Below are 113,322 nucleotides of genomic sequence, written 5' to 3'. Positions count from 1 at the left end.
TGAACCTCGCCTACTATCAGGAGCTGATGGCGGGCCTGCGCGCCGCGATCGCGGAAGGGCGGCTGGCCGATTTCGTCGCGCAGACCAAGGAAGGCTGGGCGCGGGGCGAGTCGGCTTGAGCATGGGCCTCGCCCTGCTGCCACTCAAGATGGGGCTGGCGGCCTTCGTGGTCGTGGTCTGCTCGCTTCTGGCCGAGCGCTCCGGGCCGCTGGTCGCGGCGATGATCGCGACCCTGCCGATCTCGCTCGGGCCGGTCCTCGTCTTCCTGGCGCTCGATCATGATGCCGCCTTCATAGCCGGCAGCGCGCTCGGCACGATGAACGCCAACCTGACCCATGCCGGCTTCGTGCTGAGCTATGTGCTGCTCGCCCAGCGGCACGGCGTGCTCCTCTCGCTCGGCGGCGCTTTCGCCATCTGGATCGTGCTGCTGCTCGCCATCCGCAGCCTCGGCCTCACGGCCGTCCCGCTGGCGCTGCTGACCGTGCTCGCCTTCCTGATCGTGCACCGGCTGGTGCGGCCCTATCTCGCGGTGCGGGCGAAGCCTCCGTCAGGGATTTCGCGCTCCGCCATTCCGGTCCGCGCGGCCTGCGTCGCGGCGCTGGTCGGGATCGTCAGCGGCGCCAGCGGCAGCATCGGCCCGCAATGGTCCGGCATCCTCGCCGGACTCCCGATCATCCTGTCCAGCCTCATCATCATCCTGCACAGGCGCGCCGGCGGTCCTGCCGCGGCGGCCGTCATCGGCAGCAGCGCGCTCGGCCTGCTGGGAGCCGGGCTGGGACTGGCCGCGGTGAACCTGACGGCCGTGCCCTGGGGATCATGGACGGCGCTCGGGCTCGGCCTCGCCATCGCGGTCCTGTGGAACCTGATCCTGCTTGGGCTGTCGCGCCGGGCGGCGCCATGACGCGACGAACAGCCCGGAGATGATGAGCGCGATGCCGATCCACTGGATCGGCCCCGGCCACTCCCCCAGGACGGGGATCGCCAGCGCCGTACCGGTCACCGGGATCAGCGGCGGAAAGCGGCCGACGACCGCCGCCCCCAGCACATGCGCCGCCCGGCCCCACAGCCAGAGCGCAACGATCATGTTGAGCACGCCCTGATACACCGCCTGCACGGCGAAGGCCTGCCAGGGCGCGATCTCGAAGCCCCGGAAGAAGAAGGCGAAATAGAGCGGCAGATAGACCAGCGACAGCACCGAGACGATGGCTGCCGCGTGCAGCCCGTCGATCCGCCAGCGCTGGATCATCAGCGGGTAGAAGCCCCAGAGCAGTCCGCAGCAGAAGAACAGCAGGTCGCCCGTCACCGTGGCGTGCCCGCCCGCCGAGCCGGCGATGGCGAGGCAGGCGAGGCCCGCCAGCATGCCGAGCGTGCCGATGACGAGGTTGCGCGAGATCGCCGCGCCGAACATCGTGACGCTGCCGACGATCCCGATCATGGTGACGGTGCCGGGCGTGATCGTCGCGCCATGGGCCGCCGGCGCCATGCTGAGCCCGGTGAGCATGAGGAAGCTCATCGGAAAGCCGCTGGAGACCAGCAGGAAGAGGCCGCGCCCCCAGCCCACCCCGCTGCAGTTGGCCAGGCCCCGGCGCAGGACGAGCGGCAGCAGCAGCAGGCCGGCCGTGCCGAAGCGCACCGCCATGATGTCGTAGACGCTCATGCCGTGCAGGACGGCGTGGCGGCTGATGACGAAATTCGAGCCGAACAGCAGCACGGCGAAGACCATGCCTGCCGCGGCAAGCCGACGACGCCGCAGCTCCGCTGCCGCGCGCAGGTCGGTTTCGACGATGGGATCCATCGTGCTTGCATAGCGCAATCGGCCGGACGCCCGATAAGGCGATTGCGCATGAGCCCAGCGCATGAATGGGCAGATGGCGCCGGGGCGCCTCGCCGTTGCGGCGGTCCGTTTCTCGCCCGATTTCGGCCCTTCTGCCGCCCGGACGAACCCATTCATTGCGTCGGTCGCGAGCCTCAGGAGGCCAAGCATGGACAACGCAATGAACTCGATCCCGAGCCCGGCAGCCCTGCTCGGCCGCATGGGCAGTCATCTGGCACTTTCGCTGGGCATCGCCCTGGCCATTGCCGGAGCGCTCAGCCTGCCCAAGGGTATCGGCTCGGGGCTGGGCTCGATGATGCGGGGCGGCTCCTCCAGCGTTGCGGAGCTGGTTGCCGTGCCGGCGGTCGAGGGCAAGTTCGTCGACCGGCTGAGCCTCGCGGCCGGCGAGGACCGTCTGGGCCAGCGTCCCTTCACGCCGGCCACGCTCGCCATGCCCATGGTTGCGGCCTGGCCCGAATCCGAACCTCGTCTCGTTCCGGCTCAGGCGACGGCTGCGCCGATCAAGCTGCGGACGGCCGCCGCGTACCTCGCGCCCTTGCCGCCGCGCCGCGACCCCGATCTCGCCGATGGCAGGGCCGCCGCCATCGCGTCGCCGCTGCTTGCCGCCGTGGACATGCCCCTGCCGGCCGAGGCGCAGGAGGATAGCGGCTGGAGCCGGATCGTCACCGCGCCGGCGGAAAAGGTCGCGAACGTGGTCGCCGGCACGGCCGGAATGGCCCAGGCCGCCGGCTCCTGGACATGGTCGCAGGCCTCGGGATTGCTGCCGCGCTGGTGAGGCGCGGCAGAGGTTTGGCTCAGGCCAGCGCCTTCAGCGCGGAGCGGCCGGCATAGATCGCCTGATCGCCCAGTTCCTCCTCGATGCGCAGGAGCTGGTTGTACTTCGCCGTCCGGTCGGAACGGGCGAGCGAGCCGGTCTTGATCTGCCCGCAATTGGTCGCGACCGCGAGGTCGGCGATGGTCGAATCCTCGGTCTCGCCCGAGCGGTGGGACATCACGGCAGTGTAGCCGGCGCGCTGCGCCATCTCGACGGCGGCGAGCGTCTCGGTCAGCGAGCCGATCTGGTTGACCTTGACCAGGATCGAGTTCGCCGTCTTGCCCTTGATGCCCTGCGACAGGCGGGTGACATTGGTGACGAAGAGATCGTCGCCGACGAGCTGGCATTTGGCGCCGATGAGGTCGGTCAGCGCCTTCCAGCCCTCCCAGTCATCCTCGGACATGCCGTCCTCGATCGAGACGATCGGGTAGTTGCCGACCAGCTTGGCGAGGTACTTGGCCTGCGCCTTCGGGTCGCGGGTCTTGCGCTCGCCCTCGTAGACATAGGCGCCGTCCTTGAAGAACTCGGTCGCGGCGCAGTCGAGCGCCAGCGCGACATCCTCGCCCGGCTTGTAGCCGGCGGCCTCGATCGCGCTCATGACGAAGTCCAGCGCGGCCTCGGCCGACTTGATGTTGGGGGCGAAACCGCCCTCGTCGCCGACATTGGTGTTGTGGCCGGCGTCGTGCAGCTTCTTCTTCAGCGTGTGGAAGATCTCCGAGCCCATGCGCAGGCCTTCCGCGAAGGATTCGGCGCCGATCGGCATCACCATGAATTCCTGGAAGTCGATCGGGTTGTCGGCATGGGCGCCCCCATTGACGATGTTCATCATCGGCACGGGCAGGACGCGGGCCGAGGTGCCGCCGACATAGCGATAGAGCGCCAGGCCGGACGCCTCGGCGGCCGCCTTGGCGACGGCGAGCGAGACGCCGAGGATGGCGTTGGCGCCGAGCTTGCTCTTGTTGGGCGTGCCGTCGAGATCGATCATCGCCTGGTCGATCGCGGTCTGGTCCTCGGCATCCATCGCCACGATCGCCTCGGCGATATCGACATTGACCGCATTCACCGCCTTGAGCACGCCCTTGCCGAGATAGCGGCTCTTGTCGCCGTCGCGCAGCTCGACCGCCTCATGGGCGCCGGTGGAGGCGCCGGACGGGACGGCGGCGCGGCCCATCGAGCCGTCTTCCAGCACCACATCCACCTCGACCGTCGGGTTGCCGCGGGAATCGAGAATCTGGCGTCCGATGATGTCGATGATCGCGGTCATGGCAGGCTCCGGTCTAAGGGAGGGAAGTCTGCCGCGCTTCTAGAGCATCGGTCCGGAAAGTGGAAACCGGTTTTCGGGGATGCCGGCGTCGGAAGACGGCTGCTCGCGCGGAGCCGGCGGGCCATTGCGAGGCGGCAGAGCGGGCCGTCGCCGGGTCACACAGGTCAGCGCCACATTCCGGTCTTCGGCCTCTTGTGCATTGCAGCAAAACAAGGCTGCGACTACAGCTCTGCCGAGTGCCGTCCGGAGGATTCATGCGCAGCCGGAACAATCCTTTAAAGGGCGCGAACGGTCGCGAAGGCCGGTGGCGCAGCGCTTGCGGATGGGAAGGCGAGTTCAACCCGCCGTCCCACCAGGAAGCAAGCATGTTCCAGAACAGCCCAGTCCGCCGCCGCCCGCCTCTGTCGCTCGTCCTGGCCTGCTCCGCTGTCACCGTCGTCTGGTGGGCGGGCCTGTGCGCCTATTCCGGCCGCGCGATCTGGTTCTGGTGATCATTCGTCGTCGGCAGGATTCGGCGTCGCCAGGTAGGCCCCCAGCAGAAAGCCGCTCTGCAGGGCGAACAGGTAGCCGATCCAGACGAAGACGATGAAGAAGCCGAACTCGCCGCGGATGATCCAGACCGTGAAGAGAAGGATCGACACAGCGAGGCTTGCGGACAGAATCGCGGGATATCCGTAAGACAGGCCGATCAGAAGACCGAGCAGAAACAGGATCGCCGCAATTATCATTCGATCATCGGAGCTCGGTCAGGCGGAAGACACAGATCGATTACGGTTTCGTCGGTTTTGGACGCAAGGCTGATCATCCAAGACCGTTAAATAATGGGTCGCATTCTCGACGAATTTGAATCAAATCCTGTCTTGTCCCGCAGTTGCGGGGGCGCCCATCTCCGGGCTCCACCGGCTCTCCTCCAGGCAAACTCCTGAGCCGCGGATTCGATGCATTCTTCTGCCGCTGGTCCGGCCGCGGACGTTTCCAAGGGTCCAGCGCCCCGGACCCATCGTCCGAGGTTCCCTTCGAGGCGGGCGATGCTCTAGAAGGCCGCGAACACAGGAGCACCCCATGTCTCTCGACGCCTCGACCCTTCAGCTCGGCCAGGCGAGCGCGATGCCGGCCTCTCCCGAGGAGGCCAGGCTCGACCGCGTGCCCAACCCGCATGTCGGCACGGCCTATCTGGCGCGTTTCACCTGTCCGGAGTTCACCTCGATCTGTCCCGTCACGGGACAGCCGGATTTCGGCATCCTCGTCATCGATTATCTGCCCGGTCAGTGGCTGGTCGAATCCAAGTCGCTGAAGCTCTATCTCGCCTCGTTCCGCAACCACGGCGCCTTCCACGAGGACTGCACCGTCGGCATCGGCAGGCGGCTGGTCGATCTGCTGGAGCCGGAGTGGTTCCGCATCGGCGGCTATTGGTATCCGCGCGGCGGCATCCCGATCGACGTGTTCTGGCAGACCGGCGAGCCGCCCAAGGGCCTCTGGCTGCCGGACCAGGGCGTCGCGCCTTATCGCGGGCGTTGAGGCGGCGGCCCGTGAGGTGTCATTCCCGGGCTTGACCCGGGAAGCTCGCGCCGGAACAGGTCCCGCCGCCTTTCTGTCCAGAGATGCTCGGGTCAAGCCCGAGCATGACGGGTGTGAAAGGCGGCTTTCAGGTCCGCGAGCCGAGCGGTGGCAGCAGCTTCGGCGAAAGCAGCCCCAGCAGGCCGATCCCGACACCGGCGACAGCCAGGGCGCCAGAGGTGCCGAGCCACTGCAGCAGCGCGCCCATCGCCAGCGGCCCCGTGGCGTGGCCCATGAAGAAGAAGCAGGCGAACAGCGCCATCGCCGAGCCGCGCGCCGTTGGGGCAAGTTCCGTCGCCTGCGCCTGGAACGTGCCGTGGATCAGGAAGAAGCCGAAGCCTATCAGCATGAAGATGCCGATCGCTGTCCACCACGGGCCGGTGGCGATGAAGGCGAAATAGCCGAGCGCGACGGCCAGCCCCCCGAACCGCATCATCTGGCGCGGCCCGACGCGCTGCACCAGGAGGCGCGTCAGCAGCCCGTAGACGAGCCCGCCCAGGCCCATGGCCCCGATCGCGAGCCCCGCCTCGGAGGGGCCGACGCCGGAGCGCTCGTGCAGGATGGCGGCGACGAAGGGCGGCAGCCCGAAGATCAGCGCTCCTTCCAGCAACACGAGCACATAGAGCTTGTTGCTGCGGGGGTTGGCGAAGACGGCGCGATAGCTCGTGATCGCGCCGCCGAGGCTGAGCGGAGGCCGCGCGGCATCGGGGCGCGGCTTCAGCACGAGCCGGACCAGAAGGGCGCCGCCCAGCGCCAGGACAGCCGCTGTGCCCAGTACGGCGCGCCAGCCGATATGGGCCGCGACGAGCCCCGAAAAGGACGCGCCGGCCATCTGGCCGACGATCATGATGACGAGGAAGCGCCCGAGCATGATCTGCCGCTCGGCCATCGGCGCACGGTCTCCGATCGCCGCCATCGCTGCCGGGATGACTCCGCCGGCCATGACGCCGGCGGCGGCGCGCAAGGCGAACAGCATCCAGTAGCTGGTGGCGAAGGCCGCCAGCGCCGAGAACATGCAGAGCAGGATGAGGCAGGCGGCGATGCTGCGCAGCTTGCCGACCGAGTCGGCGATCGGCCCGAGGAACGGCTGGCCCAGAGCGTAGCAGCCCGAGAAGGCCGTCACCAGGAAGGCGATCTGGTGCACGCTCTGCCCGAATTCGAGCGCCAGCGTCGGCACCAGCGGATCGACCAGCCGCATCGTGAAGGTCGAGGCGAAGCCACAAAGCCCGAGGACGGGGATCAGCGGGCCGAGAGCGTCTCCTGCCTTCGGCTCGTCCCGCTCAGACATAGGCGACGGCCGGCGAGGGACCGCCCTTCGCCAGCCTGTCGAACGCCTGGAGCCGGGCGATCAGGTCCTTGAACTCGGAGAGCGGCACCATGTTGGGACCGTCCGAGGGCGCCTTGTCCGGGTCGGGATGGGTCTCGATGAAGACGCCGGCGACGCCGACGGCGACCGCTGCGCGCGCCAGCACGGGCACGAACTCGCGCTGGCCGCCGCTCGACGAGCCCCGCCCGCCCGGCTGCTGCACCGAATGCGTCGCGTCGAAGATCACCGGCGCGCCGGTCTCGGCCATGATCGGCAGGGCGCGCATGTCGGTGACGAGCGTGTTGTAGCCGAAGGAGGCGCCGCGCTCGGTCAGCATGACATTGGCGTTGCCGCTTTCGGTGATTTTCGCGGCGACGTTGACCATGTCCCAGGGGGCGAGGAACTGACCCTTCTTGACGTTGACGGCCCGGCCTGTCCGGGCTGCGGCGACGAGCAGGTCGGTCTGCCGGCAGAGGAAGGCCGGGATCTGCAGCACATCGACGACCTCCGCGACCCGCGCGCATTGGCCGGCCTCGTGAACGTCGGTCAGGACGGGCAGGCCGGTGCGTTCGCGGATTTCGGCGAAGACCGGGAGTGCGGCGTCCAGCCCCATGCCGCGCTCGCCGCGCACGCTCGTCCGGTTGGCCTTGTCGAAGGAGGTCTTGAAGACGAGCCCGATGCCGAGGGCGGCCGCGATTTCCTGCAGGGCCGTGGCGCATTCCATCGCATGGTCGCGGCTTTCCATCTGGCAGGGGCCGGCGATCAGGGCGAGCGGCAGGCTGTTGCCGAAGCGCACGGGCCGGGCGAGGTCCTCGCCGATCGTGACGGTGGCGTTGGGGGTCATGAGGGGTCCTTCGCGGCAAGACCATCGCGGGCCTGTGAGCGGGGCATATGGCGCCCGCGCCGGTGTGGTCAAGCAGCAGGGCTGCGCGGGAAGAGTTGAACACCGGAACTGCGAACGGGCTGGCGAAGCAGGGGAGAGGTCTGTAAATTCCTCGGACGAACACTATCTTGGCAGGCGAGCAGGATCGGATTTGGATACGGCGCGGGCGGACATGGTCGAGGTCAATCGAGGCCGCAGCAGGCAGCACCAGCCTGCGCGGAAGGGAGATGGGTCGCTGCCGCAGCCGCTCGGCATGGCCGACCGTCCGCGCCGCTCCGGTCCGCCGGGCGATGGCGGCAAGGACGGCGCCGGGACAGCCGTGCTGACCCGCACGCGGACGCGCAAGCCCAATCTCTATCGCGTCCTGCTGCTGAACGACGACTACACGCCGATGGAATTCGTCGTGCATGTCCTGGAGCGGTTCTTCCAGAAGGACCGCGCCGAGGCGACGCGGATCATGATGCATGTGCATCAGAACGGCGTCGGCGAGTGTGGCGTCTTCACCTATGAAGTCGCCGAGACCAAGGTTACGCTGGTGATGGATCTGGCGCGCAAGCACATGCATCCGCTGCAGTGCGTGATGGAAAAAAAGTAGCCTCGGGTTTGACCGAAGACATTCGAAACAGATAGGAGCGCGCCCCTTGCCGAGTTTCTCGCGCAGTCTCGAACAGGCGCTTCACCGGGCTCTGGCCCTGGCCAATGAACGCCGCCACGAATACGCCACCCTGGAGCATCTCCTGCTCGCGCTGGTCGACGACCAGGATGCGGCGGCGGTGATGCGCGCCTGCAGCGTCGATCTCGACCTGCTGCGGCGCAACCTCGTCGACTATGTCGACGCCGAGCTGACCAACCTGGTGACCGACGGACGCGACGATTCGAAGCCCACGGCCGGCTTCCAGCGCGTGATCCAGCGGGCTGTCATCCATGTCCAATCCTCCGGCCGCGAGGAGGTGACCGGGGCCAATGTGCTGGTCGCGATGTTCGCCGAGCGCGAGAGCCACGCCGCCTATTTCCTGCAGGAGCAGGACATGACCCGCTACGACGCGGTCAACTACATCAGCCATGGCATCGCCAAGCGCCCCGGCGCGGGCGACGCGCGGCCTGTCCGCGGTGCCGAGGAGGAGGGCGAGCCCCAGCGCTCGGAGCAGCGCTCCGAGCAGGCGCCGGGCGACGACAAGGACAAGAAGAAGAAGGAAAGCGCGCTCGAGGCTTACTGCGTCAACCTCAACCGGAAGGCGAAGGACGGGCGCATCGATCCGCTGATCGGCCGCGAGGCCGAGGTGCAACGCACGATCCAGATCCTCTGCCGCCGCCAGAAGAACAATCCCCTGCTCGTCGGCGACCCCGGAGTCGGCAAGACCGCGATCGCCGAGGGCCTCGCCCTCAAGATCCTGCGCGGCGAGGTGCCGGAGGTGCTGCAGGACGCCACCGTCTTCTCGCTCGACATGGGCACGCTGCTCGCCGGCACGCGCTATCGCGGCGATTTCGAGGAGCGCCTCAAGCAGGTGATGAAGGAGATCGAGCAGCACCCCAAGGCGATCATGTTCATCGACGAGATCCACACGGTGATCGGCGCCGGTGCGACCTCGGGTGGGGCGATGGACGCCTCGAACCTGCTCAAGCCCGCGCTCGCCTCCGGCGGGCTGCGCTGCATCGGCTCGACCACCTACAAGGAATACCGCCAGTATTTCGAGAAGGACCGGGCGCTGGTGCGCCGCTTCCAGAAGATCGACGTGAACGAGCCGTCGATCCCCGACACGATCGAGATCCTCAAGGGGTTGAAGCCCTATTTCGAGGAGTTCCACAAGCTGCGCTACACCAACGACGCCATCAAGGCGGCGGTGGAGCTCTCGGCCCGCTACATCCATGATCGCAAGCTGCCGGACAAGGCGATCGACGTCATCGACGAGACCGGCGCCTCGCAGATGCTGCTGCCCGAGGGCAAGCGCAAGAAGACCATCGGCGTGAAGGAGGTCGAGGTCGCGATCTCGACCATGGCGCGCATCCCGGCCAAGACCGTCTCCAAGGACGACGCCGAGGTGCTGCGCAACCTCGAAACCACCTTGAAGCGCACCGTCTACGGGCAGGAAAAGGCGATCGAGGCGCTGTCCTCGGCGATCAAGCTGGCCCGGGCCGGTCTGCGCGACGGCGAAAAGCCGATCGGCAGCTATCTCTTCGCCGGCCCCACCGGTGTCGGCAAGACCGAGGTCGCCCGCCAGCTCGCGACCTCGCTCGGCGTCGAGCTGATCCGATTCGACATGTCGGAATACATGGAGCGCCACACCGTCTCGCGGCTGATCGGCGCGCCTCCCGGCTATGTCGGCTTCGACCAGGGCGGCCTGCTGACCGACCAGATCGACCAGCATCCGCATTCCGTGCTGCTGCTCGACGAGATCGAGAAGGCCCATCCCGACCTGTTCAACATCCTGTTGCAGGTGATGGACCACGGCAAGCTGACCGACAACAACGGCAAGCAGGTCGATTTCCGGAACGTGATCCTGATCATGACCACCAATGCCGGCGCGGCGGACCTCGCCCGCTCGGCCTATGGCTTCACCCGTGCCAAGCGCGAGGGAGATGATACCGAAGCCATCAACAAGCTCTTCGCGCCGGAATTCCGCAACCGGCTCGATTCGGTGATCTCCTTCGGCCATCTGCCGAAGACGGTCGTCGCCCGCGTCGTCGACAAGTTCGTCCTGCAGCTCGAGGCGCAGCTCGCCGACCGCAACGTCACCATCGAGCTCACCGACGAGGCGCGCGACTGGCTGGTCGAGAACGGCTATGACGAGGCGATGGGCGCACGCCCGATGGCCCGCCTGATCCAGCAGACGATCAAGACGCCGCTTGCCGACGAGGTGCTCTTCGGGCGCCTGAAGAATGGCGGCGCCGTCAAGGTGGTGGTGGTGCAGTCGGAAACCGGCATCAGGGTGCTCGGCCTCGAGTTCCCGGACGGGCCAGTCAGGCCGAAGCCGGAGAAGGATGTCGAGGCGGCCCGCACCCGGCGCGAGCCCAAGCCGGCCAAGGCCTCCGGCGACAAGCCGCCGAAGGCGACGCCTCCACGCCGTGGCCCGAAGGGGGGCGGCGCGCAGGATGGCGGCAGCTCCGGCAGCGGCAGCACGACCAAGGCCTCGGGGCGCGCCGTGCGCACGGTCCCGAAGGTTCCGCTGACAAAGGCCTGAGACCGTGTTGTTCAAGCGCAAGCAGCCGCCCCTCGCGGTCGAGAATGCAGCCTTCGCCGAGGGGAGCGAGGTTGCCGGGCAACCCGCTGCTCGCGCCCGTCCGGCCAGGGAGAAGCTCGGCTGGTTCGAGAAGCGCCAGCGCCGGCGGCGCCGGCGCATCATCTTCGAGGAGGTGCTGGGCTGGATTCTCGTCCCGGCGATCATCTACCTCGTTTTCTGGGCGGTCCAGTCGGTCGGCGGTATTCCGAAGGAACTGACCGACTTCGCCAGCGAGATCTTCGCGGCGGCGATGAAGGGCAAGGGCTGAAGGCGCGGGCCTGCGCTGGCCGCAAGGGCGCCCGGCTCGCAATGCGCTAGGCAGTCGCTGTCTGCATGGGCGATAGCGTCAGGGCCGCTTCTCGCGGCCTTCTCCTTGCCCTGCATCGCGGCCCGATGACCTGATGACCGTTTCCCCCGACTGGAGCTGGCAGCGCGTGGCACTCGCCGGCGCGCGCGATGCGCTGTCGCTGCCGGCCTGGATCGTCGGCTTCGGCCTGGTCGGCATCGGCTCGCTGGCGCATGATGTCGGCTATCCGGTCAGCGTCGCGGTGCTGTCGACGATCGTGGTCTGGGCTGGGCCCTCCCAGGTGCTGTTCTTCGCCTCGATCGCGGCCGGAGCCGCCTGGAGCGCCATCGCCATCGCGGTCGGCTTCGCCTCGCTGCGCTTCCTGCCCATGACGGTGGCGATCCTGCCTCTGCTGCGCCGTCCCGGACAGAGCGTCTGGCTCCAGCTTCTGCTGGCGCATTACGTCGCCGTCACCGCCTGGACGGAGGGGCTGCGGCGGCTGCCGGCGATCCCCGTCCATCAGCGCGTCGCCTATTTCCTCGGCTTCGCCAACACCTGCATGACGGTGAGCGCGGTCGGCACCTTCGTGGGCTACTATCTGCTGGGCGAACTGCCGATCCCCTTCGCGGCCGGGCTGCTCTGCCTCACGCCGATCTTCTTCCTCGTCTCGCTGAGTGCCGGCCTGCGCCACCGCGGCGACGTGGCGGCTCTGGTCCTTGGGCTCGTGCTCGCGCCCATCTGCCAGCGCTTCATCGGTGGAGGATTCGACCTGATCGTGGCGGGTCTGGTCGCCGGCACGATCGCCTTCCTGATCGGCCGCGGGCGCCGGCCGGCATGACCCCGCCGATCGCCGCGCTCGACGGGCCGCTCTGGCCCTATCTCGCTCTGCTGCTCTTCGCGGCACTGCCGACCGAGATCTGGCGCTGGCTCGCGGTTCTGTTCGCACGCGGGCTCGATCCGGATTCGCCGCTGCTCGACTGGGTCCGCGCGGTTGCGACCGCGCTGCTCGCCGGAATCGTCGCCAAGCTGATCGTGGCGCCGCCGGGCGTGCTGGCCCAGGCGCCTCTGCTCGTCCGCATCGCCGCGCTCGCCGCCTCGGTCGCGGTGATGGCGCTCGGCCGCCGGCAGATGATGCTGGCGGTGCTGGCGGGGGAGGCCGTGCTGATCGGCGGCGTCTGGCTGACGGGCGCCGGCTGATCCGCCGGTCAGGCGGACTTCAGCGCCGCGCGGATCTTCTCGGCATTCGAGGCGAGCAGCTCCGACTTTTCCATCGCGCCGGTATGGGGCCTGAGCGCCACGCCGTCATGGCGCGGCATGACATGGACATGCAGGTGGAACACCACCTGCCCGCCGGCCGCCTCGTTGAACTGCTGGATCGTCACGCCATCGGCCGCGAAGGCGGCCTTCACGGCCCGGGCCAGCTTCTGCGTCGTCAGCGCCACGGCTTTCAGCGCCTCGGGCGGCGCGTCCAGGACATTGCGGCAGGCTGCTTTCGGGACGACCAGAACATGCCCGTCGGCGCGCGGCATGATGTCCATGATCGCGATCGTCTCGGCATCCTCGTAGACGGTCTGCGAGGGCAGTTCGCCGCGCAGAATCCTGGCGAAGACGTTGGTCGGGTCGTAGGCGGTCATGGCATGTCCGGCAGGCGAGGCGAAAGGGAAGGGGAAACTGTGGCCGGGCAGCCCCGCCGTCAAGCTTTCCCGCGCGGCAGCGCCTTGGGCTCAATCCTCGCTGCCGCCTTTGCGGAACGGGCTCTCCGCCTCCAGCGCCTCTCGCCCCGCCGCGATCTGCTCCCGTTCCTGCTTGAGATAGGCTGCGACGGGGCGGCGCAGGCCGGGGTCGGCGATCTGGTGCAGAGAGCGGGTGATGACCGGGCGGTAGCCCCGCGCCAGCTTGTGCTCGCCCTGCGCGCCCGCCTCGACCCGGGAGAGGCCATGCGCGATCGCATAGTCGATGGCCTGGTGATAGCAGACCTCGAAATGCAGGAAGGGGTGATCCTCGATGCAGCCCCAGTTGCGCCCGTAAAGCGTGTTGGCGCCGCGGAAATTGATCGCACCGGCGATGTAGCGGCCGGCGCGGCGCGCCATGACCAGCACGATCCGCTCGCCCATCTTTTCCCCGACCGCGGAGAAGAAGGCCCGGTTGAGATAGGGCCGGCCCCATTTGCGCGAGCCGGTATCCTCGTAGAAGGCGTGGAAATCGTCCCAGACAGCCTCGGTCAGGTCGGCTCCTGAGAGAACGTCGATTTCGATCCCGGCCGCCAGAGCCTCGCGCCGCTCGCGCCTCAGCGCCTTGCGCTTGCGGGAGGCCAGCGTGGCGAGAAAGTCGTCATAGGAGCCGAAGCCTTCGTTGCGCCAATGGAACTGCAGGTCGTGGCGCTCGAGATAGCCGGCTTCGGTCAGGGCGCCGACATCCGGCTCCTGCGCGAAGGTGACATGGACGGAGGAGCTCTGCGTCTGCGCGCGGAGCGCCTCCAGCCCGCCGATCAGCGCCGCACGGGCCTCCTCCGCGCGCGGACCACCGGCAACCAGCAGGCGCGGGCCCGTTGCCGGCGTGAACGGCGCCGCGACCTGGAGCTTGGGATAATAGCGCCCGCCCGCCCGCTCATAGGCATCGGCCCAGCTGTGGTCGAAGACGTATTCGCCCTGGCTGTGGCTTTTCAGGAAGCTCGGCGCGGCTGCGAGCAGCTCGCCCGCCGCATCCTCGACCACAAGATAGGCCGGGGACCAGCCGCTGCGGCCACCGACGCAATGGCTGTCCTCGAGCGCACTGAGGAAGGCGTGGCTGACGAAGGGGTTGTCCCGATCGATGCCGCCGGCGAGATCATGCTCGGCAGAGCCGTCGAGCACGCCCGAGAGCGCCTGCGGGTTGGCGCAGGCGTTCCAGGCGCCGGCAGGCACCGCCTTGAGCGAGGTCGCGACGCGGACGGCCAGGCCTGCACCGTCCGCCTCGCTCAAGGATGAAAGCCCTCGAAGACCATCTGGTCGGCGAGCCGCGCGGCCGTGTCCCGCTGCTCCGGGGTGCGGACGGTCCAGCTCATCAGCGGCATGCCGACGACGTTGCGGCAGAGATAGGGCGCTGCGCTGTCGAGATCCGTGACCTTCCAGGACAGGAAATCCGGCTGGCTCTCGGTGAAATGCAGCAAATTGGCGAGCGCATGCTTCCGCTCGGCGGAGAGCCCGTCGTAGTCGCCGTAATCATAGGCGTTCATCGCGACGATGCCGCGGGGGACCTGCGGCGCGATCTCGCGCAGCGCCGTCAGGACCGCCGGGTCGAAGGACTTGATGACGATTGGCTGGCCGCCGCGCGCCGCGATGATCTCGGCCGTGCGCCGTGTCAGGGCAAGGTCCCCGTCGAAGCGGCTCTTGATCTCGACGACGAGCGGCACCCGCCCGCCGATCAGATCGAGGAAGGCCGCCAGCGTCAGGACGGAGTCGCCCGAGCCCTTCAGCGTGATTCGCCCGAGTTCGGCCGCCGTTTTCGCCGCGACCGGGCCGGTCTCGGCAGTCAGCCTGTCGAGCACGAAGTCGTGAAAGACCACGGCCTCGCCATCGGCGGTGAGCTGGACGTCGCATTCGATGCCGAAACCGCCCTCGATCGCGGCCCTCGCCGCCGAGCCGCTGTTCTCGATCACGCCGGGCGTGAGCCCATGCAGGCCGCGATGGGCGATCGGGCTCGCGACCAGCCAGCCAAGATCCGGCCGCTCGCCCTTGGCGAGAGCTTCCATCAGGCGATCTCGAACATCGCTTCGACCTCGACGGCGGCATCCGCCGGCAATTCGGCCACGCCGACGGTCGAGCGCGCATGGCGGCCCTTGTCGCCGAGCACCTCGACCATCAGGTCGGAGGCGCCGTTCATGATCGCGGGAAGCGCGGCGAAGGTCGGCGCGGCGTTGATGAAGCCGCCGAGGCGCACGCAGCGGACGATCCGGCCAAGATCGCCGTTCAGCGCCGCCTTGGCCTGGGCGAGCACGTTGATGGCGCAAAGCCGGGCTGCTTCCAGCCCCGCCTCGTTGAAGATCTCGGCGCCGAGCTTGCCCTTGTGCTTGTCGGCCAGCTTGCCGTCGAGCCCGAAGCAGATCTGGCCCGAGATCACCAGCAGCTTGCCGGTGATGACGTAGGGCACGTAGTTCGCGATCGGCGCAGCCGGCGTCGGCAGGGTGATTCCGAGTTCGGCGAGCCTGGTGTCGACGGCGTTCATGAGTGTCCGCTCCGCGATGCGCTGATCCGTGAGGCGCCTTTCATGGCCGATGGCCGGGCCTCCCGCAAGCCATCGGCCGGGCGGTGGGCCATGCCGGCGGGGCAGGGCGGTCCCTGCTCCGGAGACGGCTCTGGTGCCGGCTTTCGCCATGTTTGCGCCATTGCCGCAATGCACCTAGATTTCGCTGACGGGAACCGGACGGACAACAGAATGATCGCTAGACGGTTGGGCCTCGCGGGGCAGGTGTGCGTCGCAGCCATGATGGTCGCCGGGGCGGCGTTGGCGCAGGACAAGCCCAAGGACCAGGACAGGCCCAAGGACAGCGGCCGGATCGTCCTGGTTCCGCACCGGGCGGTCTATGACCTCGTGCTCGACGGCTCCAAGCCCTCCGGGAACATCGAGACGGCGAAGGGCCGCATCGCCTACGAGTTCACCGGCGATGCCTGCGAAGGCTATGCGCTCAACTTCCGGCAGGTGACGCAACTCGGCACCGAGGGCGGCCCCCGTGTCATCGATGCCCGCACCGCGAGTTTCGAATCCGGCGACGGCGCGAGCTACCGCTTCAAGAACGAAAGCGCGGCCGGCGGTGGCAAGCCTGAGACCGTGGACGGCACGGCGCAGAAGAGCGGCGGCGGCTACGAGGTCAAGCTGCGCCAGCCCAAGCCGGAAAGCTACCGCGAGGCGCTCGACGCGCTGTTTCCGAACGCGCAGATGAAGGCGGTGATCGAGGCCGCCCGCGCCGGCAAGACCACCCTCTCGGTCAGGCTCTATGACGGCGCCAGCACCGGCAAGGACGTCTACGACACGCTCTCTGTCATCGGAAAGCGGATCGAGGCAAAGCCCTCCGAGAAGCCGCTGCAGCGCCCCGAATTCGAGTCGATCGCCCGCTGGCCGGTGACGATCTCCTATTTCAAGGCCGGTTCCGGCGAGACGACGCCGTCCTACACCATCGCCTTCGATCTCTACGAGAACGGCGTCACCGGCGCGCTCCGGCTCGACTATGGCAGCTTCGCGCTGCGCGGGACGCTCACGCGTCTGGATCTTCTGCCTCAGGACCCCTGCGCGAAGTAGGCGCCTCGCCGGGCGAGCGCTGGGGCAGGCGCAGGCTCAACCCCCGGCCGATCGCGCCGTCGCCGAAGCGGGTGCGCAGGGCGTCCAGCGCGCCCTCCATCGCCTTGAGCCGCGGTGTCGCGAGATCGGCGAGATCGCCGTGGTCGGCCTCGGAGGGCGGGCTGAAATCGCTGGCGCCGATGCCGATCAGCCGGTAGCGCGCCCCGGTGCATTCGCGCTTCAGCAGGTCCCGCCCCGCGGTGAAGAGGCGCGCGGCAAGCTGCGTCGGCTCCGGCAGGCGGCTGGCGCGGGTGATGCTGTGGAACTCCGACGTTTTCAGCTTCAGCGTGATCGTCCGGCCGGCGAGTTCCTGCTCTTTCAGGCGCCGCGAGGTCTTTTCGCAGAGCCGCCACAGGATCGGCTCCAGCTCGTCGAAGGCTGAGAGGTCGACATCGAGCGTGGTTTCGCTGGAGATGCTCTTGGTCTCGCGGTCGGGCGTGACCTTGCGCGGGTCGATGCCGTTGGCGAGGTTCTTGAGGCGCGGCCCGTCCTTGCCGGCGAGCCGGAACAGCTTTTCGACCGGCGCCTCGCGCAGATCGCCGATCAGCCTGAACCCCGCCTCCGCCAGCCTGGCGACGCCGGCCGGGCCCATGCCCGGAATCATCCCGACCGGCTTGTCCGCCAGGAAGGCGACCGCCTCGCCCCGCCCGATGATCGAAAAGCCGCGCGGCTTGTCGAGGTCCGACGCCACCTTGGCAAGGAACTTCGCATAGGACAGCCCGACCGAGACTGTGATGCCGAGCTCGCTTTCGACCCGCCGGGCGAAGCGCGCCAGCGTCTCGGCCGGGTTGGCATGGTGCAGCCGCTCCGTTCCCGAAAGGTCGAGGAAGGCCTCGTCGATCGAGAGCGGCTCCACCAGCGGAGTGAGGTCCCGCATCATCTGCCGCACCTGCCGGCCGACCGAGACGTATTTCGCCATGTTCGGCTTGACGACGACGGCCTCGGGGCAGGCCTTGAGTGCCTTGAACATCGGCATGGCGGAGCGCACGCCATAGGTGCGGGCGATGTAGCAGCAGGTCGAGACCACGCCGCGCTTGCCGCCGCCGATGATCAGCGGCTTGTCCTGAAGGGAGGGATCGTCCCGCTTCTCGATCGTGGCGTAGAAGGCGTCGCAGTCGATATGGGCGAGGCTCAAGCTGTCTCGCTCGGGATGGCGGATCAGCCGCGGCGAGCCGCAGGCGGGGCAGCGCCGCAGCGGCCCCGGCCCGTCATGGTCGCTCAGGCAGTCGCGGCACAGGCTGCGCATCCGCGCCGCCTGCGCTCAGCCGAAGTCGCCGGGGCCTGGCTCCGGCCCGGCGAGGATGCGGCGTGCCTGCGCCACCATTTCCGGATTCAGCCTTAAATTTCCGGCAAATTCGAGCAGAAGCGAATCGCTCGATCCGATATGCTCCAGCACCGCGGCGAGGAAGCCGGGTTCGGCCGCGGCGGCGCGCAATCCGGCCGGATCGACCCCGGTCGCGGCGAGAAACGGCCCGATGCGCTCGGGTTCGGCGGCAAGGAAGCCGAGCGCCTGGATCGCCAGGCCTTCGGCGTCCTGGATGGTCTGACGCAGTACCATGATGCTCGGATCGGGATTCGATTTGCGTTTCGTCAACTCGTCGCATGCTAGCACAATTCGCGAACGAAGCCGCCAGCGCGAAGGTCCCGTCCAACGCGGATTTTCATGGCGATAGGAAAGGGCGGCCGATGAAGACGGTTCTCATTGTCGAGGACAACGAGCTCAACATGAAGCTCTTCAACGATCTGCTGGAAGCCCATGGCTACGCCACGCTGAAGACGGCGGACGGCATCGAGGCGATCGAGCTCGCCCGCACCCATCGCCCCGACCTGATCCTGATGGACATCCAGCTCCCCGAGGTCTCGGGCCTGGAGGTGACGAAGTGGATCAAGGAGGACGACGACCTCAAGGCGATCCCGGTGGTTGCCGTCACGGCCTTCGCCATGAAGGGCGACGAGGAGCGCATCCGCGAGGGCGGCTGCGAGGCCTATCTCTCGAAGCCGATCTCCGTCGCCAAGTTCCTCGAAACAGTCCGCACCTATGCCGGTGCGGCCTGAGGATCTGAAAGCAGCCCATGTCTGCCCGCGTTCTCGTCGTCGATGACATCCCCGCGAATGTGAAGCTGCTCGAGGCCAAGCTTTCGGCCGAGTATTACGACGTGCTGACCGCGGCCAGCGGCCCCGAGGCGCTGGCCATCTGCGAGCGCGGCGAAACCGACCTCGTGCTGCTCGACGTGATGATGCCCGGCATGAACGGCTTCGAGGTCTGCAGGCGCCTCAAGAGCCAGCCGGCGACGGCCCATATTCCCGTCGTCATGGTGACGACGCTCGACCAGCCGCGCGACCGCCTGCAGGGGCTTGACGCCGGTGCCGACGACTTCCTGACCAAGCCGCTCGACGATACGGCCCTGCTGGCGCGGGTGCGAAGCCTCACGCGCCTCAAGACGATGACCGACGAGCTGCGAAATCGCGCGGTGGCGTCGCGGCGCCTCGGCATTGCCGATCCGCTCGCGCTCGCGAGTGCCGAGACCGGGCTCAACGGCCGCATCCTCCTGGTGGAAGACCGACCGACCGTAACCGAGCGGCTGAAGAGCGCGCTCTCGGCCTTCCACGTCGTGGAGGAGGAGAGCGACGGGCAACAGGCACTGCTGCGAGCCGCCGACGGCGATTTCGACTGCGTGCTCCTGAGCCTGAACCTGGAGGGACAGGACGGTTTGAGGCTGTGCAGCCAGCTGCGGTCGATGGAGCGCACGCGCGACCTGTCCGTCCTCCTGATCGGGGAGGCCGAGGAGCGGCCGCGCGTTCTGCGCGGGCTCGAGATCGGCGCCCATGACTTCATCCTGCGGCCGGTCGACCGCAACGAGCTGCTGGCCCGCGTGCGCACGCAGGTCCGCCGCAAGCGCTTCACCGTGCGCCTGCGCGACAGCCTGCAATCCTCGATGGAAATGGCCGTGCTCGATCAGCTCACCGGGCTGCACAACCGGCGTTTCATGGATACCCGGCTCGCTTCGATGTTCGACGAATCGGTCATGCGCGCCCGGACGCTCTCGCTCCTCGTCCTCGACGTCGACCACTTCAAGTCAGTGAACGACAGCTGGGGCCACGATGCCGGCGATGAGGTCCTGCGCGAATTCGCCGACCGCGTCCGGGCCTGCACCCGCGGCATCGACGTCGTGGCGCGGATGGGCGGCGAGGAGGTCGTCGTCGTCCTGCCGGACACCGCCGACATGGCCGCCCAGGCCGTGGCCGAGCGCATTCGCGAGCGTGTCGAGAACGAGCCCTTCGCCATTCAGGGCGGCGTGCGCCACATCCCCGTCACCGTGTCGATCGGCGTCGCCAGCCGCAGGGCCGGCGACCAGAGCGCCGCGGACGTGATGAAGCGAGCCGATGACGCGCTCTATCAGGCCAAGGCGGGGGGGCGGAACCGGGTCATTGTCGCCAGCGCGGCCTGACGGCGCGCAAGGACGCCCGGCAAAGTCTGTCCAAATGACGCTTTCGCTGTCGGGCTGCTGCGACCGCTGCGGCATGGTCGAAACCGGCGCTGCGGTAAGGTTAATTCTTGCTTAATCACCGCGCGCGGCATGTATCCGTTGAAAAGTGTCGGCGCTCTTGTAGGAGTTGCTTCGACGCAGCGGCATTGACGTTGTGACGCTACGCCCCTCGGGTGCTCGGGTCCGCCGCATCTCCTGGGAAACCGAAGGGCTCGGCCGGTCGGCCGCGGATTTCTGGCCTCCTCAGAGCCGCGCCGGCCGGCCACCTTCCGGGGTTCGCTAGCGCTCGAGAAGCCTGACGATCAGCGCCGGCAGCCAGTAGCCCGCCGCGCCGAAGGCGCCGAGCATTCCGACGATGCCGATCGTCGCGCCGAGCCGCTTGCCGATGAAGCGCGATGAATCCGCCTGCACCAGCATCTGGACGAGCTTGCGGCTGGCGCCGGTCAGCCTGGCCGGGACCGTTTCGTCCTGTTGTTTTGCCACCTGTTTCCTCCACAGCCGGACGGCCGGCGCTGATGCAACGCCCGACGTGAAAGAAGGTTACGCGATCGCGTCAATCGATGGGAGTGCATTGCATCCGCACCCGCGCGCCCGCGTTGGTATCGGTCTGGCAGGACAGCTTGCCCGGAAGCGAACCGGCAGGTGCCGGAGCGGGTCCTCTTTGCATGACCGGCACGATCGGCGCCGATCGCCGGGGGGCCGATGCCCTTGGCGCGCCGCCAGCCCCGTTGCGCGCGATCTCTCGTGGGGCGCGAGGGCGCGTCGAAGCCGATGGTTCGGGCGGTGACGGCAAGGTCGCGACGGCCGCAGGTTCCTCGCTCTGGAGAACGATCGGCTCAGGCTCTGTCCTTGGCTGCCAGGGCGTCCAGCTCGTCAGGCGCACGAAAGCCTCGCGGGTCGGCCTCGTGATGCCCTCCGCGGACGGCATCGACTGCATGCATCCGGACAATGCGAGAGCCGCGCAGCACAGGCCGGCCCGGTTCGTCATCGACAGCATCATCGCCCACTCCGTTGTCGATCGCTCGAGAGCGCGCAAGTGTCGCGCCACGCCGCTACGTCAAGTCAACCCGGACTTGGCGTCGCAGTTCCCAGGGTTGTGGTCGGAGCAACTCCAGGGAGCCCGGCCCGTGGAAAGGGCGCAGCGGCATCACGCCCTCACGAAACCAGGCCTCATTAACGGGGTGATGACGTTGCGTTATGTTTTCTGGAGTTGTAGCGATACAGCGCGGTTCTGCCGTCTGCCCGCTGCCTTCGGCCGCGCATGACACCCTGCGCGGCCGCCAAGCAAGATGAGGGGGGTGAGTCGGTGGGGAACGTGATTCAGATCGCAGCCGCTCAGGCGCGACGAAGCCGCCGGCATGCGGGCGATCTCGTGGCCCGGATCGATTCCCTTCGTGCGGATGCGGAGCGGCGCGGTCTCACCGCTCTGGCCTATTTCCTCGACATCGCCGTGACGGAGGCCATGGTCCAGGCGCGGCGATGTGCCGAAGACGAGCCGGTTTCGCAGCCGGCAGCGACCTCGAGCCATTCCCCCGCTTCGGACTGAACATCTCAGCCAAGCCGGCGGTCCATCAGGTCGTCGATCAGCTCCAGCGTCCTGCGATGCTCGATCAGGAGATGCTCCAGCGGACCCAGCGGCCTGAACGCGGCAAGATCATGCTCCTCCTCGCCGCCGGCGGCCCATTGCGCGATGGCCTCATCGGCCGCGGAGACAAGGGCCTGCGTCAGCTCCGCGCCGGCAGGCTGCCCGGCTTCCTCCGCGAGGCGCGACGCGATCGCCCGGTGCAGCGCGCGTTCTTGCTCCTTCAGCAAATCGAGCGCGTCGGTGTAGCGCGGCAAGGAGAGGGCTCCGCAGTGATCGGGGTCCGGGGCACAGCCAGGATGCCCAAAAAGCAGAAAAGCCGCCCGGAAGGAGCGGCTTTCAGCGAAACATCAAGTCAGGAGGCCAAGGCCTTACTTGATCTTGGTTTCCTTGAACTCGACGTGCTTGCGCGCGACCGGGTCGTACTTCTTCTTCGACATCTTCTCGGTCATCGTGCGCGAGTTCTTCTTCGTCACGTAGAAGAAGCCGGTGTCGGCAGTCGAAAGCAGCTTGATCTTGATCGTCACGGCCTTGGCCATGGGCTTATCCTCGAACCATGCGGGCCAGGGAGGCCCTCAAAAAAGAAAATGGCCGGGGAGGCCCGGCAAACCGTCAGGGCGGGGAATGCCGCAAAGGCCCGGCGAAGTCAAGGAAGAATAGGCTTTCGGAGAACGCGATGCGCTCACAGCTCCTCGCGCACGAAGCTGCCGCGCTTCTCCCAATAGAACGGCACCGGGATCCAGGGCCCGAAGCCCGCCTCGATGCGGCTCTCCACCTCCTGGAGGATGACCTTGGTGATCGTCGGCAGATCCAGTTCCTTGGCCTCGTCGAAATCCACCCAGACGAGATCGACCAGCTCCGAATCGGGGCCGACCACGCCATCGACCTTCTTCGCCATGGCCGAGGCATCGACCGTGAAGAAGCGGGTGTCGAAGCGCTTGGGCCGGCGCGGCGGGGTGATCGCGCGCGCGACGAAGGTGACGGCCGAGAGATCGGGGAAGATGCCATGGCCGGCGAACTCGGCCCAGCTCCCCTCCGGCGCCGCATCCGGCGCTCCGAACTCGTCGGAGCCGAACAGCAGGCCCGTTTCCTCGAAGGTTTCGCGGATGGCGGCGAGCGCCAGCGCGCGGGCCTTGCCGACGCTCGGCCGCAGCGTCCGCTTGAGCAGCCTGTCCTCGCAGATCTGGGGTATGGCGCCGGTCGCGACCATCTGGCGGTCGCCCGCATCGAGCCGCCCGCCGGGGAAGACGTATTTGCCCGGCATGAACTTGTGGCTCGCATGGCGCTTGCCCATCAGCACCTTCGGCCGGGCTCCGTTGCGGTCGATGATCAGCATCGTCGCCGCATCCTTCGGCCGCTGGTTGGCCGTGACGCGCGCGCGCTCGGCCTGCGTCAGCGTGACGGTGTGGTCGCTCATGGCTGGGATCCGCGATGGGGCAGGGGTTGGCGCTCGGGCCGATCCGGCTCGCCGCCGAAGCCGTGCATGCGCAGGGCCCATTGCAGGCCGATGACGCCGCCCTTGACCGGCTGCATCAACGCAAAGGAGAGCGCGACCGTCAGCGTCGGCCACAGCGCCATGTGCCACCACATCGGCCAGTCGCCGTATTTCTCGGCCAACAGCAGCCCGCCGACGATGACATGGCCGACGATGGTGATGACGATATAGGGCGGCAGGTCGTCGGCCCGCTGGTGATGCAGATCCTCGCCGCAGGCCTCGCAGCGGTCGACCGGCTTCAGGAAGCTGCGGAACAGCTTGCCGCGCCCGCAATGCGGGCAGCGGCCCCGGACCCCGCGCGAGACCGCCTCGCGCCAGTCGCGCGTGCTGTCCCGATCCGGCACGGCATGGATGTGAACGCTCATCGCCCTCTGCTCATCAGCGCTTCTTGCCCGGCTTGCGGGCTCCGGCGCCGCGGACGCCGACCTTCGTCTTGCGCCCGAACGGAGCACCGCTGCGCTCGCCATATGGCGCCGGGCCGCGCCGCTTGCCAGCGCGACCCGTCGCCACGGTCCGCCCGGACGACAGCAGCTCGAACCGCAACGCACCCGCGACCGGCGCGGCCTCCACCAGCTTCACATGGACCCGGTCGCCCAGCCGCCAGCTCTCCCCGGTGCGTTCTCCGGTGAGGGCATGGGCGGCCTCGTCATAGCGATAGTAGTCGCCGCCCAGCGTCGAGGCCGGGATGAAGCCATCGGCCCCCGTCCCGTCGAGTTTCACGAACAGCCCGGCCTTGTTCACCCCGCCGATGCGGCCGTCGAAGCTCGAGCCGATCTGGTCGGCGAGGAAATGCGCGATCAGCCGGTCGGTGGTCTCCCGCTCGGCGGCCATGGCGCGCCGCTCGGCCGCCGAGATCCGGGTCGAGACCTCGCGCAGCTCCGCCAGCGAGGTCGATTTCGGCAGGCCGTCCTCGCCGAGTTTCAGCGCCGCGATCAGGGCGCGATGCACGATCAGGTCGGCATAACGGCGGATTGGCGAGGTGAAATGTGCGTAGCGGCGCAGATTGAGACCGAAATGCCCGTAATTCTCGGCGACATATTCCGCCTGCGCCTGCGTGCGCAGAACCACCTCGTTGATCAGCGTCTCGTTCTCCGAGCCCTTGATCGTCGCCAGGATGCGGTTGAACAGCGCCGGCCGCAGCGCGCCATCCTTGGGCAGCTTGATGCCGATGGAGGCCAGCACCTCGCCGAGCGCGCGCATCTTCTCCAGCGAAGGCTCGTCATGGCAGCGATAGATCAGCAGGCTGCCGGCCTTCTCCAGCGTTTCGGCGGCAGCGACGTTGGCGAGGATCATGAACTCCTCGATCAGGCGATGCGCCGCCAGACGTTCCGGCACGACGACACGGTCGACCGAGCCGTCCGCCTTGAGGATCAGCTTGCGCTCGGGCAGGTCCAGCTCCAGCGGCTGGCGCTGGTCGCGGGCCCGGGCCGCGATGCCATAGGCTGCCCAGAGCGGCATCAGGATGCTGTCGCGGATCGGCGCCGTCTTCTCGTCCGGCGAGCCGTCGATCGCCGCTTGAGCCTGCTGGTACGAGAGCTTCGCGGCCGAGCGCATCAGCACGCGGTGGAAGGAGTGGCTCTTCTTCGAGCCGTCGGCCTTCAGCACCAGCCTCACGGCCAGTGCCGGCCGGTCCTCCTGCTCGCGCAGCGAGCAGAGATCGTTCGAGATCCGCTCCGGCAGCATCGGCACGACGCGGTCGGGGAAATAGACCGAATTGCCGCGCTCCAGCGCCTCGCGATCCAGGCTCGAGCCCGGCGTGACATACCCCGCGACATCGGCGATGGCGACGGTGACGACAAAGCCGCCGGGATTGTCCGGGGCCTCGTCCGCCGCCGCATGCACCGCGTCGTCGTGATCCTTCGCATCCGCAGGGTCGATCGTGATGAGCGGCATCGCGCGCCAGTCCTCGCGGCCCTTCAGGCTCGCGAGCGGGGCGGCCGCCGCTTCCTTCAGGGTCGCCGGCTGGAACTCGTTGGGAATGCCGTGGGCGTGGATCGCGATCAGGCTGACGGCGCGTTCGGACTTGATCGAGCCCAGCCGCTCGCGCACCTGCGCCTCCGGCGGGCCGAAGCGCGTCTCGCGCCTGAGGCTCACAGAGACGAGATCGCCGTCCTCCGCGTCGCCGGTCCGGCCCTTCGGGATGATAGCTTCCCGCTCGCGCGCTTTCTTGTCGACGGGAATGAGCCGGCCGGAGCCGTCGGGCAGGGCGCGGAAGATGCCGAGGATGGCGGCCTTGGCCTTGCCCATCACCTTCAGCACATGGCCGGAATAGGTATAGCCCTCGACGCCGCGCAGGCGGGTGAGCTTGAGCAGCGCCTGGTCGCCGACGCCGGGAGCCGCGCTGGCATCCTTGGCCTTGCGACGGCCCTCGCGCCGCGTCTCGATCACGATCCGCGGCGGCGGACCCTGGTCGGTCTCGTTCCATTCGAGCGGCTGGGCCACGAGATCGCCGTCGCGGTCGCGCGTCTTGATCTCGCAGAGCAGGACGGGGGGCAGGGCGTTGCGCGGGTGGACCGGCCGCGCATCGCCGTCGCCGCCGATCTCGCCCTCGCGCTCCATCTCCTTGAGGATCCGCTTCAGCCAGATCTTGCCGCCCTGGTCGAGGCCGAAGGCCCTGGCGATCTCGCGGCGGCCGACCTCGCGCCCTGCGACGCGCTCCTCCTCGATGAAGTCGAGGATCGCCTGACGGCTGGGCTCGGGAGCGTTCACGGCGAGGACTCGCGGGCGGGCAGGCTGGGGCGGGAAACCATTTCACGCCTGTTTGCCACGCTTGGCCGGCGCACGCCAGCTTGGCCGCCTGGGACCGGGCATGTCTGGCCGGCGGGCAGGACGCGGGGAGTGGACAGACGAAAGAAGGGCCGCCCTTGCGGACGGCCCTTCCATTGTCGAACCGCGATCCAGCGAACCGGATCAAAGGTGCGAAAACTCACGCGGACAGAGAACCCCAGCCAAGAGAAGTCCAGGTCCGGCCGCCTTGCACCAGCGGTTGATGACAATGAGACACTGGATCACCTCCTTTCAGTTGTTACCGACGATAGGAGGCTAGGGCGATTCTCGCCCGCTCGTAAATGCCAAAAAAAGCGCGGCGTTTTCCGGCACGACCGCCTGATTTGCCGGCTTGCTCGGGTCGCTCTTTCGCTATGCACAACACGTAATCGGCCTAGTTGCGTAATATTTAAGCAAAAATCGGCCGGGCGGCGCGATTGTGCGCCGGCTGATGCTCGTTTCGCAGGAAATTCGGCGAGCGGGCCTCTCGGGACAGAGGATTGCGTCAGGTTGAGCTGACGCAAGGGAGTTGGCACGGCCCTTGCCAACTCCCGATCCGGGCCGGTGGGGCCTGTCGGCGCCGATCATGCCGCCGCACAACAAAAGTCCGGGAGTCGTCCGTGAACACGAACCGTCGCGAATTTCTCGGCACCGCTCTGGCTGGTGCCGCCTTCCTCGGATCTTCCTATCTGCCGGCGGCGGCGCAGCAGGAGACCATCAAGATCGGCATCCTGCATTCGCTCTCGGGCACGATGGCGATCTCCGAGACGACCCTGAAGGACGTCATGCTCATGCTCATCGAGGAGCAGAACAAGAAGGGTGGCGTGCTCGGCAAGAAGCTCGAGGCCGTGGTCGTCGATCCGGCTTCCAACTGGCCGCTCTTCGCCGAGAAGGCGCGCGAGCTGATCACCAAGGACAAGGTGGTCGCCACCTTCGGCTGCTGGACCTCGGTCTCGCGCAAGTCGGTGCTGCCGGTCTTCAAGGAGCTCAACAACATCCTGTTCTACCCCGTCCAGTACGAGGGCGAGGAGAGCGAGCGCAACGTGTTCTACACCGGCGCCGCCCCGAACCAGCAGGCGATCCCGGCTGTCGACTACCTCGCCAAGGAGGAGAAGGTCGAGCGCTGGGTGCTGGCCGGCACCGACTATGTCTACCCGCGCACGACCAACAAGATTCTCGAGGCGTACCTCAAGTCCAAGGGTGTGAAGCCCGAGGACATCATGATCAACTACACGCCGTTCGGCCATTCCGACTGGCAGACCATCGTCTCCGACATCAAGAAGTTCGGCTCGGCCGGCAAGAAGACCGCCGTGGTCTCGACCATCAACGGCGACGCCAACGTGCCGTTCTACAAGGAACTCGGCAACCAAGGCATCAAGGCCACCGACATCCCGGTCGTCGCCTTCTCCGTTGGCGAGGAGGAGCTTGCCGGCATCGACACCAAGCCGCTGGTCGGCCACCTCGCCGCCTGGAACTACTTCCAGTCGATCAAGACGCCGGAGAACGAGGCCTTCATCAAGCAGTGGCAGGCCTACAAGAAGAATCCCAAGGCCGTCACCAACGACCCGATGGAGGCCCATGTCATCGGCTTCGCCATGTGGGTGAAGGCGGTCGAGAAGGTGAAGTCGACCGATCCCGACAAGGTCATCGACGCCCTTCCGGGCATCGAGGCGCCGAACCTCACCGGCGGCATCTCGAAGATGCTGCCGAACCACCACATCACCAAGCCGGTCTTCATCGGCGAGATCAAGGACAACGGCCAGTTCGACGTGGTCTGGAAGACCGCCGGCCTCGTCCCGGGCGATGCCTGGTCGAAGGAACTGGACGGTTCCAAGGACCTGATCGGCGACTGGGTCGAGAAGAAGTGCGGCAACTTCAACACCAAGACCGGCAAGTGCGGCGGCGCGTGAGGTCATGAGGGGGAGGGGCGGCACGGGAACACCCGGCCGCCCCTCGTTTCACCAAATCCCGCTCCCTTCTTCTCCCAGCGAGCGGCCATCCGGACCGAACCGAAGCGGGTCACCCTGCGGGTGCCCGGGATGACCGCCAGCGGATGCCGATTCTGATGCCCTTCATTCACCGCCTCCTGCATATCGGTGTCATCCTCGTCGCGCTGGTCGCGGCTTCGGTCGCATCCTTCGCGCAAAATGCCGACGAGGCCTTCCGGCGCCTGTCGGCCGACAGCTATTCCGATACGGCGCGCGGCATCGAGCTGCTGATCCAGACGGCCAATCCCAATGCCGCGCTGATCATCGAGGCGCTGAGCGATGGGCGGCTGCTGGCGGGGCCGGGCGGCGTGGTCGTGAAGACGCCTGCGGGGGGCTTCGTCGACGCGAAGACCGGTGCTGCCCTCGCCGCCGCGCCGGCCGACCTCAAGCCGGTGCGACTCAACAACGCCGTGCGTCGCAGCGTTCAGGCTGCGCTCGGGGGGCTCGGCCTGCTCAATCCCGATCCCGCCAAACGTGTGCTGGCCGCGGAAGCCGTGTTCAAGTCGCGCGATGCGAGCCTGCTGCCGGTCGTCGAGGCCGCCATCGGCAGGGAGACCGACGCCCGCGCCCGTGCCGCGCTGCGGCAGGCACAGGCGGCGATCCTGATCGCCAGGCCGGACGTCCAGGCCCTCGACCGGCTCGGCGCCATCGACGTGCTGCGCGAGCGCGGCGACCAGGATGCCCTCGCCACGCTCCGCGCCCTCCCGGCCGATGCCACCCCGGCACTGAAGGAGGCGCAGGCCCGCGCGATATCCGCCATCGAAGGGCGCCTGAAGCTCTGGGCCGCCGCGCAGAACCTCTGGTACGGGCTCTCGCTCGGCTCGGTCCTGCTGCTCGCCGCCATCGGCCTCGCCATCACCTTCGGCGTGATGGGTGTGATCAACATGGCCCATGGCGAGATGGTGATGCTGGGCGCCTACACCACCTTCGTCGTGCAGGAGCTGATCCGCGCCAGGGCGCCCTGGCTGTTCGACTGGTCGCTGGCGATTGCCCTGCCGGCCGCCTTCCTCGTCGCCGGAGCCGTCGGCATCGCGATCGAGCGCGGCATCATCCGCTTCCTCTATGGCCGGCCGCTCGAGACGCTGCTCGCCACCTGGGGCATCAGCCTGATGCTGCAGCAGGCGGTGCGCACCGCCTTCGGCCCGACCAATCGCGAGGTCGGCGCGCCGGCTTTCATGTCCGGCGCCTTCGAACTCGGTGGTTTGGCGATCACCTATAACCGACTCTGGATCATCGTCTTCGCCGGCCTCGTCTTCGCCGCGCTGCTCGCGATCCTGAAGCTGACGCCGATGGGGCTGCAGATGCGCGCCGTAACGCAGAACCGCCGCATGGCCTCGGCCATGGGCATCCGCACCGGCCGCATCGACGCGCTGACCTTCGGGCTGGGCTCCGGCGTGGCGGGGCTGGCCGGCGTCGCGCTCTCGCAGATCGACAATGTCAGCCCCAATCTCGGCCAGAGCTACATCATCGACTCGTTCATGGTCGTGGTCTTCGGCGGGGTCGGCAATCTCTGGGGCACGCTGGTCGCGGCCATGACGCTCGGCGTCGCCAACAAGCTGCTCGAACCCTATGCCGGGGCGGTGCTCGGCAAGATCGCGCTGCTCGTCTTCATCATCCTCTTCATCCAGAAGCGCCCGCGCGGCCTGTTCGCGCTCAAGGGCCGGGCGGTGGAAGCATGATTTTCCGCTTCCTCCTTCAGGACATGGACCGGCGCGGCACGGTCTTCCTCGCCATCATCGCCGGCCTCGCCATCCTGATCCCGGCGCTGAACCTGCTCGTGCCCGCAGGCTCCGCCTTCCATGTGCCGACCTCGACCATGTCGCTCTGGGGCAAATATCTCTGCTACGCGCTGCTGGCGATCTCGCTCGATCTCGTCTGGGGCTATTGCGGCATCCTCTCGCTCGGCCACGGCGCCTTCTTCGCGCTCGGCGGCTATGCGATGGGCATGTATCTGATGCGCCAGATCGGCTCGCGCGGCACCTATGGCAACCCGATCCTGCCGGACTTCATGGTCTTCCTGAACTGGCCGGAGTTGCCCTGGTACTGGTACGGCTTCTCGTCCTTTCCCTTCGCCATGCTGATGGTGCTGGCCGTGCCGGGCCTGCTCGCCTTCGTCTTCGGCTGGTTCGCCTTCCGCTCGCGCGTCACCGGCGTCTATCTCTCGATCATCACCCAGGCGCTGACCTATGCGCTGCTGCTGGCCTTCTTCCGCAACGACATGGGCTTTGGCGGGAATAACGGCCTGACCGATTTCAAGGACATCCTCGGCTTCAACATCCAGGCGCAAGCGACTCGGGCTGCTCTGTTTTCCCTGACTTGCGTGATGCTCGCTGCCGGCTTCCTGATCGCGCGCGGCATCGTCGTCTCGAAGCTCGGCAAGGTGGTCATCGCGATCCGCGACGCGGAATCGCGGACGCGCTTCCTCGGCTACCGGGTCGATCGCTTCAAGCTCTTCGTCTTCACCGTCTCGGCCTGCATGGCTGGGGTTGCGGGCGCGCTCTACGTGCCCCAGGTCGGCATCATCAATCCCAGTGAGTTCGCGCCCGCCAACTCGATCGAGACCGTGATCTGGGTGGCGGTCGGCGGGCGGGGCACGCTGGTTGGCGCGGCGCTGGGGGCCGTGGTGGTGAACTGGGCCAAGACCGTCTTCACCTCCGGCTTCATGGCACCCTACTGGCTCTTCGCGCTGGGCGGCCTCTTCGTCGTGGTGACGCTGTTCCTGCCCAAGGGCATCCTCGGCACCGCCGAGGCTTTGTGGGCGCGCCGGCGCAAGCCGGCCAGCACTCCGGCGCCTGAGCCGGCTCCGGCGGAGTAACGGCGATGAACGCTCCCAACCCCGGCGCTCTTACCTCCTCGCTGCTCTATCTCGACGGCGTCAGCGTCTCCTTCGACGGCTTCAAGGCGATCCGCGGCCTGTCGCTCACCATCGAGCCCGGCGAGATGCGCGCCATCATCGGCCCCAACGGTGCCGGCAAGACCACGATGATGGACATCATCACCGGCAAGACCAAGCCCGATGTCGGCACGGTGATGTTCGGCGGGAGCGTCGATCTCACCAAGCTCGACGAGGCCGCGATCGCCAATCTCGGCATCGGCCGCAAGTTCCAGAAGCCGACGGTGTTCGATTTCCACACCCTCGAGGACAATATCCTGCTGGCGCTGAAATCGAAGCGCAGCGTCGGCCGGACCCTGTTCTGGAAGACCGATCCGTCGCAGCAGAAGCGCATCGACGACATCCTCGGCATCGTGAAGCTGGCCGATAGGCGCGATGCACTCGCCGGTTCGCTCTCGCACGGCCAGAAGCAATGGCTCGAGATCGGCATGCTGCTGGCGCAGGACCCCAAGCTGCTGCTTGTGGACGAGCCCGCCGCCGGCATGACCGACGGCGAGACCGCCGAGACCGCCGCCCTGCTCAAGGAGATCGCCAGGGACCATTCGGTCATCGTCGTCGAGCACGACATGGGCTTCATCCGCGAACTCGGTGTTAAGGTCACGGTGCTGCACGAGGGCTCGGTGCTGGCCGAGGGCCCGCTCGACCAGGTCAGCGCCAATGAGCGCGTCGTCGAAGTCTATCTGGGGCGGTGAGGATGATCGCGACGACCGTTTCGGTTTCCCTCCGTCGTCTTCCCGGACCAGCGGCGCAGCCGCGCCGATCCGGGATCCAGGCCGGGAGGTTTCCGGCAAAGGCTCAGGCATCGATCCCGGGTCTCCGCTCCATTCCGCCCGGGACGACCTGCGTTCGTTCCGGCAGCGTCATGACGGGCCCCCGCTCATGCTGACCGTCGATGCCATCGATCTCCATTACGGTGCCGCCCAGGCGCTGCGGCGGGTCTCGATCACCGCCGAGCCCGGCAAGGTCACCTGCGTGATGGGCCGCAACGGCGTCGGCAAGACCTCGCTGATGCGCGCCATCGTCGGCCACCAGCCGATCTCGGGCGGACAAATCCGCTTCGACGGTCACGACATCTCCGGCCTGCGCAGCGAGGATCGCGCCCGGGCCGGCATCGCCTATGTGCCGCAGGGGCGGGAAATCTTCCCGCTGCTGACGGTGAAGGAGAATCTGGAGACAGGCTTCGCACCGCTGAAGCGGCGTGACCGCCATGTCCCGGATGAGCTCTTCGACCTGTTCCCCGTGCTGAAGTCCATGCTGGGCCGGCGCGGCGGAGACCTCTCGGGAGGCCAGCAACAGCAACTCGCCATCGCGCGGGCGCTGGTGACCCGACCCAAACTGCTGGTGCTCGACGAGCCGACCGAGGGCATCCAGCCCTCGATCATCAAGGATATCGGCCGCGCGATCGATTATCTGCGCTCCAAGGGCGACATGGCGATCGTGCTGGTCGAGCAGTATTTCGATTTCGCCCGCGACCTCGCCGACACGATGTTCGTGATGGATCGCGGCGAGGTCGTGCTCTCGGGCGCCATGAAGGACCTCGACGCCAACCAGGTGCAGCGGTTGATTCAGGTTTGAGCGTCAGCGCGCCGGCCCCCGGTGAGGGCAGCGCCGGCGGCGGCGGATTGATCCAGATCATGGCGACGCCGCGCCGCTTGCAGTGACACTCATCGAATGGGGCCACACGGCCCATCCGAAGGAGATTGATCGTGGCGACCCGTCGACAGCCCGCAGCCGGTGCCGCGCGTCGGCAGCCCCGCCCGGCGCCGAATCCCGCCGAGCCCGCCATGACCGCCGACAGCATCGAGGCCGGCTTGGCCGCGGAACGGACGGAAGCCGTTCAGGAAGCGCAGATCGCCGCCATTTCTTCGGTGTCTGGGGATGCCGATGCGGCGGGAGGAATCGATGCGATCCTCGCGGGCGCGGCTCCCGACGACGCCCGCCGGATGCGCAGCGCGCTCGGCCTGCCGAAGGCGCCGGGGAAGCCGCGCGTAACCAGCGACGAATTGTCGGGCGACTGGCGCCAGGGCGCCTATCCTTATCGCTACAAGATGCTGCGCAAGGACTACGAGCGCGACAAGTTCAGGCTGCAGTCCGAGCTTCTCAAGCTGCAGACCTGGGTGAAGGAGTCGCGCCAGCGCGTCGTCATCCTGTTCGAGGGCCGCGACGCAGCCGGCAAGGGCGGCGCCATCAAGCGCTTCATGGAGCATCTCAATCCGCGCGGCGCCCGCGTGGTCGCGCTGGAGAAGCCCAGCGAGGTCGAGCGCGGCCAGTGGTATTTCCAGCGCTACGTCCAGCATCTGCCGACGACTGGCGAAATCGTCCTCTTCGACCGCAGCTGGTACAATCGCGCCGGTGTCGAGCGCGTCATGGGCTTCTGCTCCGACACCGAATATCGCGAGTTCCTGCGCCAGGCGCCGGAGTTCGAGCGCAACCTCGTGCGCAGCGGCATCCACCTGATCAAGTTCTGGTTCTCGGTCAGCCGCGACGAGCAGCATCGGCGCTTCAAGGAGCGCGAGGCCCACCCGCTGAAGCAGTGGAAGCTCTCGCCCGTCGATCTCGCCAGCCTCGACAAATGGGACGACTACACGGCCGCCAAGGAGGCGATGTTCTTCGCCACCGACACGGCGGACTCGCCCTGGACGGTGGTGAAGTCCGACGACAAGAAGCGGGCGCGGCTCAACGCGTTTCGCTATGTGCTGCGCTCGCTGCCCTATGCCGGCAAGGACGTCGATCGCATCGGCGTCGTTGACACGCTGCTCGTCGGCCGCGCCAATTTCGTCTATGAGCGCGACGAGCAGGTGCCGGGTCAGCCGGGCTGAGGACAGCGCGTGTCCGTCGGCCCCGCCGCGACCTCGCCGACTCGAGGTTGGTGAAAGATCGCGGCGAGGGCGTGCTGTCGGGGCCGATGAAGGAGCGCGACGCCATCAGGTTCAGCGGCTGATCCGGGTGTGACGGCTCGCCCCGCTGGGCAAGATTTTGCGGGCCGAAGCGCGGGCTTCCTCAGGACGCGGGGGGGCGGCTGGCGAAGACCTCCTTCGCTGCGAACAGTCCGTTCAGCGCGGCCGGAAAGCCGGCATAGACCGCCATCTGCATCAGAATCTCGGTGATCTCCTCGCGGGAGAGTCCGACATTCAGACCAGCATCGATATGCACCTTGAGTTGCGGCGCCGCGTTGCCCATCGCCGCCAGCGCAGCGATCGTCGCGATCTCGCGGGCGCGCAGATCGAGGCCAGGCCGCGAATAGATGTCCCCAAACGGGAATTCGAACACGTATTCGGCGAAATCCGGCGCGATGTCGGCAAGCGCCGCGATCACCTTGTTCCCCGCCTCGCCATCGATCTCAGCGAGCGCGCGCCTGCCGCGCTCGAGGCGGCTTGTCGTTGCCTCGGAAGTGTTCTGCGTCATAGTCCAGCGTCCTCTTCTCTGCATCGGCATAGCCGGCGATCTTGGTGTCGAGGACGAGAAGACAGGCGCCGAGTTCGGCAATGCGGGCGCGCACGTGCTCGCGGTGCTTTTCCAGGAGACTACGACGCTCGGCGCCCGTGACGGGTCCCTTTTCCCGCAAGGCCGCGTAGAGCAGCATCTCGCGGATCGGCATGCCCGTGGTCTTGAGCCGGCCGAGGAACTCGATCCAGACGAGGATAGCAGCGTCGTAGTCCCGCTGGTGCGACCGGTCTCTGTCAGCATAGGGCAACAGCCCGATCCGCTCGTAGTAGCGGATCGTGTGGACCGAGAGTCCCGAACGCCTGGCCAGTTCGCCGATCTTCATGGCGCCCTCTTTTCATCACGACGCTTCGGAGGCTACGGGTTCGAGCGCACTCTAAGTCAAGTCCCCACGCGGCTCGCCATGGCTGGCCCCGTCAGAACGCCAGCGGCGCGTTGTCGACGACCTCCTTCATCACGAAGAAGGTCCGCGTCTGCCTGACGCCGGGCAAAGCGAGCAGGGTCTCGGCGTGCAGCTTGTTGAAGTCGGCGAGGTCGCGCACGCGGATTTTCAGGAAGTAGTCGAAATCGCCCGCGACCACATGGCAGTCGAGGACCACGGGCAGCGTCTTCACCGCCGCCTCGAAGGTGCCGAAGCTCTCCGGCGTCGAGCGGTCGAGCACGACGCCGACGATGGCGAGCGTGCCTCTCTCGACCTTCTGCGGAGCGACCTGCGCCCGCACCCCGGTGACGTAACCCTCCGCGAACAGCCGCTGGATGCGGCGGTGGCAGGTCGCGGCGCTGGTGTTCACGCGCTTGGCGATCTCGGCATTGCCCATACGCCCGTCCGCCTGCAGCAGGCGCAGAATCCTGACGTCGGTGCGGTCCAGTCCCTCGGCCATGAAAGGATCTCTCGATGAAGGCGCTCATGACGCATGATCAGCGCCATCATGGCCGTAATCAAGCGCTGAAATCGACGCTTTAGGCCCTTATTACGGAAGGACGTTCCATGTCGAATTTGCTAGATTTCTCCGAGGCTTAACGGAGCAAGCAAGACCCATGCTGGAAAAATTCGAGCGCTACCCCCTGACCTTCGGGCCGAGCCCGATCGAAAAGCTGTCCCGCCTTTCGGCCCATCTCGGCGGCGGCGTCGAACTCTACGCCAAGCGTGAGGACTGCAATTCCGGCCTCGCCTTCGGCGGCAACAAGCTGCGCAAGCTCGAATACATCGTGCCGGACGCGATCGCCTCGGGGGCCGACACGCTGGTCTCGATCGGCGGCGTGCAGTCGAACCACACCCGTATGGTCGCGGCGACCGCCGCCAAGATCGGCATGAAGTGCCGGCTCGTGCAGGAAAGCTGGGTGCCGCATGACGATGCCGTCTATGACCGCGTCGGCAACATCCTGATGTCGCGCGTGATGGGCGCGCATGTCGAGCTGGTCGACGAGGGCTTCGACATCGGCATCCGCGAAAGCTGGGAGAACGCGCTGGCGGATGTGAAGGCCAAGGGCGGCAAGCCTTACGCGATTCCGGCCGGCGCCTCGGTCCACAAGTTCGGCGGCCTCGGCTATGTCGGCTTCGCAGAGGAGGTGAGGGCGCAGGAGGCCGAGCTCGGCTTCACCTTCGACTACATCGTGGTCTGCACCGTCACCGGCTCGACCCATGCCGGCATGGTCGTCGGTTTCGCCAAGGACGGCCGCCAGCGCCAGGTCATCGGCATCGACGCCTCCTTCACGCCGGCCCAGACCAGGGCGCAGGTGCTCGACATCGCGCAGAAGACCTCCGCCCTCGTCGGCGGCAAGGACATCACGGCCGAGGATATCGTCCTGAACGAGGACTACGCCTATCCCGTCTATGGCGTGCCCTCGAAGGAGACGATCGAGGCCATCCGCATGTCGGCGCGGCTCGAAGGCATGATGACGGACCCGGTCTATGAGGGGAAGTCGATGCAGGGCATGATCGATCTCGTCCGCAAGGGCTTCTTCCCGGCGGGGTCGAAGGTGCTCTACGCCCATCTCGGCGGCGTCCCGGCGATCAACGGCTACAGCTACACCTTCCGCAACGGCTGAGCGCGATGGCGGCGATCCTCCTTCTCGAATACGCCGCCGCCGATTCGTCGCGGCGGCGGGAGGTGCGCGAGCGGGTCGCGGCGCTCGCGCTGCTCGACTCGGCGCGGATCGTCTTCGCCGCGATCGATGAGGCGTCCGCCCGCGAGGTGCTGGCGCTCGCTTTTTCCGATGGGCGGAACGCCGAGGACGCGCTCGCGCGCTGGACCGCCGAGGGCGCCGTGCCGGCCGGCTCGACGATGCGCAAGCTGGACTGCATGCCCGTGACGACGGTCGAGGCGCCGATCCTGCTGTTCCCGTGATCCGGCGCTTGCGGCCGGCGCGAGGGCGGGGCAGAACCGAGCATCAAGACCGCCGGCGCCGTTTGTCGGCGCCAGCGGGAGATGCCTGATGCAACTCGGAGTGATCGGCCTCGGCCGGATGGGCGGCAATATCGTGCGCCGCCTGATGCGCGCCGGCCATGACTGCGTGGTCTATGACCGCGACCCCAAGCCGGGTCAGGCGCTCGCGGCCGACGGCGCCGTTCTCGCGAGCGATCTCAAGGACATGGTGGCGAAGCTTCAGGCGCCGCGTGCGATCTGGTTGATGCTGCCGGCCGGCAAGATCACCGAGGGCACGCTGGCCGAGCTCGCCGGCCTCGTCGGCCCCGGCGACACGCTGATCGACGGCGGCAACGCCTTCTGGAAGGACGATGTCCGCCGCGGGCGGGAGCTGGCGGCGAAGGGCATCCACTACATGGATGTCGGAACTTCCGGCGGCGTCCACGGGCTGGAGCGCGGTTATTGCCTGATGATCGGCGGGGCCAGCGAAGCCTTCGACCGGCTGGAGCCGATCTTCAAGGTGCTGGCGCCCGGCAAGGGCGAGATCGAGCCGACAAGGCACCGCGAGGGCCGCAATCCGACGAGCGAGGAAGGCTATCTGCATTGCGGGCCGGTCGGCTCCGGCCATTTCGTCAAGATGGTCCATAACGGCATCGAATACGGCATGATGCAGGCCTTCGCCGAGGGCTTCGACCTGCTGCGCAACGCCTCCGCCAAGGAAGGCCTGCCGCCGGATTACGGCTTCGATTTCGACGTGACCGAGATCGCCGAGGTCTGGCGCCGCGGCTCGGTCGTCACCTCCTGGCTGCTCGACCTGACGGCCGAGGCGCTCGCCGCCGACGAGGAGCTGGCGGCCTACACCGGCAATGTCTCGGATTCCGGCGAGGGGCGCTGGACGGTCGATGCCGCGGTCGAGACCGCGACGCCGGCGGAGGTGCTGACCTCGGCGTTGTTCGCCCGCTTCCGCTCGCGCGTCGATCACACCTTTGGCGAGAAGGTGCTGTCGGCGATGCGCGCCGGCTTCGGGGGCCATGTCGAACCGAAGCCGGGGGTTCCGTCGGCCGGCCCGGTCGCGGTGGCGACCGATGCCACTTCTGTCTCCACCAGCCCACGCCCCAAGGCCTGACCGGTGAGCACGCAGAAGAGCGGGCGGGCCAGGCCCGCCGTGGTCGTCGTCATGGGCGTCGCCAGTTCCGGGAAGACCTCGCTGGGCGAGCGGCTCGCGGCGCGTCTCGGCTGGCCGTTCCGCGACGCCGATTCGTTCCATCCGCCGGAGAACGTCGCCAAGATGGCGGGCGGCACTCCGCTCACAGACGAGGACCGCAAGCCCTGGCTCGCCGCCATCGCCGCCTGGATCGACGATCTCAGGGCACGTGGAGAGCACGGCATCGTCACCTGCTCGGCGCTGAAGCGGGCTTATCGCGACGTGATCGTAGGCGGTCGGCCGGATGTGGCGCTGGTCTATCTGAAGGGCTCGCGCGAGCTGATCGGCCGGCGCATGGCGTCCCGCCAGCACCATTTCATGCCGCCGGCGCTGCTCGACAGCCAGTTCGCCACGCTGGAGGAGCCCGCATCCGATGAGAACCCACTCGTCGTCTCGGTCGAGGACAGCAAGGACGCGATCGTGCAGGACGTGGTCGATCGCCTGGAGCTCGACCGCTAGACGCTCCGTCGCAGCGGCCAGCTGATCGCGCCCGAGCAGAACAGGGCCCACCAGACCAGCACCGGCTGAAACGCCAGTCTCGGCCCGTGATACCACCAGCTCGACGGCAGTCCTGTCACGGCGATTCCGTCGAGCGCATGCTTGACGTTCGCCGGGAGGACGCACAGCGCGTAGAGCGCAAGCCCGGTACCGGCGGCCTTGCGCCAGCGGGGCAAGACGAGGCCGATCGCTCCCGCAAGCTCGGCAAGTCCGGTCGCGATCACGGTCTCCTGGGGAAACGGAACCCAGCCGGGAACGATCGGCAGGAATCCGTGCGGCGCGATGAGATGCAGCATTCCGGCCGCGCCGTAGAAGACGACGAGCAGCCAGCGCAGGATCGGGCGGGCGCTCACGTCACCTCGAACCAGCCCCACAGTCCCAGGTCGAACCGCTCCAGCACGGTCGACGAGACCAGCCAGCGGCCCGGATTGTCGGCGATGAAGGCAATGTGGAGCTTCTTCCCCTCGGGGATCTGCACCGTGTCGAGGAAATAGGCCTCCCAGCCATCGTCGAGCGGGTGCAGCAGCCGGAAGGCGTGGCCGTGGACATGCACCGGCTGGATGAAGGCGGTGCGGTTGTCGATCGCCATCACGATGGGCGTGCCGCGCTTGACGCTGAACAGCGGCTTGCCCTCCTTCGACCCGGTGCCGCCATTGACGCGCCAGGGCTTGGCGAGCTCGATGCCGGAAAAGTCGAGCGTGCGGTCCGGCGTCGGCTTGCCGCCACCCTCGATCAGGAACTCCGGGCGCAGCGCATCCTGCATCCGCACCGCCGCCGGAAGCGCGGGGTTGAGCTTCAGCGCCACCGGTTGGCTCCGTGCCGGCTTGGTGGCGCCATCGGTGACGATCCGCAGCAGCGGCAGCCCCGGTCCGACAAGCGCCGTGATGCCGACGGAGGCGCCGGCCTCCTGCGGCAGGTCGAGGATCACGTCGTAGCGCGTACCGGGCGCGAAGGGCAGCTGCGCATGGACGGGCTCGAAAGGCTCCGTCGGCTGGCTGTCGACCGCGATGACCGAGGCCTTGGTGCCGTCGAAGCGCAGCCGCATGATCCGGGCGTTGCAGGCATTGGCGAGACGAAGCCGGACGCGCGCGCCCGGCGCCAGCTTCACCGGATAGGGCGGAGGCTTGCCGTTGACCGTCAGCCAGCTCCCGAGCCGCCCGGCGGCTGCGGAGGCGGAGCTCTGCAGGGCGAAGGGCTGGATGGCCTGGTCGTCGCCGAGCAGCCAGTCGCTCACCACCAGAGGAAGGTCGAGATCGACGGCGGGCGGCTCGCGCTCCTCCACCACAAGCAGTCCGCTCAAGCCGCGTCCCGCCGGCTCGGACGAGCCGCCGAGCACCAGCGGACGATACAGGATCGTGCCCGCATCCGGCGGCGTGATCCGGATGTCCGCGCTCTCGCCGGGGGCGACCGGCGGCTGGCTGAACCCGCCGACGCCGTCCTGCGCCGCTTCCCCGCGCAGCCCTTGCCAATGGAGCGAAAGCGGCGCGGCCGTCCGGTTCTCCAGCTTCAGCCGCAGCGTCTCGCCCTGCTTGATTCGCAAGGCTGGCCCCGGAGCGGTGCCGTCGAAGGCCCAGATCTCGGTCTCGGCGGCAGGGGACGGGCGCAGCCTGAGCTTGGCCGGCTGCGCCGTCAGCGCCCGCGGCGCCGGCTCGCCCGCCACATTGGCCTGCGAGGGCTGCTGGGCTCGGGCGGGCAGGGCGCCGAGAAGTGCCGCGCTTCCGATCCGCGCGATCAGATCGCGGCGGCGCAGGCGGGCAGGCGGTGGAGAAAGGCTGCTCATGCGTCCCGGCATAATGCGGCACGCCGGCCCTGGCGAGACCCGCCGGCCACGGATGCCGCGCAGCGGCGTTTTGCAGAACCGTCATTTTTTTGCTGCAAGCGCCGGGCGAAATGCGTATAGCACCGCGGCTTGACGATGGCCGCGCTGCGTTTGTTCGCGCGCAAGAGCTATCGAGGCCGGCGGGCGTGGCGGAATTGGTAGACGCACTGGTTTTAGGTACCAGCGGCGAAAGTCGTGGGGGTTCGAGTCCCTCCGCCCGCACCACCGGCCGGACTGTCTGATGTGCCTGGGAGGGCGCGGCATGACGGTCGGATGTGGGAATTTTCGCGAGCGCGGCGGTGGTCGTAGACCGGCGTCGCGCTTTGGACATTGAGACTGAAAACGAGCTGTTGGCGGTACAAAAATGAACGTGACCGAAACCCTGTCCCAGGGCCTCAAGCGCGAATTCCAGGTGGTGCTGAACGCCGCCGACCTGAAGACCAGGCTCGATGGCAGCCTTCAGGACCTCCAGGGCAAGGCCAAGATCAACGGCTTCCGTCCGGGCAAGGTGCCGGTCGCGCATCTGCGCCGGCTCTATGGCCGCTCGGTCATGTCCGACGTGCTGCAGAACGCCGTCAACGAGGCGAACCAGAAGATCGTCGCCGACAACAACCTGAAGCTCGCCTTCGAGCCCCAGATCCGCTTCCCCGAGAACAAGGACGAGATCGAGGCCGCGATGGAGGCCAAGGGCGACCTCGCCTTCACCGTCGCGCTCGAGGTTCTGCCGAAGATCGAGCTCGCTGACATCTCGGACGTCTCGCTGGTGAAGCCCGTCGCCGAGGTGCCGGACGCCGATGTCGACGCCGCGCTGGAGCGCATGGCCGCCGGCAATCGCAGCTACGCCACCAAGGGCGAGAAGGCCAAGGCCGAGACCGGTGACCGCCTGATCATCTCCTTCGTCGGCACGCTCGACGGCGAGAAGTTCGACGGCGGCACGGGCGAGGGCGTCCCGCTGGATCTCGGCGCCGGCCAGTTCATCCCCGGCTTCGAGGAGCAGCTCGAGGGCGCCAAGACCGGCGAGACGCGCACGGTCAAGGTCACCTTCCCCGAGAACTATGCGGCCGAGAACCTCGCCGGCAAGCCGGCCGAGTTCGAGGTCACCGTGACCGACGTCCAGGCGCCGGAAGCCATCAAGATCGACGACGAGCTCGCCAAGGGCTTCGGCATGGAATCGCTCGACAAGCTCAAGGATGCCGTCCGCGAGCAGATCGGCCGGGACTTCTCCGCCCAGTCGCGCCGCAAGCTCAAGAAGGGCCTGCTGGACGCGCTCGACGCCAAGTACTCCTTCGAGCTGCCGCCGACGCTGGTCGACCAGGAGTTCAACAGCGTCTGGAGCCAGGTCGAGGCCGATATGAAGCAGGCCAACAAGACCTTCGCGGACGAGGATACCACCGAGGACGCCGCCCGCGCCGACTACCGCAAGATCGCCGAGCGCCGCGTGCGCCTGGGCCTCGTGCTGGCCGAGATCGGCGAGCAGGCCAAGGTCCAGATCTCGGATGACGAGGTCACCCAGGCCCTGATCGAGCGCGCCCGCCAGTTCCCCGGCCAGGAGAAGCAGGTCTGGGAGTTCTACCGCAAGAACCCGCAGGCCCTCGCCGAGATCCGCGCTCCCATCTTCGAGGAGAAGGTCGTCGACCATCTGCTCGGCCAGGTGAAGGTCGAGGACCAGAGCGTGTCCCGCGAGGCGCTCTACGCGGACGAGGACGGCGACGAGAGCGCCGAGGCCAAGCCGAAGAAGGCGCCGGCCAAGAAGGCCAAGAAGGCCGATGCCAAGGCCGAAGAGAAGGCCGACGACGCCTCCGCCTGAGGCTTGCGGGCAACGGTCGGTCCGGACCTTCCGGCAACCTTAATATCAGCATTTGCGCCGCCGGCCCTCGCGACCGGCGGCGCTTCCCTTTTCAGCCACGTTCGTCGTGCTTATGTGGTGTGCCTTCCGAACACCGCCGATTCGACTTGAGCCTCCGCCGAGCGAGGCACCATCCGAGGACTGATCCATGCTTCGCGACCCGATCGAGACCTACAACAATCTCGTGCCGATGGTGGTCGAGCAGTCGAGCCGCGGCGAGCGCGCCTTCGACATCTATTCGCGCCTGCTGCGCGAGCGCATCATCTTCCTGACCGGCCCCGTCGAGGATCAGTCCGCCTCGCTGATCGTGGCGCAGTTGCTGTTTCTGGAAGCCGAGAACCCCAAGAAGGAAATCTCCTTCTACATCAACTCGCCGGGCGGCGTGGTGACGTCGGGCCTGTCGATCTACGACACGATGCAGTTCATCCGCTGCCCGGTCACGACGCTGTGCGTCGGCCAGGCCGCCTCGATGGGCTCGCTGTTGCTGACCGCCGGTGCCAAGGGCATGCGCTTCGCCCTGCCGAACGCCCGCATCATGGTTCACCAGCCTTCCGGCGGCTATCAGGGCCAGGTCACCGACATCCTGATCCACGCCAAGGAGGTCGAGAGCCTCAAGCGCCGGCTGAACGAGATCTATGTGCACCACACCGGCCGCAGCTATGCCGAGGTCGAGACCGCCCTCGAGCGCGACAACTTCATGACCGCCGAGCAGGCCCGCGATTTCGGGCTGATCGACAAGGTCATCGAGAAGCGCGCCGAGGAGCCGGCGGTCTGAGCCCGGCACGGCCGGTTTGAGCCTGCGACCCGTGGTCTCGCTTCTGTGGGTTGGCGAGGTCGCTGGCGAAGACCATATTGAATGAGGGCCGGCCCCGTGTTTGCATGGGGTCGGGGTGAGCGGACGTAGCGCTCCAGAATGATCCGGTTTGGATCGGCCCGGCGTATCCAGTGTAGCGGAACGGGTCGTTAACCCAATTATCGTGATCTGAGCGCTTATTTATGACGGCGAGACGACGAGCTCAGCGGCCATGGCCGGTGCGGCCCGGTCTCCCGAACTGGAGATGGACAATGGCCAGCAAGCCCGGCGGCGACTCGAAGAGCACGCTGTACTGCTCTTTCTGCGGCAAGAGCCAACATGAGGTCCGCAAGCTCATCGCGGGGCCGACGGTGTTCATCTGCGATGAATGCGTCGAGCTGTGCATGGACATCATCCGCGAGGAATCGAAGTCCGCGCTGGTGAAGTCGAAGGACGGCGTGCCGACCCCCAAGGAGATCCGCAAGGTTCTCGACGACTACGTCATCGGCCAGGAGCACGCCAAGAAGGTGCTTTCGGTGGCGGTGCACAACCACTACAAGCGCCTCAGCCACGCGACGAAGCACAACGATGTCGAGCTGGCGAAGTCGAACATCCTGCTGATCGGGCCGACGGGCTCGGGCAAGACGCTGCTCGCGCAGACGCTCGCCCGCATCCTCGACGTGCCTTTCACCATGGCCGACGCGACGACGCTGACCGAGGCCGGCTATGTCGGCGAGGACGTCGAGAACATCATCCTCAAGCTGCTCCAGGCCTCCGACTACAATGTCGAGCGGGCGCAGCGCGGCATCGTCTATATCGACGAGATCGACAAGATCAGCCGCAAGTCGGACAACCCCTCGATCACCCGCGACGTCTCGGGCGAGGGCGTCCAGCAGGCGCTGCTGAAGATCATGGAAGGCACCGTGGCCTCCGTGCCGCCGCAGGGCGGGCGCAAGCATCCCCAGCAGGAGTTCCTGCAGGTCGACACCACGAACATCCTGTTCATCTGCGGCGGCGCCTTCGCCGGGCTGGACAAGATCATCTCGAGCCGTGGCAAGGGCACCTCGATCGGCTTCGGCGCTTCGGTGCAGGCACCGGACGAGCGCCGCACCGGCGCGATCTTCCGCGAGGTCGAGCCCGAGGACCTGCTGAAGTTCGGCCTGATCCCGGAATTCGTCGGCCGTTTGCCCGTGCTGGCGACGCTGGAGGACCTCGACGAGCCGGCGCTGAAGACCATCCTGACCGAGCCCAAGAATGCGCTGGTCAAGCAGTATCAGCGCCTGTTCGAGATGGAGGACACCCAGCTGACCTTCACCGACGAGGCCGTCAGCCTGATCGCCCGCAAGGCGATCGAGCGGAAGACCGGCGCGCGCGGCCTGCGCTCGATCATGGAGGGCATCCTGCTCGAGACCATGTACGAGCTGCCGGGGCTGGAAGGCGTCGAGCAGGTCGTCATCGGGCCGGAGGCCGTCGAGCACAAGGCTCGCCCGCTCTTCATCTATGCGGAGCGCGAGGACGAGACGAAGTCGGCCTCGGCGTGAGCTTGGTCGTATCGTCAGGTGAAACGCGCGCTTCGGCGCGCGTTTTGCGTTTGAAGAGGGTCGGGCAGGGCAGCCAAAGCCCGCCTTGATCCGGGTGCAAGGCAGCGGTGCATGAGCCGGCAGCCTTGCTTGAAAGCCGGCGAGGAAATCGCCACCTTAGGTGCACTTGCGAGAGTCGCATGCCTATCGAGGGTGCGGTGCGCAAGGGCGGAGGAGCGATGGTCGCTCCGGCCGCAACGTCCGATCGCTCCGCCCATCTCGGGGGTCCGCCGGACGCAACTGCAAAGGAACTGCCATGACTGGCTCGACGCCACGCGCTCCCTTCGTCTCTGGCGAGACCGGCACGTACCCGGTCCTGCCACTGCGCGATATCGTCGTATTCCCCCATATGATCGTCCCGCTCTTCGTCGGCCGCGAGAAGTCCATCCGCGCGCTCGAGGAGGTGGTGAAGACGGACGGGTTCATCCTGTTGGCCACCCAGAAGAACGCCGGCGACGATGACCCGCAGCCCAACGAGATCTACGAGATCGGCACGCTCGCCCGCGTGCTGCAGCTGCTCAAGCTCCCCGACTCGACCGTCAAGGTGCTGGTCGAGGGTGTCGGCCGCGCCAAGGCCTCGTCCTATGCGGTGAGCGAGTCCTTCTATGAGGCCGAGGCCACGAGCCTGGCCGAGGAAGAGGGCAAGAAGGTCGAGGTCGAGGCTCTGGCCCGCTCGGTCGTCGCCGAGTTCGAGAGCTATGTGAAGCTCAACAAGAAGATCTCCGGCGAGATCGTCGCAGCCGTGACGCAGATCGACGAGCCGACCAAGCTCGCCGACACTGTCGCCTCGCATCTGGCCGTGAAGATCGCCGACCGTCAGGCCGTGCTGGAGATCACCAGCGTGCCGCAGCGCCTGGAGAAGGTGCTCTCGCTGATGGAAAGCGAGATGTCGGTGCTGCAGGTCGAGAAGCGCATCCGCTCGCGCGTCAAGCGCCAGATGGAGAAGACCCAGCGCGAGTACTATCTCAACGAGCAGATGAAGGCGATCCAGAAGGAGCTGGGCGACGGCGAGGAAGGCCGCGACGAGCTGGCCGAGCTGGAAGACAAGATCGCCCGCACCAAGCTCACCAAGGAAGCCCGCGACAAGGCGGTGGCGGAGCTGAAGAAGCTGCGCCAGATGTCGCCGATGTCGGCCGAGGCGACCGTCGTGCGGAACTATCTCGACTGGATGCTCGGCATCCCGTGGGGCAAGCGCTCGAAGATCAAGAAGGACCTCGTCGGCGCCCAGGCCATCCTGGACGACGATCACTTCGGCCTGGACAAGGTCAAGGACCGCATCGTCGAATATCTCGCGGTGCAGCAGCGGGCCAACAAGCTCGCCGGCCCGATCCTGTGCCTGGTCGGCCCTCCCGGCGTCGGCAAGACCTCGCTCGGCAAGTCGATCGCCAAGGCGACCGGCCGCGAGTTCGTGCGCATGTCGCTCGGCGGCGTGCGTGACGAGGCCGAGATCCGCGGTCACCGCCGCACCTATATCGGCTCGATGCCCGGCAAGATCATCCAGTCGATGAAGAAGGCCAAGACCGCCAACCCGCTCATCCTGCTCGACGAGATCGACAAGATGGGCCAGGACTTCCGCGGCGACCCCTCGGCGGCCCTGCTGGAGGTTCTCGATCCCGAGCAGAACGGTACCTTCAACGACCATTACCTCGAGGTCGATTACGACCTGTCGAACGTGATGTTCGTGACGACGGCGAATACGCTGAACATCCCGCCGGCCCTTCTGGACCGCATGGAGGTGATCCGCATCGCCGGCTACACGGAGGAGGAGAAGGTCGAGATCTCCCGCAAGCACCTGATCGCGAATGCGATCAAGAAGCACGGGCTCGGCCCCGAGGAATGGTCGATCACCGACGGTGCGCTCCAGATGCTGGTGCGGCGCTACACCCGCGAGGCGGGAGTGCGTAACCTCGAGCGCGAAATCTCCAACACGGTCCGCAAGGGCGTGAAGGAGATCGTGCTGGGCAAGAAGCAGAAGGTTGTCGTTGACGAGGCCTTGCTGGAAGAATATCTCGGCCCGCCGCGCTATCGCTACGGCATGGCGGAGACGGAGGATCAGGTCGGTGTCGTCACCGGTCTGGCCTGGACCGAGGTCGGCGGCGAGTTGCTGACGATCGAGGGCGTCATGGTGCCCGGCAAGGGCCGCATGACCGTCACCGGCAACCTCAAGGACGTGATGAAGGAATCGATCTCTGCGGCGGCGTCCTATGTCCGCTCGCGGGCCGTCGATTTCGGCATCGAGCCGCCGCTGTTCGACCGGCGCGACATCCACGTCCACGTGCCGGAAGGGGCGACCCCGAAGGACGGCCCCTCGGCAGGTATCGGGATGGCCACGGCGATCGTCTCGATCATGACCGGCATCCCGACCAACCGGGACGTCGCCATGACCGGCGAGGTCACGCTGCGGGGCAGGGTGCTGCCGATCGGCGGCCTGAAGGAGAAGCTCCTGGCGGCGCTGCGGGGCGGCATCAAGAAGGTGCTGATCCCGGAGGAGAACGCCAAGGACCTGGTTGATCTGCCGAAGTCCGTCCGCGACGGTCTGGAGATCGTGCCGGTCTCGCGGATGGAGCAGGTGCTGCAGCACGCCTTGACCCGCCAGCCGGTCCCGATCGTCTGGGAGGAGGATCTCAAGGCGATCCCGCCCAAGGCTACCGAGGACGACGCTGCGGGCCTCGTCGCCCACTGACGGGGCCATCAGCGACAATCAGAGGGAGCCGGCGCGAAAGCGCCGGCTTTTTCATGCCCGCAACGCTGCTGCGAAAGCCGGCTGTCAACGTTGCGATCTGGAGAGATGGTGGGCGGTGACGGGCTCGAACCGCCGACATCCTCGGTGTAAACGAGGCGCTCTACCGACTGAGCTAACCGCCCTTCGCGCCGCGTTTAAGGCTTCGGGTGCGCTATCGCAAGCGGAGTGAGTGGGCGGGCTTCGCGGGATGCGAGCGAGGGGGCGGAATTTCGCCATCTTCCGCATCGCTTCATGGGCGGATGAAATCGGTCTCTCGTCGTTTCTCGCTCCGGCTTCGGCTGGCGGTCGCCGGTGCTCTGGCTGCCGCCACGCAGGCGTCCGCCCAGACGGTGCTGCCCGATTCCTTCTTCGAGGGCCGCCCGGCCTTCTCGCGCGCCGAGGAAACGGGCCAGCCCGCGAGCTGCGAGACGATAGCGGCGCAGCTTCCCGATTCGGTTCCGCGCGATTCGCGCGTCGACCTGGCGATTGCCGGCCCGGTGACGCTGCTCCAGACAGACGGGACGGTCTGGTATGTCGCCGTGTGCTCCGACCCCGGCGTGCGCGTGCTGTGCGTGACCTATAGCGGCAAGGAGCTGAAGCTCGGCGACCATGTCGTGCTTCGCGGCGGCTACACCCGCCAGAACGCCCGCCACATCATGCTGGACCCCTGCCTGACCGCTCCCGAATGAGCCGCAGGGCCGGCGCCGCCGGCCGCCGGACAAGCGAAGCCGGGAATAATTCTCCGCCATTTTGATTTTGCCGGCATGGTCGGCTTGACAGCTCCGGCCTTGGGCAATACTCACCACACCGCTGACGGCGAACGCCTCAGCTGCCCTGCGCGGGCGTAGCTCAGTTGGTTAGAGTGCCGGCCTGTCACGCCGGAGGTCGCGGGTTCGAGCCCCGTCGCCCGCGCCATTTAATTCAATAAAATCATAGCCTTGTGTCCTCGCTGCTTTCGGTAATTCGGAGACGGTGGCAGGCACGTCGGAATTGCAGGCCCTGTTCGTTCGTGGCGCGGGCGCGCCTTCCGCGTCGGCGACCCTCCGGGACAGTGGACGCTGTTGCTATCTGAGCAGGCGTGCAGGTGTGCTGCAGCACCTTCGACTGGACGATCGCATTCCCCATGACATGAGACGAACGATTTCGCCCTCGAGCCAGATCGCCTGATCAGGTGCGGCTGCCGAGTTCGCGACGGCTAGCGACGGGTCGGTCTTGCCGCGAGTGTTGTTTGATCCCGGATTTTGACGGTGCGATCTTTCCAGCGAATGGACGTGGCGCTGTGGGCCAAATGCCGGGACTCAACGCTCAGCTGGCAATTGCCTGCTTGAGCTGGTGCAGCGGCACGATCGCGAAACCGGCTTGACCCTCCGTGTCGATGGCGATGCGCCGCACCGGCACGCCATACATGCGCGCGAGATTGGCCTCATCGGCAACCGCCTCGACAGGCCCCTGGATATGAGTGCCGTCCCGAAACATCAGCAATGCCTTGTCGGCGATGCCGAGTGCATGCTCGGGATGATGCGTCGTGAACAGGATGGCGAGGTGGTTGTCCCGGGACAGCCGATGCAGCAGGCGCAGCACGATGCCCTGGTTGGCAAGGTCGAGCGCCGAGGCCGGCTCGTCCAACACCAGGATACGCGCATCGCTGGCGAGAGCCCGCGCCAGAAGCACGAGCTGCCGCTGCCCGCCGCTTAGCCGATCGTAACGCGCCTCGGCGATGGCGGACAGGCCGACCTCGGCGAGGCATTCCCGTGCCCGGGCGAGGTCCTTGCGCCCTGGAGACTGGAAGCGGCCGAGGAAGCGGCTGCGACCCAGCAGCACCATTTCGAGCGCGCTGTAGCCCTGGTCGGCGTTGAGGGCTTGAGGGACGTAACCGATGGCCTCTGCTCCGGCACGGCTGCCGGCCCGCGGGGCCAGCGTGCCGCACAGAATGCGCAGAAGCGTCGTCTTTCCGGTGCCGTTGGGGCCCAGGATGGCGGTGATCTCGCCGGGCGTGGGCGTGAGCGAGAGGTCACGGAACAGCCATCGCGACGGCTGGAACCAGTGGCCGGTGTCGTGAAGCGCGATCATCGTGCCTTACCCGCAGCGTTCCGGCGCAGTAAATAGGCGAAGACAGGAGTGCCGACGATCGCGGTGACGATGCCGACCGGAATCTCCGCCGGTGTCAGGTCGCGCGCCAGCGTGTCGGCTGCGACCAGGAAGGTCGCCCCCATCAGCGTCGCGACCGGCAGGAGCCGGCGGTGATCGGAGCCGACGATCATCCGCGCCAGATTGGGAATGACCAGGCCAACCCAGCCGATCGTCCCGCTGACCGCCACCTGCGCCGAGATCGCTAGGCAGGTCGCTGTCAGCAGGATCAGCCGGTCGCGCACGGGATCGATGCCGAGCGTGCGCGCATCCTCGTCGCCGAGCGAGAGCGCGTTGATGCGCCAGCGCATGCCCAGCATGACCGCCCCAGAAAGCGCGGTGCAGGCACAGATCAGCCCGAGTTTCGGCCAGGTCGCGGCGGCAAAGCTGCCGAGCAGCCAGAAGACGATGCCGGGCAGCTTGGTCTCGGGATCGGCGACATAGGTGACGAGCCCGACCAGTGCCCCGCAGAAGGCGCTGACCACGACGCCCGCCAGCACAAGGGTCAGGATAGGTGAGAGGCCGTCACTGCGGTGAATGGCCAGGACGGTCGCAAGCGCCAGCGCCGCTCCGAGGAAAGCGCCCGCCTGTACGCCGACGCCGAAGCCGAAGAACAGGATCGCGGTGACGCCGCCGAGTGCCGCGCCGGAGGACGCGCCGATGGTCTGCGGGCCGACGAGCGGGTTGCGAAACAGCCCTTGCAACACCGCGCCGCTGAGCGACAGTCCCGCGCCGGCCACGGCGGCCATCAGCACGCGCGGCAGCCGCACGATTTCGACGACGACCAGCTCTGTCGGCGACCAGACCGGCGTGACCTCTGCAAGCCGTGCCGACAGGATCGCGAGCACATGGCCGAGCGGCACCGGATAACGGCCGGAGGCGATCGACCAGAGCAGAGTCGCGATCAGCCCGGCGAAGAGAACGGCCACCAGCGCGGCCCAGCCGAGCCGCCCGGCGCCGACGGTCGCGCGCTCGACAATATCGCTACGCTGGTTCATCGCGCCAGGAACCGATCGTAACCGGTCGAGCTGCGATTTTCTCTGGCGAAGAGGATGCCGTCGATCTCTTCGTCGCTGAGCCCGTGGCCGTAAAGGAAATCGTACCAGCTGCGCATACGCGATCGCAGGTCGCCAGGGGCGCGGTCGGGATGAAGGAGCCCCGCGAGCCAGATCCAGGTCAGGGCCGATTCCTGGCTCGGAGGGTCCCAGCGATAGCCTCCCAGCGGCATGCGGTAGATTCGCCGCGACCGGACGGCCTCGACGCCTTGCCAGCGCGGATCGGCGTAGAGATCGGCCGGCATCACCGTGTCGAAATTGCCGAGGAGGACGACCTGGGGATTCCAGGCGAGGATCTGCTCGATGGTGACCGTGGCGGAGGGGGGCGTCTCGGCGGCGACATTGGCTCCGCCAGCCAGGCGGATGGAGAAGTCATTGAATGTCTTGGGGCCGGCCGCACGATAGGCGTTGGAGGCGCGGCCGAGATAAAGCACACGCGGACGCTGGCTCTCCGGGATGTCCGCAAGGGCGGCCTTCATCGTGGACAATTGCGCGGCCTGTCGCGAAACCAGTTCGCTGGCGCGCTGCTCCTGGCCCGCCGCCTGTCCCATCATCGCGATGTAGCCCGCCATGTCCTCCTGCGAGCCATAGCGCATCCCGAGCACCTTGAGCCCGGTGCGTTCCAGCGTGGTCAGCGCGTCGTCGCCGGCCGTCGCCCACTGGAATACGGCGTCGGGCTTGAGTGCGAGGATGGTCTCGACATTCGCGGCGGTGCCGGCCCCGAGCGTGATGTCGGTCGCGATTTTCGCATAGCCGGGGAAAAGCCGGCCCAGGATGCCGTCGCGCATCGCGGCGGCGGAGGCGGCGTTCATGCCCGCGATCCCGCGCTCGCTACGGTTGATCGCGACATAGGTCGAGGCGGCCGGCATCGGGAGGAAGACCGCGCGCTCGGCCGGCTTGTCGAAAACGAAGCTCTTGCCGCGCTGATCGGTGATCTCGGCCGCCGCGGAAGGGAGCGGCTCGGCGGCGAGGGTCGCAAATATCAGCGCGAGCGCGCCCCGCCGGCGCCAAGCGTGCCGGTGCGGGGCCATCGCTGGAGCAGGGCCGACCCCGAATGCGCGGCGTGATTCCATCATATCGGTTTCCAAAGCTTGCCCGGTCCGGTTCGCGGTGGCATCGGTGCGCGCTTGCGCGCAATCCGGAGCTCCTGAAACAAATTCCGTAAGCTCGCAATAGGATTCGATCTAGAATATTAAAGATTAGAACTGTTACAAATAACATGTTTTCGCATGCACTTGCTTATATTCCGTAGGTTCGGATAAGCGAATATTGTTATCCACGCCTATAGAAAGCAGACGACATGTTGGTGCCGTTATTCGTTGCCCTCCAGCAGGGGCGGCCACGCCGTTCGGTGCCCCGTCTCGGCCGCGAGAAGCGCGCCGCTGCGTTGCGCATGTCGGCATCCCTGATCGCGCTGTCTTCGGGCCTCGTGCTGTCGACGACCGGCTACGCGCAGACGCGCGGTCCTGCAGAGGAGCCCCTGGTTCAGCTCCCGACGGTCAACGTGACCGGAGGCGGCAACCGCGATTCCCTGCTTCCGCGTGGCGGGCAGCTCCCGCGGCCTGAGACGATCCAGACCCAGATCACGCAGAGCGCGACCGTGGTCGAGCGGGCCGAGATCGAGCAAACCTCGCCGACTGGCCTTCTCGACATTCTCGCAACGGTGCCCGGCATATCCGTCGCGCGCGCTGGCGGAATCGGTGGTCAAATCTATCTTCGCGGCTTCAGTTCGAACAATTTCCGCTCGCCCCTCTATGTGGACGGCAACCGCTTCCGCGGCCGCAATACGCTGCAGCTCAACTATTTTGCGCCTGGCGAGATCGAGCGCGTCGAGGTGATCCGCGGTCCGGCCTCGCTGCTCTATGGCAGCGAGGCTTTGACGGGCCTCGTCAATATCGTGACCCGCACGCCCCGCGGCGATCCGGGCGGCCCGTTCCGGATGACCGGCGGTGGCGTCTCGAGCGGTTTCGGCTCGGCTGCGAAGTCGCTGACCACCGACGGCTGGATCGAGGGTGCCGGCGGCGGTTTCGACTTCCTCGGAAGCCTGAATGGCCGCTGGGGCAACGACTACGAGACGCCGCTCGGCAAGGCTCCCAACAGCGACTACCGCAGCCTCGGCGGCAGCTTCAAGCTCGGATACACGCCGGTGGCCGGCCACCGCTTCGAATTATCGGCGCGCCGCTACACGGAGGTGGACGGGCGCGCCGGCGGTGTCGGCGGTGCGCCGGGCGCGCCCTATGTCAACGTTCGGCAAAGCCCGAACGAAGTGACGATGGGGCGGTTCTCCTACACGGGAGAGTTCGATGGCCTGTTCAAGAAGGTCGAGGCGTCGATCTACGCCAATTACTATGACACCCAGCTGAAGACGATCAACAACACCATCAATGCGCGCGGGATCACGACGCGCCGGGTGGAGTCGACCAGCCAGGTCATCGGCCCACTCGTCATCGGCGGCCGAGTGGTCGGCACGATCCCATGGAGCTTCGGCCTCGGAGAAGGCAAGACGCTTGTCGGCGCCGATGCCTTCAAGGAGGACCGTCCGGGCAGCAAGGGATGGTCTGCCACCAGCAATTTCAATGCGACCACAGCCGCCCTGACCAGCCGGGTAGTCGCCAACAGGGCGAAGAACGGGCCGGACACGACGCAGACCAATGCCGGGGTCTTCATGCTGCACGAGTGGACGCCCGTGCAGCAGCTCACGCTGTCGGCCGGCGCCCGCTACGACTGGTTCCGCACCACCTCGGGCCTCGAGCTCGTGCCGGCCTCGGTGCTTCCGGCCTTCATCGGCAACAACGAGACGACCAGCAGCGCGCCGACCGGCAGCGCCGGCGCCGTGCTCCGGGTCCTGCCCAATGTCGACCTGCTGGCGAATGTCGGAACGTCCTTCCGGCAGCCGACCAATTCGGAACTTTACGCGTTCTCGGCCACGACGATTCCAAATCCCTCGCTAAAGCCCGAGAAGGGCGTGACGGTCGAGGGCGGCGTGCGCTTCCACACGGGTGCTGCCGAACTGAAGGTCACGGCCTTCAAGAGCAATTACCAGAACTTCCTGCAGAGCACGGCTGTCAGGTTCAACGGGCTCTCGGGCTTCACCCAGAGCCAGAACATCGGCAAGGCCGAAGTCCGGGGCGTCGAGGTCGAGGGCCGCTGGCAGGCGACCGACACCATCAACCTCTTCGGCACGCTGGCCTATCTGCGCGGCGACAACGAGACGACCAACCAGCCGCTGCCTTTCCTCGCGCCCTGGCGCGGGCGGGTCGGCGTCCAATATGCGGCCCCGGATGCGTCCTACTCGGTCAAGGCCGTCGTGGATTGGGCGGCGCGCAAGACACGCATCGTCCCGGCACAGGAATTCGAGACGGCGGCCTATGCGATTCCAAAAATCTACGCGACGCTGCATCTCGGCAAGCTGATTTCGCCATCGCTCGGCGACACCAAGTTGATCATCGGCGTCGAGAACATCTTCGACCGGACCTATCGGGATGCTTCGACCTTCGTGAACACGGCTTATGCCCAGAGCCTGACCAATCCACTGGTCGAGGCTGGCCGCAACTACACCCTCAAGCTTCAGCATACCTTCTGAATGCTGTTGCCGGCCGGGCCTCGGCCGCCCCCTTGCGGGGTGGCAAAGACCCAGCCCGGTGCGGCGGCACAATGGCAAGGAGATTGTCTTGGATACCTCTCGGGCCGGCTGGCCGGTCATCATCATCCAGGGCGAGGAGGAGCCGATCCGGATCGGCTTCGAGGCGCTCGCCGCCTATCACGGACAAGGCGCGCTCGCCATGCTCGCCGTGGCGTTCCAGGCGCAGGTTACCGCGCTGGCGCTGCTCTCGCCCGGTGCTCCGGTCCGCCGGGAGGCCCTTTCCGTGGTCAGCGGCCATCCCGGACCCGGCGTGCGCGACGCGTTCGAGTTCGTCACCCGGGCGCTGACGCGCGGGGTCTATGTCGTCGACAAGTCGCTGCCGGAAGCGCGCCTCGTGCCCGGCTTCGACATCTCCTACAGCTTCCGCGTCACGCTCGACGGCAAGACGGTCGAACTCGCGCTCAAGCCCGACATCTTGCCGGCTCGCTTCTTCGCCCTGACCTTCAAGCGCGACCGCAGCGAGGCGGAGAACGCCGAGGCGCGGCTTCTGCGGCGGGCCATTGCCAGAGATATCCTGACGCGGCCGGCGGAATCGCTCTTCACCACAAGGCCTCTGCCGTGACGAAGCCCGCGCTCTATTTCAGCTTCGGCCATCCCGAGGGATCGGGAGCGGGGCTGGCAGCCCGGTCAGGGGCGGCCGGGCGCATCGAGCGCTGCGACATCTACGCTTTCGACGAAATCGATCTCGACCTCTATGGCGCGCTGCTGATCAGCATGCACGCCGACCAGCGCTTCCTCGCCGGCCGGGCGGAGCGGATCGAACGGTTTCTGCTGGAGGGTGGTACGGTCGTGGCCAACGGCCATGTTGCCTATCCCTTCCTGCCGGGCATCGGGACGGCGCGGACGCTGCCGCATTATGGGTTGGACGATCTCCGGATCCTGCGGCTCGTGGAGCACCCGATCTGGGCGGGCGTCTCGGGCGAGGATCTCACCTTCAGGCGCGGCGTGGCGGGCTTCTATGGCCGAAGCTGGCACGAACTGCCGCCCGGTGCGCTGGCAATCAATGCCGTCGGCGCGCCCGACCGGGTGCTCGACATCCTCCATCCCGTCGGCCGGGGCCGCGTGCTGCTGCATGGCGGCAATGATCTCTGGCAGTTCGGCGGGCCGGGTTCGACGGCACGCCTCGTGCCGCAGTTCCTCGAATGGCTCTTCACGCCGGAGTCCAGGCCATGACGCTCGCCGTACTCGATGGCGGTACTTTCTACCATCACGCGACCATCCACGGGCCGCGCTATCGCGAGCTCTTCGACCGCGTCATCTACATGCGCGAGCTCGTGCCGGCCGACCTCGACGATGTCGGCCTGTTGCTCGTGCCGGATCGGATCAATCCGGACCTGTTGCGGGCGCAGAGCGATATCTTCACGGGCTTCCTGGCGCGCGGCCTGACGCTCGTCGTCCTCGGCGAGAACCAGGTCGAGACCTGGCTGCCGGGCATCGCCTGGTCGCCGCGGCCGACGAATTTCTGGTGGTGGCTCGAGAGGGATGCTGTTCCGGAACAACGCCTTGTCGCGCCGGATCACGAGCTTTTCGCTGCCGTGCCCTTTACCGACACGGTCTGGCACTATCACGGGGTGCTGACGCCCCCGGCGGGAGCGCGGACGCTGATCGATGTGCCGCCCGATGCACAGGGGCGCGATCAGGGTGGGGCGCTGCTCTACGACGACCGCTCGAGCTTTCCGGGCCGGGCGATCGTGGCGACGCTGGACCCGTTCTATCATCACGGTAGCAATTTCATGCCGGCGACGACCCGCTTCCTCGACGGTTTCCTGCCTTGGGCAAGACAGGTTGCAACTGAGGCACGGCCGCATGCCTGAAGTCGGGATTGGCATCGCGTCCGCCCATCGCCGCCCAACCTTTCGGGCGTTGGGGCTAGGACAAGCGCGTGGCGGTTCGATCACACGAAGACCGGTGGGGTCATCATGATCCGGCGGAGTCTTGCCGCCAATGTGGCTCGAAGCGGGGCGCATGTCCGGCTGCCTGGGCGATCTGCCGGGCCCGCTGCGTCGCTTCGCCCAGCACATCGTCAAAGGATGGCCCCTTCGCAAAGCCGCCATCACGGTAGGCCACGGCACCGTTGACGCTCACAGCCTTCGCGTCGGAGCCCTTGCCGGCGCTGATGAAGGTCGAGAGCGGCCGGTTCAGCACGCCGATACGGGGCTTGTGCATGTCGAAAACCGCGATGTCTGCGCGCTTGCCTGGCTCCAGCGAGCCGATCTCGTGCTCAAGCCCGAGCACCCTTGCGCCATTGATGGTCGCCATCTCGATCGTGCGCTCGACCGGCATACACGTCGGATCGATATGCCAGACATGCTGCATCAGCGTACAGATCTTCATCTGCTCGACCATGTCGACGGGGTAGTCGACGATCGGCCCGTCGGTGCCGAGCGCCGTATTGATGCCCGCCGCCTGGGCCTTGGCAAAGGGCGCTTTTCGCGCCCGCTTTTTCTTTCTGAGCTTCACGCGCGCTCTCGCCGCGGTTCGCATCGCCGCAGCGCGCGGTGGCGAGCATCGGGAAGCCGACTGCGTCATTGCATGGTCGGGTGCGGATGCATGTCGAGCCGCTGCCCGAGCCTCTCTGTCGCATCGATGGCCTGTTCATGATCGAGCTCGGCATTCAACGGCTGCCCGCAGTCGAGGGTTGGCCGTTTCCGTCCGTCTTCAGACGGATCTCGTCACGGCGCCGAAGCGCTGCTGCTTTCGCGGATCGCGAAGTCTGGCCGGCGTGAGGAGGCCTCACCTACCCCTTCGAAAGCAGCACAGGCCTGCAGCACCCCGAGATCGTCGAACCGCCGGCCGACGATTTGCAGGCCGACGGGCAGGCCTGCGCGCGTGAAGCCGCAGGGCACGCTCGCCGCCGGCTGGCCCGACATGTTGAAGGGGTAGAGAAATTCGGACCAGGCGAGCCAGTCCCACTCGTGCTCGGGCCAGTGCGCCGGCTGGACCCGCTCGACGGGGAAAGCCGCGACCGAGCATGTCGGCGTGATCAGGAAGTCGTAGTCTTCGAGGAAGGCCGACATCTGCGCGATATAGGCGTATTTGCGCTCGCGGGCGTTGATGAACTCGGCTGCCGTGTAGTTCGCGCCCTCGCGGATGCAGGCGACGAGATCGGAGCCCATCTTCTCCGCCCATTCGTCCAAGAGCGGCGCGCGACGGCCCCACAGCACGCTCCAGAAGAAGCGCCCGAGCTCCGGGCCGAGCGGTCCCCAATCCGGCGCAGTCTCGACGATCTCGGCGCCAAGCTCTCCGGCGAAGACCTGGGCGGCTCCCCGGACGATGGTCGCGATCTCGGGGTCGACCCGCGCATGGCCGAGATCGGGGCTGAAGGCGATCCGCTTGCCCTTCAGCGAGCCTGACAGTCTTTCGAGATAAGGCGCGGGCTCAGCCTCGCAGCAGGTGTGGTCAAGCGGATGCGGCCCTGCCATCACCTCCAGCATGAGCGCCGCATCCGCGACGGAGCGGGTCATCGGGCCGATATAGGTCGCAAGGTCGTTGTTCGAGACCGGTACGTGCGGCACGCGACCATAGGTCGGCTTGAAGCCGAAGATGCCGCAGAAATGCGCGGGCATGCGGATCGATCCGGCGCCGTCCGATCCCAGATGAAGCGGCCCGAAGCCCGCGGCGGCCGCGACGCCGGCCCCGGCCGAGGAGGCGCCGGCGTTCAGCCCGTGCCCCCAGGGGTTGTGCGTGACGCCGGTGACAGGGTTGCGGCTCAGGCCCGACCAGCCGAATTCCGACATGGTCGTCTTGCCGAGGATCACGGCGCCCTCGGCGCGCAGCCGGGCGACGACGGGGTTGTCCTGCGTCGCGACCTTGCCCTTCAGGGCGTGCGTACAGGTCGCGGTTTCCAGGCCGGCGACATCGTAGGCGTCCTTGATCGTGACGGGTACGCCCTCCAGCCGGCGTGCGGTGCCGGCCGCGATGCGCGCCTGCGACTCGCGCGCTGCGGCCTGAGCCTGATCCTCGACCAAGACCGAGAAAGCGTTCAGAGATGGGTTCAGCGCTGCGATCCGCTCATAGATCGCGCCGACGACCTCCGGCGGAGAGAGGGATGTGTCGCCATAGGCCTGCCGCAACGCCGCGGCAGACATGTAGCCGAGCTCGGCATGAGGGTCGCAAACACCAGTCATTGGCTTCATCCTCAGCTCGCGGCCTGGGCCGCTCAAGATCGACCGCGGCCTCGGGGCCGCTCATTGGTTGCGCGTGGCTTACGGCAGGCGCGGGGTCCGCAGGCCGGCGGTCTCCCCGCCATCGACCGTCAGCACGGCGCCATTAACGTAGCTCGCCTTCTCCGACAGCAGCCATTCGACCACGTCGGCGACCTCGCCGGGCGTGCCGAGGCGCCCGGCCGGAATGCGCAGCTCCAGCTGGCGCAGGCGCAGTTCGTCGGCCATGACCCTCGCCATCATCCGTGTGGCGATCTGGCCGGGGCAGATCGCATTGAAGCGGACCTCCTCGCCGAATTCGAGTGCCAGCGATTGCGTCATGGCGATCACGGCGGCCTTGGAGGCGCAATAGACGGCGAGCCCTTCTTCGCCAGCACGCCCGGCCACCGAGGCGACATTCACCACCGAGCCGCGCCCGGCCCTGAGGCCCGCAAGCGCATGGCGTGTGAACAGGAAGGTCGAGCGGGCATTCACGCCCATCACGATGTCCCAGTCCTCGGCGGTCGCGGTTGCGAACTCCATGCGGCGGCCGAGGCCGGCATTGTTGACGAGGCCGCTCAGCCGACCCGCCCCAAGGTCCAGCGCGGCTTCGACAACGCGGCGGCAATCGGCCTCTTCGGCGACATCTCCCGCAACGAAATGCGTGCCCGGATGGGCGGCGGCGAGCGCCTCGCCCGCCTCGCGATCGCGGCCGGTAAAGACGACGCCTCCGGGCGCGAGCCTTTCGACGCAGGCACGGCCGATGCCGTGCGTGCCGCCGGTGACGATGATCATGATGGCGATCCCCCCTATCCTGAGGCGTTCAGATTGCGGCCAGCCGACTCCGGCCATAATCGGCATAGCGGTCCAGGACGATATCCATCTCCTGCGGCGTCAACTCGACGACCTCGCCCGCCTGGCGGGCAAGGAGATATTGCCGGGCCAGCATGTCGAGCTTCACCGTGCGGGCGAGCGCCTGCTGCAGCGTCGGCGCGTGACAGACCATGCCATGGTTGGCCATCAGGCAGGCGTTGAACCTGGTGCCGAGCGCCGCGACGACCCCATCGGCGAGCGCCTGGGTCCCGAACGGCGCATAGGGCGCGCAGGGCACCTCGTGCCCGCCGAAAGAGGCGACCATGTAGTGGAAGGGGGGCATCGGCCGGCGCAGGCAGGAGAGGGCAACGCAGGCATCGGGATGGGCATGGATCACCGCCTGCGCCAGTCCGGCGGCATAGATGCCGCCATGAATGGCCCATTCGCTGGAGGGCACGCCCGCGGACAGCGCGGTCCCGTCGAAGCGGGCCAGAACGAAATCCTCCGGGACGACGGTGGCGCCGTCCGCGCCGGTCGGGCTGATCAGCATGTGCTGGCCGAGCCGGATGCTGATGTTACCGGCGTTGCCGATGCTGAGCCCGGCTCGCTCGATCGCCCGGTAGACCTGGGCGAGTTCGGTGCGCGCCTCGGTGTCCGTCATGATGGCGGCGCTCATGGCTGCTCTCCGCGTTCCATGCTCGCGAGCATCGGCAGGAGCATGTCTTCCGGCCCAAGCTTGCCCGATTTGAGGCAGAAGGCGAGGGGAATGGCCCCTTCCGCCAGCGCCTGGGAAATGCCGGGCGCACGGTAGGCGCCGACGCGCAGCGAAGTGATGCCCAGCCTGTCGAGCACGGCGCCGGAGGTCTCCCCGCCGCAGATCAGGAAGCGCGTCACCCCTGCCTCGCGGAAGGCTTCGGCCAAGGTGGACAGCACCTCCTCCGCGAGCGAGGCGGCATGCCGCTGGCCCAGCCTGGCCTGTGCCTCGGCGACGGCCTCCGGCCCGGCTGAGGTGGCGATCGCGACGGGCCCATCGGCCAGGCGAGGGAGCGCCCAGTCGAGCGCCTGGGTGATCAGGCTTTGCGCGTCGCCCTCGATCAGATCGAGTGTCAGCACCGGGCGCTGCTCGGCGAAAACCTCAAGCTGGCGCCGCGTGCGATCGGCGCAACTGCCGGCCAGCACGACGCCCGGCCCCGGCACCGGCGGCAATCGGGGAGCGTGGAGATCGGGGGCGATCAGGCCGCGTTCCCGCCACAGGGCCGGATAGTAAGCCGCGATCGAGGAATTGCCGGTCATCAGCGGCCAGTCGACCGTCAGCTCAGCCAGCGCGGCGAGATCCTCCGGCACTGCGGCGTCCGCCAGGGCGAAGCCGATGCCGGACGCTCCCAGTCTCTCGCAATGGGCTTTCATCGCGTCCAGACCGGCCCGGACCACCTGTTGCGGGACCAGCCCGACCCCGGTGGGCGTCTGCGCTTGCAGCACCCGCACCAGATCGGGATCGGTCATCGGCGTCAGCGGGTCGTGGCGCTTCGGCGACTCCGAGATCAGGCGGTCATCGGCGAAGAGGTGGCCCTGGAAGACGCGCCGGCCGGCTTCGGGAAAGGAAGGGCAGAAGGCGGTGAGGCTGCTGCCGGTCAGTTCGCGCAAGGCGTCGGCGCAGTTGCCGATATTGCCGGCGGGCGTCGAATCGAAGGTTGCGCAATATTTGAAGAACAGCTGTCGGGCCCCGCGATCTCGCAGCCACTGCCCCGTCTGCCGGATGTCAGCCGTCGCCATGGCGGGATCGGCGACGCGCGTGCGTCGGCCGATGACGATGGCGGGCTCGTCCGGGCGCTCCGGGGGGGTGGTGGCAAAGGCGCAGGGCACGCCCGCAGCGACGAGCATGGCCGCCAGCTCCAGCCCGCCGGTCAGGTCGTCGGCCACCGCGCCAAATACCAAACTCATCGCGCTGCCTCTCTAGACGAGGTTTGAATATATCATATACTGACATGCATCCGTGGCTTGGCAAGAGCCTCCGGACAGGGGAGGCGATAATGCTGGACGACGGAAGGGGTGACAGGCAGCCTGCGCGACGCGTCCGCGATCCGGCCGAGCTGGCCGGCATCGCGCTGAGGTTGCGGCGCAAGGTGATCGATCTCGTCGCGCCGACCGGGCAGGGCTATGTTCAGCAGGGGCTTGGGGCGGCGGACCTGTTCGCCGTGCTCTATTTCGCCGAGCTGCGGCTCGATCCGGCCGATCAGGACTGGGTCTCGCGGGACCGCCTGTTGCTCTCGACGGCCCACAACACGGCGATTTTCTATGCCACGCTGGCCGAGCGGGGGCTCGTGCCGACAGACGCGATCGCCGACTACTGCAAGGACGGCTCGGCCTTCGAGGTCAATGCATCGGAGCGGGTCGGAACGGTGATCGAGGCGACCTGCGGGTCGCTGGGGCAGGGCCTTTCGGTCGGTATCGGCATGGCGCTCGCGGCCCGGCGGCGCCAGGACGGCGCCCGGGTCTATGTCGTGCTCGGCGACGGCGAATTGCAGGAAGGGCAGGTCTGGGAGGCGGCGCTGCTGGCCGGCAGCCTCGGCCTCGACAATCTGTGCCTGCTGATCGACGACAACCGCATGCAGGTCGAAGGCCATGTCGACGCGGTGGTGAAACTGGAGCCCATCGCCGGGAAATTCGCCAGCTTCGGATGGGCGCAGGAGGCCGTGGACGGTCATGACATCCCGGCGCTGCTCGCCGCGCTCGACCGGGCGCGCACGACGCCGGGCCGGCCGAGCTGCCTCGTCGTGCGGACGCTGCCCGGCAAGGGTGTCCCCGCGCTGGAAGGTATTCTGGCTCATAATCTCAAGCTGCCGGACGATGTCGCAGCAATGGCACGCAAGGCGCTGGCGATGGAGAGCCACCCATGACCTCCGCCACATCGCAATCATTGGCCGTCGAGGATTTCAACCAGCGCGGGGCCGCGGCCGCACCGGCCCGCAAATTCTATGGCGAGACGCTGCTGGAACTCGCCCGGCAGGACCCCCGCATCGTCTGCCTGACCGCCGACCTCACGCTCTCGACCGAGACCGATCTCTTCCGCGATGCGTTGCCGGGGCGATTCCATCAGGTCGGCATCGCGGAGGCCAACATGATCGGGCTCGCCGGCGGCATGGCCCGCAGCGGTGAGATCCCCTTCGTCCACTCCTTCTGCGTCTTCGCCACCCGGCGCTGCTACGACCAGATCGCGATGCAGGTCGCCTATCCCAACCTGCCGGTGAAGATCGTCGGCGTGATCCCGGGGCTGACGACGATGCTGGGGGTGTCGCATCAGGCGATCGACGACGTCGCTCTGATGCGGGCGCTGCCGAACATGACGGCGATCGAGCCCAGCGGTCCGGCGGCCGTGCCAGCGGCCGTGCGAGCCGCGCTCGCCCATGACGGGCCGGTCTATCTGCGCCTGAAGCGAGCGGACGGGACCGAGGCCGGTATCGTCGCCGAGGAGGGCGCCCTGCCGCTCGGGCGCATGCGGGTGCTGCGCACGCCTGGCGAGGGCCTGCTGCTCGCCTGCGGGATGATGGTCGAGGCGTCTCTGGCAGCCGCCGAGATCCTGGCGGCGGAGGGCCTAACCGTTGGCGTGGCGGATGTGCCGACACTGAAGCCGCTGGACCCGGCCATCGCCGAGATCGCGACCGGCCTGCGCGCCGTGGTGACTGCCGAGAACCACTCCATCATCGGCGGTCTCGGCAGCGCCGTCGCCGAGTTGCTGATGGAAGCCGGGGTCCGGACGGGCTTCCGTCGCGTCGGCGTGCGCGACGTCTTCGCCGAAGGCGGCACGACGCCCTATCTCTTCGCGCGCTATGGGCTGACGGCCGAGGCGATCGCGCAGGCCTATCGCGACGCGCGCGGAGGCGGCTGATGCGGGACGGCGTCGCGGGCGAGCTTGCGGGTGTCGCCGACGGATTCGAGCAATTGCACGAGCTTGACCCCGCCCTGGCGCATGTCAGTCTGGACGGCGTCGCGCACGCCCGCTCCATCTCGCGCGCGCAGCCTCTCGAGGATGTGGAGATGCTCGTGAGGCCCGGGATAGGTCGGCGCCGCATGGGGATAGTGGTAGTTGAGCAGTGGGCCGTTGCGCATCCAGATGTCGTCGAGGATGGCGAGCAGTTCCGGCATCTCCGCTGCCTCGTAGAGCCGGTGGTGGAAGCGCCAGTTCGCCCTGACCGCGTCCGACCAGCGCCCCTCCGCTTCGGCGGCGACGAGTTCCTGATGCAGGGCCGCCATCTGATCGATGCCGTCATCGCCGATCCTGGGCGTCGCGTTCTCGGCGGCGAGCCCTTCGAGGAAGAGCCTGATCGTCCGGAGCTCGAGATACTGGGCGAGGGACATATGCGCGACGATGATCGAGCGTCCGTCGATCAGCTCCAGCGCTCGGGCGCGCACGAGCTGCATCAGCGCCTCGCGGATCGGCGTCTCGGATACGTGCATCGAGGCGGCCAGCTCGCGGATCTTGAAGCGATGGCCCGGCCAGAACCGGCCTTCCATCAGCGCCACGCGCAGGTTGTTGTAGACGATGCGCGTCAGGCTGTCGCGCGCCACGGGCTCGATCGCGCCGCCCTGCAGAAAGTTGTCGTCCGCGTTCGTCACGCTGCATCCTCGAAGGCCCTGGTGGCAGGCCGGACGCCACCCATAAAACAAATGAACCCAGCCCGAAACGCGAAAATCCGGCGAAAAACGGGGCTGGCCGCCGCGCGCTGGCGGGCGGAGCGAGCCCCGGCGATTGGGGCTTGCCAACTTCGATATATCAAATATTCTTTTCGGCCATAAGGGGATTTCATGCTGCAGCCTGCCGACCTGTCCAGCCGCTCCATCGGCATCGAGATCGACGGCCTTGTGAAGCGGTTCGGCGCGGTGAAGGCGGTGGACAGCGTCTCGCTCGCCGTGGAACCGGGCGAGTTCCTGGCGCTGCTCGGCCCGTCCGGCTCCGGCAAGACGACCATCCTCATGGCGATCGCCGGCTTCGAGTATCCGGACGAGGGTCGCATCCGCGTCGGCGGCGAGGACATCACCTGGGTTCCGCCGAGCCGGCGCAATCTCGGGATGGTCTTCCAGAAATACACGCTGTTCCCGCATATGAGCGTGCTCGAGAACATCGCCTTCCCGCTGAAGATGCGCGGCGTCGGACGCGCCGAGCGGGAGGAGCGGGCGCGGGCGGCACTGTCGACCGTGCGGCTCGACGGCTACGGCGAGCGAAAGCCCTCGCAGCTCTCGGGTGGCCAGCAGCAGCGCGTCGCAATCGCGCGCGCCATTGTCTACAAGCCCCGTGTCCTGCTGATGGACGAGCCGCTCTCGGCGCTCGACAAGAATCTCCGGGAGGAGATGCAGATCGAGACCAAGCATCTCCAGCGCGAGATCGGCGTGACCGTCGTCTTCGTCACCCACGACCAGACCGAAGCGCTGACGATGGCCGACCGCGTCGCGGTGCTCGACCACGGACGGCTGCAGCAGATCGGCTCGCCGCACGACCTCTACGAGACGCCGCGGACGGCTTTCGTCGCCGGCTTCATCGGTGAGACCAATTTCTGCGCGGGCCGGACGCTCTGCGCCGGCGTCGCCGGGCAACGCATCTCCGTCGCGCTCGCTTGCGGGCATGCCGTCGAGGCGCTCGCCGTTGGAGCGCTTGCGGAGGGAGTGCCGGTGAAGATCGCGATCCGCCCCGAGCGGCTAAGCCTCGTCGAGGCGGGAGGCGGCCTGCCGGCGCGGGTGGAAGAGGCGATTTACGCCGGCAACGCCACCACGCTGCTGCTGGCGACGCCGTCCGGGCAGACCCTTCGGCTGCGCGTTCCGGCCGGCGGAGCCGGCGGCTCGCCCGCGATCGGGGAGGCAGTGGGCCTGAGCTGGCGGGCCGAGGATGCCAGGGCCTTCGGAGATGCCGCATGAGCGCCCGCCCGGCACGATGGCTGCTCGGCGGGCGTCATTACAGCGAGGTCGCGAGCCTGGCTCTTGCGGCGCCGTTCCTGATCCTGGCTTTCGTCGCCTTCATCCTGCCGCTTGGATCGCTGTTGCATGAAAGCCTCTTCCTGCCGGCGCCGACGCTCGCTCACTACGAGCGGGCGGTGACCGAGCCGGTCTATCTGCGGGTGATGCTGCGCACGCTGCGCATCGCGGCGTCTGTCACGGTGCTGACGCTGCTGCTGGCCTGGCCTCTCGCCTGGTTGATGGCGCGCAGCAGCGGCCTGAAGCTCGCCATCCTTGTCGCATCGGTGCTGCTGCCGCTCTGGACCTCGGTCCTCGTGCGCACCTATGCCTGGATGGTGCTGCTGCAGAAGAACGGGGTGATCAACCAGCTCCTGATGGGCGCCGGCATCACATCGGAGCCGTTGCGGCTGCTCTATACAGAGGGCGCCGTCGTGCTGGCGATGAGCCACGTCCTCCTGCCCTTCATGGTACTGCCGATCTTTTCGGCGCTGCGCGGCATCCCGGACGATTACAGCCGTGCGGCGCAGATGCTGGGGGCCTCGGAATGGGCGACCTTCCGCGAGGTGATCTTCCCGCTGTCGCTGCCGGGCGTGACCTCGGGCTGCCTGATGGTGTTCCTGCTGGCGCTCGGCTTCTTCGTCACTCCAGCGCTGATCGGCGGGCCGCAACAGATGATGATCGCGACGCTGGTGTCCCAGCAGGTGCGCGAGATGCTCGACTGGTCCTTCGCCGGCGCGCTCGTTGGCGTGCTCCTGGCCTTCGTCCTTCTGATCGCGATCCTGTTCAAACGCGCGGTCCGGCTCGACCGCTTCGTGGGGTCGGCATGAGCGCGCAACATCGCCAGGGTTCGTCCCGCCATGCCGGCCGCGCCGCGATCGGCGCCGTCGCCTATGCCGTCACGGTGTTCCTGCTGCTGCCGACACTGGTCATCATGCCGATGTCGGTGGGGCCCGAGCGCTATCTGCGTTTTCCGCCGAACGGCTTTTCGTTGCGCTGGTACGCCGAGTATTTCGGCGATGCCGACTGGATCAACGCCACGCTGTTCAGCCTCGAGATCGGCGTCGTCACGACGATCGCCGCCACCGTCGTCGGCACCATGCTGGCGCTGGCGCTGGTGCGTGGGCGCCTGCCGGGCAAGGGGCTGGTGGAACTGCTGGTGATCGGGCCGGTCATCGTGCCGCATATCGCGCTGGCCGTGGCGATGTTCCTGGTCTTCGAGCAATTGCGGCTGACCGGCACGCTGCTGGGATTTGCGATGGCGCACACGATCCTCGCGCTGCCTTTCGTGGTCTTCACGGTGCTGGCGGCGCTCTACCGCTTCGACGCCGATCTGGAACGGGCCGCGCTGTCCTGCGGGGCGGGGCCGCTGCGGACCTTCCGCCATGTTACCTTGCCGCTGATCGCGCCCGGCGTTGTTTCGGCGGCGCTCTTTGCCTTCATCATCTCCTTCGACGAGGCGGTGGTGTCGTTCTTCATCTCCAACCTCGATCGCAAGACCCTGCCGCGGAAGATGTTCGAGGACATCGATTACAACGTCTCGCCGACGCTCGCCGCCGTCGCCACCATGCTGACGCTGCTGACGATCGTCGCGCTCGTCGGCAGCCACTTGATCAAGAGCCGTCTCGACCGCCGCACCAGAACGGCAACGGACTGAACCAGCCATCACCGCCGTCCCGAATCCGAAGGCAACAAGGGGAGCCTCGCGATGACCAAAGACAGCAAGCTTACAACCACACGACGCCATGTCCTGGCCGGTGCGCTGGGTGTGACGACCTTCGCCATCGGCGGAAGGGCGCTCGCCCAATCCAAGGAGGTGATCGTCGCCACCACCGGCGGCCTGATGGAACGCAGCCTGCAGGAGCATTTCTACAAACGCTTCGAGGAGCAGACAGGCATCAAGGTCCGCTCGGTGCCGATCGAGCTTCCGGACCAGTGGGCGCGCGCCCGTGCCGGCCAGCGCAGCGGCAACATCCCGTTCGACGTCGTCACCGCGACGCCGCCGGACCTGATCCAGCATGCCGACATCCTGGAGCCGATCGACTGCGCCGGAATGCCGGGCATCGTCGCCCATGCGCTGCCGAACGCCTGCTTCCCGCGCGGCATCATCCGCACCGCCGGCGGCATGGCGCTGACCTGGAGCAAGAAGGCCTTCCCGAATGGCGGCCCGCAATCCTGGACGGATTTCTTCGACACCGCCAAGTTCCCTGGCCCCCGCTCGTTGCCGGACACGGGCGACCGCGAATGGTGGGTGCCACTGGCTGCGCTGCTCGCCGACGGGGTCGCGCCGGACAAGGCCTTCCCGATGGATCTCGACCGGGCCTACAAGAAGCTGGATGCGCTGAAGCCGCAGATCGCTGCCTGGTGGAAGAGCGGCGACAACGCGATGCAGATCATGCGCGGCGGCGATGCCGTGATGATGATGGTCTACTCCAGCCGTTCGGTGCCGCTCGCCAAGAGCGGGGAGTTCGACTTCACCTGGAACCAGGCGATCCGCGACGTCGGCAACTGGGCCGTGCTGAAGGGCAGCCCGAATGCGCAGAACGGCGTCAAGTTCCTCGATTTCTTCGTGCAGGACGGCAAGGAGCATGCCGCGTTCAGCGAGAAGGTCTCCTTCGACTCCAACAACCGCGAGGCACCGAATCTGATCCCGCCGGAGGAGCGCCGCTTCCGCCCGTCCTGGCCCGATAACTGGTCGAAGCTCGTGATCGCCGATTACGACTGGATCGCCGCGAACCGCACCGCGCTGCGCGAGCGCTGGGTGACCTGGCTGACGAAATAAGGGCTGTCCCAACGGCGCCGCCGCGGCGGCGCCGGTCATCCCGCAGAGGTGTCCGCCGATGCTCGTGAACTATCCCGAAGCCGCGCACTGGCTTGTCGATCCCGCACGCCAGGATCTCGTCGCGGAGATGAGGGCCATGCCACGGGGTCCGCACAGCCACGACCTGCAGCGGCTGCTGCATCGCATGCGCTGGACCGGAGTCGGCAAGCGCCATGTGCTGATCACGCTGGAGCCCGGCCGCCGCTGGATGCTCGCGCGCCTGCCCGGCCGACGGGGCGCGCCGATCGAGACCTTTCCGAACCGCGTCTTCACCAGCCTGGCCGAGGCGGAGTGGGCCGTCTTCGCGATGCGCTGGGAAGCGCTGACCGGCCAGACACTGGACTGAGAAGGCACGCGCCATGAGAGATACCACTGCCGTTCTCGGCTACGCTTGGCCGCTCGTCGTCTCGCCGGGCGAAACCGTCCGCTTCCACCTGTCCGCCCCGGAGCTGGAGCGAGCGAACGCGACGGTCGTGCGCGTGCGCTGCGCCGACCCGGATCCCGATGGGCCGGGGCTGAAGCTCGACGTGCCCGGCACGCCCATCGACGGGCCGGTCGCGCTGTGCGAGCAGCCGATCCATCCGGGCGCCTGCGCGATCATCGCCGATGCGCCGGCGCTGTCGCCCGCGAGCCTCTCGGCCGGCTGCTTCATCTGGCCGACGGCGCCGCGCGAGCGCGCACAGACGATCCTGTCGCGTTGGCGGGCCGATCTTGCAGAGGGCTGGCGCCTCGGTCTCGACGAGTCCGGGCACCTCATCTTCCACGTTGCAGGGAGCGCCGGCCAGGCAAGGGTCCGGGCCGCGAAGCCTGTGCTCGAGCGCGAATGGCTGTTCGTCGCGATCAGCTACGACGCGCAGTCCGGAGCCGTCGCCTTGACCCAGCGAAGCCTCGATCCGCAGGGCGGCCGTGACATCAGCGGTACGGCAGCGGGGAAGGCGCCGGCCAATCTCTCATGGCCGAAGGAGACTGCCCTCGTCTTCGCCGCGCATGCGAAGACGGATGGCGGGATGCCGCTGACCGAAGGCCATTACGACGGCAAGATCGACAGGCCCCGCCTGTTCGCGGCGGCCTTGCCGGAAGAAGCGCTGCGCCGCGCCTGCGAAACGCTGGCGCCGTCGCCTGCCGACCCCGCGCTGATCGGCGCCTGGGATTTTTCGCGCGAGATGGATAGCGCCACCATTCACGACCTGTCGACCAACCGGCTGGACGGCACGCTGCGAAACATGCCGATGCGCGCCATGACCGGCGCCAACTGGGACGGCTCGGTGGTCCAGTGGCGCGAGCGGCCGGAGCTCTACGGAGCGATCCATTTCCACAGCGACGACATGGCCGATTGCGAATGGGAGCCCGGCCTGGAATTCATCGTACCAAGCGACTGGCGCAGCGGCTTCTATGCGCTGAGGCTGACTGAGCGGGAGGGCAGCGAGGACCCCGTCGAGAGCTATGTCTCCTTCTTCGTGCGCACCCCGCTGGGCAAGGCCAGGTCGAAGCTCGCGCTCGTGGCTTCAACCGCCACCTATCAGGCCTATGCCAACAGCGCCCTCAGGCTCGACCAGGTGCATGCCGAGGCGATGCTGGAAGGGGTGATCGCGCTCTCGCGCGACGACGCCTATCTGCAGGAGCATCGCGAGCTCGGCCTCTCGACCTACGACACGCATAGCGACGGCAGCGGCTGGTGCTATTCAACCGCCAGGAGGCCGATCCTGAACATGCGACCGCTCGGCAACACCTTCAACTACGTCAACGATACCCATATCATCGACTGGCTCGAGCAGCGCGGCTTCGACTACGAGGTCATCACCGATTGCGACATCGATCGACACGGCGCGCAGCTGCTGAAGGCCTATGATTGCGTGATCACCCCGACGCATCCGGAGTATTACAGCCTCAACATGATCGAGGCCTTCGATGCCTATCAGCGTGGCGGCGGCCGGCATATCTATCTCGGCGGAAACGGCTTCTACTGGCGTATCGCCTGGCACCCGACCCGTCCGCATGAGATGGAGATTCGCCGCGGGATGAGCGGCCTGCGCACCTGGGAAGGGGAGGCGGGCGAGAACGGGCTGTCCTTCACCGGGGAGCCCTCCGGGCTCTGGCGCACCCATGGCAGACCGCCCCAGCGGCTCGTCGGCGTCGGCTTCGATGCGCAGGTCTTCACGCGGTCCTATCCCTATGAGTGGCTGGGCGACGCCCGCGACCCGCGCGTCGGATGGCTGGTCGAGGGGGTCGATCTCGACGCGCCCCTCGGCGATTTCGGCCTGCGGGGCGGAGGCGCCGCCGGGCTCGAGGTGGACCGGGTCGAGCCGTCGCTCGGCACGTCGCCTCACACGCTGCGGCTCGCCACGGCCGACAGGCTGGACTATGGCGGCGTGCCGACTCTCGAAGAGCTGCGCACGCTCCATCGTGGCGTGATGGGCGATCAGAACGCCCTGGTGCGCGCCGATCTCGCCTTCTCGCCCACGGCGAATGGCGGAGCGGTGTTCTCGACCGGCTCGATCGCCTGGGCCTGCGCGCTGACCTGCCATGATTACGAGAATTCGGTGAGCCGCGTGACCGAGAACGTGCTGCGGCGCTTCCTCGATCCGTCACCGTTCGCCGGCTTCGACGTCTGAAGAGAAGGCGGCCGGCGCGCCCGGCCGCTCGTCGACCAAGGCGAGCTGGTCAGGCCAGGCCGACGAGATCGGAGGCGGCGCGCAACTGCGCCAGCAGCATGGCCTTGCCGCCCACCGTCCGGCAGCCACGCGCAGCGGCGGCGGCGAGGAAGGGCGTGACCTCGGGCGTCATCACCACCTCCGCCGCGACGGCACCTTCCGGCAGCTGGTCAGTGGGCATGGGCAGGGCGTCGCCGGACTTCATGCCGAGCGAGGTCGTGTTGATGGCGATGTCGCAGGCTGCGGGGTCTCCGTTTCCCGCCCGTGTGCGGCAGGAGGGGTAAGCGTGCGAAACGGCCTCGGCGAGTTCCCGGGCCTTATCCGGCGAGCGGTTGGCGATGGTGAGGTCTGCCGCCCCGGCCTCCGCCATGGCGAAGGCGATGGCCCGTCCTGCGCCGCCGGCGCCCGCCTGCAGCACGCGCGCGCCGCGGATCGTGACGCTCGCCGCAACCAGCCCGCCGGCGAAGCCGAGACCGTCGATATTGTCGCCATGCAGCGTGCCGTCCGGGTTGCAGCGGACGAAGTTGACCGCGCCGACCTGTCGCCCGCGCTCGCCGACGCTGTCGAGCAGCGGGATGACCGCGATCTTGTGCGGAATCGTGACGCCGAAGCCGGCCACGTTGTGCAGGCGGCGCAGCATGTCGATGGCGCGCGGCAGGTCCCCGGGAGCGACATGGAGCGGAGAGACGGCGGCATCGATGCTTCGCTCGGCGAAATGCTCGTTAAGCAGGGACGAGCCGATGATGTGTGCCACCGGATCGCCGAGGATGAAGAGGATCCGCGTCTTGCCGGTGATCCGCGTCATTGCGCCAGCTCCGGTTCAGTTTCGATCAGGCGGCGGCTGGCCGGGTCGACGCAACGGCTGCGAGCGCAGCATCCGCGGCCGCCAGCGCCTCGTCGATTTCGGCCTCGCCATGTGCAGCGCAGAGGAACATGTTGTGGCGGGGGTGGAAATAGACGCCGCGAGCGAGGGCGCTCTGGCAGAAAAGGTTGCCCTTGGCGAAGTCGGGATCGTCCTCGAACAGGATCAGCGGCATCTGGACCGGCCCCGTCTGCCGCAGCCGGATTCCGTGGCGGGTTGCTGCGGCTTCGATCCCCTGGCGAAGTCTCGTCCCCATGGCCTCGAGGTGCTCGACGACGCCGCCCCGGCGCAGCACCCCCAGCGTCGCCACGCCGGCCGCCATCGGCACCGCACCGCACCAGAACGAGCCGGTTACGAAGACCTGCGAGGCCGCCTTGCGCATCCAGTCGCGGCCGGTGACAGCCGCGAGCGGGTAACCGTTCGCGATCGCCTTGCTCCAGGCGGAGAGATCGGGCCTGACCCCCAGATGCTCCCAACTGCCGGCCAGCGCCAGCCGGAAGCCGGTGCGCACCTCGTCGAGGATCAGCGCAGCGCCGGCCTCGTCGCAGGTGGCGCGGGCAGCCCTCGCGAAAGCGGCCGTCGGCAATTCCTGGTCGCGCGCCAGATCATGGCGATAGGCCGAGACGAGGATGCCGGCGAGGTCGTCGCCCGCTTCCTTTGCCGCTGCCTGCAAGCTCTCGGGGTTGTTGAATTCGTAATAGAGAAGATGCGCGCGGTCCTCGCTGGTGACTCCGAGCACGGAGGGCGAGCACCAGGGCACAGCCCCGTGATAGGCGCCACGGGCTGCGAGCAGCTTGCGCCGTCCCGTCGCGGCGCGAGCGATGGTGACGCAGGTGGTCGTCGCGTCGGTGCCGTTCTTCTGGAACTGGGCCCAATCGGCATGGCCGATCGTCTCGACCAGCAGCTCCGCGAGCTCGACCATCGCCTCGGCCGGGCCATTCATGCAGTCGCCGAGCCTGGCCTGCCGTTCCGCCGCCGCCTCGATCTCCGGATGATGATGACCGAGAAGGTTGGGGCCCCAGCTGCACATGAAATCGAGGTAGGAGCGGCCATCGACATCCCAGAGCCGGCAGCCTTCCGCGCGGGCGAAATACTGCGGATAGCCATCCGGCAGCTTGGCGGCATGCAGATGCCCCCACATGCCGCCGGGAACGACGCGAAGGGCGCGCTCGCGCAAGGCGGCGTCGATGGAATTCTTCATCTCGGTCATGGCGTCCTCCGCTTGTCGATATATCATATACGGATTGGTTTCTGGCAAGCGGTTTTGCGGTGTCCTTCTCGTTGGCGGGGACAAGATGCTTGCGGAGCGACAGCACAGCGGGGCTGCCGTGGCGAGGAAGGCAGGGGTCTTGGCTGCTCAAATAAAACCTGCCCAAGCATCGACTTTCGCGCTGCTCCGGCCCGTCCCTGATTTTCTCGCCTGCCCGTTTTCCGCTTCGCCACGCCGGGCTGGGCTGCCGGGCCGGTTCGATACGCGTTTTAGTCAGGGCTGGAGGAGGCTGTTAAGAGGTGGCGTGTCTCGGGCGATAGGTGAAGGCTGGGCGCAACCGTTCGGGGGCCATTGCTCCTTACACATTTCCCGAGTTTCCGCCCCCGTTCGCAGCTCGGATCTTGTAATCGAATTTTGCATCCATCGAACAATTCCCGGCCTGTCACGCCGGAGGTCGCGGGTTCGAGCCCCGTCGCCCGCGCCATCTCAATCAGAGACTTAGCTGGATGGGTGCGATCCCGATTGCATTCTTGTGATGGGGACATTTCATTTTTAGTCTGTGGCCGGCGAGCAGCCCTTCTGGCAGGTGCGCCGCGCGCCGCAAGGTCCGGGCACCTGTTTCCAGGAAAGCCTCCTCGCGCCATCTGCGGCGGTTCGCATCGACGGGGCTCCTCCGTCGCCAGGCTCCAAAGCAAGGCCGTCTGCCCTGATCCGTCGGCCCCCATTCACGTCTCGCGGAAGGCCCGTGACATGCTGTCCTTCAGCGGCTGGATCAAATACTGAAAGAAGGTCCGTTCCGACGTCTTGATGAAGACCTCCGCCGGCATGCCGGGCGTCGGCTCGAAATGCGGGACATGCTCGATGACATGGCTGTCGAGCCGAACGCGGACGACGTAGAGATCGGTGCCGTTGGGCAACCCGCGCTGCTTTTCGTCGGGCAGGGCGTCGGCCGAGATGTAGATGATGCGGCCGTCGATCATCGGGGTCGTGCGCTGGTTCAGGGCGGTCAACCGCACCACGGCCAGTTGGCTGTGTTTGATCTTGTCGATGTCCTGCGGGCGGACCTTAGCCTCGATGATGATCTCGTCCTGCAGGGGGACGATGTCCATCACGTTCTTGCCTGCTTCAATGACGCCGCCGGAGGTGTGGTAACGCAGCTTGACGACCGAACCTTTGACGGGCGCGACGATCCGCGTGCGCTCGGCGACGCCTCTCGCTGTGCGCAGCCGTTCGCGAACGTCGTTCAGCTCGGCGGCGATGTCCTGCAGCTGTTCGGAGGCGGTCTTGACCACTTGGCGCTTGACACCGTCGATCAGCTCCATCTCGCGCGCGATGCGCTCTTTAGCGTCGCCGATATCGCCAGTAATCCGCCCCAGTTCCCCTTCAAGGTTGGCGGCATTGCGTTGGAGGGCAAGCACCTCGGGCTTGCGGATGTATCCGCGCTCGAGGAGCGCGGTCTTGCCGGCGAGCTCCTCGCGGATCAGTTGAAGCTGCTTCTGGACGGAGCCGAGCTGGGCTTGGCTGCCCGTTAGTTTCTCGTTCAATCCGTCGATCGCCTTGCGATGAACGATAACCTCGTTCTGCATGCTGCGCTGATGAGCTACGAAGGTCCCCGTCTGCGTCCTGAGCAAGCCGGCGAACTCGGGATCGCGAGCGCGATCGGAGAGGTGTGACGGAACGCTCCAGCCTTCTTCGCCCTGCACCTCGGCATTCAGCCGGGCCTCGATGGTCTCGGCCCGGTAAAGTCGCAATTGCAGCCGACGCAATTCGGCCCGCGCGGCGACGTCGTCCAGCTGAACGAGGAGCTGGCCAGGCTCGACGATATCGCCTTCGCGGACAAGGATTTCCCGGATAACGCCGCCTTCAAGATGCTGGATCGTCTTGTTCTGGCCGGTGGTGACGAACAGGCCATTGGCGATCACCGCGCCGGCGATCGGGGCGGTGTTGCCCCATACGCCGAAGCCCAGAAGCACCGAGGCCATGATGGCGACGCCGGCCACTTTGGCTAGCCGCGGCTCGCGAGGGATGTCGGCATACCAAGGGCGGATCAGAATCTGTTCTGCCATGGCGGCCTCCATCAGACGGCGGGTGCGGGGGCAGGTGGAGTGGGATTGGGCGCAGCTGCTTCGAGCCCATTCTGGCCTGAGAGCAGCGGCAGGATGTCATCGCGGGGGCCAAGCGCGAGCACCGCGCCGTCGCGGATCATCATGATCTTGTCGACGCTGCGCAGCAGCGCCGGACGCTGTGTTACCGCGACGATCGTGATGGAGCGGGCCTTGGCACGCTCAAATGAAACCGCCAGCGCTCGTTCACCGCTGACGTCCAGATTCGAGTTTGGCTCGTCGAGGACCACCAGCTTGGGATTGCCGAAGAAGGCACGCGCGAGCCCGATGCGTTGCTTCTGGCCGCCCGAGAGGGGGCCGCCGTCCATGCCGATCTGAGTCTCGTAGCCGTGAGCAAAATGCGAGATCATGTCGTGGATGCCGGCGATCTCCGCCGCTTCGAAGATGTCGATATCGTTGGCCTCCTCGCGCATTCTCGCAATGTTGGCCTTGATCGACCCAGGGAAGAGCTGAACGTCCTGCGGCAGATAACCGACGCTTTCGCCGAACTGACGCGGGTCCCAGTTGCGCAGATCCATCAGGTCGAGGCGAACATTGCCCGCTGTCGGCATGATCGATCCCACCAGCATCTTGGCGATCGTGGACTTGCCCGAGCCCGAGGCGCCGACGATGGCAAGCGACTCGCCGGGCTCGAGGCCGAAGCTGACGCCGTTGAGGATGACCCGCTTGTTGGGCGGCGGCACGAACAGGACGCGCTCGACGCTGAGGCGGCCGCGCGGGCTCGGCAGTCGCAGCCGGTCGAGATTGAGCGGCGAGGACTGCAGAAGGTTCTGGACCCGGGCATAGGCGGCGCGCGCATGGATGAAGCTGCGCCAACCTTCAATCGTGCCTTCGAGCGGCGCGAGCGCTCGGCCGGCGACCACCGACGACGCCACCACCATGCCGCCGGTCAGAGAGCCTTCCAGCGACAGCCAGGCGCCCCAGCCCAGCATGGCAACCTGCGTTCCCAGCCGGAAGAACTTGGAGATCGCGGTCATGATGTTGTTGCGATCCTGGGCCTTGACCTGCGCCTTCAAAGATTCCGCCGTCTCGCGGCCCCACAGCAGCACGCCTTCTGGGATCATGCCCATGGCGTTCATGACCTGGGCATTCCGGGACATCGCCTCGGCCTGCATGTTCGCGCGTGTGGAATAGGCGCTCGCTTTCGAGAAAGGTCCCGCGGTTACCCGCTGATTCACGTAGGCGACACCAAAAAGGAGCAATGCGGCCGTCGAGACGATGTAGCCGAGATGCGGGTGGATCAGGAACACCGCAAGTAGGTAGATCGGCGCGGTCGGTGCATCGAGGATGGTCAGAATGACCGGCCCGGTCAGGAAGCTGCGGATCTGCTGAAGGTCGGCAAGAATCTGGAACTCGCGCCCGCCGCCTGTTTGTGCAGCCTTGGCCGCTGCGGCCAGAACCGGAGCGCCGAGCCGGCTTTCGACATCGACAGCGACGCGTACGAGGATGAAGCGCCGCAGCATGTCCAGCACGACATGAGCCGCGACGGCGACGACCACGATCAGGGTGAGCATTGTCAACGTGTCGAGGCTGCGGCTCGTGAGAACGCGGTCCGACATCTGGAAGAGATAGATCGGAATGGCGAGGACGAGGGTGTTCACCACGATCGAAAACAGCGCAACCGTCAGAAGGTTCTGACGCGCATCGGCGAGGCCCTTGCTGAAAATTTGCTTGAAGTCGCGGTCACCGAGGCGCTGCTCGATGGGTGAGCGCGAGGTCGCTGGCGGGGTAGAGGCGGTGCGAGCCGGCGCAGCTGCGCTTGTCGGCGCCCCCGATGGCAACTTGGGACGAACATGAGAGGGTTTAGCAGCCGCTGAGGCGTCCTCGGCCAAAAAGGCGCCGGGATCAAAAGGGGTGGCTCTTGGAAGGCGATCTCCCCGGGCGGCAGGGGGCTGATCGTGGTCATCAGACATGTGGTCCCCCTGCTGCTGCGGTGATGGTGGTCAGATCAAAACGTCGTGGTGCGACACGTCCGCGGTCCGCGGTGCGACGGGCTCGCTGCTGGAAGGGGGGACGTCCACATCCGGCATGAAGGCCACCAGCTCGGGGGCGAGCGTATGGGTGTCGTGGAAGACAACCGTGTCGCTGTCGGTCACGATGTTCGCCTGGACAAGGACGGCGGCGTCATAGGTTTGGCCGCCGAGATATTTCGAGGCCGAGAGCGTGCCGGGATCGATGATCTGAGCGAAATTCTGGGCCGAGTTGCCGCCGGTCGCTGCCCCTATGAGCCCGCCACTCTTCGAGATCTGAAGGGATTGATCGGCATCCGCGATGACGTTGAACTGGGTAATCGTGTTGACGTCGAAATAATCGCCGTCCACGAACAGGACGTTCAGCGTCCCGCTGCTGTTGCCCGCAAGCTTCCATTCCCCGCTCGGCTTCAGGATGGTGACGCCGTCCGCAAGGTCCGAGATCAGTTGTCGATGCGCATCGCTGAGCGGCTGGTAGCCAGCGCTGTCATAGGTGGTGATCGAGGCGGTATTGGTGAGCTGGTGAAATCCGGTGGTCGCCCGGATATCGGCATCGGGCGTATCGTCTCCCCCCAACGCCGCCAGCGTCGCCGTGTCGCAGTCGTAGACGATGTTGTATTGGTAAATCCAATCCGCACGATGGTAATCGCCGCGGATGACGATGAGGTCATAATTGTCGAGATTTGTGACACGGGTGAGGTTGGCCTGCGCGTTGAGGCCCGTCGAGGCCTCGAAATACGTCCCGGAGTTGGCCTGGATGACCCGGTCGCTGTCATCGATGCCGTTAAACTGCACAACCGTCTTGATGTCGTAGAAGTTTCCTTGAAGCACATCGACGTGCCACAGCGCCGTTCCTGCCGCCCCCTTATAGGTCGCCGTCATCTCGTGATTGACGAATTCGGCGACGTTGTGGACCTCGTTCCCATGGGTCGCCAGGACCGCCTGCAGCGGATCGCCCGCGGTGATCTCGACATGGTCGCTATCGGTCAGCACGTTGACCTGCACGATGCCGCGGCTGAAATAGCTGTCCCCGCCGACAATCATCGAGCCTGAGGCCTCGTTGACATCGACGATGCCCGCATCATTGACGTGGCTGTTCTGGCCCGTGATGGCGGTGACGCCGGCAGGCGCCGAAGGGCCGACGCCAGTCAGGGTCTTGCTGGTCAGCGCTTCGTCCTGAGTGATCAAGGGGCGCCAGGGCATGATCTCGTCAAGGCCCGGCGTGACGAGCGCTTCCGTGCTCGTCTGCCCGTCGACGATGCGCCCGGCGGGCGGAGCGCTATCCGGCGTCTCGGCCGAAAGGTGGCCCGTCTGAGCCCAGCGCGCATCGAGCCGATCGATCGCGGCCAGCAGGCTTTCCGTATTCTGCGCCGCCTCGACCGGCAGCGGTGCATGGCCGGCTTCCACGGCCTCCTTGGTCATCTGGACCATGGCCGGGCCGACATCGAGCTCGGGGAGTTGCAGAACCCTGCCCTGCGCATCGCGAACCAGATCGGTCGTGATGGCGTCGCGATCGTCGATATGGTTCACCTGATGAACGTTGAGCAGCGTCTCGGTGCCGCCGCTCTCATATTCGACGGTGATCAGGCGCTGGATGCTGTAGCCATAGCCGGGCAGACCTTCGTCGAAATCGGGCAGCGGGTGGGTCTCCGCAGGGCGGGGCACGTTGTGCGGCAGCATGATGCGCGGGCCTTCGACCGCCTGCGGCGCAAGCTTGCCGACGCGGATCAGCGCATCCGGCGACGTCGTTTCGTTGAAGACGAGCCGCCGGGAATCGAGATCCTCGAACTCCGGGCGTTGGACCCGCGAGAACAGGCCGGGGTAGGGGTCATCCGCCTGCCGCGCAGCGGGATCGCCGAGATAGAGCGTCTCGCCACGGAGGGTGGTATCGGCGATGCGCACATAACCGATGAAGTGCCAGATCGCCTCTGAGAAGCCGTCGACGCTCATCACGGGCCCCGCTCTTGACAGGAAGCACAGGCGAAAATCCCGCGCGGAGGAAGCCGCGCGGGACCAGGTGGCGGGCGATCAGCCGGTCAGCGAGTCGCTGATGTCGTGCGCAACATGGATGTCCAGCTGATTGAACTGGATGTTGGCGCCCATCGCGATGTGCTGGGTGAAGGCTTCCTGCGTCAGCGAGGCAGCAGCCGTCGACGCTCCGATACCCGTCTGCGTGGCATGGTCGCCGGTGATGTCGCCGATCGACGAGGTCGCGGCGCCGCCGGTTGCTGTGGCGGTCATCGAGAAATCGCCGGCCGCATCCGGGTTCACGCCGCACCACCCGCTGGAGTCGACGCCGCCGGCGTTGAAGGCCACCGAAGGGTTGGAAAGCGAGTCGTTGTCGGTCAGGTTGCTGACCTGATCGAGGTTGAACGCATTGCCGTTGGTGACCGACTGCGACACCACATCGGGCATGATGATCGAGTTCGTGGTGCCGCAGATGCTGTCGATATCGATGGCGTCGTTGTCGGCCGGAACGTAGCACGACAGATCGACGCCAAGGTCCACGTTGACACAGACATTGACCGCCGTGTCCACGGTGTTCTCGACGTGGTTCTGGACCTCGTTGTGGTTGATGTTGTCGTTGAGGTTCAGGTTGCCGTTGAGATTGGCATTGCCGTTGAGGTTGCCGTTCTCATTGGCGTTCTCGTTGCAGGCTGAGTTCCAGACCGAGGTGTCGATGGCCTGTCCGGCGTATTGCCCCTGGCTCTGGCCCTGATAGGAGCCCTGGCCCTGCAGCTGGCCCTGACCCTGGCCCTGCAGTTCGCCCTGCGCCTGGCCCTGGAGCTGATGCGGATCGGCGGCGGGGGGCGGAGGCGGCGGAGGATAATGCATGGTCATGACGCACTCCATGATGGTGTATTGGTGCGTGCCAGACAGGTCGCCGCGCATCGCTTCTGTGTTGCGCTCTGACGCCTGCGGACCGCACGGATGGGAAGAGATGGTCCTGCCTTGCTGCCCGCGAACGCAGGGCGAGCTTCAGCGGCTGCCGGCCAAGCCGGCACTCGTGCTCTGCTTACATCGGGTGATCTCCTGGCTTGGCTCAAGAAAGGCGACAGGAGGCCTCGCACGGCAGCAAGGTGCTGCCATGATTGCTTCGGGGCGCGGATCAAGAGCTTGCGTCGTTTCGCTCTCGGCAAATGAATGCTTTGAGCGATGGAGATATACTGATAATTAACCTTAAGCGCGTCAATATGTAGAATTCTGACCCAGGGAACGGCCGATTTTGAACTTCTCTGACCCAGCGGCGGAGCGATGAATGGGCATGGTGGCTGGCTGGCCGATCCTCATGGCCGGAGGAAGGGCATGGTGACACGGGGGATCTTGCCGCCGCCGCCGGACTTCAATGCCCTCGCTCAGGCGGTGCGAGAGGCGCATGATGGCGGCTCTCCATTTCTCCGGCTGATCGGAGAGTTCAACTTTGCCTGGTCAAACGACGAGAGCCTGCTCATTTATGTCATCATGTTGCTGCTGCCGACCGATGAGGCGGCAGCGGCGATCGTCTTCGCCACCTTGAACACGACCCGCGCCAGACTCGACCTCGTGTCGCGGTTGGGAAAGCTGAGGGTTACGGATCGGTTGTTACGGCGCGAGCTGGACGACGTGCTGCGGATTTTTTCCGAGCTGACACGCCTTCGCAACGAGTTGAACCATGCCACCTACGTGATCAGCCCAGGTGGCGAGATCACTCATGCCCGCTCGATGAAGTTGGACGAACATAAGGGCGGTCTAGCCTTCGGCCGATTGAGCGAGGTCGATGACAAACGGCTCGAGCGCGTCCGTCAGGCTGTCGAGACATGTTATGCGGTCAATCGCCGGCTTTGGGCGCTGATGCCGGCCCTTCAAGCCTGCCTGGAGAAGCCGCCGTAACCGCTGGCAAGCCCGTCAACGGTAGACCAGCACTGGCACCTGAGTATGGGTGAGCACCTTCGTGGTCACGCTGCCGAGTACGATCGCGGCGAGCCCCCGGCGGCCATGTGACGCCATGGCGATCAGGTCGCAGCCGTGGTCCCGAGCGACATGAACGATCGCCTCATAGGGATCGTCTTGCGCCGTGTGGAGGGCATCGCAGGTGACACCCAGGGCCGACGCCTCTTGGCGTACTTCGTGCAGGATCTCTTCGGCACGGGCCCCGACATGCTTGTCGTATTGCTCTCGCGTCCATTCGAGCTGATCCGGACTAGCCGAAAAGGTGTGAAACGGCTCGGTCACGGTCAGCGCCACTGTCTTTGCCCCGCTTTCGCGCGCCAGGGCCATCGCCTTGCGCATGGCTGCCATAGACAGCGGCGAACCATCGACCGGCACGAGAATATTCCTGAACATCATCGCCTCCACGTTCCCGCGAGCAATGGGCCATGATGCGTTTGTGGTCCTTGAGCGCGGTCAAATTGCCGCCGCACAGGCGGGCTTCGTGGCGCCGGCTGTTCAGAGCGCTTTGCGCGACATCAACGTTCTTCCTATCTGGATCGCGGATGATGCTGCGCGGAGACACCCCCATGCAGCACACGACAGAGCAGAACGAGACGATTTGTTTCCTGGGTTCGGCAGCAGGCATCGGCAACGGCGGGCCGATTGAACTCATCAACACGCACATCTCGGTGGTGCTGCTGACGGGGGACAAGGCATTCAAGCTGAAGCGAGCAGTTCGCTATCCTTATGTGGATCTGTCGACACCCCAAAAGCGGCTTGCGATGTGCGAGCGCGAGCTGCTGCTGAACAGGAGGGCGGCACCGGAACTCTACCGGGCCGTCCATCACGTTACGCGGGAGGAAAACGGCTGCCTTGCCCTGAACGGCAAAGGCGCGCTGGTCGATGCCGTGCTCGAGATGAAGCGCTTCGACGGCAGAACGCTCCTCGACCGGCTCGCTCGCGAGGATCATCTTGGTGATGACACGCTGGAAGAGCTCGCGCATGTCATCGCGCGCTTCCACGCCGCTGCTCCGGTCAGTCAGGATCATCACGGCGCCGCGCGGATGGCGAGAGTCCTGGACGGCAATGATCAGGCATTCAAAGCGTCCAACATTCTGCCCCCGGCCGAGACGGCGGCGATCAGCGGAGACCTGCGTTCGGCACTCGCGCGCCTTGCGCCGCTCCTCGACGAGCGGGCGCGAGCAGGCAAAGTGCGCCATGTCCATGGCGATCTCCATTTGAGGAACATCTGCCTCCTGCATGGCGAGCCGCTGCTGTTCGATTGCCTGGAATTCGATGACGAACTGGCGACTACGGACGTGCTTTACGATCTCGCCTTCGTGCTGATGGACCTTTGGCGGCTCAAGCTCAGACGTGCCGCCAATCTGCTGTTCAACCGCTATCTGGACATTTGCGGAGACGAGACGGGATTAGCGTTGCTGCCATTTTTCATGGCAGTGCGGGCCGTCGTGCGGACGCATGTTGCGGCGGCTGACGACTCGAAAGCGGTAGCGTCCCGCTTGGCCGAAGCGCGAGGCCATCTTGCGCTCTGCCGAGAGGTCCTCAGACCGGTTTCGCCGATCCTGGTCGCGATCGGCGGCTATTCCGGCTCAGGCAAATCGACCCTCGCGGCTCACATCGCACCCGAACTGGGTCGGGCGCCCGGAGCACGTATTGCGTCAAGCGACCGTATCCGAAAGCGACTTTGTGGCGTCTCTGCGCAAACGCGACTGCCCGCTTCCGCCTACACGACCGAGATGTCGACCAAGACCTATCATGCGATGCTGACCACTGCGTCCGGAGCGCTGTCGCAAGGCCAGGCTGCGATCGCCGATGCTGTCTTCGACCGCCGGTCGGACCGGGAGGCCGCCCGCGAAATCTCCGCGCGCCTTGGCGTGCCATTCCAGGGCCTTTGGCTCAGCGCGCCTCAATCGTTGTTGTTCGAACGCATCGCGACGCGGCCCGGTGGCGTTTCGGACGCAACGGCCGAAGTGCTGAAAGTGCAATTGGCGGGGAAGGGGGAGGCCCGGGAGTGGCGGACGGTCGCAGCCAGCGGCGACAGGGAAGCCGCGGCGCTGGCCGCTCTGCGCGCAATCGGCAACTCCGGTAGTGTTCAGGCTGTATGGCCTTCCGCCGTGGAGGCGGGAAGCTGAACCGGCGCTGTGCAAGGCAAGCTGCGGCGAGACGGCGCGTGACCCGGCGCTTGCGGGCTAATCGAGATTATCGAGAAGCCTGCGGATCCGCCTGATGAGTTCCTGGGCGGTATAAGGTTTTTTGAGCAGGCTGCCCTCCGCCAATTCTCTCCCAGCGAGCCGCGGCTCAGCATAACCGGAAGTGAACAGAACACGGAGGTCCGGCCGAAACATCCGCGCTGCACGCGCCAGTTCGTCGCCGAACATGCCGCCGGGCATGACGATATCGGTGAACAGCAGACGAATTTCGGGATGCGCCGAGATGGCGGCGAGTGCGTCCGCACCATTTGCAGCTTGGATAACCACGTATCCTTCTGCTTCCAGGCGGGCCACCACGACCTTGCGCACCCTTGCATCGTCTTCGACGACCAGGATCCGCTCCCGGCCCGGAGGTCCGGGCACGACGGCAGCCGACGATCCCTCGTTGCCATCGAGGCGGCACGCGTCGATCGCCGGCAGGAACAGCCGAACGGTGGTTCCATGGCCAAGCTCGCTGTAGAGCTGGACATGGCCACCGGACTGGCGTGCGAAGCCATAGACCATGCTCAAACCGAGCCCGGTGCCTACACCCGCCTCCTTGGTCGTGAAAAAGGGCTCGAATGCGCGCAGTCGCGCTTCCTCGCTCATGCCCGTTCCCGTATCGGAGACGCTGATGAGGATGTAATGCCCGAGCCGAACCTGAGGGTACATGCGTGCGTAATCGGCATCGAGATAGACCCTTGAGATATCGATGTTCAGACGGCCGCCGCGCGGCATCGCGTGCCGTGCGTTCAGTGCCAGATTGAGCAAGGCGTTCTGCAGTTGGGTTGCGTCGACGGTCGCCATCAATGCGCTTTCGCTGACGGAGGTATCGAGCTGAATGGCCTCGCCGATCGCGCGGCGCAGAAGATCGGCAAAGCTGGTCACCAGTTCGCCGATATTGGCCGGTCTTGCATGAAGGGCCTGCCTTCGCCCGAAGGCGAGAAGCTGACCTGTCAGCTTCGCGCCGTCGTCGGCCGCTCCTTGAGCGTCTCTGACCAGCGAGAGCAGGCGCTCGTCGGTCAGGTCGCGCTCGATCATTTCGAGGTTGCCGACAATCACCGTCAGAAGGTTGTTGAAGTCGTGCGCGATCCCGCCGGTAAGTTGCCCGACAGCCTCCATCTTCTGCGCCTGGCGCAGCTCTTCTTCCATGCGATGCCGACTGGTTAGATCACGCACGAAACCAGTAAAGATGTGGCTGCCATTGGCTACGGCCTCGCCGATCGCAAGCTCCATGGGGAAGGTCGAGCCGTCCTTGCGCAGGCCGGTCACGACCCGACCGAAGCCGATGATGTGCCGCTCCCCGGTCGCGAGATACCGTCTGATATATCTGTCATGGCGATCCCGATGGGGCGGCGGCATGAGGAGGCGGACATTCCGGCCGCATATCTTTGTCGACTCATAGCCGAACAGCTTCTCCGCAGCCTTGCTGAACGAAACGATGGTGCCCGCCTCATTGATGACGACCATCGCTTCGGGTACGGTATCGAGGATTGACAGCAAATGTGATTGTCGGATCGCCAGGTCATCCTGGGCATAGCGCAGGCTGCTGACGTCGGTGCTCTTGGTCAGCACAATGAGATCATCCGGTCCACCGTCGTGCACCGCGACCCAGCGGCTGACCACATAGATCACACGACCGTCGCGGTGACGTTGTGTGATCTCGCCCTTCCACGTCCCGTTCTGGCGCAGGCTCGCCATCACCTCGTCGAGTGGCTGGGGAAATTCTGACTGCAGAACCTCATGTACGTTTCGCCCGATGACGTCTTCGGCAGTCCAGCCGTAAAGCCGTTCGCAGCCGCGACTCCAGCGGCTGATCTGTCCTTCGACGTTGTGGACGACGATGTTGGCATCGTCCAACAGTGCGAAGATCTCGTCGAGGCTCTGCTGGCTGATCGCGCGGATCTCGGGCTCAGCCATAGGCCCTCAACTCCGGACCCGAACACCATCGGTGCTGCGGCTGGAACTCAACGATCCCACCCCTGTTTGCGGCCGCGAGCCGTCTCAGCGCACCCGGCTTTCGGAGCGCGAACAGGTAGCGCCCTTTGGGCTCGATGATGCCATCATGTGCCAGGTTGGCCAACTGGCGCGAGACCGTTTCGATCGTCACGCCGAGATAATCGGCCATATCCGCCCGCCTGAAGGGTATCTCGATGTCGGGATCGCCAGCTTGATCCGTCTCGCTTCGGAAAACAAACTGGAGCAGGAATTTGCAGATGCGTTCCTCGGCTTTGGCCTTGGCGAACAGGGCTGCACGGTCCTCGAGTTGAGCCACCTGCCGCTCCAGCCAGTCGACGAGTTGCTTGCGCAGACGGGGATCGTCATCGACACGGCGCTGGAACTCAACCGCCGAGAGCCGGCTCACCTTAACCGGCGTCAGCGCCATGGCATCGTCTCGACGAGTTTCCATGGGCGAAAGTCCGAAGATGTCGCCGGGATAGTAAAGGTGGCTGATAAGACGCCCTCCGTCCGCGAGAATCTTGACGCTTCCGACGATTCCTGTCGAAACTCTGAAGACATTGGTAACTTTCTCGCCTTCGCGATAGATATACTGTGATCTCTTGAAAGTGTCGATTTTGCCGGGAACAAAGACGATGTCTTGCATCGCCGGCTCAATTCCGGCCCGGTAAACCAGGTAAATTGCAGAAGACCGATTAGAGATTGAAGGACTCGAGACCATCACACGCCCCCGCAACTAATTGACGAGGACACTGAGCCGGACGCTGGTGGCGCGAAGAGGTTTTTGCGGTTAATATTTGTATCGATTTGTGACGATTTGTAACATCGAGCCCATGGCGCGGAGTGGCCGATGATTGATCTGCCTCGCGATAGTCAGCGTGTTCTGGTCGTCGATGACGATGAGCGTATCCGCCAGATGGTCAGTCGCTATCTGGAAGAAGCCGGGTATCAGGTCAGTGTCGCTCCTGATGGCGAGGGCCTGAGGGAGGAACTCCGTCTCCGGCCGGTTGACCTGATCCTTCTCGATCTGGTCTTGCCAGGAGACGATGATGGCCTGACGCTCGCGCGCGAAATCCGCAGAACTTCCGACGTTCCGATCATCATGCTGTCGGGACGGGATGAGGTGGTTGATCGTGTCGTCGGGCTTGAGGTTGGTGCCGATGACTACATCTCCAAGCCGTTCCACTTGCGCGAGGTTCTCGCACGGGTGCGCACCGTCCTGAGACGTCATCATCATTCCGGATCTCAGGCCAGAGAGGAAAACGACCGCACCATTCGCTTTAGCGGGTGGCTCCTCGACCCCCAGCGGCGGCTTCTCTCCAGCCCCAGGGGCGAAGAGGTTGATCTCACGACGGGAGAATTCGAACTGCTTTTGGCGCTGGCGAGACATCCGGGGCGGGTCTTTTCCCGGGACGCGCTGATGACGGCAACCCGTGGACGTCATCACGAGGCCTTCGATCGCTCAATTGATACCCAGATCGCCCGTCTACGGAAAAAACTGGATTTCGAGGCGGCGGACGCGCACGCGCTTATCAAGTCGGTCCGTGGGATTGGATACGTCTTCACGGGGCATGTGGCTGCGGCGCGCTGAGGTGTTGCGGTAGGGGGCTATCGGCAAAGATCGTCCGGCCGCGCTCACCGGCGAAGTATGCGTGGAGCCAAGGGTCGTCATGCGCCAGGAGGTCCCCAAGCTTTCCGACTGCGACGATGCGACCGCGTGCGATCGCGGCAATGCGGTCGCACGTGGCGCGCAAGCTGCTCAGGTCATGGGTCACCATCATGACGGTCAAGCCGAGGCTGCGCTTCAGCGCTAGCAGCAACCGGTCGAAACTATCCGCCGCAATCGGGTCGAGCCCGGAGGTCGGCTCGTCCAGAAAGAGGATTTCCGGGTCAAGGGCGAGCGCGCGTGCCAGAGCAGCCCGTTTCGTCATGCCGCCGGACAGCTGCGCTGGATATTTGGTGGCGGCATCTCGCGGTAGCCCCACGAGGTCCAGCTTCACCATCGCCATCTCAGTGATGAGATCGTCTGGCAGATGCAGCAGTTCACGCATCGGAAGAGCGATGTTGTCGAGGATGGTCAATGACGAGAAGAGGGCGCCTTGCTGGAACATGACCCCGCATCGTTGCTCCAGTTGACGGAGCTCGGCTGGAGCAAGACCGTCAAGATCACGGCCGAAGATGGCGATCGTGCCGCTCTGCTTCGGCAGAAGGCCCAGGATCGCGCGCATCAGCACCGACTTTCCCGAGCCCGAGGCACCGATCAGGCCGAGGATTTCGCCCTGGCGTAAATCCAGGTCGAGCTTGTCGAGAACGGCCTTGCCGTCGAACGCAACCGTCAGGCCCCTCAGCCTCACCGCCAGTGCGGGGGACTCGGCGTCATTGCTGGGCAACGGCAAGGCAGCCATGCGTCAATGCGCGAGCAGCAAGGGGATCGGGGAAGTCGCCAGCAAATCCCGCGTCACTCCGCCCAGGATCCATTCGCGAAAACGCGAGTGGCCATAGGCTCCCGCCACGATGAGATCGGTCGCCGATCGGTAGGCCTTCTGGAGGATCGCTTCCGAAACCGTGGTCTTTAGAGGAAGGACGGCCACATCCACGTTGATCCCGTGGTGCGCAAGATGGCCAGTGATGTCGGCAAGAACTTCCGCTCCGCCCATGCGGCCGTGTGGCTCCTCCTGGACAGTCACCAACTGGACCGAACTCGCCTGGGCTATCAGCGGCATGGCTTCCGCCACTGCGCGCGCGCTCTCACGACTGTCGACCCAGGCGATCAGGATGCTTTGAATCGTCGATCTTTGCGTCGCCTTTGGCGGGAGGAGATAAAGGCCCCGAGCGCTGTCGAACAGGGCGGTCTCAACCATCGCTTCCCAGCGGGCGGAGTCGTCGTCGCGGGCGCATGTCGCGACGAAAAGGTCGTTCCACCGGGTTTCGCGCGCCACGGCCTCTTCCAGCAGTCCGGGAAACGTCTCGATGCGTCGCAACTGCTGCTGGGAGCCGATACGGGCGAGGCGCTGGCGGAGACGACGTTCGACGACATCGCCCTCCGCCACAGCCGAGTCCGTCAGCTGACCCAATGCGGTTACGCCAAAGTCGCCTGCGAAGGAGGCTGGGTTGGGCAGGAGGTTCGTGAAGAGCCCGGTGAGCCGACCGCCAAACCTTACGGCCAATGCTTCGGCATGAGCGAGCCGAACCTCGTCCTCGGGCGTTCCGTCCAGGTGCACGGCGATATCCCGATAGGCGGCGGCCGCACCCGCCTTGAGTTCGGCGGCTGAAGCGTGAGGGAGAGAGACGTCGTTCATGTTGACCTCCGCGTCGATGGCTTCATGCCCGCTCTTATCGGCTCGGAGGAGGATGCCGGCCTTGATCCTGCGCAAACTGCCGGTCGCTCTTTTGCGCTGCGTCAAAGCGATCCGGCGCCGGCTGCGTGATGCTGCGCACACGGAACGGAGGCCCCCGAAATGACATCGGACATGCAGACCCCTCTCATCGCCAAGCCGGTGACGAGCCGCACCCGGCACGCGAAAATGATGTGTGCCGCGATCTTCGTCGAACCTGGCCGCATCGAGCTCGAAGACAAGCCCGTGCCGGAGGTGGGGCCGCTCGACGCTCTTCTGCGGATCACGACGACCACCATCTGCGGCACCGATATTCACATCCTGAAGGGCGAGTATCCCGTCGCGCGCGGGCTGACGATCGGCCATGAGCCGGTCGGCATCATCGAAAAGCTCGGATCCGAGGTGAAGGGGTTCCGCGAGGGCCAGCGTGTCATCGCCGGCGCGATCACCCCCTCCGGCCACAGCACCGCCTGCCTGTGCGGGTGCCATTCTCAGGACGGGCCGGAGGAACGCCACGGCTTCAAGGCCATGGGCGGCTGGCGCTTCGGCAACACCATAGACGGAGCGCAGGCGGAGTATCTGCTGGTCCCCGATGCGATGGTCAATCTGGCGCCCGTGCCATCCGGCCTGACGGACGAGCAGGTGTTGATGTGCCCCGACATCATGTCCACGGGCTTTTCCGGAGCCGAGAGCGGCGGCGTCAGGATCGGGGACTGCGTTGCCGTTTTCGCCCAGGGGCCGATCGGCCTCTGCGCGACCGCCGGTGCCCGGTTGATGGGCGCGTCCCGGATCATTGCGGTTGAATCGGTGCCGGAGCGCCAGGCCATGGCCCGGAAGCTCGGTGCCGACGACATCGTCGACTTCTCGAAGGGCGACCCGGTCGCGCAGATCATGCAGCTGACGGACGGACGAGGCGTCGATGTCGCGATCGAGGCGCTCGGACGGCAGGAGACCTTCGAGGCCGCCTTGCGCGTGCTGAGGCCGGGCGGCACGTTGTCGTCGCTCGGCGTCTATTCGCAGGATCTCACTATTCCTCTCGGGGCGTTTTCCGCCGGCCTCGGCGACAACCGCATCGTCACGACGCTATGTCCCGGTGGCAAGGAGCGGATGCGTCGGCTTCTACAGGTGGTGGCATCGGGCCGGGTCGACCTCGCCGGACTGGTGACCCATCGCTTTCCGCTCTCGCAGATCAAGCAGGCCTACGAGCTCTTCGCGCATCAGCGTGACGGGGTTCTGAAAGTCGCGGTCACGCCTTAAGGCGCGGCCGGCATGGACCAGCGCGTTGCAGAAACCGAAGAGGTTGGGGCGGCGAAGGCTCGGCGCCCGCCCCCGGCAGGGCCGAGACAGGCCCTTCTGCCTCGTCGGAGTCTGCAGGGCCTGTGGTCTCATCGCTTGTCGCCCTAACCGCAATCGGCATCTGCCAGGTCGCGCGCATCCTGGTTGGCCCGGCGGTGGTCGTCGACGTCGTGACGCATGGAGACCTCGTCCAAAAGGTCGTCGCCAGTGGTCATGTCGAGACGCCTTACCGCGTCGAGATAGGCAGCGCCCGGACCTCATCTTGGCCGACGAGCCGACCGGAAATCTCGACAGCGTTTCGGCGGAGAGCGTCTTCAAACTGATGAGGGAGGAAAGCCAGCGTTCGGGAACCCGCTTTCTGCTCGTCACGCACAACATGCCATTGGCCCGGCGCTGCGACCGCATCCTCGAAGTCGTCGACGGGCCCATCTCGGGAAGCTCTTCATGAACGCGTCGCTTCAGTCTCCAGGCGACGCGGCCTCGCTTCAGGAGGCGCCAGCTGCCCTGATGGCTCGGCTGCGTACCCAACCGGAAGGGCTCAGCGAGCGGGAGGCAATAGCCCGGCTCAAATCGCACGGCCCAAATGTATCGGTGCCCCGGTTGCGGCGACAGGCTCTGGCTAAGGTCGTCAGGCGACTCCTCGATCCACTGATCGCCATCCTGCTGATCGCAGCCGCAATCGCAGGTGTGACCGGCGACTGGCAGAGCCTGCTGATCATTGCCACGATCATCTTTGCTTCGGTCCTCCTGGATGTGGTGCAGGAGACGCAAGCGGAGCATGCGGTCGATGCGCTTCGGCGCAAGATCGCCGTGCGGGTCGACGTTCTGAGATCCGGCGCCGTCCGCGAAATCCCTCTGAGGGACGTCGTGCCCGGCGACGTGGTCTTGCTGCGCGCGGGCGATCTCGTCCCGGCTGATGGCGTCATCCTGGAGAGCACCGACGCGATGGCTGACGAGGCCGCGTTGACCGGCGAGGCCTTTCCGGTGGAGAAGCGCGCCGCAATGCAATCTGTGCCGGGCCCCGGCGCCGCCCTGTTCGGCGGCACCAGTCTCGTGGCCGGCGAAGCCAAGCTGCTCGTCGTGGCCACCGGGCCGGACACCAAGCTTGGCGCGGTCGCTCGCTCGATGCAGCAAAGTGAACCGCCGACGGCCTTCGAGCGCGGTGTGCATCGGCTGGGCCTGTTGATCCTGCGCCTTACCGGCTTCCTCGTGCTGTTCGTCCTGCTCACGCAATTGGTGCGGCAAGGGCTTTCGATGGAAAGCTTCCTGTTTGCGGTCGCACTCGCCGTCGGGCTCACTCCGGAGCTGCTCCCCGTGGTGATGACGGTGACGCTCGCGCGCGGCGCCATGCGGATGGCCAAGCGTGACGTCGTCGTGAAGCGGTTGTCTGCGATCTACGATCTCGGGGCCATGGACGTGCTGTGCACCGACAAGACCGGGACGCTGACGCAGGCCCGGATCGCTCATGTCGGAAGCTTTGATGCCGCAGGTTCAAGCAGCGAGCGCGTGACCGGTCTCGCGCGGTTGAACAGTCTTCATTGTGGCAGTCCGCGCAACAATCTCGATGACGCGCTGCTGGCCTCCGCTGAAGCGGTTGATCGCAGTTGGGATCCCGTGGCGCGTCTGCCATTCGACTTCACGAGACGCCGCTCTTCGGTCCTGCTTGCCCGTGGCGCCGAGCAGGAACTTGTCGTCAAGGGCGCACCGGAAGGACTGCTTCGGCTCTGCGACCGGGCCGAGGATGACCAGGGGGGAATCCAGCGTCTGGATAATGCCGCGCGCGAGCGCATCCTGCGCTTCATCGATGGCCGCGGCGCGGAAGGGCTTCGCCTTCTGGGGGTCGCGCGCAAACCCATGGCCGACCAGCAAGTGCTCTCGCCTGAGGACGAGAACGCCCTGATCTTCGTCGGCTGCGCGGCCTTCCTTGATCCCCCCAAGCCTTCAGCGGGGCAGGCGGCCGCTGAACTGGCCCGGATGGGAGTTCGGATCAAGGTGATTTCGGGAGACGCTGCTCCGGTCGTGCAACATCTCGCCGCCACTCTCGACCTGCCGGTCAGGAGACTCATGACAGGCGAGCAGGTAGCGGCGCTGGGAGACGCCGCTCTGGCGCGGCAGGTTGCCGGCACCGATCTCTTCGCGCGCGTCGAGCCGGAGCAGAAGGCGCGGATCGTCCTCGCATTGCGCCGCGGCGGCCATACGGTGGGGTTCATCGGCGACGGCATCAACGACGCGCCGGCCATTCACTCAGCCGATGTGGGCCTTTCCGTCGACACGGGTACAGAGGTGGCGCGTGAAGCGGCCGCGATCGTGCTGCTCGCAGCGGATCTGAGCGTGGTCGCTAGAGGCATTGCTGAGGGCAGGCGCACCTATGCGAACATCATGAAATACCTGCGCATGGGGACGAGCTCGAACTTCGGCAATATGCTCTCAATGGCGCTGGCTTCGGTGTTCCTGCCTTTTCTGCCGCTTAACCCGTTGCAGATCCTCGTCAACAACATGCTTTATGATCTCTCGGAGATCGGTATTCCTTTCGACGAAGCCGATCCCGATGACGTCGCCAGCCCCCGTCAATGGCAGATGGGCAGCGTGCTCCGGTTCACTCTCATCATGGGGCCGCTGTCCTCGATCTTCGATCTGGCCATGTTCGCTTTGCTTCTGCTCGTCTTTCAGGCAGACGTGGCCTCCTTCCGCACCGCTTGGTTCGTCCAATCGGTTCTCACGCAGATCCTCGTGATTTTCGTCATCCGGACGACTCTGCGCTGTTGGCGCAGCCGGCCGCATCCGGCGCTTGTCTTCACCTCGCTCGGAGCGCTTGTCCTCGCGCTCGTCCTCGCTCTGACACCCGTCGGCAGCGCCCTTGGGTTCGTCGCAATCCCGTCGTCATGGCTCTTCTCGATCGGCGTGATCGCCATCGCCTATCTGAGTTTGGCGGAGGCACTGAAGAGGACGGCGATGAGCGGCATAAGCCGCCGGCGCCACGCCCCCGGAGGTCGTCGACCCGGACTCGTACGGCGCTTCCGCGCCTTCTGACGTGACTGAACTGTCCCGCGGGAGCGTGCGCTTCGCCCGCGGCGAAGAAGCCGATTTTGCGACAGATCAAAGCATCGGGCCTGTCGATCGGCGACGCTGGCTCATCGTTGAAGCTGCAAGGGTGAGGCGATGACAGCAAGCATTCCTCATGACGCGCTGGTCGTCATCTGCGACGCCGCCAAGGCGCTGTTCCTGCGCAATACCGGCACCTCGGTCCAGCCCCATCTCAATGTCGAGCACGTCGAAACCGCGCCGTCGAACCCGCGCAACCGCGAGCAGGGCTCCGACCGGCCGGGCCGGTTACAGAATGCGATCGGTCCGACCAGCGCGGTCGAGACCAAGGACTGGCGCAGCCTGGCCGATCTCGATTTCGCCCGCAATGTCGCGCACCGACTCAAAAGTGAGTCAGACCGGCTTCAGGCGGCCGAGATCGTCATCGTCGCGCCTCCGCCTCTGCTGGCTGCATTGCGACGCCTCATCGATGCCCGTCTCCGCGACAGGGTCAAGGCGGAAATTCACCGCGATCTCAACAAACATCCTCTCCTTGAAATCGAGAGAATTCTGGCAAATCTCTGATTAAAAAAGGAAAATATAGGAAAGCCTGCGAGCGGCTTTGAGGCAAAGAAAGCCATATCCATGACGACCACCTCCGACGTTGCAACGACGCGAACCGAACCGGGGCGTCCGGCGATCCGGACGGGGCTCGCGGTCCTCGCGGTGTTGTTTGGCGCGGCAGCTGCCCTCGGCCAGTCGACACCCTTTGCGGAGCCGCCGCCGCGCCTGGGTTTGGCGCGTTCCCAGCTCAGCCTCGGCAACCTTATGAGCCTGATCCAGTCGCGGCACATCAAGCTCTGGTATGCCGGCCAGGCACGGAACTGGGCGCTCGTCCACTACGAGCTCGACCATATCAGTGCTGATCTGACGGATTCAGCTCTCTTCTACACCATGATCCCGGTCGAGCTGGTGAACGCCACCGGCAAGCCACTTGCGGCGATGAGAGAGGCGGCGGAACGGGACGATGTCGCAACCTTCAACGCCGGTTATATGGGCCTGACCGAGGCGTGCAACGGTTGCCATCAGGCAGGCAACGTCGGGTTCGTCCGCATTCAGACGCCGATTGCGTCGCCTTTTACCGATCAGGATCTGACAGGGCGGCAGAACCGCTGACGCTGCGTGTCCTGTCGGCTCAACCAGGAACCCCGGCCGTGATGGGCTCTGCCAAGGCCTGCGCCAAGAGGCGGTATCTGACGGTCGTCGCGGCGACCGCCCGGGCCCAATCGACGACAGCATTCCAGGGATCGACGATCTTTCCGGTTGCTGACAGAAAGGTCATCAAGGTCGCGATGTCGGTCCGGCCCTTGATGACGAGCACGGCGCCTGGTCCAAGCACAGTCAGAGAACCGGGTGCGCAGGTCAGGTTCATCAGGAAAAGGAGCGGCCCGCGCGGTTTGGTGAGGACCATGGCTTTCATCGGCGAGCTCCAGCCATGCGGATCATGGCGCCGTGGCCCCGCACAGCTTTGATCGACGTCAAGGTCCCTGGCTGCTGATCCTCCCAAGGTGTGGCTACGATCAGGAGATGGCGCGATGTCGAGACGCCGACGCATCCCTCGGAAACAGGATATTCGGCAACTCTGCCGGGAGGAGCCGCTCGGGCTGGAGACGTTCGACGCGATCGATCGCATGCGCGAGGCGGCGACCGCGCGCTGGACCGGTGGGTTTTCACCCTCAGCTCTGGCGCTGGCGGGCTTGGACTGGTGGCTGCACCTGGGCGGCGCGCCGGGCAAGCAGATGGAGTTGGCCTACAAGGGCTTCCACAAGGCGCTCAGGCTCACCGGGCACCTCGCGACGACGATGACGCACGTCGCCACGGAGCCGTGCATCGCTCCGCTGCCAGGCGACCGGCGCTTCGACGCTCCCGGCTGGACAACGCCACCATTTAGCTTCATGGCCCAGGCGTTTCTGCTGCAGCAGCAATGGTGGCACAACGTAACCCACGAGGTTCCGGGCGTCGAACCGCACCACGAGGAGGTCGTTTCGTTTGTTGCCCGGCAGATCCTCGACCTTTGGTCGCCCTCCAACAACCCTCTGACCAACCCAGAGATCCTCGCGCAAACCCACGCAACAGCTGGGTCCAACTTCGTTGAAGGGCTGCGCAATTGGGCAGAGGATGTGCATCGGTTCGTCGCAGGTCTGCCACCGGCTGGCGCGGAGCATTTTCGCCCGGGCAAGGAGGTTGCGGTCACCCCGGGCAAGGTCGTCTTCCGCAACCACCTGATCGAACTGATCCAATATGCGCCCGCCACGCAAAGCGTGCATGCCGAGCCGATCCTGATCGTGCCCGCCTGGATCATGAAGTACTATATTCTCGATCTTTCGCCGACGAACTCGCTGGTTCGCTATCTGATCGGCGAGGGCTTCACCGTGTTCTGCATCTCCTGGCGCAATCCCGGCGCGGATGATCGCGATCTTGCACTCGAGGATTACCGCCGGGACGGGGTGATGGCGGCCTTGTCCGCGGTGGACCGCATTCTGCCGGGCCGGCCGATCCATGCCGCAGGGTATTGTCTCGGCGGGACCTTGCTCGCCATAGCCGCCGCCGCGATGGCGGTGGACGGCCCCGTCCGCCTGGCCTCGCTGACCTTGCTGGCGGCGCAGACCGATTTCAGCGAACCGGGAGAACTTGCTCTCTTCATCGATGCGAGCGAACTGAGACTCCTCGACAGCATGATGTGGAACCGCGGCTACCTCTCGGCAGACCAAATGGCCGCGGCGTTCCAGCTGCTGCGCTCGAACGATCTGATCTGGTCGCGCCTGATCCATGACTATCTTATGGGTGAGCGTGCGCCGATGTTCGATCTGATGGCGTGGAACGCGGATTCCACGCGCATGCCTTACCGCATGCAGACCGAGTATCTCGAGCGCCTTTATCTCGGTAACGACCTTGCCAGCGGGCGCTTCATCGCGGACGGCCGACCGGTCGCGCTCCAGAACTTGCGCCAGCCTGTTTTCGCGGTGGCGACCGAACGCGATCACGTCGCGCCGTGGCGCTCTGTCCACAAGCTGCACCTGCTCACCGATGTCGATCTTACCTTCGTCCTGACGAGCGGCGGGCATAACGCGGGCATTGTGAGCGAGCCCGGCCGCCCAGGGCGGCATTATCGGATGGCGTTGAAGCGTCATGAAGGAATCTGCCTGGGACCGGATGAATGGCTGGCTTCCGCCGCTTACCACGACGGTTCGTGGTGGCCCGCCTGGAGCCGATGGCTGAAGGCGCACTCAGCGAGCGAGCGTGTGCCCGCGCCGGTCATCGGCGATCCATCGCGAGGCCACGAGCCGTACTGCGACGCGCCCGGCACGTATGTGCTGCAAAGGTGACCCCGTGAAGCGGTCCTTGCTGACCAGAACAGGACTTTCGAGGAACTGGCGGTTGGCGACGGCGTCTTGGTCGAGCGGTTGGTCGGCCCGGATGTGATCGACGCCTTTGCGGCCGGTTCGGGCGATGACAATCCGGCCCCCCTCGACGCTGCTTTCGCGAAGCAGGACGTTTTCGGTCATGCGGTTGCGCACTCGCTTGAGACGCGCATCGCGTCATGTGCCTTGGCGAAGTTGGTCGCGGCCCGTCTCCAGCCTTCTCGATCCAGCGTCGCTGTGGCGGCCGGTCACCGCATCGTTCATGGCGGGGACCGCTTCACCGAGACCTGTCGCATCACCGATGAAGTGATCAATGATATGGAAAGGCTGGTTCAAAGCCGGCATCGGCGAACACCAGCCGGAAATCCGGACGGCGGTCGTCGACCGGTCGGGTTGGCTGGGATTGAAGTTCGATCGCGGTGGGAACCTTGCCAATGCGGCTCGGATCGAATGGCTGGAAGTCGAGTTCCGGTCCTCGTCATTCCCACCGATGAAGAAGCCAGCATCGCTGCGGATAGGCTCGCGACCCTGACATCCACGCGGTGAGCCCGCCCCTCCGGTGCGAAGGAGCGGGCAGCATAGCATCGCGACGATGCCGTCAGGCGGCCTTCTTCTCGATCGCATGTCCCGAAATGAGCTGCGCACCGACGCCCTTCCAGGCATCGAGGCTCCGCCGGGTCAGGCTGGAGAGGCGTTCGACCTCTTCGGCATAGGCGCCGCCGACCCCATTCGCGAAATCCTGCTGGGCTTCGACCGCTTCCGAGAAATCACTGCAACGGCCGAGGCGCCCGCATAACTCGGCCTGGGCCTGGGTGCGCCGCGCAACGAACCCCAATATCTCTGACAGCATTGAGAGCTGCAGCTCCCAGAGCTTCTGCGGTACGATGCCGATGGAGGAAAGCTGGGTCGAAAGCACCTGCATGCCGTCGTCGATCATGGGGCCCGCGGCGCGCGCGTCCTGCGTGCTTGCGGAAGGTGAGGGAAATGGTTTCGTCGTCGCGGTAGCCATCTAAACCTCCTGATTTTTTCCAGGGCCGCTGGCACTCTACGGCGAGACTGTATCGATGCCCGCGCGCCTGTCGTTGATGCAGCTCAATGTGCCGGCAACTTGTGGCATCGAAGCGGAGTGGCTCATGGCGATCCGGAGCGCCGGAATCTTGCTGTATCGCCGGTCGGTCGCCGGCATCCAGGTCCTGCTGGCCCATCCCGGCGGCCCGTTCTGGTCGAAGAGAGACCGGGGAAGCTGGTCGATACCCAAGGGCGTTGTTGCCTCCGCAGAAAAAGCGGAGAAGAGGCGGCGTTGCGCGAGTTTGCCGAGGAGGTGGGCCAACCGCCGCCCGGCCTTCTGATATCGCTTGGCCAAGTCACTCAAAAAGCTGGGAAGGTCGTCGAGGCTTTCGCCCTGGAAGGCGATTTCAATGTGTCGGACTTTCTGTGTACGAGCATGGTCGAGATCGAATGGCCACCTCGCAGCGGCGCCAGGCTCCGGTTTGCGGAGGTCGATCGGGTGGCCTGGCTCGGACTCGCGGAAGCCAGGCTCAGGATCCTGCCCGCGCAAGCGGAGCTGATCGACCGGCTGGAACTGCTGCTCAACTGCTGAATGTCGATCCTGCGGGTGATGTCTGGCCGGCGATCGCGAGGGAACCTTTTGGCTCAAGCCTTACTGGCCGGCAGATCCGCTTGCCTTTGCCCGTGATGACGCGTTCGACATGGCCGCTCGGCCATTGTCATCATCCATGTCTCATCGTGGCGAGGCTGTGGGAGACCAAGCCGCTGCCGCGTGTCGTCTGCAGGAAGCTCTGCTGCATTTTCGGTCTCGGCATCAGAAATCGCAGGCTGGCCACGCGAAGGCGCGTGACATGGCCGCTGTCGTCCCTGATGGAGATCGCTTCGCCGACGCTGAAGCGATGACCGATGAGATTGCCACGGCCGGTCGTCGCCGAATGCGGAGTTTCTCCGAAGGCGATCTGCCAGTCATTTCCGCTCGCCACGGTCCTGCAGGTCAGCCAGCCATATTGATCGGCCTTGCCGAGCTCGCTGCGTTTCACACGGCAACGCTCGTGGCTTCGGCGCCATGCGCGAGGATCGAGGGCCAGCTTGTCGTCGAGCGGGGCATGGATTTCAAACGTCGCCGCCGGCTGGGCCGCCGAGTGCGCCACGTCTGTCGGCGCCAGTTTGATGATGTACATCGTCTTCGTCTCCGATGTGGGTGTCGACCGGCGCTGTCGGTGCTCGCTGGCCAGGCAGCCCGCGAGGCTCCACCACAGGGGGGCGATCGAGCGAAGCCTCGCGGTGTCAGGCGCTTCACGCGGCCTTGACGGGAATGACCTCTTCCTTGAGCAGCGCCTGCTTGCGTCGAGGCACAGAGATGCTCAGCACGCCATTGGCGAAGCGGGCTTCGATCTTGTCGGCGGCGATGTCGTCCGGAAGCCGGAAGGACCGGTAGAAGCTGCCGTATCGGCGCTCCGAGACATAGGCGTCCTCTTCGTCGCGGACCTTTTCGCTCTTCTTCTCACCGCTGATCGACAGCATGCCTTCCGTCATTTTGACTTCGACATCGGTCGGCGCGATGCCCGGCAACTCGGCAGTGATCTCGTAGGCGCTCGCCGTCTTGGCTACGTCGACGGCAGGTGCTCCTGCCCAGCGCTCGAAGCGAGGCAGGGTCAGATCGAAGGGCAGGGGGGTCGAAAAAGGCCGACGCGCCGAACGCAGGCCGAAGCCGTCGAGGATGCGCTCGACCTCGTCCCACAATCGCTCCAGACCAGCCAGTTCTCCGCTGGGGGCGGCCGGCGCCACGTCTCTCGATCCCTTGACGGGAAGTTTGGTCATCACCTCGGCCATGATCGTCTCCTTGCGTGGACGAGTTCGGACAGCCTCGCCTGATCGCGATGCGTCGCCATCGAAGAACTCGCGGGGTTGACGGGGAGACGGAAGCACGAGGGTCCCCGCAACTCCTTGAGGGCGGTCAAGTTCCGGCTGCGGCCGAGTCACGCGGTAGCAGGCTGTGCCGGAGGCACGTCAGTCTTGCCCGCAGTCAAGGCTGCACAGCCAAGCCGCTCATCCTCCCCGGTAGTGGATGCTCTCATTGATAACGATCAAATGGGCGTGGAGCGGGAAGATTTTTGACGACGGGCAAGGAAAACCGTGCCGCCAAAGGTAGCAATGCCAAAGGCGCAGGAGCTGGAATCCGATGGGTCTCACGGACTATCTTAGGAATGAGCATTCCGCGACGCTTCTGCTCGAAGCTTTGGTTTGGGCGGGGCCGCCGTCATGTCCACACTGCCGCTCCGGAAAGGTCGGTCGGTTAGGAGGTCAGTCGAGCGGCATGTGGAAGTGCTATGCTTGCCGCAGAAAATTTTGTGTGAGATCAGTCGGACCGTTTCGTAATTCTCATGTTAAGACAGTTACTTTGCTGAAGCTGATATACATCCTGTCTTCTTTTGAGAATATTAGGTCCGCTGATGTGGCTGATTTGCTTGGGGTATCTGAAAGAACCATATGCAAAATTAAGAAGGATATGAAATCAAACATTGCAGAAATAAGAAAACAAAAACAATATAATGAAGATAAACAGGAATTCAATCAGGCATTAGAATTAGAAATCAAGGGGATGGATTATGGAGATATTTGCGCAAGGTCGGAAAATGAATACAATCGTTTTATGAAAATATTGGAAGGTAAAGACTCTCGAAGATGCGACGATTCATTCATTGATTATATCAATTTAATAAAAAGTAGATTCGATGTGCATCTTGAAGAATTCGAATTTGGTCAATTGGTATTTCCTTTTGATGAAATTCGAACATAAGCAATTGATCAAGGGGCCTTTATAAAGGTTTTATTGCGACCTAATTTTAGAATTAGCAAGTTTTCCGACAGAGATAGGAGTTTGGGGGGCAGTTCAAGCGCGGCGATAAGAAAGGCGAACACAATTTTGGGCACCTTCCAAGGCGCGACGTGCGTCTACATTTTTGCAGAATTACCGGACTGCTTAAAACCAATATTGGGTAAGGTGCCATTGAATTCCCTTGAATGCAGCGCAGCGTCGGCGTGACCGGCGATGTGATCGCCGGGACGGCACCTTCGTCCGCGTGGTCATGGACTAGGCGGCAATCGACGACGTCGCGGTCGGCAAGGTCGAGCCCTCCATGGGCTCCTCATGCCAGCTCGACCGGACTGCCGGCACCCCGGATGGCGAGGCCTGCGCCGCCGTCCAGGCCAACATCCAAGGCAACCACCTCGCGACCGTCGCCGCCGGCCGTGCCGGCCCCCAATGCCGCACGGGGTTCCTGGGGGTGCTACCCACCGAGCAGAAGGACGCACCGATGAGGGAAGGTCTCCGCGCCCGTTGCGATTGCCGTCGACCGGCCATCCAGGCTGGGGGATGCTCGCCACGGCTGCCTGTCGTGCTGCGTTGCTGGCGGCACGACATGGCCGCGTTCAGCCTGCCTGGTTCCGGATCGACGACACGACGAATTCGGTCGCAGCCTCGAGGAGACCGTCGCCACCACGGATCGGAAACCTCACGACACGATCGCTGCTGAGCGCCTCGATCGCCTGCATCAGCAGCGCCGCGGAGTCTCGCTCGCCGAGATGGTTGAACAACATCGCGCATGCCCAGAATGCCCCGATGGGAAGGCGGGCAGCCTCGATAGCTGGTCCCGAAGCCGAGCTCTGGAGTGGTTCGAACAATGCGGGAATTCGTCCCTTTAGATTGAGGCTGGCCGAGGCGAAGGCGCCCGGCGGGCCGGCGAGGGCGGCGGCCCATGCGGACAGCGCATCGGTATGGAGGCTGGATGTCGCGATCGTATCGAGTGTTTGCGGATGATGTGTCATTCGCTCACCCAGTGCGGGAACCGGCGCATAATCGACGACGACATCCGGATAGCCCTGCGCAACATGCTCCGCAGTCTCCCTCCATATCGCCATGTCATGACGGAGCGGATAGGCTTCCGTGACCACCGTCAGGCGCTTGCGCAGGCGCGATCGCGCCGTTTGGAAGGCGTGGCGCAGCACGCGCTCGATGTCGGGCTGCCTCGATATCCGGTGATCGCGCACCGGGCCGATGTCGGAAGCGCTGGGCGTATGCTCGCCATGGCCGGGGTCCGTTGCGGCGTCGATGCCTCCAACGATGAGCCAGTCGAACGGGGGAGGCGAGATGTCAAGGAGCGGGCTGTGAAGCCCGTTCAGCGTCCGAATGGGACAGACGGTCACCGCAAGGTCGAGGCAGGCGACGATCGTCTTCCGAACGGCGGCGAACGGCTGATCATCGGTAGCGCCATGCTCGCCCGTCACCAGCAAGACGGCATCTGCGGAGCCAACAGATTCCAGAAAATCGCTCGGGGCCGCTGAGCCGGGTCTGTCGATTGGCGTCCGGTCATCGCGACGGGCGATGTCCAGTTGGAACGTGCCTGCACGTTGGGTACTGGCCTCGAGCACCGCGATGCAGGCGGTCAGGAGGCCATCGCCGCCATCGGTATCGTGACCGATCGCAAGCAATCGATGGGTTCTCATGGTCGTTCGCGCCTCTGCCCGCGCTATCCGAGGCGGCGTGCGGGATCAGGACTGCCGAGCGTTGCTGCCGGCAGTCGCGAGCGTCGCATCCACCGCTCCTGAATTTCCTGAAGGCGATTATGTTCATAGCAGTATTGTAAAGAATATCAATGATCCAATTCGCGTTCCGGAGAAGCGTGAATAAAATGAATTGGCTAAATAACTGAGAAGAAGATAATTTTCCCGACTTATTCTGTTCATCGATCTGTCATATCGGGTATTTACTGAGCATTCCGCATGGTTAATGCTTTCTGGCGGGTGACGCGATGGGGTGCTGCGCTGCCCCTTTTGCGGCGTCGCTGGTCAGCGCAGCCATGCCCTTGCGGCTGTCGACAGCACGGCCCTTGTCGCGTCTTTCCGGGAGCAGATTTTGATGTCCAGTGCCTTTTTCTCGCTCGCCAGCGGTAATCTGACCCAGAATTGGTCCGATCCCGGCCTGATCTCCGCCAATGACGGCTGGAGCGGCGTGCCGAGCATCGTCGGCTATCTCGGCGATATCGGCAGCGCCACGGGTGCCGATCCGCAGACTCTGACCGGCGCGGCGCTGGGTGCCATCGACGTCAACGCGAACCAGACCAACCCCAATAGCTTCACGACCGGCGGCGTCGCCGAGTTTGCGGTCGCCGATCCGACCATCGCTTTGGCAGGTTCCGGGACGGCGGATGCGCCGAGCCTCGTGCTCTATCTCGATGCCACGGGCCGCGAGAACGTGACCGTCGCCTTCAACGCGCGCGACATTGATGGCTCGTCCGACAACGCCGTGCAGCAGCTGGCTGTCCAGTACCGCATCGGCGGCGCGGGCGACTGGACCAATGTGACGGGCGGCTATTTTGCCGACGTCACGACGGGCGGCAGTGCCACGCAGGTGACGCCGGTCTCGCTCATGCTGCCGGCCGCGGCGAACGGCCAGGCGCAGGTCGAGGTTCGCATCCTCACCACCAATGCGAGCGGCAATGACGAGTGGGTCGGCATCGACGATATCGTCGTCTCGAGCGCGCCGGCCGGTGGGTCCTCCGCGGTGTCGATCACCTCGCTCGAGGTGGATGCGGCGGCCAGGCCCGAAGGCGAGAGCTTCACCTACACCCTCACGCTCAGCGCCCCGGTCGCGGTCGACACCGTCGTGGCCCTGGCGGCCACGGGCGCGACGGCCGATCTGGCCGGTGTTCCGGCCTCGGTGACCGTGCTCGCGGGCCAGAGCTCGGCGAGTTTCACCGTGACCACGGTGGAGGATGCTGTCGCCGAAGCCGATGAGGACTTCACCATCACCGCCACGCTCGGCACCTCGTCGCGGCAGGCCAGCGCCACGATCGCCAATGACGACGGTGTCGCGCTCACCTTGATCAGCGCCGTGCAGGGCGCCGGCCAGGCGAGCACGATGGTCGGCCAGACCGTGACGGTCGAGGCGATCGTCGTCGGCGACTTCCAGAATGGCGACGGCGATGCGGCCCGCAACCTCGGCGGCTTCTGGCTGCAGGAGGAGGCGAGCGATTCCGACGGCAATGTCCTGTCGTCGGAAGGCATCTTCGTCTCCTATGCCAGCCTCGGCGTCGACGTGCAGATCGGCGACCGCGTTCGGGTCACCGGCACCGTGGCCGAAGCCTTCGGCAACACCGAGCTCAGCGCCTCGACCGTGTCCGTGGTCCAGGCCGGCGCCGTTGCCGATGTGAACACGATGGCCGCGCAGATCTCCCTGCCGAGCATCGGCGTGCAGACGGCGTCCGACGGTGGCTACGTTCCCGCGCTCGAACAGTATGAGGGCATGCTGGTCCGCTTCACGGAGACGCTGACCATTACCGAGCAGTTCAATCTCGACCAGTTCGGCGAGATCCGGCTCACCCAGGGCGAGCGCCCGAGCTCCTTCACGGTCGAGAACGAGGCCAGCGTCGCCGGCTATGATGCGCATCTGCGCGACATCGCCTCGCGCTCGATCGTCTTCGACGACGGCCGCAGCGTCTCCAACCCCAATCTCGACAACACGGTCGTCGATGGCGACTACAACGCCACCACCGCACCCCGCATGGGCGACACGATTACCGGGCTGACCGGCGTGCTCGACTACGACTTCAACGAGTTCCGGGTCCATGCGGTCGAGAACGGTGTCGGCATCAACGACGTCGTCTCGGCGAATCCGCGCCCGACGACCTTCCCGGATGTCGGGGGCACGCTGAAGATCGCCAGCTTCAACGTGCTCAACTACTTCACCACGCTCGACAACGGGACGCTGACCGTCAACGGCTCCGAGCCGCGCGGCGCCGAGACCCAGGCCGAGTTCGACCGGCAGACCGCCAAGCTCGTCAACAGCATCATCGCGCTGGACGCCGACGTGCTGGGCCTGATGGAACTCGAGAACAATTTCATCGAAGGCTCGAGCGGCAATGCGATCGCGCATCTCGTCGACCAGCTCAACACCGTCACCGGCTCCTACACCTTCGACTGGGTCCGGCCCGGCCAGGCCTTCGTCGGCGGCGACGCCATCGCGGTAGGCTTCATCTACAATGTCACCTCGGTGCGCGTCTCCTTCGACACGGAGGTCGCGATCCTCGACGACAGCGACGTTTCGGCCGCGCTTCTTGGCCAGAGCACGACCGGCGCGATCTTCGACGGGGCGAACACCAGCCGCGCGGCATTGGCCGTGACCTTCGAGGAGATCGCGACGGGCGGCGAATTCACCGCCGTCGTCAATCACTTCAAGTCGAAGGGCGGTTCCGGCACGGGCGAGGATGCCGACATCAAGGACGGCAATGGCAGCTGGAACCACCAGCGCGAACTCGCCGCCGAAGCCCTCGTCGAATGGCTGGCGACGGACCCGACCGGCTCCGACGACGAGGACGTGCTCATCCTCGGCGACCTCAATGCCTATGCCAAGGAGGACCCGATCGACGTGCTCGTCGGGGCCGGTTTCACCGATCAGGGCGCCGATGGCTACAGCTACGTCTTCGACGGCCAGACCGGCTCGCTCGACCATATCCTGACCAATGGCAGCCTCTCGGCGCAGGTCACCGGCGTCGCCGACGTCCACATCAATGCCGACGAGGCGGATGCGGTCGACTACCAGCTCAACTTCAATTCCAACCTGGCCACCGACGAGCGCGACCCCTCGATCTTCGATCCGGAGGTGATCGCCCGCGTGTCCGACCATGACCCGATCATCATCGGCATCGACCTGACGGAGGAACCCGTGTCCGCTCCCGCCTTTACCTTGCAGCTGCTGCACCTTTCCGACGGCGAGGCCGGGCTGCTCGCCGGCTCGACCGCCAAGAACCTCGCCGCGCTGGTGGATGCCTTCGACGACGACTACGCCAACACGCTGATCCTCGCCGGCGGCGACACCTATCTGCCGGGGCCGTTCCTCGCCGCCGGCACCGACCCTTCGGTGATCGCGACGCTCAACGCCGTGACCGGCTCGACCCTGGCGGCCAATGCCACGGTTCCGATCGGCGCGGTCGACACTGCGATCCACAACGTGCTCGGTGTCGAGGTCTCGGCCATCGGCAATCATGAATGGGATCTTGGCTCCACCGCCTTCGCCGGCAGCATCAATGCCGGCGGCGGCTGGGTCGGCGCCAATTACGCGCTGGTATCGGCCAATCTCGACGTGTCCGGCGACAGCGCGATCCGCGGCATCGCCGACAAGACGCTGGGCGGAGCGGCGGCCAACGACTTCATCTACGACAACGCCGCGACGGTGAAGGGCAAGATCGTCCCCGCCGTCGTCGTCGAGAAGGGCGGCGAGCGCATCGGCATCGTCGGCGCCACCACCCAGATCCTCGAGGCGATCTCCTCGCCGACCGGCACCGAGATCAAGGGCTTCCCGACCGGCCCCGGCGCCAATGGCGAGAGCGACAACATGGCGCTGCTGGCCGCTCAGCTGCAGCCAATCATCGACCAGATGCGCGCCGACGGCATCAACAAGATCATCCTGCAGGCGCATCTGCAGAACATCACCAACGAGAAGCAGCTCGCCACCCTGCTGAAGGGCGTCGACATCATCCTCGCGGCCGGCTCCAACACCCGCCTGGGCGATGCCGATGACGAGGCCGTCTCCTTCCCCGGCCACGACGCCAACTTCGCCGACACCTATCCGCTGGTGATCACCGATGCCGAGGGCGGCACGACGCTCATCGTCAATACCGACAACGAATACACCTATCTCGGCCGCCTGAAGGTCGATTTCGACGCCCAGGGCAGGATCATCGTCGACAATCTCGATGACGATGCCGCGATCAACGGCGCCTATGCGGCTACTGAAGAGAACGTGGCGGAGGCCTGGAACACGACCGTCGATAATCTCGATGACACCGCCTTCGCCGAAGGCACCAAGGGCGACAAGGTCGCCGATCTCACGGACGCGGTCGGTGACGTCATTGCGGTCAAGGACGGCAACGTCTTCGGCTACACCGACGTCTATCTCGAGGGCGAGCGCGCCTTCGTGCGCAGCGAGGAGACCAATCTCGGCTCGCTCTCGGCCGATGCGAACGCTTATGCGGCGCGCCAGGCGCTCGGCGCCTCCGACGATCTGGTGGTGGTTTCGTTCAAGAACGGCGGCGGCATCCGCGCCCAGATCGGCACGCTCTCGGCACCCGATCCGGTTGACGGCACGGTCGACAAGCTGCCGCCCCCGGCCAATGCCGAGGCCGGCAAGGCGGAGGGCGGCGTCTCGCAGCTCGATATCGAAAACTCCCTGCGCTTCGACAACAAGCTGATGGCCTTCGACACCACGGCCGCGGGTCTCAAGGCGCTCCTCGAGCACGGTGTCGCGGCCGGCACGCTGCAGGGTCGGTTCCCGCAGATCGGCGGCGTCTCCTTCTCCTGGGATCCGGACCTGCCGGCCGGCAGCCGCGTCTCGGACATCGCGCTGGTCGACGGCAACGGCGTCTCCTACGTGCTCTACGACAATGGCGTGCTCCAGGCCGGCGTGCCGGCGACGATCACGGTGGTGACGCTGAACTTCCTCGCCAATGGCGGTGACGGCTATCCCGCAAAGGCTAACGGCTCGAACTTCCGTTACCTGCTCAGCGACGGCACGCTGTCGGCGCCCGTCGACGAGGCGCTGAACTTCACCGACAACGCGGTGATCGCCAGCTTCACTCCGGCCGGAACGGCCCTGCTGGGCGAGCAGCAGGCGCTTGGGGAGTTCATGCAGGCCTTCCACGGCACGCAGGAAACCGCGTTCGACGTGGCCGATACCTCGGTCGAGCTCGACGAGCGCATCCAGAACCTCAATGCGCGCAACGACACGGTGCTGGACGACGCCGTGGTGGCGCCGGTCGGGACGGAGGGCGACGACGTGCTCGCCGGCCGGCCCTGGGACGAGACGATCCTCGCCGGCGCCGGCGACGACGCGGTTTCGGCTGGTGCTGGCAACGACACGGTCGATGGCGGGGCTGGCGACGACACGCTGCTCGGCGAGGCCGGCAATGACAGCCTCGTCGGTGGCGCAGGCGACGACCAGCTCGTCGGTGGGGTCGGCGACGACCGCCTCGAAGGCGGCGCGGGCGACGATACGCTCGACGGCGGCGATGGCGATGACATCCTGCTCGGCGGCGCCGGCGCAGACGAACTGAACGGCGGGGCGGGCAACGACTCCATCAGCGCCGACGCCGGCGATACGGTCGATGCCGGAACGGGCGATGATATCATCGTCGTCTCGGGCGAGACCGGAGACTGGACCACGGTCGATGCCGGCGAGGGCAATGACGAGATCATCAACACGAGCTCCGGCCGGATCTCCGGTGGCGTGAGCATGGGAGCCGGCAACGACAAGCTGGGCAGTTCCGGTGTGATCGCTGCGGGTTCGGACGGCGTCGCCATCGACATGGGGGCCGGCGACGACGTCGTAACCCTCTATGTAGGCTCCACCGTCACGGGCGAGATTCGTCTCGGCAGCGGCAATGACCGCCTGACCATGAACAGCTATCTCGGCGCTGTCACGCTCGACGCTGGCGACGGTAACGACGACATCACCACCAGCGACGGCCACGACGTCATCTATGGCGGCGCGGGCAACGACTCGATCTTCGCCGCCGCTGGCGATGACAGGATCTTCGCCGGAGAAGGCGACGATCTGATCCTGGCCGATCTCGGCAACGATGTCATCGATGGCGGCGCCGGCTATGACACGCTCTTCCTGGCCCAGGCGACCGGCCCGATCACCGTCGATTTCGCGGCGGGCAAGGTCTCCGGCGACGGCATCGGCTCGGACACTTTCATCAACATCGAGAAGCTGCTCTTCGGCGCCGGCAACGACATCATCATCGGCAACAATGGCGATGATGCCTTCGACGGCGGGGCGGGCAATGACAGCCTCAAGGGCGGGGCCGGCAATGATACGCTCTCGGGTGACGAAGGCGACGACACGATCGATGGCGGCTCGGGCGACGATGCCGTCTTCGGCGGCCTCGGCAACGACGTGATCAAGGGCGGCTCGGGTGTCGACCGCCTCGACGGCGGCGAGGGCGACGATGCCATCGATGCCGGCTCGGGCAACGATGTCCTGCTCGGCGGGGCGGGGAACGACCGGCTCGACGCCGGCTCGGGCGACGACCGGATCGAGGGCGGCGCCGGTGCCGACATCCTGACCGGCGGCTCGGGCCATGACGCCTTCGTCTTCGCGGCGGGGTTCGGCAAGGACGAGGTCATCGACTTCAGGACCTCGGGCTCGAGCTCCGACGTGCTGGAGTTCGACATCGACCTCTTCGCCGATTTCGACGATGCGATGGGCGCGGCGGCCCAGATCGGCACCGACACCGTCTTCACCATCGACGCCGACACCACGCTGACGCTGAAGGGCGTGCACCTCGCCAGCCTCGCGGCAGACGACTTCCGCTTCGTCTGACGGCGAACGCACCAACAGCCCGGGGCAGATATGCCTCCGGCTCGAATGAAACCCCGCCGGGACACCGGCGGGGTTTTTCGTTGGGTGCTGCCGCTCGGCCGAACCTGCTCTGCACGATGCGTGAATGGCTGAGCTGCCTCCGCAAGCCCGACCTGTCCGGGCTCCGCGATCACGAATTCGGCCGTGCGAGCGACCCCACCCCTGGCTCGGCAAGGCCCCGGACGCGTCGGCAGGCGCGGCTCAAGCGAAACAGCCTGCTGAAGCGCGATTGAGCTTCACTCCGCCGCCCAGGAACGCGGGAGCTGGCCCTGCCGATTCTGATTTTGATTTTTAAGCATCGCTTAACCGTCGCACGAGCGTCACAGGGCGGCGCTATCGCAATCATATGAACATGAACGGAATTCATTTGAACACGGCGGCGGGCTCCGACAGGCGGCAGACCGTGATCGCCGACATGCTGCGCAACAGGGACTTCATCAGCGTCGAAGAGCTGGCGTCGCATTTCTCCGTCGCCACGCAGACGATCCGTCGCGATCTGGTCGCGCTTTGCGATCAGGGCGTCGCCAGGCGACGACATGGCGGCATCGAGAGCCTCGCCCGGAGCGGGAATCTCACCTTCAAGGATCGTCGCGTGCTTCATCGGGAAGCCAAGCAGAGCATTGCCGCCATGGTCGCGAGCCGGGTGAGCGATGGCGAGTCGATTTCACTGGGCATCGGCACCACCACGCAATTCGTCGCCGAGGCCTTGCTTTCCCACCGACAGCTGAAGATCGTCACGAATAACCTGCCGCTGGCGATGATGGTGGGTCAGAATTCGGATTTCGCGTTGGCGATCGCAGGCGGCACCGTGCGCGGAGGCGATCTGGACGTCTGCGGTCCGCCCGTCGAGGACTTCTTCGCGTCCTACAAGGTCGACATCGCGATCTTCGGCGTCGGCGGGATCGACGAGGACGGGTCCCTGCTCGATTTCTCGGAGGAGGAAGTGCGCGCCCGCGAGGCGATGCTGCGCCATTGCCGCAAATCCTACCTCGTCCTCGATTCCTCGAAATTCACCCGGCCGGCCCATGTTCATGGCGGGCGCATCGATCAGGTGACGGCGGTGTTCTGCGAGGCAGAGCCGCCGGCTTCTATCCTGCAGATACTGGATCGGTCCGGGGTCCAGTTCATCAAGAGCGCGGAGCCGGCCGTGAGGCCGTAGCCCAACGAAAAGAAGCTGCTCCGGGCAAGGCGCGGCTCACCAGCGAGATCTGTTCTTCACGCATGCCCGCAGCAAGCCTGCTGCCGGGAACGACCGTCTGTTGCCTGTTTCTGGAGACAAACCATGGCCGACAAGCCCGTTCTATATGCCCATCGCGGCACCAACCCCTACACGGACAACCAGTACGACGCCTACAAATGGGCGTTCAAATACGGGGCGGACTATGTCGAGACCGATTTCCGCCTGACGAAGGACGGTGCGCTCGTCAGCCATCATGACGATCTCGCGGGCGGCATCGCGAACATGACGCTCGCGGAGGTGCGGGCCCTGGTTCCGGGCATCGTGACCCTCGAGGAACTCATCACGCTGACCAAGCAGATGGAAATCGAGACCGGCCGGAAGCTCGGCATCCTGATCGAGACCAAAAGCTCCGGCTATTCGACCTATGACGCACTGCTCGAGAAGCTTGTGGCAAACGACTTCGCCGACGCGGAGCACATCGTCTTCCAGACCTTCGCAACCGACCATGAGGTCCTCCGCGATCTGATGGACAACAAGTATCATGTCGATTTCCCGCTGGTCTGGCTGACGGACAACATCACCGGCGCGAAGATCACCGACGTCACCAACCCCAATGGTTCGATGGGCCAACTGGATGCCCTTGCGCCGCAGATGGCCCTGATCACCGCGGAGACGGTGGCCGCCGCCCATGCGGCCGGGCTCAAGGTCAATGGCTGGACCGTCGCCGGCAACGAGGCCGATGTCCGCAACGCCCTGAGCCTGGGCGTGGACGGCATCATCAACGACAACACGCAGCTGTCGCGTCCGGCGCTCGAAAAGCTCCTCAACAACGCCACGGTCGCTTACGGGACCGATCAGGGCGGCGAGACCAACGGCAGTGTCGGTGCCGATGTCATCTATGCCATGTCCGGCGACGACATCGCCCGCGGCGGCGGCGGCGACGACGTGCTCTATGGTGACGCCGGAAATGACCTGCTCTTCGGCGGCTCCGGAAACGACAGCCTGACCGGGGGCTCGGGCCGTGACTACCTCTCCGGCGGGGAGGGCAGCGACGTGCTCTCCGGCGGTGCCGGCAACGACATCATCGTGGCGACCGGCGACCGGGTGATCTTCCGCGCCGGCGACGGCATCGACCTGGTTTCGCTCGACGCCACCAGCACGATCATCTTCCAGGGTGTCGCTCCGACCAGTGTCAGCGTCATCCGCAACGGCAACAACCTGATCATTCGCTCCGCCAGCGACGCGCTCGTCCTGCTCGACGGCGTCGATCCGGCCCATCAGCCCGCTTCGATCACGACCTCCGACGGCTTCACGTTGACCGGGGCCGAAATCGCCGCGCTCGCCGTGGAGGGCAGCGATGCCGAAGTCGCGGCCCTGCTCCCGGAACTGCAGGCCGTTCTGGCCAATGCGCCGAGCCTCGCCATTCCCTCGACCGTTGCGGTCGGGACCGACCTCGTCGCCGAGGGAGGCTTCCCGAACGACACGCTGTCCTACCCGATCCAGAGCGTCGAGACCGGCGCGGCTTATCGCCTGAGCTTCTCGCTCGCCGACCTGCCGACCGGCGATGACGGGGTGCGCGTGCTCTGGGGCGGCGTGGTGGTCTATGAGGGCGTCCCCTCGACCGGCGGTGACAAGCTCCATTTCATGGTGACCGGCGGCGCTGGAAACGGCTCTAACGAGCTCATCTTCGAGGGAGCGGGCCAGAGCTTCGGCGCGACGCTCGACGATCTGCGCCTGGTGAAGATCGCCGATCCCGTTCTCCCGACTCCGGGCAACGTCGCGCCGCAGGCTCCGGATATCAGCCTGCTCATCAGCCAGGGCGTCACCTTCGAAGGCAAGGTGATGGCCTCGGACCCCAATGGCGACGCGCTGACCTATCGTCTCGGTGACGGCCCGGCCCATGGCACGCTCGTCTTCAACGCGGACGGGACCTACAAATATTCGCCCGCTGCCGGCTTCGCCGGCGCCGACGGCTTCAGCTATCTGGTCAATGACGGGCATGGCGGCGTCGTCGAGTCGACCGTGAAACTGACCGTCGCCGAGGGAATCCTGCTCGGCACCGACCTCGTCGTCAATGGCAGCTTCGAGGACGTCAGCGAATCCTCCGGCAACAACGGTCCGAGCGACTGGGGGTACCGGAACCAGGACGGCCAGATCCTCGGCTGGACCAACGTCAACAACAAGCGCATCGAGCAGCACTGGGACAATTATGGCGGCGTCGTCGCCAAGGACGGCCGGATGTGGATCGACATGGATCATTCGCAGACCGGCACGACCGTCGATCGAATCGGCCAGTCGATCGCCCATGTCGAAGCCGGCGCGACCTATCGGGTGAGCTTCTCGCTCTCCGACTCCGACGCGGTGAATCATGACGACGGCGTCAAGGTGTTGTGGAACGGCGAGGTGATCTTCGACGGCCTGCCGCCGCAGGGCAGCGCCCGCTGGACGACGCTGAGCTTCGATGTGGTCGGCGGTTCCGGCAACGGCACCAACCGGCTCGAATTCATCGACAAGGGCGTCACGGATTCCTGGGGCGCCGGCGCGGCGCTCGACGACGTCAAGTTCGTCAAGGTCGCCAATGCCGGTGACACCCTTCCGGTCAATCACGCGCCGCTGGCTGCCGATGGCGAGGCCGAGGGCCTGAAGGACACCGTCTTCACCGGAACGCTCTCCGCCTCGGATCAGGATGCCGGAGCGTCGCTGGTCTACAGCCTGGCCGAAGGGCCAGCCCATGGCACGGTCCTGATCTATACGGATGGGACCTATCGCTACACGCCGACCGCCGGTTTCAGCGGCGCCGACAGCTTCACCTTCCTGGTGGATGACGGGCACGGCGGCAAGGACACGGCGACGTTCGACCTGACGGTCAAGTCCTCGACCTCCACGGTGGTGATCGGCACCGATCTCATCGTCAACGGCAGCTTCGAAGACATCAGCCAGTCCGGCAACTACAACGGCGGCTCCGATTGGGGCTACCGGAACACTGATGGCCAGATCCTCGGCTGGAACAACGTCAACGTTAAACGCATCGAACAGCATCTCGACAATTATGGTGGTATCGTCGCCAAGGACGGCCGGATGTGGATCGACCTGGACGGCGCCGGTCAGACGGCCCGCAACCGGATCGGCCAGACGATCACGGAAGCGGAAACCGGCGCGACCTATCGCTTCAGCTTCTCGCTCTCGGACTCCGACACGGGTCGCTACGACGACGGCGTGACCGTGCTGTGGAACGGCGAGGTCATCTTCAACGGCCTGCCGCCGCAGACCAGCGCGAGCTGGACGACCCTGAGCTTCGAGGTGGTCGGCGGCTCCGGCAACGGCACCAACCGGCTCGAATTCATCGACACAGGCGTGAAGGATTCGTGGGGGGCGGGCGTTGCGCTCGACGATGTCCACTTCGTCAAGATCGCCGATGCCGGCGACACGCTGCCGGTGAACCATGCGCCGACGGCGGTGAACGCCGAGGCAAACGGCCTGATGAACACCCTTGTTACCGGTCAGGTCACGGCCGCGGATACTGACGCCGGATCGTCGCTGATCTTCAGCCTGAAGCAGGGGCCGTCGCATGGCTCGGTCTTCGTCTACACGGATGGCACCTATCGCTACACGCCGACGACCGGTTTCACCGGCGATGACAGCTTCACCGTCCTGGTCGATGACGGGCGCGGCGGTACCACCCAGGCCACGGTCAGCCTGACCATCGCCCCGCCCAACGCAGCCCCCGTCGCGGCCAATGACGCCGGCCTCGGCACAGCCTATGGCGCGGCGCTGACGATCGCTGCGACGGCGCTGCTCGCCAATGACAGCGACGCCAATGGGGACACGCTGACGATCCAGTCGGTCTCCGCTGGCACCGGCGGCACGGTCACGCTCGATCCCCAGGGCAATGTCGTCTTCACCCCTGCCGAAGGCTTCTCGGGCGAGGCGTCGTTCACCTACACCGTCTCCGACGGCAAGGGCGGCGCGGCGAGCGCGACCGTGGTCGTTGCCGTCGCACCCTATGTCCCGGTCGGCACGCCGGGTGATGACGCGCTGACGGGCACGGTGCGAGACGACGTGATCCTCGCCGGCGCCGGCGACGACGCGGTTTCGGCTGGTGCTGGCAACGACACGGTCGATGGCGGGGCTGGCGACGACACGCTGCTCGGCGAGGCGGGCGACGATCTGCTGAAGGGCGGGGAGGGCGACGACGCGCTGGGTGGCGGTCTCGGCAACGACGTGCTGATGGGCGGCGCCGGTGA

103 protein-coding genes, 3 tRNA genes and 2 pseudogenes (1 of these 108 only partly in view) are annotated in these 113,322 nt (G+C 66.1%); 60 read left to right on the top strand and 48 right to left on the bottom strand.

Annotated features, from left to right (window positions below):
* Both tgt and BW981_RS00535 read left to right on the top strand, forming a co-directional pair.
* Positions 1-119, top strand: the 3' end of a protein-coding gene (gene tgt / locus BW981_RS00540) for a tRNA guanosine(34) transglycosylase Tgt (RefSeq protein WP_076435277.1). It extends 1,048 nt beyond the left edge of the window; the window shows 119 of its 1,167 coding nt (coding positions 1,049-1,167); the start codon falls outside the window, past its left edge; it ends in the stop codon at positions 117-119.
* Positions 116-901 (top strand): hypothetical protein, encoded by a 786-nt coding sequence (locus BW981_RS00535; protein WP_139333563.1) that lies wholly within the window; start codon positions 116-118, stop codon positions 899-901. Before tgt ends, BW981_RS00535 begins: the two co-directional genes overlap by 4 nt.
* Here BW981_RS00535 and BW981_RS00530 read toward each other — a convergent pair.
* A complete protein-coding gene (locus BW981_RS00530; RefSeq protein ID WP_175624011.1) occupies positions 815-1,795 on the bottom strand; it encodes a DMT family transporter in 981 nt (326 codons plus the stop codon). The genes BW981_RS00535 and BW981_RS00530 overlap by 87 nt on opposite strands.
* 187 nt (positions 1,796-1,982) lie before the next feature.
* Between BW981_RS00530 and BW981_RS00525 the strand changes: the two genes are divergently transcribed.
* Positions 1,983-2,609 carry a hypothetical protein gene (locus BW981_RS00525; RefSeq protein WP_076435271.1) on the top strand — a complete coding sequence of 209 codons (627 nt, stop codon included), beginning with the start codon at positions 1,983-1,985 and terminating at the stop codon, positions 2,607-2,609.
* A gap of 19 nt (positions 2,610-2,628) precedes the next feature.
* On the opposite strand, the gene eno is transcribed toward BW981_RS00525, so the two are convergent.
* Positions 2,629-3,912, bottom strand: coding sequence for a phosphopyruvate hydratase (gene eno / locus BW981_RS00520; RefSeq protein WP_076435270.1), 1,284 nt, complete (start codon positions 3,910-3,912; stop codon positions 2,629-2,631).
* Between the two features lie 365 nt (positions 3,913-4,277).
* On the opposite strand from eno, the gene BW981_RS23570 reads away from it, so the two are divergent.
* Complete coding sequence (locus BW981_RS23570; RefSeq protein WP_280174167.1) at positions 4,278-4,403, top strand: hypothetical protein; 126 nt, start codon at positions 4,278-4,280, stop codon at positions 4,401-4,403.
* On the opposite strand, the gene BW981_RS00515 is transcribed toward BW981_RS23570, so the two are convergent.
* The gene (locus tag BW981_RS00515) at positions 4,404-4,640 is read right to left on the bottom strand and encodes a hypothetical protein (protein ID WP_076435268.1); all 237 of its coding nucleotides are present in this window, start codon (positions 4,638-4,640) and stop codon (positions 4,404-4,406) included. It lies immediately after the preceding gene.
* A gap of 334 nt (positions 4,641-4,974) precedes the next feature.
* Here BW981_RS00515 and queF point away from each other — a divergent pair, with 334 nt between their 5' ends.
* Positions 4,975-5,430, top strand: a complete 456-nt coding sequence (queF, locus tag BW981_RS00510) for a preQ(1) synthase (RefSeq protein ID WP_076435266.1) — start codon at positions 4,975-4,977, stop codon at positions 5,428-5,430.
* 127 nt (positions 5,431-5,557) lie between these two features.
* On the opposite strand, the gene BW981_RS00505 is transcribed toward queF, so the two are convergent.
* Positions 5,558-6,757, bottom strand: coding sequence for an MFS transporter (locus BW981_RS00505; RefSeq protein ID WP_076435265.1), 1,200 nt, complete (start codon positions 6,755-6,757; stop codon positions 5,558-5,560).
* Positions 6,750-7,619, bottom strand: a complete 870-nt coding sequence (kdsA, locus tag BW981_RS00500) for a 3-deoxy-8-phosphooctulonate synthase (protein ID WP_076435263.1) — start codon at positions 7,617-7,619, stop codon at positions 6,750-6,752. Before kdsA ends, BW981_RS00505 begins: the two co-directional genes overlap by 8 nt.
* Positions 7,620-7,911: 292 nt before the next feature.
* Here kdsA and clpS point away from each other — a divergent pair, with 292 nt between their 5' ends.
* The 5 genes from clpS to BW981_RS00475 all read left to right on the top strand — a co-directional run bounded on the left by clpS (position 7,912) and on the right by BW981_RS00475 (position 12,359).
* Positions 7,912-8,253 carry an ATP-dependent Clp protease adapter ClpS gene (gene clpS / locus BW981_RS00495; RefSeq protein ID WP_076436660.1) on the top strand — a complete coding sequence of 114 codons (342 nt, stop codon included), beginning with the start codon at positions 7,912-7,914 and terminating at the stop codon, positions 8,251-8,253.
* A gap of 46 nt (positions 8,254-8,299) precedes the next feature.
* A complete protein-coding gene (gene clpA, locus BW981_RS00490) occupies positions 8,300-10,837 on the top strand; it encodes an ATP-dependent Clp protease ATP-binding subunit ClpA (RefSeq protein ID WP_076435261.1) in 2,538 nt (845 codons plus the stop codon).
* A gap of 7 nt (positions 10,838-10,844) precedes the next feature.
* Complete coding sequence (locus tag BW981_RS00485; protein ID WP_076435260.1) at positions 10,845-11,144, top strand: hypothetical protein; 300 nt, start codon at positions 10,845-10,847, stop codon at positions 11,142-11,144.
* A 133-nt stretch (positions 11,145-11,277) separates the two neighbouring features.
* Positions 11,278-12,000, top strand: a complete 723-nt coding sequence (locus BW981_RS00480) for an AzlC family ABC transporter permease (RefSeq protein WP_076435258.1) — start codon at positions 11,278-11,280, stop codon at positions 11,998-12,000.
* Positions 11,997-12,359, top strand: coding sequence for an AzlD domain-containing protein (locus tag BW981_RS00475; RefSeq protein WP_076435256.1), 363 nt, complete (start codon positions 11,997-11,999; stop codon positions 12,357-12,359). The genes BW981_RS00480 and BW981_RS00475 overlap by 4 nt, the downstream gene beginning before the upstream one ends.
* 8 nt (positions 12,360-12,367) lie before the next feature.
* Here the strand turns inward: BW981_RS00475 and BW981_RS00470 are convergent, their stop codons facing one another.
* The 4 genes from BW981_RS00470 to BW981_RS00455 form a co-directional block, all read right to left on the bottom strand.
* Positions 12,368-12,796 carry an HIT family protein gene (locus tag BW981_RS00470; RefSeq protein ID WP_076435254.1) on the bottom strand — a complete coding sequence of 143 codons (429 nt, stop codon included), beginning with the start codon at positions 12,794-12,796 and terminating at the stop codon, positions 12,368-12,370.
* A gap of 90 nt (positions 12,797-12,886) precedes the next feature.
* Positions 12,887-14,122 carry a GNAT family N-acetyltransferase gene (locus BW981_RS00465; protein ID WP_076435253.1) on the bottom strand — a complete coding sequence of 412 codons (1,236 nt, stop codon included), beginning with the start codon at positions 14,120-14,122 and terminating at the stop codon, positions 12,887-12,889.
* Positions 14,119-14,892, bottom strand: a complete 774-nt coding sequence (locus BW981_RS00460; protein ID WP_076435251.1) for a glycerophosphodiester phosphodiesterase family protein — start codon at positions 14,890-14,892, stop codon at positions 14,119-14,121. Before BW981_RS00460 ends, BW981_RS00465 begins: the two co-directional genes overlap by 4 nt.
* Positions 14,892-15,365 (bottom strand): RidA family protein, encoded by a 474-nt coding sequence (locus BW981_RS00455; RefSeq protein ID WP_076435249.1) that lies wholly within the window; start codon positions 15,363-15,365, stop codon positions 14,892-14,894. The genes BW981_RS00460 and BW981_RS00455 overlap by 1 nt, the downstream gene beginning before the upstream one ends.
* A gap of 210 nt (positions 15,366-15,575) precedes the next feature.
* Between BW981_RS00455 and BW981_RS00450 the strand changes: the two genes are divergently transcribed.
* Positions 15,576-16,436: a cell envelope integrity EipB family protein gene (locus tag BW981_RS00450; RefSeq protein WP_076435247.1), complete on the top strand. Its 861-nt coding sequence runs from the start codon at positions 15,576-15,578 to the stop codon at positions 16,434-16,436.
* Here the strand turns inward: BW981_RS00450 and BW981_RS00445 are convergent.
* Together BW981_RS00445 and BW981_RS00440 are read right to left on the bottom strand one after the other, a co-directional pair.
* Positions 16,393-17,721 (bottom strand): DNA polymerase IV, encoded by a 1,329-nt coding sequence (locus tag BW981_RS00445; protein WP_076435245.1) that lies wholly within the window; start codon positions 17,719-17,721, stop codon positions 16,393-16,395. The genes BW981_RS00450 and BW981_RS00445 overlap by 44 nt on opposite strands.
* Positions 17,722-17,736: 15 nt before the next feature.
* Positions 17,737-18,033 (bottom strand): DUF3572 domain-containing protein, encoded by a 297-nt coding sequence (locus BW981_RS00440; RefSeq protein ID WP_083712153.1) that lies wholly within the window; start codon positions 18,031-18,033, stop codon positions 17,737-17,739.
* Between the two features lie 128 nt (positions 18,034-18,161).
* On the opposite strand from BW981_RS00440, the gene BW981_RS00435 reads away from it, so the two are divergent.
* Together BW981_RS00435 and BW981_RS00430 are read left to right on the top strand one after the other, a co-directional pair.
* Entirely contained in the window at positions 18,162-18,530 is a 369-nt protein-coding gene (locus BW981_RS00435) for a response regulator (RefSeq protein WP_076435243.1), read from the top strand.
* A 17-nt stretch (positions 18,531-18,547) separates the two neighbouring features.
* On the top strand, positions 18,548-19,924 hold the full coding sequence (locus BW981_RS00430; RefSeq protein WP_076435241.1) for a PleD family two-component system response regulator: 1,377 nt from the start codon (positions 18,548-18,550) through the stop codon (positions 19,922-19,924).
* 318 nt (positions 19,925-20,242) lie between these two features.
* On the opposite strand, the gene BW981_RS00425 is transcribed toward BW981_RS00430, so the two are convergent.
* Complete coding sequence (locus BW981_RS00425; protein ID WP_076435239.1) at positions 20,243-20,446, bottom strand: hypothetical protein; 204 nt, start codon at positions 20,444-20,446, stop codon at positions 20,243-20,245.
* Between the two features lie 832 nt (positions 20,447-21,278).
* Here BW981_RS00425 and BW981_RS00415 point away from each other — a divergent pair.
* Positions 21,279-21,509 carry a hypothetical protein gene (locus tag BW981_RS00415; protein WP_139333562.1) on the top strand — a complete coding sequence of 77 codons (231 nt, stop codon included), beginning with the start codon at positions 21,279-21,281 and terminating at the stop codon, positions 21,507-21,509.
* 5 nt (positions 21,510-21,514) lie between these two features.
* On the opposite strand, the gene BW981_RS00410 is transcribed toward BW981_RS00415, so the two are convergent.
* The 5 genes from BW981_RS00410 to rnr form a co-directional block, all read right to left on the bottom strand.
* Positions 21,515-21,802: a hypothetical protein gene (locus BW981_RS00410; protein WP_076435234.1), complete on the bottom strand. Its 288-nt coding sequence runs from the start codon at positions 21,800-21,802 to the stop codon at positions 21,515-21,517.
* A 114-nt stretch (positions 21,803-21,916) separates the two neighbouring features.
* A complete protein-coding gene (gene rpmG / locus BW981_RS00405) occupies positions 21,917-22,084 on the bottom strand; it encodes a 50S ribosomal protein L33 (RefSeq protein WP_038367996.1) in 168 nt (55 codons plus the stop codon).
* 143 nt (positions 22,085-22,227) lie between these two features.
* Positions 22,228-22,962, bottom strand: a complete 735-nt coding sequence (locus BW981_RS00400) for an NUDIX hydrolase (protein ID WP_076435232.1) — start codon at positions 22,960-22,962, stop codon at positions 22,228-22,230.
* Complete coding sequence (locus BW981_RS00395) at positions 22,959-23,405, bottom strand: DUF983 domain-containing protein (protein ID WP_076435230.1); 447 nt, start codon at positions 23,403-23,405, stop codon at positions 22,959-22,961. The genes BW981_RS00400 and BW981_RS00395 overlap by 4 nt, the downstream gene beginning before the upstream one ends.
* A gap of 13 nt (positions 23,406-23,418) precedes the next feature.
* Positions 23,419-25,749 carry a ribonuclease R gene (rnr, locus tag BW981_RS00390; protein WP_076435228.1) on the bottom strand — a complete coding sequence of 777 codons (2,331 nt, stop codon included), beginning with the start codon at positions 25,747-25,749 and terminating at the stop codon, positions 23,419-23,421.
* Positions 25,750-26,462: 713 nt separating this feature from the next.
* Between rnr and urtA the strand changes: the two genes are divergently transcribed.
* The 6 genes from urtA (at position 26,463) to ppk2 (ending at position 33,506) form a co-directional block, all read left to right on the top strand.
* Positions 26,463-27,716, top strand: a complete 1,254-nt coding sequence (gene urtA, locus BW981_RS00385) for an urea ABC transporter substrate-binding protein (protein WP_244560215.1) — start codon at positions 26,463-26,465, stop codon at positions 27,714-27,716.
* 143 nt (positions 27,717-27,859) lie between these two features.
* Entirely contained in the window at positions 27,860-29,473 is a 1,614-nt protein-coding gene (gene urtB, locus BW981_RS00380; RefSeq protein ID WP_139333561.1) for an urea ABC transporter permease subunit UrtB, read from the top strand.
* Complete coding sequence (urtC, locus tag BW981_RS00375; RefSeq protein WP_076435224.1) at positions 29,470-30,609, top strand: urea ABC transporter permease subunit UrtC; 1,140 nt, start codon at positions 29,470-29,472, stop codon at positions 30,607-30,609. The genes urtB and urtC overlap by 4 nt, the downstream gene beginning before the upstream one ends.
* Positions 30,610-30,614: 5 nt before the next feature.
* The gene (urtD, locus tag BW981_RS00370; protein WP_076435222.1) at positions 30,615-31,379 is read left to right on the top strand and encodes an urea ABC transporter ATP-binding protein UrtD; all 765 of its coding nucleotides are present in this window, start codon (positions 30,615-30,617) and stop codon (positions 31,377-31,379) included.
* A 187-nt stretch (positions 31,380-31,566) separates the two neighbouring features.
* Positions 31,567-32,262 carry an urea ABC transporter ATP-binding subunit UrtE gene (gene urtE / locus BW981_RS00365; RefSeq protein WP_076435220.1) on the top strand — a complete coding sequence of 232 codons (696 nt, stop codon included), beginning with the start codon at positions 31,567-31,569 and terminating at the stop codon, positions 32,260-32,262.
* Between the two features lie 209 nt (positions 32,263-32,471).
* Positions 32,472-33,506 carry a polyphosphate kinase 2 gene (gene ppk2, locus BW981_RS00360; RefSeq protein ID WP_083712071.1) on the top strand — a complete coding sequence of 345 codons (1,035 nt, stop codon included), beginning with the start codon at positions 32,472-32,474 and terminating at the stop codon, positions 33,504-33,506.
* A gap of 181 nt (positions 33,507-33,687) precedes the next feature.
* Here ppk2 and BW981_RS00355 read toward each other — a convergent pair whose 3' ends face one another.
* The 3 genes from BW981_RS00355 to BW981_RS00345 form a co-directional block, all read right to left on the bottom strand.
* Positions 33,688-34,092, bottom strand: coding sequence for a carboxymuconolactone decarboxylase family protein (locus BW981_RS00355; protein ID WP_076435214.1), 405 nt, complete (start codon positions 34,090-34,092; stop codon positions 33,688-33,690).
* Positions 34,028-34,456 (bottom strand): MerR family transcriptional regulator, encoded by a 429-nt coding sequence (locus BW981_RS00350; RefSeq protein WP_076435211.1) that lies wholly within the window; start codon positions 34,454-34,456, stop codon positions 34,028-34,030. Before BW981_RS00350 ends, BW981_RS00355 begins: the two co-directional genes overlap by 65 nt.
* Before the next feature lie 91 nt (positions 34,457-34,547).
* Positions 34,548-35,012, bottom strand: a complete 465-nt coding sequence (locus BW981_RS00345) for an Lrp/AsnC family transcriptional regulator (protein ID WP_076435208.1) — start codon at positions 35,010-35,012, stop codon at positions 34,548-34,550.
* A gap of 157 nt (positions 35,013-35,169) precedes the next feature.
* On the opposite strand from BW981_RS00345, the gene BW981_RS00340 reads away from it, so the two are divergent.
* The 4 genes from BW981_RS00340 (at position 35,170) to BW981_RS00325 (ending at position 38,160) form a co-directional block, all read left to right on the top strand.
* Positions 35,170-36,180: a 1-aminocyclopropane-1-carboxylate deaminase gene (locus tag BW981_RS00340; RefSeq protein ID WP_076435205.1), complete on the top strand. Its 1,011-nt coding sequence runs from the start codon at positions 35,170-35,172 to the stop codon at positions 36,178-36,180.
* Between the two features lie 5 nt (positions 36,181-36,185).
* Entirely contained in the window at positions 36,186-36,479 is a 294-nt protein-coding gene (locus BW981_RS00335) for a hypothetical protein (protein ID WP_076435202.1), read from the top strand.
* Positions 36,480-36,567: 88 nt separating this feature from the next.
* Positions 36,568-37,623, top strand: a complete 1,056-nt coding sequence (gnd, locus tag BW981_RS00330; protein ID WP_076435199.1) for a phosphogluconate dehydrogenase (NAD(+)-dependent, decarboxylating) — start codon at positions 36,568-36,570, stop codon at positions 37,621-37,623.
* Between the two features lie 3 nt (positions 37,624-37,626).
* Positions 37,627-38,160: a gluconokinase gene (locus tag BW981_RS00325; RefSeq protein WP_244560174.1), complete on the top strand. Its 534-nt coding sequence runs from the start codon at positions 37,627-37,629 to the stop codon at positions 38,158-38,160.
* Here BW981_RS00325 and BW981_RS23220 read toward each other — a convergent pair.
* Both BW981_RS23220 and BW981_RS00315 read right to left on the bottom strand, forming a co-directional pair.
* Entirely contained in the window at positions 38,157-38,552 is a 396-nt protein-coding gene (locus BW981_RS23220) for a DoxX family protein (RefSeq protein ID WP_076435196.1), read from the bottom strand. The genes BW981_RS00325 and BW981_RS23220 overlap by 4 nt on opposite strands.
* The gene (locus tag BW981_RS00315) at positions 38,549-39,979 is read right to left on the bottom strand and encodes a multicopper oxidase family protein (protein ID WP_076435194.1); all 1,431 of its coding nucleotides are present in this window, start codon (positions 39,977-39,979) and stop codon (positions 38,549-38,551) included. The genes BW981_RS23220 and BW981_RS00315 overlap by 4 nt, the downstream gene beginning before the upstream one ends.
* A gap of 179 nt (positions 39,980-40,158) precedes the next feature.
* Between BW981_RS00315 and BW981_RS00310 the strand changes: the two genes are divergently transcribed.
* The 5 genes from BW981_RS00310 to lon all read left to right on the top strand — a co-directional run bounded on the left by BW981_RS00310 (position 40,159) and on the right by lon (position 46,920).
* Positions 40,159-40,243: transfer RNA gene (locus BW981_RS00310), tRNA-Leu, on the top strand.
* A gap of 139 nt (positions 40,244-40,382) precedes the next feature.
* On the top strand, positions 40,383-41,825 hold the full coding sequence (tig, locus tag BW981_RS00305; protein WP_076435192.1) for a trigger factor: 1,443 nt from the start codon (positions 40,383-40,385) through the stop codon (positions 41,823-41,825).
* Positions 41,826-42,012: 187 nt separating this feature from the next.
* Positions 42,013-42,639: an ATP-dependent Clp protease proteolytic subunit gene (locus BW981_RS00300; protein WP_076435189.1), complete on the top strand. Its 627-nt coding sequence runs from the start codon at positions 42,013-42,015 to the stop codon at positions 42,637-42,639.
* Between the two features lie 290 nt (positions 42,640-42,929).
* Positions 42,930-44,198, top strand: coding sequence for an ATP-dependent Clp protease ATP-binding subunit ClpX (clpX, locus tag BW981_RS00295; RefSeq protein WP_076435187.1), 1,269 nt, complete (start codon positions 42,930-42,932; stop codon positions 44,196-44,198).
* A 295-nt stretch (positions 44,199-44,493) separates the two neighbouring features.
* On the top strand, positions 44,494-46,920 hold the full coding sequence (lon, locus tag BW981_RS00290; protein ID WP_076435185.1) for an endopeptidase La: 2,427 nt from the start codon (positions 44,494-44,496) through the stop codon (positions 46,918-46,920).
* A gap of 106 nt (positions 46,921-47,026) precedes the next feature.
* On the opposite strand, the gene BW981_RS00285 is transcribed toward lon, so the two are convergent.
* A tRNA-Val gene (locus BW981_RS00285) sits at positions 47,027-47,102 on the bottom strand.
* Positions 47,103-47,219: 117 nt separating this feature from the next.
* Here BW981_RS00285 and BW981_RS00280 point away from each other — a divergent pair.
* Together BW981_RS00280 and BW981_RS00275 are read left to right on the top strand one after the other, a co-directional pair.
* Entirely contained in the window at positions 47,220-47,648 is a 429-nt protein-coding gene (locus tag BW981_RS00280) for a hypothetical protein (protein ID WP_076435183.1), read from the top strand.
* Between the two features lie 149 nt (positions 47,649-47,797).
* Positions 47,798-47,874: transfer RNA gene (locus BW981_RS00275), tRNA-Asp, on the top strand.
* 390 nt (positions 47,875-48,264) lie between these two features.
* Here the strand turns inward: BW981_RS00275 and BW981_RS00270 are convergent.
* Genes BW981_RS00270 through BW981_RS00260 form a run of 3 tightly spaced genes read right to left on the bottom strand, consistent with a single transcriptional unit; the run spans position 48,265 to position 51,217 of the window.
* A complete protein-coding gene (locus BW981_RS00270) occupies positions 48,265-49,029 on the bottom strand; it encodes an ABC transporter ATP-binding protein (protein ID WP_076435181.1) in 765 nt (254 codons plus the stop codon).
* Positions 49,026-50,084, bottom strand: a complete 1,059-nt coding sequence (locus BW981_RS00265; RefSeq protein ID WP_083712070.1) for a FecCD family ABC transporter permease — start codon at positions 50,082-50,084, stop codon at positions 49,026-49,028. The genes BW981_RS00270 and BW981_RS00265 overlap by 4 nt, the downstream gene beginning before the upstream one ends.
* On the bottom strand, positions 50,081-51,217 hold the full coding sequence (locus BW981_RS00260) for an ABC transporter substrate-binding protein (RefSeq protein ID WP_139333560.1): 1,137 nt from the start codon (positions 51,215-51,217) through the stop codon (positions 50,081-50,083). Before BW981_RS00260 ends, BW981_RS00265 begins: the two co-directional genes overlap by 4 nt.
* A 230-nt stretch (positions 51,218-51,447) precedes the next feature.
* Here BW981_RS00260 and BW981_RS00255 point away from each other — a divergent pair, with 230 nt between their 5' ends.
* From BW981_RS00255 to BW981_RS00240, 4 genes are all read left to right on the top strand, one after another.
* On the top strand, positions 51,448-53,724 hold the full coding sequence (locus BW981_RS00255) for a TonB-dependent receptor (protein WP_244560173.1): 2,277 nt from the start codon (positions 51,448-51,450) through the stop codon (positions 53,722-53,724).
* A gap of 88 nt (positions 53,725-53,812) precedes the next feature.
* Positions 53,813-54,346 (top strand): hypothetical protein, encoded by a 534-nt coding sequence (locus BW981_RS00250; protein WP_076436650.1) that lies wholly within the window; start codon positions 53,813-53,815, stop codon positions 54,344-54,346.
* Positions 54,343-54,957, top strand: coding sequence for a hypothetical protein (locus BW981_RS00245; protein WP_076435177.1), 615 nt, complete (start codon positions 54,343-54,345; stop codon positions 54,955-54,957). The genes BW981_RS00250 and BW981_RS00245 overlap by 4 nt, the downstream gene beginning before the upstream one ends.
* On the top strand, positions 54,954-55,598 hold the full coding sequence (locus BW981_RS00240; RefSeq protein ID WP_076435175.1) for a hypothetical protein: 645 nt from the start codon (positions 54,954-54,956) through the stop codon (positions 55,596-55,598). The genes BW981_RS00245 and BW981_RS00240 overlap by 4 nt, the downstream gene beginning before the upstream one ends.
* A gap of 103 nt (positions 55,599-55,701) precedes the next feature.
* Here BW981_RS00240 and BW981_RS00235 read toward each other — a convergent pair whose 3' ends face one another.
* The 5 genes from BW981_RS00235 to otnK form a co-directional block, all read right to left on the bottom strand.
* Positions 55,702-56,244 carry an amidohydrolase family protein gene (locus BW981_RS00235; RefSeq protein WP_076435173.1) on the bottom strand — a complete coding sequence of 181 codons (543 nt, stop codon included), beginning with the start codon at positions 56,242-56,244 and terminating at the stop codon, positions 55,702-55,704.
* 212 nt (positions 56,245-56,456) lie between these two features.
* Positions 56,457-57,911, bottom strand: a complete 1,455-nt coding sequence (locus tag BW981_RS00230) for an amidase (RefSeq protein ID WP_076435171.1) — start codon at positions 57,909-57,911, stop codon at positions 56,457-56,459.
* Positions 57,912-57,989: 78 nt separating this feature from the next.
* Complete coding sequence (locus BW981_RS00225; RefSeq protein WP_076435169.1) at positions 57,990-58,721, bottom strand: SDR family NAD(P)-dependent oxidoreductase; 732 nt, start codon at positions 58,719-58,721, stop codon at positions 57,990-57,992.
* Between the two features lie 28 nt (positions 58,722-58,749).
* The gene (locus BW981_RS00220) at positions 58,750-59,415 is read right to left on the bottom strand and encodes a class II aldolase/adducin family protein (protein WP_076435167.1); all 666 of its coding nucleotides are present in this window, start codon (positions 59,413-59,415) and stop codon (positions 58,750-58,752) included.
* Positions 59,412-60,680, bottom strand: a complete 1,269-nt coding sequence (otnK, locus tag BW981_RS00215) for a 3-oxo-tetronate kinase (protein ID WP_076435165.1) — start codon at positions 60,678-60,680, stop codon at positions 59,412-59,414. Before otnK ends, BW981_RS00220 begins: the two co-directional genes overlap by 4 nt.
* An 89-nt stretch (positions 60,681-60,769) precedes the next feature.
* Here otnK and BW981_RS00210 point away from each other — a divergent pair, with 89 nt between their 5' ends.
* Together BW981_RS00210 and BW981_RS00205 are read left to right on the top strand one after the other, a co-directional pair.
* Positions 60,770-61,636, top strand: coding sequence for a transketolase (locus BW981_RS00210; RefSeq protein ID WP_175624009.1), 867 nt, complete (start codon positions 60,770-60,772; stop codon positions 61,634-61,636).
* Positions 61,633-62,625, top strand: coding sequence for a transketolase family protein (locus BW981_RS00205; protein WP_083712066.1), 993 nt, complete (start codon positions 61,633-61,635; stop codon positions 62,623-62,625). Before BW981_RS00210 ends, BW981_RS00205 begins: the two co-directional genes overlap by 4 nt.
* On the opposite strand, the gene BW981_RS00200 is transcribed toward BW981_RS00205, so the two are convergent.
* Entirely contained in the window at positions 62,598-63,353 is a 756-nt protein-coding gene (locus tag BW981_RS00200) for a GntR family transcriptional regulator (RefSeq protein WP_076435163.1), read from the bottom strand. The two genes, BW981_RS00205 and BW981_RS00200, sit on opposite strands and share 28 nt — an antisense overlap.
* 189 nt (positions 63,354-63,542) lie before the next feature.
* Between BW981_RS00200 and BW981_RS00195 the strand changes: the two genes are divergently transcribed.
* From BW981_RS00195 to BW981_RS00170, 6 genes are read left to right on the top strand one after another with little or no spacing between them, the layout of a single operon-like run.
* Positions 63,543-64,646 carry an ABC transporter ATP-binding protein gene (locus tag BW981_RS00195; protein ID WP_076435161.1) on the top strand — a complete coding sequence of 368 codons (1,104 nt, stop codon included), beginning with the start codon at positions 63,543-63,545 and terminating at the stop codon, positions 64,644-64,646.
* The gene (locus tag BW981_RS00190) at positions 64,643-65,512 is read left to right on the top strand and encodes an ABC transporter permease (RefSeq protein ID WP_076435159.1); all 870 of its coding nucleotides are present in this window, start codon (positions 64,643-64,645) and stop codon (positions 65,510-65,512) included. The genes BW981_RS00195 and BW981_RS00190 overlap by 4 nt, the downstream gene beginning before the upstream one ends.
* Entirely contained in the window at positions 65,509-66,339 is an 831-nt protein-coding gene (locus BW981_RS00185) for an ABC transporter permease (protein WP_076435157.1), read from the top strand. Before BW981_RS00190 ends, BW981_RS00185 begins: the two co-directional genes overlap by 4 nt.
* A gap of 51 nt (positions 66,340-66,390) precedes the next feature.
* Complete coding sequence (locus BW981_RS00180) at positions 66,391-67,464, top strand: extracellular solute-binding protein (RefSeq protein ID WP_076435155.1); 1,074 nt, start codon at positions 66,391-66,393, stop codon at positions 67,462-67,464.
* A gap of 58 nt (positions 67,465-67,522) precedes the next feature.
* Positions 67,523-67,849 (top strand): N,N-dimethylformamidase alpha subunit family protein, encoded by a 327-nt coding sequence (locus BW981_RS00175; protein WP_076435153.1) that lies wholly within the window; start codon positions 67,523-67,525, stop codon positions 67,847-67,849.
* A 13-nt stretch (positions 67,850-67,862) separates the two neighbouring features.
* Positions 67,863-70,115 (top strand): N,N-dimethylformamidase beta subunit family domain-containing protein, encoded by a 2,253-nt coding sequence (locus BW981_RS00170; RefSeq protein ID WP_076435151.1) that lies wholly within the window; start codon positions 67,863-67,865, stop codon positions 70,113-70,115.
* Positions 70,116-70,164: 49 nt separating this feature from the next.
* On the opposite strand, the gene BW981_RS00165 is transcribed toward BW981_RS00170, so the two are convergent.
* The 6 genes from BW981_RS00165 to BW981_RS00140 all read right to left on the bottom strand — a co-directional run bounded on the left by BW981_RS00165 (position 70,165) and on the right by BW981_RS00140 (position 79,160).
* Positions 70,165-70,959: a shikimate dehydrogenase family protein gene (locus BW981_RS00165; RefSeq protein ID WP_076435148.1), complete on the bottom strand. Its 795-nt coding sequence runs from the start codon at positions 70,957-70,959 to the stop codon at positions 70,165-70,167.
* A gap of 25 nt (positions 70,960-70,984) precedes the next feature.
* On the bottom strand, positions 70,985-72,217 hold the full coding sequence (locus tag BW981_RS00160; RefSeq protein ID WP_076436647.1) for an aminotransferase class III-fold pyridoxal phosphate-dependent enzyme: 1,233 nt from the start codon (positions 72,215-72,217) through the stop codon (positions 70,985-70,987).
* A 734-nt stretch (positions 72,218-72,951) separates the two neighbouring features.
* Positions 72,952-74,292, bottom strand: coding sequence for an HlyD family type I secretion periplasmic adaptor subunit (locus BW981_RS00155; RefSeq protein ID WP_076436646.1), 1,341 nt, complete (start codon positions 74,290-74,292; stop codon positions 72,952-72,954).
* Positions 74,293-74,303: 11 nt separating this feature from the next.
* Positions 74,304-76,262 (bottom strand): type I secretion system permease/ATPase, encoded by a 1,959-nt coding sequence (locus tag BW981_RS00150; protein WP_083712065.1) that lies wholly within the window; start codon positions 76,260-76,262, stop codon positions 74,304-74,306.
* A 30-nt stretch (positions 76,263-76,292) separates the two neighbouring features.
* The gene (locus BW981_RS00145; RefSeq protein ID WP_139333559.1) at positions 76,293-78,272 is read right to left on the bottom strand and encodes a hypothetical protein; all 1,980 of its coding nucleotides are present in this window, start codon (positions 78,270-78,272) and stop codon (positions 76,293-76,295) included.
* A 75-nt stretch (positions 78,273-78,347) separates the two neighbouring features.
* The gene (locus BW981_RS00140) at positions 78,348-79,160 is read right to left on the bottom strand and encodes a hypothetical protein (RefSeq protein WP_244560172.1); all 813 of its coding nucleotides are present in this window, start codon (positions 79,158-79,160) and stop codon (positions 78,348-78,350) included.
* A gap of 465 nt (positions 79,161-79,625) precedes the next feature.
* Here BW981_RS00140 and BW981_RS00135 point away from each other — a divergent pair, with 465 nt between their 5' ends.
* Complete coding sequence (locus BW981_RS00135) at positions 79,626-80,189, top strand: hypothetical protein (protein ID WP_076435144.1); 564 nt, start codon at positions 79,626-79,628, stop codon at positions 80,187-80,189.
* Positions 80,190-80,204: 15 nt separating this feature from the next.
* Here BW981_RS00135 and BW981_RS00130 read toward each other — a convergent pair whose 3' ends face one another.
* Complete coding sequence (locus BW981_RS00130; protein WP_244560171.1) at positions 80,205-80,645, bottom strand: universal stress protein; 441 nt, start codon at positions 80,643-80,645, stop codon at positions 80,205-80,207.
* Positions 80,646-80,815: 170 nt separating this feature from the next.
* Between BW981_RS00130 and BW981_RS00125 the strand changes: the two genes are divergently transcribed.
* A complete protein-coding gene (locus tag BW981_RS00125) occupies positions 80,816-82,381 on the top strand; it encodes a bifunctional aminoglycoside phosphotransferase/ATP-binding protein (protein ID WP_083712150.1) in 1,566 nt (521 codons plus the stop codon).
* 57 nt (positions 82,382-82,438) lie between these two features.
* On the opposite strand, the gene BW981_RS00120 is transcribed toward BW981_RS00125, so the two are convergent.
* Both BW981_RS00120 and BW981_RS00115 read right to left on the bottom strand, forming a co-directional pair.
* Entirely contained in the window at positions 82,439-84,358 is a 1,920-nt protein-coding gene (locus tag BW981_RS00120; RefSeq protein ID WP_076435142.1) for a hybrid sensor histidine kinase/response regulator, read from the bottom strand.
* Entirely contained in the window at positions 84,351-85,043 is a 693-nt protein-coding gene (locus BW981_RS00115; RefSeq protein ID WP_076435140.1) for a Crp/Fnr family transcriptional regulator, read from the bottom strand. Before BW981_RS00115 ends, BW981_RS00120 begins: the two co-directional genes overlap by 8 nt.
* Positions 85,044-85,247: 204 nt before the next feature.
* Between BW981_RS00115 and BW981_RS00110 the strand changes: the two genes are divergently transcribed.
* Entirely contained in the window at positions 85,248-85,988 is a 741-nt protein-coding gene (locus tag BW981_RS00110) for a response regulator (RefSeq protein WP_076435138.1), read from the top strand.
* Here the strand turns inward: BW981_RS00110 and BW981_RS00105 are convergent.
* Both BW981_RS00105 and BW981_RS00100 read right to left on the bottom strand, forming a co-directional pair.
* Entirely contained in the window at positions 85,960-86,802 is an 843-nt protein-coding gene (locus BW981_RS00105) for an ABC transporter ATP-binding protein (protein ID WP_076435136.1), read from the bottom strand. The two genes, BW981_RS00110 and BW981_RS00105, sit on opposite strands and share 29 nt — an antisense overlap.
* Positions 86,803-86,805: 3 nt before the next feature.
* Positions 86,806-87,801: a universal stress protein gene (locus tag BW981_RS00100; RefSeq protein ID WP_139333557.1), complete on the bottom strand. Its 996-nt coding sequence runs from the start codon at positions 87,799-87,801 to the stop codon at positions 86,806-86,808.
* Between the two features lie 123 nt (positions 87,802-87,924).
* Between BW981_RS00100 and BW981_RS00095 the strand changes: the two genes are divergently transcribed.
* The 6 genes and pseudogenes from BW981_RS00095 (at position 87,925) to BW981_RS00070 (ending at position 93,225) form a co-directional block, all read left to right on the top strand.
* Positions 87,925-88,989, top strand: coding sequence for an NAD(P)-dependent alcohol dehydrogenase (locus BW981_RS00095; protein WP_175624038.1), 1,065 nt, complete (start codon positions 87,925-87,927; stop codon positions 88,987-88,989).
* Between the two features lie 137 nt (positions 88,990-89,126).
* Positions 89,127-89,276, top strand: a pseudogene (locus tag BW981_RS23340) (efflux RND transporter periplasmic adaptor subunit); the annotation flags it as partial.
* Between the two features lie 2 nt (positions 89,277-89,278).
* Positions 89,279-89,476, top strand: a pseudogene (locus tag BW981_RS00085) (ABC transporter ATP-binding protein); the annotation flags it as partial.
* Positions 89,473-92,058 (top strand): magnesium-translocating P-type ATPase, encoded by a 2,586-nt coding sequence (mgtA, locus tag BW981_RS00080; protein WP_076435130.1) that lies wholly within the window; start codon positions 89,473-89,475, stop codon positions 92,056-92,058. The pseudogene BW981_RS00085 and the gene mgtA, both read left to right, overlap by 4 nt.
* 129 nt (positions 92,059-92,187) lie before the next feature.
* Positions 92,188-92,634 carry a baeRF12 domain-containing protein gene (locus tag BW981_RS00075; RefSeq protein ID WP_076435127.1) on the top strand — a complete coding sequence of 149 codons (447 nt, stop codon included), beginning with the start codon at positions 92,188-92,190 and terminating at the stop codon, positions 92,632-92,634.
* Positions 92,635-92,694: 60 nt separating this feature from the next.
* Positions 92,695-93,225 (top strand): hypothetical protein, encoded by a 531-nt coding sequence (locus BW981_RS00070; protein WP_083712062.1) that lies wholly within the window; start codon positions 92,695-92,697, stop codon positions 93,223-93,225.
* Positions 93,226-93,244: 19 nt separating this feature from the next.
* Here BW981_RS00070 and BW981_RS00065 read toward each other — a convergent pair whose 3' ends face one another.
* The gene (locus BW981_RS00065; RefSeq protein WP_076435125.1) at positions 93,245-93,529 is read right to left on the bottom strand and encodes a hypothetical protein; all 285 of its coding nucleotides are present in this window, start codon (positions 93,527-93,529) and stop codon (positions 93,245-93,247) included.
* A 115-nt stretch (positions 93,530-93,644) separates the two neighbouring features.
* Here BW981_RS00065 and BW981_RS00060 point away from each other — a divergent pair, with 115 nt between their 5' ends.
* Positions 93,645-95,435: a PHA/PHB synthase family protein gene (locus BW981_RS00060; RefSeq protein WP_076435123.1), complete on the top strand. Its 1,791-nt coding sequence runs from the start codon at positions 93,645-93,647 to the stop codon at positions 95,433-95,435.
* Between the two features lie 66 nt (positions 95,436-95,501).
* The gene (locus BW981_RS00055) at positions 95,502-96,017 is read left to right on the top strand and encodes a MaoC/PaaZ C-terminal domain-containing protein (RefSeq protein ID WP_076435121.1); all 516 of its coding nucleotides are present in this window, start codon (positions 95,502-95,504) and stop codon (positions 96,015-96,017) included.
* Positions 96,018-96,069: 52 nt separating this feature from the next.
* Here BW981_RS00055 and BW981_RS00050 read toward each other — a convergent pair whose 3' ends face one another.
* Positions 96,070-96,480: a hypothetical protein gene (locus BW981_RS00050; RefSeq protein WP_139333555.1), complete on the bottom strand. Its 411-nt coding sequence runs from the start codon at positions 96,478-96,480 to the stop codon at positions 96,070-96,072.
* A 55-nt stretch (positions 96,481-96,535) separates the two neighbouring features.
* On the opposite strand from BW981_RS00050, the gene BW981_RS23665 reads away from it, so the two are divergent.
* Together BW981_RS23665 and BW981_RS23660 are read left to right on the top strand one after the other, a co-directional pair.
* The gene (locus tag BW981_RS23665) at positions 96,536-96,820 is read left to right on the top strand and encodes an NUDIX hydrolase (RefSeq protein ID WP_348521393.1); all 285 of its coding nucleotides are present in this window, start codon (positions 96,536-96,538) and stop codon (positions 96,818-96,820) included.
* On the top strand, positions 96,772-97,071 hold the full coding sequence (locus BW981_RS23660) for an NUDIX hydrolase (protein ID WP_348521392.1): 300 nt from the start codon (positions 96,772-96,774) through the stop codon (positions 97,069-97,071). The genes BW981_RS23665 and BW981_RS23660 overlap by 49 nt, the downstream gene beginning before the upstream one ends.
* A 130-nt stretch (positions 97,072-97,201) precedes the next feature.
* Here the strand turns inward: BW981_RS23660 and BW981_RS00040 are convergent, their stop codons facing one another.
* Together BW981_RS00040 and BW981_RS00035 are read right to left on the bottom strand one after the other, a co-directional pair.
* A complete protein-coding gene (locus BW981_RS00040) occupies positions 97,202-97,660 on the bottom strand; it encodes a hypothetical protein (RefSeq protein ID WP_076435117.1) in 459 nt (152 codons plus the stop codon).
* A 115-nt stretch (positions 97,661-97,775) separates the two neighbouring features.
* Entirely contained in the window at positions 97,776-98,312 is a 537-nt protein-coding gene (locus BW981_RS00035; protein ID WP_076435115.1) for an Hsp20/alpha crystallin family protein, read from the bottom strand.
* A 349-nt stretch (positions 98,313-98,661) separates the two neighbouring features.
* Between BW981_RS00035 and BW981_RS00030 the strand changes: the two genes are divergently transcribed.
* Positions 98,662-99,279 carry a transposase gene (locus BW981_RS00030; RefSeq protein ID WP_076435113.1) on the top strand — a complete coding sequence of 206 codons (618 nt, stop codon included), beginning with the start codon at positions 98,662-98,664 and terminating at the stop codon, positions 99,277-99,279.
* Positions 99,280-99,911: 632 nt separating this feature from the next.
* Here the strand turns inward: BW981_RS00030 and BW981_RS00020 are convergent.
* Positions 99,912-100,985 (bottom strand): isocitrate/isopropylmalate family dehydrogenase, encoded by a 1,074-nt coding sequence (locus BW981_RS00020; protein ID WP_083712060.1) that lies wholly within the window; start codon positions 100,983-100,985, stop codon positions 99,912-99,914.
* Positions 100,986-101,397: 412 nt separating this feature from the next.
* Between BW981_RS00020 and BW981_RS00015 the strand changes: the two genes are divergently transcribed.
* The 3 genes from BW981_RS00015 to BW981_RS23565 form a co-directional block, all read left to right on the top strand.
* Entirely contained in the window at positions 101,398-107,859 is a 6,462-nt protein-coding gene (locus tag BW981_RS00015; RefSeq protein WP_076435107.1) for an ExeM/NucH family extracellular endonuclease, read from the top strand.
* Between the two features lie 391 nt (positions 107,860-108,250).
* A complete protein-coding gene (locus BW981_RS00010; RefSeq protein WP_139333554.1) occupies positions 108,251-109,057 on the top strand; it encodes a DeoR/GlpR family DNA-binding transcription regulator in 807 nt (268 codons plus the stop codon).
* A 123-nt stretch (positions 109,058-109,180) separates the two neighbouring features.
* Positions 109,181-113,322 (top strand): Ig-like domain-containing protein (locus tag BW981_RS23565; RefSeq protein WP_076435103.1); only part of this gene is annotated, 4,142 nt, incomplete at its 3' end.

Origin of the sequence: Allobosea sp. TND4EK4, assembly GCF_900156025.1 — a bacterium.
GTDB lineage: Bacteria > Pseudomonadota > Alphaproteobacteria > Rhizobiales > Beijerinckiaceae > Allobosea.
Note: the sequence above shows the minus strand (reverse complement) of the source record. Positions and strands in the feature narration are given on the sequence as shown.

Coding starts and splice junctions, on each gene's coding strand:
- BW981_RS00475 (WP_076435256.1), top strand. CDS start 11,997: ATGACCCCGCCGATCGCCGCGCTCGACGGGCCGCTCTGGCCCTATCTC.
- BW981_RS00015 (WP_076435107.1), top strand. CDS start 101,398: ATGTCCAGTGCCTTTTTCTCGCTCGCCAGCGGTAATCTGACCCAGAAT.
- BW981_RS00040 (WP_076435117.1), bottom strand. CDS start 97,660: ATGTACATCATCAAACTGGCGCCGACAGACGTGGCGCACTCGGCGGCC.
- BW981_RS00155 (WP_076436646.1), bottom strand. CDS start 74,292: ATGGCAGAACAGATTCTGATCCGCCCTTGGTATGCCGACATCCCTCGC.
- BW981_RS00125 (WP_083712150.1), top strand. CDS start 80,816: ATGCAGCACACGACAGAGCAGAACGAGACGATTTGTTTCCTGGGTTCG.
- BW981_RS00260 (WP_139333560.1), bottom strand. CDS start 51,217: ATGATGGAATCACGCCGCGCATTCGGGGTCGGCCCTGCTCCAGCGATG.
- BW981_RS00450 (WP_076435247.1), top strand. CDS start 15,576: ATGATCGCTAGACGGTTGGGCCTCGCGGGGCAGGTGTGCGTCGCAGCC.
- BW981_RS00225 (WP_076435169.1), bottom strand. CDS start 58,721: ATGATCATCGTCACCGGCGGCACGCACGGCATCGGCCGTGCCTGCGTC.
- BW981_RS00395 (WP_076435230.1), bottom strand. CDS start 23,405: ATGAGCGTTCACATCCATGCCGTGCCGGATCGGGACAGCACGCGCGAC.
- BW981_RS00515 (WP_076435268.1), bottom strand. CDS start 4,640: ATGATAATTGCGGCGATCCTGTTTCTGCTCGGTCTTCTGATCGGCCTG.
- clpX (WP_076435187.1), top strand. CDS start 42,930: ATGGCCAGCAAGCCCGGCGGCGACTCGAAGAGCACGCTGTACTGCTCT.
- BW981_RS00135 (WP_076435144.1), top strand. CDS start 79,626: ATGGTGACACGGGGGATCTTGCCGCCGCCGCCGGACTTCAATGCCCTC.
- BW981_RS00340 (WP_076435205.1), top strand. CDS start 35,170: ATGCTGGAAAAATTCGAGCGCTACCCCCTGACCTTCGGGCCGAGCCCG.
- BW981_RS00440 (WP_083712153.1), bottom strand. CDS start 18,033: ATGGTACTGCGTCAGACCATCCAGGACGCCGAAGGCCTGGCGATCCAG.
- BW981_RS00130 (WP_244560171.1), bottom strand. CDS start 80,645: ATGATGTTCAGGAATATTCTCGTGCCGGTCGATGGTTCGCCGCTGTCT.
- BW981_RS00300 (WP_076435189.1), top strand. CDS start 42,013: ATGCTTCGCGACCCGATCGAGACCTACAACAATCTCGTGCCGATGGTG.
- BW981_RS00010 (WP_139333554.1), top strand. CDS start 108,251: ATGAACGGAATTCATTTGAACACGGCGGCGGGCTCCGACAGGCGGCAG.
- BW981_RS00160 (WP_076436647.1), bottom strand. CDS start 72,217: ATGAAGAATTCCATCGACGCCGCCTTGCGCGAGCGCGCCCTTCGCGTC.
- BW981_RS00270 (WP_076435181.1), bottom strand. CDS start 49,029: ATGATCGCGCTTCACGACACCGGCCACTGGTTCCAGCCGTCGCGATGG.
- urtE (WP_076435220.1), top strand. CDS start 31,567: ATGCTGACCGTCGATGCCATCGATCTCCATTACGGTGCCGCCCAGGCG.
- BW981_RS00190 (WP_076435159.1), top strand. CDS start 64,643: ATGAGCGCCCGCCCGGCACGATGGCTGCTCGGCGGGCGTCATTACAGC.
- BW981_RS23665 (WP_348521393.1), top strand. CDS start 96,536: ATGCCCGCGCGCCTGTCGTTGATGCAGCTCAATGTGCCGGCAACTTGT.
- BW981_RS00455 (WP_076435249.1), bottom strand. CDS start 15,365: ATGAACGCCGTCGACACCAGGCTCGCCGAACTCGGAATCACCCTGCCG.
- BW981_RS00030 (WP_076435113.1), top strand. CDS start 98,662: ATGGGTCTCACGGACTATCTTAGGAATGAGCATTCCGCGACGCTTCTG.
- BW981_RS00480 (WP_076435258.1), top strand. CDS start 11,278: ATGACCGTTTCCCCCGACTGGAGCTGGCAGCGCGTGGCACTCGCCGGC.
- BW981_RS00120 (WP_076435142.1), bottom strand. CDS start 84,358: ATGGCTGAGCCCGAGATCCGCGCGATCAGCCAGCAGAGCCTCGACGAG.
- BW981_RS00070 (WP_083712062.1), top strand. CDS start 92,695: ATGACGACCACCTCCGACGTTGCAACGACGCGAACCGAACCGGGGCGT.
- BW981_RS00210 (WP_175624009.1), top strand. CDS start 60,770: ATGCTGGACGACGGAAGGGGTGACAGGCAGCCTGCGCGACGCGTCCGC.
- kdsA (WP_076435263.1), bottom strand. CDS start 7,619: ATGACCCCCAACGCCACCGTCACGATCGGCGAGGACCTCGCCCGGCCC.
- BW981_RS00345 (WP_076435208.1), bottom strand. CDS start 35,012: ATGGCCGAGGGACTGGACCGCACCGACGTCAGGATTCTGCGCCTGCTG.
- BW981_RS00240 (WP_076435175.1), top strand. CDS start 54,954: ATGACGCTCGCCGTACTCGATGGCGGTACTTTCTACCATCACGCGACC.
- BW981_RS00150 (WP_083712065.1), bottom strand. CDS start 76,262: ATGTCTGATGACCACGATCAGCCCCCTGCCGCCCGGGGAGATCGCCTT.
- BW981_RS00400 (WP_076435232.1), bottom strand. CDS start 22,962: ATGAGCGACCACACCGTCACGCTGACGCAGGCCGAGCGCGCGCGCGTC.
- BW981_RS00470 (WP_076435254.1), bottom strand. CDS start 12,796: ATGACCGCCTACGACCCGACCAACGTCTTCGCCAGGATTCTGCGCGGC.
- BW981_RS00020 (WP_083712060.1), bottom strand. CDS start 100,985: ATGAGAACCCATCGATTGCTTGCGATCGGTCACGATACCGATGGCGGC.
- BW981_RS00530 (WP_175624011.1), bottom strand. CDS start 1,795: ATGGATCCCATCGTCGAAACCGACCTGCGCGCGGCAGCGGAGCTGCGG.
- BW981_RS00280 (WP_076435183.1), top strand. CDS start 47,220: ATGAAATCGGTCTCTCGTCGTTTCTCGCTCCGGCTTCGGCTGGCGGTC.
- BW981_RS00060 (WP_076435123.1), top strand. CDS start 93,645: ATGTCGAGACGCCGACGCATCCCTCGGAAACAGGATATTCGGCAACTC.
- BW981_RS00140 (WP_244560172.1), bottom strand. CDS start 79,160: ATGACCATGCATTATCCTCCGCCGCCTCCGCCCCCCGCCGCCGATCCG.
- BW981_RS00445 (WP_076435245.1), bottom strand. CDS start 17,721: ATGCGCAGCCTGTGCCGCGACTGCCTGAGCGACCATGACGGGCCGGGG.
- BW981_RS00335 (WP_076435202.1), top strand. CDS start 36,186: ATGGCGGCGATCCTCCTTCTCGAATACGCCGCCGCCGATTCGTCGCGG.
- urtD (WP_076435222.1), top strand. CDS start 30,615: ATGAACGCTCCCAACCCCGGCGCTCTTACCTCCTCGCTGCTCTATCTC.
- BW981_RS00180 (WP_076435155.1), top strand. CDS start 66,391: ATGACCAAAGACAGCAAGCTTACAACCACACGACGCCATGTCCTGGCC.
- BW981_RS00195 (WP_076435161.1), top strand. CDS start 63,543: ATGCTGCAGCCTGCCGACCTGTCCAGCCGCTCCATCGGCATCGAGATC.
- otnK (WP_076435165.1), bottom strand. CDS start 60,680: ATGAGTTTGGTATTTGGCGCGGTGGCCGACGACCTGACCGGCGGGCTG.
- BW981_RS00035 (WP_076435115.1), bottom strand. CDS start 98,312: ATGGCCGAGGTGATGACCAAACTTCCCGTCAAGGGATCGAGAGACGTG.
- BW981_RS00065 (WP_076435125.1), bottom strand. CDS start 93,529: ATGAAAGCCATGGTCCTCACCAAACCGCGCGGGCCGCTCCTTTTCCTG.
- rpmG (WP_038367996.1), bottom strand. CDS start 22,084: ATGGCCAAGGCCGTGACGATCAAGATCAAGCTGCTTTCGACTGCCGAC.
- clpS (WP_076436660.1), top strand. CDS start 7,912: ATGGCCGACCGTCCGCGCCGCTCCGGTCCGCCGGGCGATGGCGGCAAG.
- BW981_RS00505 (WP_076435265.1), bottom strand. CDS start 6,757: ATGTCTGAGCGGGACGAGCCGAAGGCAGGAGACGCTCTCGGCCCGCTG.
- BW981_RS00165 (WP_076435148.1), bottom strand. CDS start 70,959: ATGACGCGGATCACCGGCAAGACGCGGATCCTCTTCATCCTCGGCGAT.
- gnd (WP_076435199.1), top strand. CDS start 36,568: ATGCAACTCGGAGTGATCGGCCTCGGCCGGATGGGCGGCAATATCGTG.
- BW981_RS00185 (WP_076435157.1), top strand. CDS start 65,509: ATGAGCGCGCAACATCGCCAGGGTTCGTCCCGCCATGCCGGCCGCGCC.
- BW981_RS00430 (WP_076435241.1), top strand. CDS start 18,548: ATGTCTGCCCGCGTTCTCGTCGTCGATGACATCCCCGCGAATGTGAAG.
- BW981_RS00205 (WP_083712066.1), top strand. CDS start 61,633: ATGACCTCCGCCACATCGCAATCATTGGCCGTCGAGGATTTCAACCAG.
- urtC (WP_076435224.1), top strand. CDS start 29,470: ATGATTTTCCGCTTCCTCCTTCAGGACATGGACCGGCGCGGCACGGTC.
- urtB (WP_139333561.1), top strand. CDS start 27,860: ATGCCGATTCTGATGCCCTTCATTCACCGCCTCCTGCATATCGGTGTC.
- BW981_RS00075 (WP_076435127.1), top strand. CDS start 92,188: ATGACAGCAAGCATTCCTCATGACGCGCTGGTCGTCATCTGCGACGCC.
- eno (WP_076435270.1), bottom strand. CDS start 3,912: ATGACCGCGATCATCGACATCATCGGACGCCAGATTCTCGATTCCCGC.
- BW981_RS00105 (WP_076435136.1), bottom strand. CDS start 86,802: ATGGCTGCCTTGCCGTTGCCCAGCAATGACGCCGAGTCCCCCGCACTG.
- queF (WP_076435266.1), top strand. CDS start 4,975: ATGTCTCTCGACGCCTCGACCCTTCAGCTCGGCCAGGCGAGCGCGATG.
- tig (WP_076435192.1), top strand. CDS start 40,383: ATGAACGTGACCGAAACCCTGTCCCAGGGCCTCAAGCGCGAATTCCAG.
- lon (WP_076435185.1), top strand. CDS start 44,494: ATGACTGGCTCGACGCCACGCGCTCCCTTCGTCTCTGGCGAGACCGGC.
- BW981_RS00095 (WP_175624038.1), top strand. CDS start 87,925: ATGTGTGCCGCGATCTTCGTCGAACCTGGCCGCATCGAGCTCGAAGAC.
- BW981_RS00355 (WP_076435214.1), bottom strand. CDS start 34,092: ATGACGCAGAACACTTCCGAGGCAACGACAAGCCGCCTCGAGCGCGGC.
- BW981_RS00435 (WP_076435243.1), top strand. CDS start 18,162: ATGAAGACGGTTCTCATTGTCGAGGACAACGAGCTCAACATGAAGCTC.
- BW981_RS00115 (WP_076435140.1), bottom strand. CDS start 85,043: ATGCAAGACATCGTCTTTGTTCCCGGCAAAATCGACACTTTCAAGAGA.
- BW981_RS00175 (WP_076435153.1), top strand. CDS start 67,523: ATGCTCGTGAACTATCCCGAAGCCGCGCACTGGCTTGTCGATCCCGCA.
- mgtA (WP_076435130.1), top strand. CDS start 89,473: ATGAACGCGTCGCTTCAGTCTCCAGGCGACGCGGCCTCGCTTCAGGAG.
- BW981_RS00350 (WP_076435211.1), bottom strand. CDS start 34,456: ATGAAGATCGGCGAACTGGCCAGGCGTTCGGGACTCTCGGTCCACACG.
- BW981_RS00525 (WP_076435271.1), top strand. CDS start 1,983: ATGGACAACGCAATGAACTCGATCCCGAGCCCGGCAGCCCTGCTCGGC.
- BW981_RS00315 (WP_076435194.1), bottom strand. CDS start 39,979: ATGAGCAGCCTTTCTCCACCGCCTGCCCGCCTGCGCCGCCGCGATCTG.
- BW981_RS00170 (WP_076435151.1), top strand. CDS start 67,863: ATGAGAGATACCACTGCCGTTCTCGGCTACGCTTGGCCGCTCGTCGTC.
- BW981_RS23570 (WP_280174167.1), top strand. CDS start 4,278: ATGTTCCAGAACAGCCCAGTCCGCCGCCGCCCGCCTCTGTCGCTCGTC.
- ppk2 (WP_083712071.1), top strand. CDS start 32,472: ATGACCGCCGACAGCATCGAGGCCGGCTTGGCCGCGGAACGGACGGAA.
- BW981_RS00110 (WP_076435138.1), top strand. CDS start 85,248: ATGATTGATCTGCCTCGCGATAGTCAGCGTGTTCTGGTCGTCGATGAC.
- BW981_RS00220 (WP_076435167.1), bottom strand. CDS start 59,415: ATGAGCGCCGCCATCATGACGGACACCGAGGCGCGCACCGAACTCGCC.
- BW981_RS00230 (WP_076435171.1), bottom strand. CDS start 57,911: ATGACTGGTGTTTGCGACCCTCATGCCGAGCTCGGCTACATGTCTGCC.
- BW981_RS00265 (WP_083712070.1), bottom strand. CDS start 50,084: ATGAACCAGCGTAGCGATATTGTCGAGCGCGCGACCGTCGGCGCCGGG.
- BW981_RS00050 (WP_139333555.1), bottom strand. CDS start 96,480: ATGGCTACCGCGACGACGAAACCATTTCCCTCACCTTCCGCAAGCACG.
- BW981_RS00460 (WP_076435251.1), bottom strand. CDS start 14,892: ATGGAAGCTCTCGCCAAGGGCGAGCGGCCGGATCTTGGCTGGCTGGTC.